The 115,343-nt window shown below is 60.8% G+C and carries 100 protein-coding genes and 1 pseudogene (2 of these 101 running past the window's edge); 61 read left to right on the forward strand and 40 right to left on the reverse strand.

Going from position 1 to position 115,343, the window contains the following annotated elements:
* Positions 1–150 carry the 5' end (the start) of a hypothetical protein gene (locus tag B348_RS0127915; protein WP_026137122.1) on the reverse strand. The gene continues 3,867 nt to the left of window position 1, outside the view, so only the first 150 of its 4,017 coding nucleotides appear in the window; its start codon is at positions 148–150; its stop codon lies beyond the left edge, outside the window.
* A gap of 261 nt (positions 151–411) precedes the next feature.
* A complete protein-coding gene (locus B348_RS0127920; protein WP_017739318.1) occupies positions 412–1,053 on the reverse strand; it encodes an SOS response-associated peptidase in 642 nt (213 codons plus the stop codon).
* 137 nt (positions 1,054–1,190) lie between these two features.
* On the opposite strand from B348_RS0127920, the gene B348_RS0127925 reads away from it, so the two are divergent.
* The 14 genes and pseudogenes from B348_RS0127925 to B348_RS1000000131325 all read left to right on the forward strand — a co-directional run bounded on the left by B348_RS0127925 (position 1,191) and on the right by B348_RS1000000131325 (position 12,499).
* The gene (locus B348_RS0127925; RefSeq protein ID WP_017739319.1) at positions 1,191–1,616 is read left to right on the forward strand and encodes a LexA family transcriptional regulator; all 426 of its coding nucleotides are present in this window, start codon (positions 1,191–1,193) and stop codon (positions 1,614–1,616) included.
* Positions 1,609–2,886 carry a translesion error-prone DNA polymerase V subunit UmuC gene (umuC, locus tag B348_RS0127930; protein WP_017739320.1) on the forward strand — a complete coding sequence of 426 codons (1,278 nt, stop codon included), beginning with the start codon at positions 1,609–1,611 and terminating at the stop codon, positions 2,884–2,886. The genes B348_RS0127925 and umuC overlap by 8 nt, the downstream gene beginning before the upstream one ends.
* Before the next feature lie 265 nt (positions 2,887–3,151).
* On the forward strand, positions 3,152–4,393 hold the full coding sequence (locus B348_RS0127935; RefSeq protein WP_017739321.1) for a hypothetical protein: 1,242 nt from the start codon (positions 3,152–3,154) through the stop codon (positions 4,391–4,393).
* 84 nt (positions 4,394–4,477) lie between these two features.
* Entirely contained in the window at positions 4,478–4,699 is a 222-nt protein-coding gene (locus B348_RS1000000131315) for a transposase (protein WP_081609296.1), read from the forward strand.
* Between the two features lie 94 nt (positions 4,700–4,793).
* Positions 4,794–4,949, forward strand: coding sequence for a transposase (locus tag B348_RS0127940; RefSeq protein WP_017739322.1), 156 nt, complete (start codon positions 4,794–4,796; stop codon positions 4,947–4,949).
* A 378-nt stretch (positions 4,950–5,327) separates the two neighbouring features.
* Positions 5,328–5,606 carry a DUF3892 domain-containing protein gene (locus B348_RS0127945; protein ID WP_017739323.1) on the forward strand — a complete coding sequence of 93 codons (279 nt, stop codon included), beginning with the start codon at positions 5,328–5,330 and terminating at the stop codon, positions 5,604–5,606.
* Between the two features lie 126 nt (positions 5,607–5,732).
* Positions 5,733–6,353 (forward strand): SLATT domain-containing protein, encoded by a 621-nt coding sequence (locus tag B348_RS0127950; protein WP_017739324.1) that lies wholly within the window; start codon positions 5,733–5,735, stop codon positions 6,351–6,353.
* Positions 6,346–7,629 (forward strand): nucleotidyltransferase, encoded by a 1,284-nt coding sequence (locus tag B348_RS0127955; protein ID WP_017739325.1) that lies wholly within the window; start codon positions 6,346–6,348, stop codon positions 7,627–7,629. The genes B348_RS0127950 and B348_RS0127955 overlap by 8 nt, the downstream gene beginning before the upstream one ends.
* Before the next feature lie 238 nt (positions 7,630–7,867).
* Entirely contained in the window at positions 7,868–8,638 is a 771-nt protein-coding gene (locus B348_RS0127960) for a hypothetical protein (RefSeq protein WP_017739326.1), read from the forward strand.
* A gap of 441 nt (positions 8,639–9,079) precedes the next feature.
* Positions 9,080–9,454, forward strand: coding sequence for a transposase (locus tag B348_RS1000000131320; RefSeq protein WP_157356569.1), 375 nt, complete (start codon positions 9,080–9,082; stop codon positions 9,452–9,454).
* Positions 9,451–9,795: an IS66 family insertion sequence element accessory protein TnpB gene (gene tnpB / locus B348_RS0127970; RefSeq protein ID WP_026137124.1), complete on the forward strand. Its 345-nt coding sequence runs from the start codon at positions 9,451–9,453 to the stop codon at positions 9,793–9,795. The genes B348_RS1000000131320 and tnpB overlap by 4 nt, the downstream gene beginning before the upstream one ends.
* Positions 9,796–9,830: 35 nt before the next feature.
* Positions 9,831–11,335, forward strand: a pseudogene (locus tag B348_RS01000000130385) (IS66 family transposase).
* Positions 11,336–11,338: 3 nt separating this feature from the next.
* The gene (locus tag B348_RS0127980) at positions 11,339–11,923 is read left to right on the forward strand and encodes a plasmid pRiA4b ORF-3 family protein (protein ID WP_026137125.1); all 585 of its coding nucleotides are present in this window, start codon (positions 11,339–11,341) and stop codon (positions 11,921–11,923) included.
* A 105-nt stretch (positions 11,924–12,028) separates the two neighbouring features.
* The gene (locus B348_RS1000000131325; protein WP_081609298.1) at positions 12,029–12,499 is read left to right on the forward strand and encodes a bifunctional diaminohydroxyphosphoribosylaminopyrimidine deaminase/5-amino-6-(5-phosphoribosylamino)uracil reductase RibD; all 471 of its coding nucleotides are present in this window, start codon (positions 12,029–12,031) and stop codon (positions 12,497–12,499) included.
* 358 nt (positions 12,500–12,857) lie between these two features.
* Here B348_RS1000000131325 and qatD read toward each other — a convergent pair whose 3' ends face one another.
* From qatD to qatA, 4 genes are read right to left on the reverse strand one after another with little or no spacing between them, the layout of a single operon-like run.
* Positions 12,858–13,625 (reverse strand): Qat anti-phage system TatD family nuclease QatD, encoded by a 768-nt coding sequence (gene qatD / locus B348_RS0127985; RefSeq protein WP_017739331.1) that lies wholly within the window; start codon positions 13,623–13,625, stop codon positions 12,858–12,860.
* Positions 13,622–14,998: a Qat anti-phage system QueC-like protein QatC gene (gene qatC / locus B348_RS0127990; protein ID WP_017739332.1), complete on the reverse strand. Its 1,377-nt coding sequence runs from the start codon at positions 14,996–14,998 to the stop codon at positions 13,622–13,624. Before qatC ends, qatD begins: the two co-directional genes overlap by 4 nt.
* Positions 14,995–15,858 (reverse strand): Qat anti-phage system associated protein QatB, encoded by an 864-nt coding sequence (qatB, locus tag B348_RS1000000132105; RefSeq protein ID WP_305366727.1) that lies wholly within the window; start codon positions 15,856–15,858, stop codon positions 14,995–14,997. The genes qatC and qatB overlap by 4 nt, the downstream gene beginning before the upstream one ends.
* A gap of 8 nt (positions 15,859–15,866) precedes the next feature.
* Positions 15,867–17,816, reverse strand: a complete 1,950-nt coding sequence (gene qatA, locus B348_RS0128000; RefSeq protein ID WP_017739334.1) for a Qat anti-phage system ATPase QatA — start codon at positions 17,814–17,816, stop codon at positions 15,867–15,869.
* Between the two features lie 1,213 nt (positions 17,817–19,029).
* Between qatA and B348_RS0128010 the strand changes: the two genes are divergently transcribed.
* Both B348_RS0128010 and B348_RS0128015 read left to right on the forward strand, forming a co-directional pair.
* The gene (locus tag B348_RS0128010) at positions 19,030–19,998 is read left to right on the forward strand and encodes a toll/interleukin-1 receptor domain-containing protein (RefSeq protein WP_017739336.1); all 969 of its coding nucleotides are present in this window, start codon (positions 19,030–19,032) and stop codon (positions 19,996–19,998) included.
* A gap of 99 nt (positions 19,999–20,097) precedes the next feature.
* On the forward strand, positions 20,098–20,472 hold the full coding sequence (locus B348_RS0128015) for a hypothetical protein (RefSeq protein ID WP_017739337.1): 375 nt from the start codon (positions 20,098–20,100) through the stop codon (positions 20,470–20,472).
* A 274-nt stretch (positions 20,473–20,746) separates the two neighbouring features.
* Here B348_RS0128015 and B348_RS0128020 read toward each other — a convergent pair whose 3' ends face one another.
* A complete protein-coding gene (locus B348_RS0128020) occupies positions 20,747–21,847 on the reverse strand; it encodes an extracellular solute-binding protein (protein ID WP_017739338.1) in 1,101 nt (366 codons plus the stop codon).
* Positions 21,848–21,900: 53 nt separating this feature from the next.
* Positions 21,901–22,716: a carbon-nitrogen hydrolase family protein gene (locus B348_RS0128025; RefSeq protein ID WP_017739339.1), complete on the reverse strand. Its 816-nt coding sequence runs from the start codon at positions 22,714–22,716 to the stop codon at positions 21,901–21,903.
* A gap of 96 nt (positions 22,717–22,812) precedes the next feature.
* Here B348_RS0128025 and B348_RS0128030 point away from each other — a divergent pair, with 96 nt between their 5' ends.
* On the forward strand, positions 22,813–23,595 hold the full coding sequence (locus B348_RS0128030; RefSeq protein WP_026137127.1) for a helix-turn-helix transcriptional regulator: 783 nt from the start codon (positions 22,813–22,815) through the stop codon (positions 23,593–23,595).
* Here B348_RS0128030 and B348_RS0128035 read toward each other — a convergent pair.
* A complete protein-coding gene (locus tag B348_RS0128035) occupies positions 23,586–24,689 on the reverse strand; it encodes a P1 family peptidase (RefSeq protein WP_017739341.1) in 1,104 nt (367 codons plus the stop codon). The genes B348_RS0128030 and B348_RS0128035 overlap by 10 nt on opposite strands.
* A 152-nt stretch (positions 24,690–24,841) precedes the next feature.
* Between B348_RS0128035 and B348_RS0128040 the strand changes: the two genes are divergently transcribed.
* Complete coding sequence (locus B348_RS0128040) at positions 24,842–25,756, forward strand: AraC family transcriptional regulator (protein ID WP_017739342.1); 915 nt, start codon at positions 24,842–24,844, stop codon at positions 25,754–25,756.
* Here B348_RS0128040 and B348_RS0128045 read toward each other — a convergent pair.
* Positions 25,753–26,502, reverse strand: a complete 750-nt coding sequence (locus B348_RS0128045; RefSeq protein WP_017739343.1) for an SDR family NAD(P)-dependent oxidoreductase — start codon at positions 26,500–26,502, stop codon at positions 25,753–25,755. The two genes, B348_RS0128040 and B348_RS0128045, sit on opposite strands and share 4 nt — an antisense overlap.
* A 105-nt stretch (positions 26,503–26,607) precedes the next feature.
* Positions 26,608–27,345 (reverse strand): class II aldolase/adducin family protein, encoded by a 738-nt coding sequence (locus B348_RS0128050; protein ID WP_017739344.1) that lies wholly within the window; start codon positions 27,343–27,345, stop codon positions 26,608–26,610.
* 259 nt (positions 27,346–27,604) lie between these two features.
* Between B348_RS0128050 and B348_RS0128055 the strand changes: the two genes are divergently transcribed.
* The gene (locus B348_RS0128055; protein ID WP_017739345.1) at positions 27,605–28,735 is read left to right on the forward strand and encodes an LLM class flavin-dependent oxidoreductase; all 1,131 of its coding nucleotides are present in this window, start codon (positions 27,605–27,607) and stop codon (positions 28,733–28,735) included.
* 11 nt (positions 28,736–28,746) lie between these two features.
* Entirely contained in the window at positions 28,747–29,808 is a 1,062-nt protein-coding gene (locus tag B348_RS0128060; protein WP_017739346.1) for an ABC transporter substrate-binding protein, read from the forward strand.
* Here the strand turns inward: B348_RS0128060 and B348_RS1000000132085 are convergent.
* Positions 29,791–29,919 carry a hypothetical protein gene (locus B348_RS1000000132085; RefSeq protein ID WP_017739347.1) on the reverse strand — a complete coding sequence of 43 codons (129 nt, stop codon included), beginning with the start codon at positions 29,917–29,919 and terminating at the stop codon, positions 29,791–29,793. The genes B348_RS0128060 and B348_RS1000000132085 overlap by 18 nt on opposite strands.
* Positions 29,920–30,075: 156 nt before the next feature.
* Here B348_RS1000000132085 and B348_RS0128070 point away from each other — a divergent pair, with 156 nt between their 5' ends.
* The 5 genes from B348_RS0128070 (at position 30,076) to B348_RS0128090 (ending at position 35,998) form a co-directional block, all read left to right on the forward strand.
* Positions 30,076–32,316 carry a TonB-dependent receptor gene (locus B348_RS0128070; RefSeq protein WP_017739348.1) on the forward strand — a complete coding sequence of 747 codons (2,241 nt, stop codon included), beginning with the start codon at positions 30,076–30,078 and terminating at the stop codon, positions 32,314–32,316.
* Positions 32,317–32,318: 2 nt separating this feature from the next.
* A complete protein-coding gene (locus B348_RS0128075; RefSeq protein WP_017739349.1) occupies positions 32,319–33,500 on the forward strand; it encodes an MFS transporter in 1,182 nt (393 codons plus the stop codon).
* Positions 33,501–33,642: 142 nt separating this feature from the next.
* Positions 33,643–34,425, forward strand: coding sequence for an ABC transporter permease (locus tag B348_RS0128080; protein WP_017739350.1), 783 nt, complete (start codon positions 33,643–33,645; stop codon positions 34,423–34,425).
* On the forward strand, positions 34,422–35,177 hold the full coding sequence (locus tag B348_RS0128085) for an ABC transporter permease (RefSeq protein WP_017739351.1): 756 nt from the start codon (positions 34,422–34,424) through the stop codon (positions 35,175–35,177). Before B348_RS0128080 ends, B348_RS0128085 begins: the two co-directional genes overlap by 4 nt.
* 17 nt (positions 35,178–35,194) lie before the next feature.
* Positions 35,195–35,998 (forward strand): ABC transporter ATP-binding protein, encoded by an 804-nt coding sequence (locus B348_RS0128090; protein WP_017739352.1) that lies wholly within the window; start codon positions 35,195–35,197, stop codon positions 35,996–35,998.
* A gap of 135 nt (positions 35,999–36,133) precedes the next feature.
* Here B348_RS0128090 and B348_RS0128095 read toward each other — a convergent pair whose 3' ends face one another.
* Positions 36,134–37,201, reverse strand: coding sequence for a sigma-54-dependent Fis family transcriptional regulator (locus tag B348_RS0128095; protein ID WP_017739353.1), 1,068 nt, complete (start codon positions 37,199–37,201; stop codon positions 36,134–36,136).
* Positions 37,202–37,468: 267 nt separating this feature from the next.
* On the opposite strand from B348_RS0128095, the gene B348_RS0128100 reads away from it, so the two are divergent.
* From B348_RS0128100 to B348_RS01000000130390, 5 genes are read left to right on the forward strand one after another with little or no spacing between them, the layout of a single operon-like run.
* Positions 37,469–38,818 carry an amidohydrolase gene (locus B348_RS0128100; protein ID WP_017739354.1) on the forward strand — a complete coding sequence of 450 codons (1,350 nt, stop codon included), beginning with the start codon at positions 37,469–37,471 and terminating at the stop codon, positions 38,816–38,818.
* The gene (locus tag B348_RS0128105; RefSeq protein WP_017739355.1) at positions 38,815–39,885 is read left to right on the forward strand and encodes an ABC transporter substrate-binding protein; all 1,071 of its coding nucleotides are present in this window, start codon (positions 38,815–38,817) and stop codon (positions 39,883–39,885) included. The genes B348_RS0128100 and B348_RS0128105 overlap by 4 nt, the downstream gene beginning before the upstream one ends.
* A 21-nt stretch (positions 39,886–39,906) precedes the next feature.
* Positions 39,907–41,091 carry an LLM class flavin-dependent oxidoreductase gene (locus B348_RS0128110; RefSeq protein WP_017739356.1) on the forward strand — a complete coding sequence of 395 codons (1,185 nt, stop codon included), beginning with the start codon at positions 39,907–39,909 and terminating at the stop codon, positions 41,089–41,091.
* Positions 41,091–42,674, forward strand: coding sequence for an ABC transporter substrate-binding protein (locus tag B348_RS0128115; protein WP_017739357.1), 1,584 nt, complete (start codon positions 41,091–41,093; stop codon positions 42,672–42,674). The genes B348_RS0128110 and B348_RS0128115 overlap by 1 nt, the downstream gene beginning before the upstream one ends.
* Positions 42,671–43,621, forward strand: a complete 951-nt coding sequence (locus B348_RS01000000130390) for an ABC transporter permease (RefSeq protein WP_017739358.1) — start codon at positions 42,671–42,673, stop codon at positions 43,619–43,621. The genes B348_RS0128115 and B348_RS01000000130390 overlap by 4 nt, the downstream gene beginning before the upstream one ends.
* A gap of 117 nt (positions 43,622–43,738) precedes the next feature.
* On the opposite strand, the gene B348_RS01000000130395 is transcribed toward B348_RS01000000130390, so the two are convergent.
* Genes B348_RS01000000130395 through B348_RS1000000131830 form a run of 6 tightly spaced genes read right to left on the reverse strand, consistent with a single transcriptional unit; the run spans position 43,739 to position 50,830 of the window.
* Positions 43,739–45,199, reverse strand: coding sequence for an ABC transporter ATP-binding protein (locus B348_RS01000000130395; protein WP_017739359.1), 1,461 nt, complete (start codon positions 45,197–45,199; stop codon positions 43,739–43,741).
* Entirely contained in the window at positions 45,196–46,032 is an 837-nt protein-coding gene (locus tag B348_RS0128130; protein WP_017739360.1) for an ABC transporter permease, read from the reverse strand. Before B348_RS0128130 ends, B348_RS01000000130395 begins: the two co-directional genes overlap by 4 nt.
* 5 nt (positions 46,033–46,037) lie before the next feature.
* A complete protein-coding gene (locus B348_RS0128135) occupies positions 46,038–47,198 on the reverse strand; it encodes an LLM class flavin-dependent oxidoreductase (protein WP_017739361.1) in 1,161 nt (386 codons plus the stop codon).
* Between the two features lie 48 nt (positions 47,199–47,246).
* Complete coding sequence (locus tag B348_RS0128140) at positions 47,247–49,475, reverse strand: TonB-dependent receptor (protein WP_017739362.1); 2,229 nt, start codon at positions 49,473–49,475, stop codon at positions 47,247–47,249.
* Positions 49,476–49,479: 4 nt separating this feature from the next.
* Positions 49,480–50,529, reverse strand: coding sequence for an ABC transporter substrate-binding protein (locus tag B348_RS0128145; RefSeq protein ID WP_017739363.1), 1,050 nt, complete (start codon positions 50,527–50,529; stop codon positions 49,480–49,482).
* A 52-nt stretch (positions 50,530–50,581) separates the two neighbouring features.
* Entirely contained in the window at positions 50,582–50,830 is a 249-nt protein-coding gene (locus B348_RS1000000131830) for a hypothetical protein (RefSeq protein WP_177325363.1), read from the reverse strand.
* Here B348_RS1000000131830 and B348_RS0128150 point away from each other — a divergent pair.
* From B348_RS0128150 to B348_RS0128190, 9 genes are all read left to right on the forward strand, one after another.
* Complete coding sequence (locus tag B348_RS0128150) at positions 50,829–52,046, forward strand: acyl-CoA dehydrogenase family protein (protein WP_017739364.1); 1,218 nt, start codon at positions 50,829–50,831, stop codon at positions 52,044–52,046. The two genes, B348_RS1000000131830 and B348_RS0128150, sit on opposite strands and share 2 nt — an antisense overlap.
* Positions 52,047–52,129: 83 nt before the next feature.
* The gene (locus B348_RS0128155; RefSeq protein ID WP_017739365.1) at positions 52,130–52,666 is read left to right on the forward strand and encodes a sterol desaturase family protein; all 537 of its coding nucleotides are present in this window, start codon (positions 52,130–52,132) and stop codon (positions 52,664–52,666) included.
* Between the two features lie 172 nt (positions 52,667–52,838).
* A complete protein-coding gene (locus B348_RS0128160; protein WP_026137130.1) occupies positions 52,839–54,206 on the forward strand; it encodes a hypothetical protein in 1,368 nt (455 codons plus the stop codon).
* Positions 54,203–54,715, forward strand: coding sequence for a hypothetical protein (locus B348_RS0128165; RefSeq protein ID WP_017739367.1), 513 nt, complete (start codon positions 54,203–54,205; stop codon positions 54,713–54,715). The genes B348_RS0128160 and B348_RS0128165 overlap by 4 nt, the downstream gene beginning before the upstream one ends.
* Positions 54,712–56,922 carry a GMC family oxidoreductase gene (locus B348_RS0128170; RefSeq protein ID WP_017739368.1) on the forward strand — a complete coding sequence of 737 codons (2,211 nt, stop codon included), beginning with the start codon at positions 54,712–54,714 and terminating at the stop codon, positions 56,920–56,922. The genes B348_RS0128165 and B348_RS0128170 overlap by 4 nt, the downstream gene beginning before the upstream one ends.
* A gap of 320 nt (positions 56,923–57,242) precedes the next feature.
* Positions 57,243–58,484: a multidrug efflux RND transporter periplasmic adaptor subunit MexE gene (gene mexE, locus B348_RS0128175; protein ID WP_026137131.1), complete on the forward strand. Its 1,242-nt coding sequence runs from the start codon at positions 57,243–57,245 to the stop codon at positions 58,482–58,484.
* A 15-nt stretch (positions 58,485–58,499) separates the two neighbouring features.
* Positions 58,500–61,679 (forward strand): multidrug efflux RND transporter permease subunit, encoded by a 3,180-nt coding sequence (locus tag B348_RS0128180; protein WP_017739370.1) that lies wholly within the window; start codon positions 58,500–58,502, stop codon positions 61,677–61,679.
* Entirely contained in the window at positions 61,676–63,091 is a 1,416-nt protein-coding gene (locus B348_RS0128185; protein WP_017739371.1) for an efflux transporter outer membrane subunit, read from the forward strand. Before B348_RS0128180 ends, B348_RS0128185 begins: the two co-directional genes overlap by 4 nt.
* A gap of 309 nt (positions 63,092–63,400) precedes the next feature.
* Positions 63,401–63,928 carry a hypothetical protein gene (locus B348_RS0128190; protein ID WP_017739372.1) on the forward strand — a complete coding sequence of 176 codons (528 nt, stop codon included), beginning with the start codon at positions 63,401–63,403 and terminating at the stop codon, positions 63,926–63,928.
* Positions 63,929–64,649: 721 nt separating this feature from the next.
* Here the strand turns inward: B348_RS0128190 and B348_RS0128195 are convergent.
* A complete protein-coding gene (locus tag B348_RS0128195) occupies positions 64,650–65,666 on the reverse strand; it encodes an AraC family transcriptional regulator (protein WP_017739373.1) in 1,017 nt (338 codons plus the stop codon).
* Positions 65,667–65,834: 168 nt separating this feature from the next.
* Here B348_RS0128195 and efeU point away from each other — a divergent pair, with 168 nt between their 5' ends.
* The 4 genes from efeU to efeO (B348_RS0128215) are packed head-to-tail and all read left to right on the forward strand — an operon-like array spanning position 65,835 to position 70,043.
* Entirely contained in the window at positions 65,835–66,668 is an 834-nt protein-coding gene (gene efeU, locus B348_RS0128200; RefSeq protein ID WP_026137132.1) for an iron uptake transporter permease EfeU, read from the forward strand.
* 10 nt (positions 66,669–66,678) lie between these two features.
* Positions 66,679–67,881, forward strand: coding sequence for an iron uptake system protein EfeO (gene efeO, locus B348_RS0128205; protein WP_017739375.1), 1,203 nt, complete (start codon positions 66,679–66,681; stop codon positions 67,879–67,881).
* A complete protein-coding gene (gene efeB / locus B348_RS0128210; protein WP_017739376.1) occupies positions 67,878–69,197 on the forward strand; it encodes an iron uptake transporter deferrochelatase/peroxidase subunit in 1,320 nt (439 codons plus the stop codon). The genes efeO (B348_RS0128205) and efeB overlap by 4 nt, the downstream gene beginning before the upstream one ends.
* 27 nt (positions 69,198–69,224) lie before the next feature.
* A complete protein-coding gene (efeO, locus tag B348_RS0128215; protein WP_017739377.1) occupies positions 69,225–70,043 on the forward strand; it encodes an iron uptake system protein EfeO in 819 nt (272 codons plus the stop codon).
* A 54-nt stretch (positions 70,044–70,097) separates the two neighbouring features.
* On the opposite strand, the gene B348_RS0128220 is transcribed toward efeO (B348_RS0128215), so the two are convergent.
* Positions 70,098–73,925, reverse strand: coding sequence for a hypothetical protein (locus B348_RS0128220; protein ID WP_256204512.1), 3,828 nt, complete (start codon positions 73,923–73,925; stop codon positions 70,098–70,100).
* Positions 73,926–74,060: 135 nt separating this feature from the next.
* Positions 74,061–75,404, reverse strand: a complete 1,344-nt coding sequence (gene pssA, locus B348_RS0128225; RefSeq protein ID WP_017739379.1) for a CDP-diacylglycerol--serine O-phosphatidyltransferase — start codon at positions 75,402–75,404, stop codon at positions 74,061–74,063.
* A 124-nt stretch (positions 75,405–75,528) separates the two neighbouring features.
* On the opposite strand from pssA, the gene B348_RS0128230 reads away from it, so the two are divergent.
* Both B348_RS0128230 and B348_RS0128235 read left to right on the forward strand, forming a co-directional pair.
* Positions 75,529–76,080 (forward strand): TetR/AcrR family transcriptional regulator, encoded by a 552-nt coding sequence (locus B348_RS0128230; protein ID WP_017739380.1) that lies wholly within the window; start codon positions 75,529–75,531, stop codon positions 76,078–76,080.
* Positions 76,081–76,135: 55 nt separating this feature from the next.
* A complete protein-coding gene (locus B348_RS0128235; protein ID WP_017739381.1) occupies positions 76,136–76,615 on the forward strand; it encodes a nuclear transport factor 2 family protein in 480 nt (159 codons plus the stop codon).
* Positions 76,616–76,658: 43 nt separating this feature from the next.
* Here the strand turns inward: B348_RS0128235 and B348_RS0128240 are convergent, their stop codons facing one another.
* The 4 genes from B348_RS0128240 to B348_RS0128255 all read right to left on the reverse strand — a co-directional run bounded on the left by B348_RS0128240 (position 76,659) and on the right by B348_RS0128255 (position 80,664).
* Positions 76,659–77,816, reverse strand: coding sequence for a PQQ-dependent sugar dehydrogenase (locus B348_RS0128240; RefSeq protein ID WP_017739382.1), 1,158 nt, complete (start codon positions 77,814–77,816; stop codon positions 76,659–76,661).
* Between the two features lie 11 nt (positions 77,817–77,827).
* Positions 77,828–78,142, reverse strand: coding sequence for a hypothetical protein (locus B348_RS0128245; protein WP_017739383.1), 315 nt, complete (start codon positions 78,140–78,142; stop codon positions 77,828–77,830).
* A gap of 117 nt (positions 78,143–78,259) precedes the next feature.
* Positions 78,260–79,159 (reverse strand): lipid A hydroxylase LpxO, encoded by a 900-nt coding sequence (gene lpxO / locus B348_RS0128250; protein WP_026137134.1) that lies wholly within the window; start codon positions 79,157–79,159, stop codon positions 78,260–78,262.
* Positions 79,160–79,362: 203 nt separating this feature from the next.
* The gene (locus tag B348_RS0128255; protein WP_081609299.1) at positions 79,363–80,664 is read right to left on the reverse strand and encodes a Wzz/FepE/Etk N-terminal domain-containing protein; all 1,302 of its coding nucleotides are present in this window, start codon (positions 80,662–80,664) and stop codon (positions 79,363–79,365) included.
* A 308-nt stretch (positions 80,665–80,972) separates the two neighbouring features.
* Here B348_RS0128255 and B348_RS0128260 point away from each other — a divergent pair, with 308 nt between their 5' ends.
* Positions 80,973–81,365, forward strand: a complete 393-nt coding sequence (locus B348_RS0128260; RefSeq protein ID WP_017739386.1) for a TIGR03067 domain-containing protein — start codon at positions 80,973–80,975, stop codon at positions 81,363–81,365.
* Here B348_RS0128260 and B348_RS0128265 read toward each other — a convergent pair.
* Positions 81,355–82,161, reverse strand: coding sequence for a bifunctional 2-polyprenyl-6-hydroxyphenol methylase/3-demethylubiquinol 3-O-methyltransferase UbiG (locus B348_RS0128265; RefSeq protein ID WP_017739387.1), 807 nt, complete (start codon positions 82,159–82,161; stop codon positions 81,355–81,357). The genes B348_RS0128260 and B348_RS0128265 overlap by 11 nt on opposite strands.
* A 155-nt stretch (positions 82,162–82,316) precedes the next feature.
* Here B348_RS0128265 and B348_RS0128270 point away from each other — a divergent pair, with 155 nt between their 5' ends.
* Positions 82,317–83,555, forward strand: coding sequence for an MFS transporter (locus B348_RS0128270; protein ID WP_026137135.1), 1,239 nt, complete (start codon positions 82,317–82,319; stop codon positions 83,553–83,555).
* A 454-nt stretch (positions 83,556–84,009) separates the two neighbouring features.
* Entirely contained in the window at positions 84,010–84,570 is a 561-nt protein-coding gene (locus B348_RS0128275) for a fasciclin domain-containing protein (RefSeq protein ID WP_017739389.1), read from the forward strand.
* Positions 84,571–84,610: 40 nt separating this feature from the next.
* Here the strand turns inward: B348_RS0128275 and B348_RS0128280 are convergent, their stop codons facing one another.
* The 3 genes from B348_RS0128280 to B348_RS0128295 all read right to left on the reverse strand — a co-directional run bounded on the left by B348_RS0128280 (position 84,611) and on the right by B348_RS0128295 (position 86,515).
* A complete protein-coding gene (locus tag B348_RS0128280; protein WP_256204513.1) occupies positions 84,611–84,874 on the reverse strand; it encodes a hypothetical protein in 264 nt (87 codons plus the stop codon).
* Positions 84,875–85,252: 378 nt separating this feature from the next.
* Entirely contained in the window at positions 85,253–85,768 is a 516-nt protein-coding gene (locus B348_RS0128285) for a GNAT family N-acetyltransferase (RefSeq protein ID WP_017739391.1), read from the reverse strand.
* 525 nt (positions 85,769–86,293) lie between these two features.
* Complete coding sequence (locus B348_RS0128295) at positions 86,294–86,515, reverse strand: hypothetical protein (RefSeq protein ID WP_017739393.1); 222 nt, start codon at positions 86,513–86,515, stop codon at positions 86,294–86,296.
* Between the two features lie 79 nt (positions 86,516–86,594).
* Here B348_RS0128295 and B348_RS1000000131685 point away from each other — a divergent pair, with 79 nt between their 5' ends.
* From B348_RS1000000131685 to B348_RS0128305, 3 genes are all read left to right on the forward strand, one after another.
* The gene (locus B348_RS1000000131685; RefSeq protein ID WP_157356571.1) at positions 86,595–86,840 is read left to right on the forward strand and encodes a hypothetical protein; all 246 of its coding nucleotides are present in this window, start codon (positions 86,595–86,597) and stop codon (positions 86,838–86,840) included.
* 12 nt (positions 86,841–86,852) lie between these two features.
* A complete protein-coding gene (locus B348_RS0128300) occupies positions 86,853–88,439 on the forward strand; it encodes an ABC-F family ATPase (protein WP_026137136.1) in 1,587 nt (528 codons plus the stop codon).
* Positions 88,440–88,585: 146 nt separating this feature from the next.
* Complete coding sequence (locus B348_RS0128305) at positions 88,586–89,761, forward strand: MFS transporter (RefSeq protein ID WP_017739395.1); 1,176 nt, start codon at positions 88,586–88,588, stop codon at positions 89,759–89,761.
* Here the strand turns inward: B348_RS0128305 and B348_RS0128310 are convergent.
* Positions 89,755–90,792 carry a dienelactone hydrolase gene (locus B348_RS0128310; RefSeq protein ID WP_026137137.1) on the reverse strand — a complete coding sequence of 346 codons (1,038 nt, stop codon included), beginning with the start codon at positions 90,790–90,792 and terminating at the stop codon, positions 89,755–89,757. The genes B348_RS0128305 and B348_RS0128310 overlap by 7 nt on opposite strands.
* A gap of 211 nt (positions 90,793–91,003) precedes the next feature.
* A complete protein-coding gene (locus B348_RS0128315) occupies positions 91,004–91,615 on the reverse strand; it encodes an FMN-dependent NADH-azoreductase (RefSeq protein ID WP_017739397.1) in 612 nt (203 codons plus the stop codon).
* A 124-nt stretch (positions 91,616–91,739) separates the two neighbouring features.
* On the opposite strand from B348_RS0128315, the gene B348_RS0128320 reads away from it, so the two are divergent.
* Both B348_RS0128320 and B348_RS0128325 read left to right on the forward strand, forming a co-directional pair.
* Complete coding sequence (locus B348_RS0128320) at positions 91,740–92,648, forward strand: LysR substrate-binding domain-containing protein (RefSeq protein ID WP_017739398.1); 909 nt, start codon at positions 91,740–91,742, stop codon at positions 92,646–92,648.
* Positions 92,645–93,001, forward strand: coding sequence for an MmcQ/YjbR family DNA-binding protein (locus B348_RS0128325; RefSeq protein WP_017739399.1), 357 nt, complete (start codon positions 92,645–92,647; stop codon positions 92,999–93,001). Before B348_RS0128320 ends, B348_RS0128325 begins: the two co-directional genes overlap by 4 nt.
* Here B348_RS0128325 and B348_RS0128330 read toward each other — a convergent pair.
* Positions 92,990–93,373 (reverse strand): DUF1294 domain-containing protein, encoded by a 384-nt coding sequence (locus tag B348_RS0128330; protein ID WP_017739400.1) that lies wholly within the window; start codon positions 93,371–93,373, stop codon positions 92,990–92,992. The two genes, B348_RS0128325 and B348_RS0128330, sit on opposite strands and share 12 nt — an antisense overlap.
* A complete protein-coding gene (locus B348_RS0128335; protein ID WP_017739401.1) occupies positions 93,370–94,200 on the reverse strand; it encodes an undecaprenyl-diphosphate phosphatase in 831 nt (276 codons plus the stop codon). Before B348_RS0128335 ends, B348_RS0128330 begins: the two co-directional genes overlap by 4 nt.
* Positions 94,201–94,396: 196 nt before the next feature.
* On the opposite strand from B348_RS0128335, the gene B348_RS0128340 reads away from it, so the two are divergent.
* The 3 genes from B348_RS0128340 (at position 94,397) to B348_RS0128350 (ending at position 97,309) form a co-directional block, all read left to right on the forward strand.
* Positions 94,397–96,031: a methyl-accepting chemotaxis protein gene (locus B348_RS0128340; protein ID WP_017739402.1), complete on the forward strand. Its 1,635-nt coding sequence runs from the start codon at positions 94,397–94,399 to the stop codon at positions 96,029–96,031.
* 193 nt (positions 96,032–96,224) lie between these two features.
* Positions 96,225–96,788, forward strand: coding sequence for a nicotinamide riboside transporter PnuC (gene pnuC, locus B348_RS0128345; RefSeq protein WP_017739403.1), 564 nt, complete (start codon positions 96,225–96,227; stop codon positions 96,786–96,788).
* On the forward strand, positions 96,785–97,309 hold the full coding sequence (locus tag B348_RS0128350; RefSeq protein WP_017739404.1) for an AAA family ATPase: 525 nt from the start codon (positions 96,785–96,787) through the stop codon (positions 97,307–97,309). The genes pnuC and B348_RS0128350 overlap by 4 nt, the downstream gene beginning before the upstream one ends.
* Before the next feature lie 109 nt (positions 97,310–97,418).
* On the opposite strand, the gene ggt is transcribed toward B348_RS0128350, so the two are convergent.
* Positions 97,419–99,143, reverse strand: coding sequence for a gamma-glutamyltransferase (ggt, locus tag B348_RS0128355; RefSeq protein ID WP_017739405.1), 1,725 nt, complete (start codon positions 99,141–99,143; stop codon positions 97,419–97,421).
* A 256-nt stretch (positions 99,144–99,399) separates the two neighbouring features.
* Here ggt and B348_RS0128360 point away from each other — a divergent pair, with 256 nt between their 5' ends.
* Both B348_RS0128360 and B348_RS0128365 read left to right on the forward strand, forming a co-directional pair.
* Entirely contained in the window at positions 99,400–100,092 is a 693-nt protein-coding gene (locus tag B348_RS0128360; RefSeq protein WP_081609300.1) for a M10 family metallopeptidase C-terminal domain-containing protein, read from the forward strand.
* Between the two features lie 139 nt (positions 100,093–100,231).
* Positions 100,232–101,377 carry a MalY/PatB family protein gene (locus tag B348_RS0128365; RefSeq protein WP_017739407.1) on the forward strand — a complete coding sequence of 382 codons (1,146 nt, stop codon included), beginning with the start codon at positions 100,232–100,234 and terminating at the stop codon, positions 101,375–101,377.
* A gap of 61 nt (positions 101,378–101,438) precedes the next feature.
* On the opposite strand, the gene B348_RS0128370 is transcribed toward B348_RS0128365, so the two are convergent.
* Positions 101,439–105,884, reverse strand: coding sequence for a hypothetical protein (locus B348_RS0128370; RefSeq protein WP_157356572.1), 4,446 nt, complete (start codon positions 105,882–105,884; stop codon positions 101,439–101,441).
* Positions 105,885–106,163: 279 nt separating this feature from the next.
* Here B348_RS0128370 and B348_RS0128375 point away from each other — a divergent pair, with 279 nt between their 5' ends.
* Positions 106,164–110,567, forward strand: a complete 4,404-nt coding sequence (locus tag B348_RS0128375) for a dermonecrotic toxin domain-containing protein (RefSeq protein ID WP_017739409.1) — start codon at positions 106,164–106,166, stop codon at positions 110,565–110,567.
* A gap of 45 nt (positions 110,568–110,612) precedes the next feature.
* Here the strand turns inward: B348_RS0128375 and B348_RS0128380 are convergent, their stop codons facing one another.
* The 4 genes from B348_RS0128380 to B348_RS0128395 form a co-directional block, all read right to left on the reverse strand.
* On the reverse strand, positions 110,613–110,828 hold the full coding sequence (locus B348_RS0128380) for a molybdopterin-binding protein (protein ID WP_003173733.1): 216 nt from the start codon (positions 110,826–110,828) through the stop codon (positions 110,613–110,615).
* A gap of 148 nt (positions 110,829–110,976) precedes the next feature.
* Positions 110,977–111,879 carry a FecR domain-containing protein gene (locus B348_RS0128385; RefSeq protein ID WP_017739410.1) on the reverse strand — a complete coding sequence of 301 codons (903 nt, stop codon included), beginning with the start codon at positions 111,877–111,879 and terminating at the stop codon, positions 110,977–110,979.
* Positions 111,876–112,382: a sigma-70 family RNA polymerase sigma factor gene (locus B348_RS0128390; protein WP_026137138.1), complete on the reverse strand. Its 507-nt coding sequence runs from the start codon at positions 112,380–112,382 to the stop codon at positions 111,876–111,878. Before B348_RS0128390 ends, B348_RS0128385 begins: the two co-directional genes overlap by 4 nt.
* A gap of 135 nt (positions 112,383–112,517) precedes the next feature.
* A complete protein-coding gene (locus B348_RS0128395; RefSeq protein ID WP_017739412.1) occupies positions 112,518–113,447 on the reverse strand; it encodes a LysR family transcriptional regulator in 930 nt (309 codons plus the stop codon).
* A 117-nt stretch (positions 113,448–113,564) separates the two neighbouring features.
* Between B348_RS0128395 and B348_RS0128400 the strand changes: the two genes are divergently transcribed.
* A complete protein-coding gene (locus B348_RS0128400) occupies positions 113,565–114,860 on the forward strand; it encodes an MFS transporter (protein WP_017739413.1) in 1,296 nt (431 codons plus the stop codon).
* Between the two features lie 16 nt (positions 114,861–114,876).
* On the forward strand, positions 114,877–115,343 hold the start of the coding sequence (gene rhmD, locus B348_RS0128405) for an L-rhamnonate dehydratase (RefSeq protein WP_017739414.1). 718 nt of this gene lie beyond the right edge of the window; 467 of the gene's 1,185 nt are visible here — the first part of the coding sequence; it begins with the start codon at positions 114,877–114,879; its stop codon lies beyond the right edge, outside the window.

Consider the following 115,343-nt stretch of genomic DNA (forward strand, 5'->3'; position numbering starts at 1 on the left):
CTTCCGGGCCAAACTACGCATTAACTCAGTTTTTCCACCACCTGGTTCGGCCAGAACAACGACGTAACTTGACGTAACTAGAAGCTCATCTTCAGTGTAAACAACGTCACTGCTGGATATTTGGCGCGGTAAATAAAGAATAGAGCTCATGGGCAGAAGTCTGAAGATGGCGTGCTGAAAGCACCAAAAAACCGGCGCCATTTATTTCAGGGCGAGTCCTTTCAAATGACACATCCTGCTCCGGATATTACGTCATTTTATAGGGATAAGCCCTTCGGTCTGTGAGCGACCGCTCCTGGCCGAAAGCTGCCCGCTACGAACGGCAGCAACCGGTTAAAAATAGGTTGGAGCTGCTTGCGCTGACGGGGCAGCTGGCATCAATGGCGACCCACCCGAACGATCGCGATCACCTTACCTCGCCTCACTACACAACCTGTCCGCCGGATACTGTCGCATAAACTCCATACTCTCCGCCGCCGGCGCCCTCAACCAATCGGCGTACAATCCTTTGGGCAAAATCACCACCATGCGCTTCTCATCCTCAGGCCGATGAAAGTTTCGCATCAATTCGTTATTGCCGGCGTTGACCGTCAACATCGAGAAACCGAACACCTCCTCTCCTGCTGGATTGGTCCAACACTCCCACAACCCAGCAATCCCCATAGGTTCGCTATCACGACGCGTAATCCGCGTGGCAACGGCTTTACCCGATCGCCAATCAGGCTCGTAAATCGCCTTCGCCGGGATAATGCAATGCTGCGCACGACGCCAGGCATTACGAAAGGACGGCTTCTCCCCGGCTGTTTCCGAACGAGCGTTATAGGTTCGGCGCGCAATTTTGGTGTCTTTGCTCCAACCAGGGATCAACCCAAAGGACCCGGACAGTAGCTCTACTTGGGGAGTGGCCTCGTCCTGGTCATCCAAACTAAGAGCCAATTTAAGAAAAGGCCCCATGTAACCAGGCCAAAGGTCCAGCTCTCCCTGCTCAGGCCCTCTCGCACCAAAAGCCAGCGCAATTTGCCCGCTCGCTGGCGCTTCATAGTGACTGCACATGCCGATTCCTCCTGAATTACCGTGGGCACTCACTGCGTTTATCGCCCACTTGTCGAAATTACCTACAGAAAAATTGACCGCAAGCCCTCTGCAAAGTTAACTGTACATAAATACAGTACTTGTAAAAGGGCAGCACCATGAGTATTTCCATCCGAGGCCCCATCACAGAGGGCGGCGCCACCCTGCCCTTTTACTCGTTCCAGGTTCCGGCAGGCTTCCCTTCCCCGGCGGCCGACCATATCGAACAGCACATCTCGATGGACGAGGTGCTCAACATTCGCGCGCCCCACGTCTACCTCATCACCATCACCGGCGAGAGCATGCAGGGCGCCGGCATCTACGAAGGCGATATCGGCATTGTCGATCGCTCCATCGAGCCCGCCCACGGCCATATCGTTGTCGCTGTGCTCAATAACGAGCCCATCTGCAAACGCCTGTGCAAGCGCGGAAAAGAGATCATCCTATTGTCGGAAAACCCCAAATACCCCGCCCGCTATATCCTTGAGGGCGACGAACTGTCCATCTGGGGCGTCATCACCAGCACTGTGCGCAGCCATGTCTAAGCTGCAGCCCGCCTTCGCTTTGATTGATTGCAATAGCTTCTACGCGAGTTGCGAACGCGTGTTCCGCCCAGACCTGGCCAGAACCCCGATTGTGGTTCTGAGCAACAACGACGGCTGCGTGATCGCCCGCAGCTACGACGCCAAGCCCTTCGTCAAAATGGGCGCACCGTATTTCGAGATCAAACACACGCTCAAGCAGCACGGCATCGTGCCCTTCTCCTCCAACTACGCGCTGTATGGCGATATGAGCGAACGGGTCATGAGTCTGATCGAAGCCATGGTACCTACGGTGGAGGTGTACAGCATCGACGAGGCGTTCGCCGACCTGACCGGGATGACTGAACTGGATGCGCTCGGGCGTCGTATTCGAAACCAGGTGCTGCTTTGCACGGGCATCCCCGTGGGTGTGGGCATTGCCCATACCAAGACATTGGCAAAACTGGCCAACCACACGGCCAAGCGCCTGCAAGGGCAAACCGGCGGCGTGGTCGATATCTGCGCGCCAGAGAAACGCGATTGGGTGCTGCGCAATACCGATGTCGCAGAGGTCTGGGGCGTTGGACGGAAAATGAAATTGCATCTGGATGGCCTGGGCATCAAGTCGGCGATGGACCTGGCTAAGGCGGATCCGTCGATGCTACGCCGGAAATTCAGTGTGGTAATGGAAAAGACCGCGCGAGAGCTGGCGGGTACGCCCTGCCTGGCGCTGGATGAACCCGAACCACCCAAGCAGGAAATCTGCTGCAGCCGCATGTTCGGCAAACGCCTGACCGAACTGGCGCCGATCCAGGAAGCAGTGGCCACCTACATGATGCGCGCCTCCGAGAAACTGCGGGCCCAGCAATCATTGTGCAAGAAGATTCGGGTTTCCATACGCACGGGGATGTTCAATCCAGACGAGGCGAAATATGCCAATGGGGTGGTGGTTGACCTGCCCTACCCGACCGATGATGTGCGCATGCTAACCCGGGCGGCGACGGAGGCTGTCGGGCAGGTGTTTCGTGCGGGTTTTAATTACAGCAAGGCGGAAGTCCTGCTACTGAATCTGTGCCAGTCTGGGGAATACACCGATGATCTATTTACTATATCGCAGCCCGCGGAAGCCACACGGGTGATGACTGTGCTGGATCAGATTAATGGCCGTTGGGGCAAGGGGACACTGCGTACGGCTAACGTGCCGGAGCATCCTGACTGGGGGATGCGGCGGGAGATGATGAGTCAGAGTTATACAACGCGGTTGGATCAGTTGTGGAAAGTATCTTGTGAGTGATCCAGAAAATACGTAATTAGGCAACTTACGAGCTTGATTTCTCTCCGGATTCGGACAGCGTTGTGCTGTATGTGAAACTTGCACGTGAGTTGCGCGCGAGAATTGAAAGTGCGATTCAGAAATTTAATGACGGCACACATCCGGGTTTGCTGGTAAGGCATAAGCCTCCGACCGGTGAAGCGAGAGTTACCGCTTAGACAGGGGGCACTCAGGCCAGGCATACTGCATCTACCGGCACTGAGGCTGGCAAAGTGGAGGTAACAACATGCTGAAGGAGGAGCAAGTCAGTGAGTTGCTCATCCAGTGTGAGCGATTAGTCGGGCAACGCTTGGTTCAGATCCGTGGCAATCTGACCAGGCCAGAGAATCGCTCAGCTGCTATTTTCGAGCTGCTTGCCATTCAGGCATTTGCTGAGCTCGGTACGGTTGAGTACGAACCCTTCCCCAACAGCCCCGACATCCGACTGACGCTGCCTGACGGCAACCAAGTTTGGGTGGAAGTTGCGTTTCTGTACGACAAGTATTGGAAACAGGAGCGGCAATCACGCGATCTGACTATGGCTATGCGCACGCATGCTCAAAGCAAGGGTATTGCTCCTGAAAAGATCTCTTTCAGGTTTACTGGTGAGCCCACTGCGGCGGGTTATGAGCGCCGACTGCCAGAACAGCAAGACCTCAAAAAATTCTTTAAAGGAGAGTATGCCAGAGATCTCTTTGAACGAATTCGGGGCAAGCCCTTAGAGCCATTCACGGTCGAGCACCCCAAATTTAGTTTTCAAATTTCTTATGTTCCATCAGCCACTTGCGGAAGCGGCGGTGGTCTAGTGCAGGAAGCGCCTAAAGATCCGAAGCAGCACCAGCTGTACAAAATCATCAAACGTAAGGCCAGCCAGCACGCAGTTGAAGGTATGCGCATCGTTTGCGTAGGGAGTGACTCCAGCAGAGCACTCGCCCGCAGCTCCTCCCCAGCAGTGATCACCGCCGAGGATGCAACCCGCCTCGCGTTCAGCGAAACAACCTCTGTGGGGTGCGTAATTACCGTAGAGATCAAACACGTCTTCCAGGCCTTCAGCCAAATGCAGAAGCTAGCCCATCCATGGCTCTACCTTAACTCTAGGGCAAAGGCACCCATGACCGAGCATGTGGTAGGAGCTATGCAACAGCTCCATTTTAATCGCTGGAAATACTCGTTTGAACTCAATCAATACCAGACTCCTGAGAAGGGCTTGGATAGGAAGCTGCTGGGGAGTATCAGTATGACAACTGGGAACAATGGTCTTAGCCTCGAAATCCCATCTGCCTTGTTCGTGGAGGTCTTAGCCGGTCGGGAGAAGCTTCTGCAAGGAGAGTCGGGCTTGGACCCTATGCTGGAGAATTTTCTGTCAGGCGATTATCGCGTGGAAAATTGCTCCTTGATCCCTGCGAATGTTCAAGCAGGCGAAGGGGCTAAGATAAAAATTGATTTCGTGTTCGACTTCGATACGGTCTTCGAGCGGGTTTCAACGTAAGCGAACGGTGAACCCACCTACCGTTCTCCCAAATTAAGGGCGATGGTGTCCGCCTATTTTTTAAGCGGACGCGATAGCCCTTAAATGCGCCAACGAAGCTCTTACCCCAAGTCGTTCAAAGCCCAGGTTGTCCAGGAATGCCTGCAACCCGGCGCCTCCATCTCCAGCGTTGCCATCAGTCACGGCATCAATGCCAACGTGATCCGTAAGTGGCTGCCACTTTTCCGAGATCAACCACCCGCAACCTTGCCAGCGTTTGCTCCGGTAACGGTCGCTCCGAAAAGACAGGCCGAGTCACCGCGGTGATCATCGAGCTGCCATTTGGTGAGCAAACCATCACGGTGAAATGGCCTGCTTCCGATCCCGAGGGCTGCGCTCAGTTTGTCCGTGGATTTGCCCTATGATCCGCATCGACAGCATCTGGCTCGCCACCGAGCCCATGGATATACGTGCTGGCACCGAGACCGCTCTGGCCAGGGTGATTGCGGTGTTCGGTGCGGCGAAGCCGTACTGTGCTTATTTGTTCGCCATTTGCGAGTCGCAACAACCAGGATGATGAACTGGTCAGAACCCTACCCCAATACGATGGGCCCCAAACGTATTCTTTACTCAAAAACCATCTCCAGCACGTTGACCGAACGCGAGCAAAAAACTGCTCACGACCCTGAGAGGTAGGTATTCATACCGCAAAGAGAGATCTATCCCAATGGCTCATAAATCACTGCCGATCTTAAAGTGCTAGGCATCGCTGCAAAATTAAAACTCAAATAGATATATATAAAAACAAAAAACATCCAATCAGATCCCAGCAACGCCAGCTTATTGACTTGACTAGCGTCAACTTGTTGTCAAAAAATAAACTGGAAACAACGCCTTGAATTAGCAACTTGCGCCCCGAAATCTTAGTCCACCACCCCACTATATCGGAGCTCCCATGGCAGATGTTTATTTCATCAATGGCATCAGACTCGACAAAACCGGAGAGCACATCGAACTTGTTCGAGTTCGCAAAGAAGTCTCAAACGAGCAATTCATAGTGCCGCGCGAATTCGTCGCTCAGCTCATCCAAACCGGCGTGTCATTCAAATCTCGATACTATGATGGCAAGGAATGGAAAACCGGTGCGGATGTGGAAGTATTTGAAGACATCTTCCTTCGGGCTAACCGCAACAGCACTGCTAAAGACAACCTCAGAAATTTGCGACTGGTCTGATCCTTTCGCGGCTCTGAGCGCGAGAGAGCGACAGAGCTCTCTCGCCTCTCATCTGCCACACACGTCGGCATAACGCCCATCCGGGGCAGCTAGGCGACCCCATGAGACTCACTGTAGGTACGCTAAATGGATCAGCAGGTTGCGCTAAAGTTGATCGCCGAGAAGGCCTACGACGTCGGCTACTCCGCCAAGCTTCACTTCTCTACCTACGACATGGTGGAGAAAGCCCCAGGGTGGATCGGCTTGATCTCCCTGGTGATAGGTGTACTAGCGCTTTACATCGATTTTTTGGCGGCAAAACACGTTTCAGCGCTCATTACCGTGATCGGCATTTGCAGCCTTTACATCACCTACTACGCCGACTCCAAAGAACAATATTTTCAAGCCGGGAACAAGCTCACGGAGTTGCTTGATGAGCTGAAGGGCATGTCTGCCCGATGTAAATCCAACCAGCCATTTACCGCCGCCGATCAAGCCCAACTGGATCGAATCACCACTGATTTCCGATCGGCCTGCCAGCGTAAGCACATCCTTTTCTCGGGCTGGCTAGCTCACAAAAAATTCTTTTGGGATCACCAGATCGACTGGATCGCTGAGCACCGTGAATTTAGTTTTTTCAGGGACAAGATCCCTTTTTCCGTATACGCCCTGATGGCAGTGATTTTGATCGCTCTGGTCGGTGGGTCATGGCTCGCTGCGCATCCGGAACTTCTCCTCTCGCTGAAGGAAGTCTGCACCCATGAGTAAAGAGCTTTTCGAGCAGTTTCGTAAAAACCTGGCAGTCAAGAATGCCGACGAGATCTCCAAAAGCTACCGGCAGATCACCGAGAAGCTCAACGGAAAGTACTACGACAGCACCTCAGAGACCCTGCACTGCCGCCAAGTCGGATCATACGGTCGACATACCGCAGTCCACGGCGTGAGCGATCTGGACATGGCGTTCGTGTTGCCGTGGTCGGTGTACGATCGCTTCCAGCGCTACGAGAACAACAAGCAATCGTCGCTGTTCGGCGAGATCCGCCTAGCTCTTAAAGAACGCTTCCCGAACCATGAGGTAAGGGCCCAGCAGCAGGTAGTGTCGATAAATTTCTCGGACTACGTGGTCGAGGTACTCCCGGCATTCGAGCATGAGGATGGTAGCTACACCTACCCAGATGCCAATGATGGAGGCAGCTGGAAAACCTGTAACCCAGTCGCTGAAATCGATGAAATCAACGCGCTAAACCAGGACAAAAACCATAACCTAAAGCGCCTATGCAAAATGGTGCGGGCCTGGAAAAACGACCATGGTGTGCCACTGAAGGGAATGCTGATCGACACCCTGTGCTATCAGTTCCTGAAGGGCACCATGGACTACGACAACAAGTCCTATGCCGCCTACAGCCAAATGACCCGGGACTTCTTCGCCTACCTGGTTGATATCAATGAAGACAAGGAGCAATGGCGTGCGCCCGGCAGTGGCTCCATCGCTACCAAATCAGGCAACTTTCATCCCAAGGCCAAGAAGGCCCTGAGACGCTTACAGGAGGCGCTGGATGATGGCGAGGTTGCCCATGAGCGTTGGAGCACTGTGTTCGGCGAGCATTTCCCAGAGTATGTCGAGCAAGATAAGAAACAGGCAATCGCAGAGAACCGCGTCAAAAACGCCGAACAGTTCATCGGTCAAAAATTCAGCCTCGACATCCAGTACACCCTGCGCATCGATTGCTCCGTCAAGAACGAAGGTGATCGGCTTCGCAATCTAATGTCTCGCGTTATGACATACCGAATTCCCAAGCAGCGTGAGCTGACATTCTGGGTCGCCGAGATCGATGTACCACCTCCGTACAAGATCTACTGGAAGGTGAAGAACGTGGGCCCGCAGGCCATCGAGAGAAACATGATCCGTGGCGAAATTCGAATCGACAGCGGCTACCGCCAAATCACCGAGCACTCCACCTTCCAGGGCGACCATTACGTGGAATGCTACGCGGTGAAAGACAACGTCTATGTGGCGCGCAGCCGGATCATCGTGCCGATTTAAATGCGGTCTGGAGGTGTACCTGAATAGGAGCGACCCACTCCTACTCCACTAGGCTGCGTCTATCCGCTCCAGGCTCAATCAACCAGCTTGAGCTTTTGATGACGTATGCCATACCGAGATCACCAAGCCGAGATGAACGACACTTGCCGCTTTGCAGTACTCGATCTCCGATACGGTGCACCGAGACTGCAAACTAAAAATGGCTCACATCCGTGGCCACCATCACAAGGACAAGCACATGCCCGTAGCAAAAAGGATTCTTCTACCCGACACCAACCAAGGCCTCGAACACGTTCTGAAGGGCATCAGTGTTGCTGATCACCTCAGCACCACGCTGAACGTCCCAGACGTCATTTTTCTCGTGCCAGTCAAAGCCTCACTCACCTCCGGCTCTTTGCATAACGCGCTTGGTAAAGCTGTTCACGACGCACTCGCCAAAGGTAAGCCGGTAAAGCTACCAAGTGGTGCGCACATGCGCTGCGAGACAATACAGACACTGCAGTGGCTGCCGAAACCGTCCGTGGTGATCGCGGTGTACGCCAGTCAAAAGATGATGGACAAGATCGACGCGCTACAGAATGTGGCGGCTATCGTCGCTATCCCCTGGGTGGCGGGTGAGATCGATGACTGGGCGAAGACTTGGTCACCACAGATCCTAGGCCAGTCGAGCCCGCCGGCCCAGTCAGCAGCAAAGCTCATTACAGACCCAGTTGTTGAGCAAGCGATGAAATCGCTGACCAACATAATCAATAAAGCCCACAACAGCTTGCACCCCTCTGACGAGGAACACGCCAAGCGGATTCTTCGAATTCTCCGCTCACGCGAACACCTGGAGCCGGCAGAAAATATCAGGCGCTGGGCAATAAAGAATGGTTGGCTGCCCAAGGCGGCTGAACGTTTGGAGGTTCTGGCACAGAAGGCGTTTGCCTTGCGTACAAAGCCAAAACTGGAAAATCCGCAGCATGCCGAGCAGAGCTATCAACGCTGGGCTGATGCAGCGCAACCATGACAGCCTTAAATAGGTTGCCTGGGAAGGAAGCGCGGGATAGTAGCCAACCCTGCAATGGGCATGAGAGGTCGGGGTGACCGACCTCTCGCACATCACGTACTGGCAATGCTTCAGTCATGGTCGTAGCTGATTGGATGACTTCATGAAACGCATGAGCCCTGCCGAACTAATCTGTCTGGTCTGGGGCAACGCCGACATCGACGACGGTACAGCATAAAACCGTTGCACCGACCTTCTTCAGCCACAGCCGCCCTGATGCCCCCGGACGTACTGCCGCACTCGTTCACATTTGGCTCAAAAATTCTTTATCATTGCTGCTGGCAATCGGCCCAAGAACGCCTTTCTACGGCGCTTGTTTCGTAACCGTCCGGCCAACACCCTCTCCTGACATCTCTCCAAATTCGCCAAGATAGTGGACACCATTTTTTAGTGGACACTATCTTGGATACAGCTCCCGCTCGTTGCCCCGGTCGCCGCCCGAACTTCCCACCAGAATTTAAACGCAAAGTCGTCGAGGCCTCTTACCGGCCCGGCGCCTCCGTATCGTTGATTGCTCGCGAACACGACGTTAATGCCAACATGGTCTTTCGTTGGCGACAGCAATATCAGGACGGAGCATTCGGCCCCATCAGCCAGCACGTGAATCTCCTGCCAGTCGAGGTGATCGAAGCGTCTATCGAATTGCCGCCGCCAGCGCCGCTGCCGCCAGAACGCCCTTCCGAGATCCTTATAGAAGTAGGAAAAGCCAAGCTACGCATCACCGGCAAGCCTGACCTTCAAACCTTGCAACTCACCTTGCAGCAGTTACTGCGATGATCGCTCCACCCTCAGGAACCCGTATCTGGATCGCTGCCGGCGTCACCGATATGCGCCGTGGCTTCGACGGTTTGGCGGCGTTGGTGCAAACACAGCTGGAGGCCGATCCGTTCTCCGGCCAGATCTTTGCCTTTCGCGGGCGACGTGGTGATCGCATCAAATTGCTGTGGTGGGACGGCGACGGATTGTGTCTGTTCTGCAAACGCCTGGAACAGGGCCGATTCGTCTGGCCGCAAGCAACCTGCGGCAGCGTTTCGCTGACAGCGGCGCAGTTATCGATGTTGTTGGAAGGCATTGATTGGCGCAGGCCAATTCGTACAGCACCCGTCCTCGCGGTCTGACTTTGCGCGCTGAAAATCCTTAGTAACATTCGGGCATGACTCACATGACCGACGCTTTGCCGAATGATCTTCACGCCTTAAAGACCCTGGTCTCTGCCCAGCGGGCAGAGATTGAGCGTCTGAAAATGATGATCGCTAAGTTGCGGTGCACGCAGTTCGGTCGCAGTTCTGAGCAATTGGACGCGATGATCGATCAGCTCCAACTGAGCCTTGAAGAACTGGAGGTCAGCCAGGCTGAAGTGACGTCAGTCACTGAGCCCTCACCGCGCACCGTTTCCCGTCGCAAGCCATTGCCCGAGCATCTCCCCCGCGAAATTCATGTCCATCAACCCGATCCACAATGCTCTGGTTGTGGTGGGACGCTTCGCCAGTTGGGGGAGGACGTATCTGAGGTGCTGGAGTACGTTCCGGCACGTTTCAAGGTGATTCGCCACGTTCGACCCAAGCTGGTTTGTCGCTGCTGCGAGCACATCGCTCAAGTGCCTGCACCGAGCCGCCCGATAGCTCGGGGCCTTGCAGGCCCTGGGCTACTGGCTCATGTGCTGGTTTCCAAGTTCGTTGACCACCTTCCTTTGTATCGGCAGTCCGAAATTTACGCCCGCGAGGGCGTAGATCTGGAGCGCTCGACCTTGGCCGACTGGGTCGGCCAAAGCAGCCAATTGCTCAGGCCGTTGGTCAATGCGCTCAAGTCCCACGTCATGAGCGGCCATAAAGTCCACGCCGACGACACACCGATTGGCGCACTCGCTCCTGGCACCGGCAAAACCAAAACGGCGCGCCTGTGGACGTATGTCCGCGACGACCGTTCCTCCGGTTACGCGACGCCAGCGGCGGTGTGGTTTGCTTACTCGCCGGATCGCAAGGGGCAACATCCCCGTGCGCACCTCAACGATTTCAGCGGGATCTTGCAAGCCGATGGCTACGCGGGTTTTGCTCAGCTCTATAGCTCCGGCAGTGTTCAGGAAGCGGCATGCTGGGCTCACGCTAGGCGCAAGTTTTACGACGTGTACAAAGACCAGTCCTCGCCGCTTGCCGCCGAAGTGCTGCAACGAATCGCAGTGCTGTATGCCATTGAGCGTGAGGTTCGCGGCCAGCCGCCCGACCGACGAATAGCGGCTCGGCAAAGCCGAGCCAGTCCGCTGTTGGAGCAGTTGCACGCGTGGCTCAATCAGACGCTGACACAGGTGTCGAAAAATCGGCATTGGGTGGTGCGATTCTCTATGCCCTCAATCGGTGGCAGGCGCTGGTGCGCTACTGCGATGACGGGCGAATTGAGATCGACAACAACGCTGCCGAACGAGCGCTGCGCGCTGTTGCTTTGGGTAGAAAAAACTACCTGTTCGTCGGTTCCGATGCCGGTGGAGAAAGGGCTGCTGCTATTTACAGCCTGGTAGGCTCAGCCAAACTCAACGACCTGAACCCGCAAGCCTACTTGACCCACGTGCTGGAGCAAATCGCCGACCATCCAATCAGCCGGGTGGAAGAACTGCTGCCCTGGAACGTATCTCTTAACCCTCTCGAACACTGCGAGGCTGCTTGATCCATGCCAAAAAAATCTCACCTGTCCGTGGTTAAAACCGACCAAGTCCTGATACTGCACATCGAGTTTACATGGATAAAACCTTCGATTTGGCGACGTGTGGCAGTGCCTGAAAACATCACGTTGAGCAAATTGCATCAGGTGATCCAGGCGGTGTTTGGCTGGAGCGACAGCCACCTGCACGAGTTTGAAATTGATGGTGAGAGTTATGGCGTTCCTGATCCTGATTGGGGCCCACCGGTGATTTCAGAGCAGCGTAAAAAGCTGATCAGCGTGTTGTACGGCAAGAAGACGTTTCGGTATGTCTATGACTTCGGCGACAACTGGGAGCTGAGGATTAAAGTCGAGAAGACCTTGCCTGCAATTATTTTTCCGCAAGTGCCGTGCTGTATTGATGGAGCTAATAGGTGTCCGCCCGAGGATGTTGGTGGCGCGCCTGGGTATGAAGATTTTCTGGCAGCGATAGCGGATCCGAATCATCCCGGGCATAAAGAAATGCTGGAGTGGTATGGAGATGACGGATTTGATCCGACGGCGTTTGACTGCGATTGGACTAATCAATGGTTGAAGAGGCAGGTGAAGAGCTGATCAGAAATAGCGTGCCGGGCAGACGCTTAAGATAGTTTCGCGGGTACAGCCATACCTAATTCAATGTGCCAAGATTAGGCCACCAAGGATGAGTACCAATCAAATATGCCTAGTCTTACCTCCGATGCCGATTTCATGCAGCTTGCTCTTGCCCAAGGGCGCTTAGCCTTACCTGGCTGCCTTCCAAACCCGCCAGTAGGTTGCGTGCTGGTAAAGGACAACGTGGTGATCAGCCAAGGCCATACACAGGCACCTGGGCTCTATCACGCGGAAGCGATGGCGTTAAGCCGATTAGCGAATGACTGCTCCGGGGTGACAGCATTTGTCACGCTTGAGCCATGCTCTTTTCATGGCCGAACTCCGTCATGCGCGCGGGCACTGATAAACAGTGGGGTCGATAAAGTTTTTGTCGGGTTGCTTGATCCCGATCCGAGAAACTCGGGAGCGGGCATAAGAATGCTACGAGATGCAGGCATTACAGTCGTTGTCGGCTTACTGGCGGAGGAAGCTGCTGAGGACTTAGCTGGTTTTTTGGTAAGCAATTCCGGTGAGTCGCCGGAGCGCAACGATCAGTAAATCGTTAGCACCTCAGCGCAAGGTGGGATGCCCGGACGGTTACGGTTCGCAGGCGTTGGTCGAGTATGGTCGTGAGCTTGGTGCTGGCAGGGTAGCCGGAGCTCCGCCCGAGCATCTTATGAGTGTGGCCATCGAAAGGATTTCGTCTACGCGCCCCTGTTCCTGCCTGATGAGCATTTCCGAATATTCGGCCCATCCGACTACCAGGAGAAGCACTTCAACTCTCCTGACCGGGTGCGTGGAGACAAACTCAGCATCCTGCTTCAGTACAGCGACAAATTCTCTGGAGGGCCTTGGCAGGAAAACACTGCTAAATAGAATCTCAGTTTTCAGGCGGCGAGTTTCTCGCCTCGAGATACTAGGTACTTACTAGATCTCGCAGATTACTGATGATTTGGGCTGCAGCTTGCTCGGGCGATTGCTCTCGAAGCAGCGCCAGCGCCTGTACTGTTTTTGGGATATCAGTAGCAGGCCTGGTTGGTCGTCCCTCGCTTTGCACGAACGGGCCATCTGTCTCGGTGAGAAGCCGGTCAGATGGTAGCAAGGCGACGAGGTTGCGGTGCTTGGCAGAGGTCAGCATCTGCGAGTTGATCGAAAAATAGCATCCAAGCTCCACAGCCCTCCTAGCTTCACTGGGGGAGCCGGTGAACCAGTGAAGCACCACCGTTCCCCGGTCAGTCGGAAGCAGGCGCTCGATATGGGATAGCACCTTTCCAACACTCCGGACGCTGTGGACGGTGAGAATCTTCCCGCCCTGCTCCGAGCAAGCCTCGAGCACCCTCTTGAACACCCGTTCCTGCGCCTCAAAGCTCCCATAGAATTGGGGCCCGGCATCAAGCCCTACCTCTCCAACGTATCGAGTCTCTTCAAGCAGGCGCTCCAGTAGCGGTAGCTCCGATTCACGCTCAGCCACCAGTTGGGGATGTAGCCCCAATGCCACCCGGACATGCCGAGACGATGCCGCAAGCTCACGATTGCGCCGCCATGCTTTCGGTGTAGTGGTCACAGCCAACGTAGCAACCCCTGCCTGATCGCACTCCACGATGAGACGCTCGTGATCTGGATAGAGGTCAAGGTGGCAGTGGAAATCCACCCACTTTGGAATCGAGCTATTCTGAGGTTTCATAGTGGTATGGCTGTCACGCCCTCGAGGTAATCGTCGACTTCCAGCAGTCCATCTCGATAAACCTGCTCGAAGTCATCCAGGCTGTCAGGATGGTCGATCAAAGGCCCGGGCTCATGAATTGCGAACTTGGCGCGGTGTGGAGCACGTTTGAGGCGCGCGATGGCTAGCTGGAAAGAGCGTACATGTTCGCCATCAGATTTGTTCGTGTCCAGCGTTTGCGCATGTAGATCCGGGATGACATATCGGGTTTGATCCGGCCCGCACCCGCGATGAATTGCTGCCCGCCTGATAATGCAGGGGACGCAGAATCCGCAGTGCTTGGGTGATCGATTCGAGGGGTCAGGATGGTACCTTGCCTTTCCTGGCGAGGAGCACGACATCGTCAGATGTACATGATCCGCCAGGAACTCAGGGTCAGAGCACTGCTCTGCCATTTGGCCCTTGGTGAGATGGCTGAACATATTGAATAGCCTCGTGCTTAGGCCCAACCCCGCGAAGAGCTCATTCACACGCGCCATGTAGTATGGATGAGTCGTGCGCGTGCTACATGCACCCAGACGGCGCGGATCCAAGGGAACGTTCAGTGAGATCAGACCATTTTCAGGCACATGGATGGTGATCGAGTCGCCGATCGCTTCCGCGGCCATGGCCGCCAGCGCGAAGAACAGGAATGAGCGCCCTCGAAGCGTATCTTCACTGCCCCCTCCCTCCACGAGATCGTGCGGGAACCCCACACGGGCCTGGATGTGGTTGATCGACATCTCGGAAAACCTCTCCTGCATCGCTGCCCGGCAGTCGTTCTGATAGGTACTGGTGCTGTTGGTATCCCAGTAATGGCTCACAAGCAATGGTTTACCGCCGCCACCGAATAGATCGATCGCCCCAATGAAGCTATCCATCCCCCCTGAGAACAGGCAAACGCTATCCGACTCATCTGTTCTCAAACTCTCCGGAGCGGGAGATAGTTCATCGATACCTGTTGGTCGCTCGCGGAAAACCAGGCGCCAGCGATCACCAGTGAGGAATTTCAAAGTCGAGGCCAGCAGGTCGCACGTTGCTGTCCATACTGTGGGTTCTGCGACGGGGATGTAGAGGTCGATCTCCCTCGTCCAGGAATTCTCCGATTCGGTGTCTCGTGAAATTCTGGTGTCCGCTGCGGTAAGGGTCGCCGCCAGCAGTGCCAGATCGACGGCAGTTTCTCCTGGGCTCAGCCCCAGATCAGCCAATTGCTCAATGGCTTGGCCGATCCCGAACTGCAATCTCCCGTGCCCGTCAAGGAACTGGATATTGGTGATGACACTACCTGACTCCAGCAGCGCGAGATCCTCGTCATCTGTTTCGCCGAGCCGGCAGATAATGCTGTGGTGCCTCATTCCAGCCCCTCCGCTGCAGTCGCGATAAGATCGAACGCCGCCTCATAAATCGCAGACGTGACCTGATTGACCTCTTGTTCTGTGGGCGCCGGCCATTGCTCTAGCCGGTTGGCGAGCTGACCTCGCGTACAACCTGTGATGAACGAACTCAGCTGAGACTGGATGCGTTCAACCGCTTCCACATCATCCGGCATGGTGATGCCCCTGCCGCCCAAGTCCGCCATGATCATGCTCTCAATCGAATTCGCTACGAAGTCGAGGAAGAAGTTTTGCCGATCAGCTTCAGTCATATCCTGGAAGCTGCCGCTGCCTGCCTCGTCCAGTTCGGCGATCGTGTTCAGTGCAGCCTGGCGCGCAACGCCTTCGTCAATCGCCCCACCAGGCGGGCAAATGAACTCAAGCAGCGCGAGTAGTACTTGGGAGGCCGGTTGTCCTGGAGCCACGGTAAGTTGCAATCGCCGTAGTGTTTCTGCTGCCCCGTTGCGCTGAACATCCCCGAAGATACTGAGCAGTTTTGCCGCAGTAGCGCGGGATGTTCCCATGCGCCGAGCACCTCTCGATGATCCCCCTACGCCTTTACGCACATAGGAAGACAGGGCATTCCCCAAATCGCTGGGGCTTCCAGTTCGGGCGAAACGGGTGAAGCTGCTGCGGGCACCCCGAAGCGAGCCAGTGCCGTCATTGTTAACCGGCCCTGATGGAGATGAGCCTGACTGAGACGGGGTAGAGCCTGGCTGAGATGGATTTGGTTGGCGTGGCCCATTCGGTTGAGCGGCCGGGCCGGCTGGTTGTGCTACATCATCAATCCAGGAGGGGACCAAGCCGGAGCTCGGGCCTCCATATCCTTTGGAGGTACCCATATCAATCCTTAAGATTTTCCACTGAATTCAAGTACTCGCTTGGCTGCCTTCTGAAGCGTCTCGTTCTCGACCTGCTGGCTCCAGCCCCTCAGAATCCCTTCAAGCCCCTGGATGGCATTGGTGTCCTTTAAGCTTTCATGCCATGGAGCGGGAGCCCACATGCCAAGCTTGGGCGTGGGCAGAGATCGGACGAATTCGACTAAACGTTTTTGTAGAGCGGGGCGTTGTTTGACAAGTTCGATCAATCCCGGAACCCCTTTGGGTTGATTCGAATACTCATCTGCTTGGATTATCCGATCGCGGAGTGCATCAAAAACATTCTCGGCATCAACTTCAGCTAATGCCACGATGTCCCTCTTAGTGGCTGCTTGCCGGATCTGCAATGCAGGGCCCATAAGCTTGTCAACGAGCGCCTCGAGATGACTCACTGCGACCTGCCCTATCAAGGAGCTGCGTTTATCGCGAGTCACGAAGATGTAGGGGCGCAGATCAACACCGATCAGCGCGGGATCGATCGCCGCCCAGTTGCTGATCCAGTCGCTCTTCTCCCAATCGTGCACATCGCCAGAGTTGGCCACAGCTTTGAGCTTCCCAGAGCCTTTTCCCTCATCCGACTCTGAGGCGGTTCCCTTTGACTTCTTGGTCCGCTTTTCCAGCTCGGCGATTGCAGGTACCGTACCGTCCGCATCCAGGCTCGCGATCCGTGCCAGTTGCTCATAAAAGTCAGGATGGAAACGCTCAGCCAGCATGATTTTCGCAAGTATCGGACGCCGAATATCCTCAGCAAATCCTCGAGCCTCGGCGATGGCGTGACGCAGCATCATAGAGTTCAGGAAGCGTTTGATCTGCCGGGGGTTGCCGCGAGTACCTTCACTCAATATCCGTGCAAGCAAGGCACTGGTATCCAGTGCTTCCTGGACAAAGTCAGGAAGTGGATCGCCGAAAGCGCCAGTAAGCGCTTTGCGGTCGAGGCCGCTGCTTTTCCAGGGCCGGAGCATATCCTTCTGAGCGACCGTCAAGAGCTTCTTGAGTTGATCGTCATCGGTTTTGACGACGCTTTCCAACTGTAGGAGCGTGATGTAACTGCGGGTCTCCGCCAGCCCAAGCGCCGGGATGCGGAACGGTACCTGAATGAGCTTTTCGAGGTAATTACGCGCATAGGTCACTGGCCCTGCCCCCTGCGGCAGGTCTGGGAAGTGCTCGCGCACCGCGTACTCGATCATGGCCTCGTCAGCACCGACCACGAATGCTGTCCGGTTTACGAAGAGGAAGAGACGGATGGCCTCAAGCGTGGCGATGGCTGTCTTGGGCAGGCATCGATCAAGGTCATCTACGATGACCACCAGTTGGTCAATGTCTGCAGCCGTCAGAAGTTCTTCGAACTCGGCCCGGAACTTGTGCATGTGCTCGGGGAGCTGCTCAGACTCCTTCTCAGCATCCTTGATGAAGCCACCGGCCCTCTCAGCAAGGCCGGTGAGGTTTTCTATGCTGAGATGGTCGCCCGGGTTGTGCACGAAGGCCGAAATGGACTCCACTGCCCCTTTGAGCTGGTCAATGCTGGGGATGCCGGACAATGCGGTGAACCCGAGACCTCCCGCATGCTTCGCCAGCTTGAACCAATCAATACGTCGCAAGACCTTCTTCGCAGCGTCGGCGACCTTCTTGGAGCCTGGCCGTGCACGCTGCAGTTCATCGACAATGGTCTGGATAACAACAGTTTTCGCGTCCTCAAAGCCTTCGAATGTCCAGCCGTTGAACCAGATACAGCAGACGCGCTCATCAGCGTTGAGTAGTTGCTGAGTCATCTTCAGGACGCTGGATTTACCTGCCCCCCAGTCGCCGTGCACGCCAATAGTGACCGGGGTTCCCCGAGATTCATCAAGTAGGCGCTTTACCGTTTTGGCAATGGGGGCGTAATACAGCAGGTCAGTGGCTGTTTCCTGGTCATTCAGGAACATGTAAAGAACTCCGTTTCTAGCATTTGAGATCCAATCTCGGGGGTGACCAGCGGAAAGCTGCCGCTCTCCCTTCAGATTATGGGCATCAATAGGTGTCCGCGAGTAGGCCAAAGTCGGCGCATTGATGTCAATACGCCATTTGAGGGAAGATGAACTGCTCGACTTATGCGCGAGCTGGCTGGAGCCATTAAAGGGCGTACTTTTCAAGAGACGGTGGCAGCGCGCCTTGCCAGCGAAACATCGGCAAGTAGACACTGCGCCATACACTGACGTAACGAGGGGCTAAGGCAAAAGCTCGATTTTCTAAGCTAATTAGCTCGTAGAAAATCACAATCACCTCAAAGCTAATCTATATAAGCGTACGGTGAATCCGTCTACCGTTCTCCCAAATTAAGGGCGACGGTGTCCGCCTATTTTTAAGCGGACGCGGTAGCCCTTAAATGGTAAGCGAACAGTGAAAACACCTACCGATCTCCCAAATTAAGGGCGATGGTGTCCGCCTATTTTTAAGCGGACGCGATAGCCCTTAAATGCGCCAACGAAGCTCTTACCCTAAGTCGTTCAAAGCCCAGGTTGTCCAGGAGTACTGCAACCCGGCGCCTCCATTTCCAGCGTAGCCATCAGTCACAGCATCAATGCCAACGTGATCCGCAAGTGGCTGCCACTTTTCCGAGATCAACCACCCGCAACCTTGCCGGCGTTTGTTCCGGTAAAGGTCGCCCCGAAAAGGCAGGCCGAGTCATCGGTGATCATCGAGCTGCCATTTGGCGAGCAAACTATCACGGTGAAATGGCCGTCTTCCGATCCTGAAGGGTGTGTCCGTTTTGTCCGTGGACTTGCTTCGTGATCCGCATTGACGCAATTTGGCTAGCCACCGAACCGATGGATATGCGCTCCGGCACCGAGAAAGCCCTCGCCCGGGTAGTGGCCGTCTTCGGTGCGGCGCAGCCGCACTGTGCTTATCTCTTTGCCAACCGCCGAGGCAATCTGGACTGCCCCCGGCGCCATAGACATCTCCAGCCTATGCACATCATTCATTACGAGCGAGCCCAAATGATCTACCACCATGTCACGACTCGAGCACCGTTGCTTTTTGGCTGACAGGTTCAACTGAAGGGCATCCAATCAGCAGTCAAGCCAGCCCACGTCTGTACTTCGCAGCCAAGCTGCCCGTAAGATCGACATCGCACCTTTCCGAGTAGGAGTGACCCTTTTGCCGAACGTGTTCTTTTCTTATTGCCATGCTGACGAGGCGCTGCGCGACCAGTTGGAAAAGCAGCTTTCGATGCTCAAGCGCCAAGGCGTCATTGAGACTTGGCACGACCGCAGAATCGGAGCAGGCCAAGAGATCGATGCTGCCATTGATGATCACATCAACAGCGACGAAATTATCCTGTTGCTGGTAAGCCCGGATTTCATCGCCTCCGACTATTGCTACAACATCGAGATGGCTCGCGCAATGGAGCGCCATGCCGCTAAAGAAGCGACTGTCATTCCTGTGATTCTTCGCCCATGCGATTGGCATCATGCCCCCTTCGGCAAGCTGCTTGGTACGCCCCAAGATGGTAAGCCAGTGACCCTTTGGCCTGATCGGGACGAAGCATTCTTGCAGGTTGCGAAGGAGGTTCGGAAAGCCGCCGAGCGACGCAGCCGTGGCCAACCGAACACTGCTCCGCGAGCCGAACGCAACGATTTCAATGGAGGTTCAGCGCCCTCCCTTATCGCCCCAGCTGGCCCTAGGTCGAGTAACCTTCGAATGGCTAAGAGCTTCACCCAGCTGGACAAAGACCGCTTCTTGCTCGACAGCTTCGAGTACATCGCCCGCTATTTTGAGAACTCGTTGCTGGAGCTCCAAGCGCGCAACTCAGGGTATGAAGGGGTCTTCCGTCGGGTAGATGCAAATCGCTTTTCTGCGAATATCTACAAGGACGGCCACGACGTTGCAAAAGCGGCAGTGTTCACCGGCGGCCAGATGGGCGCCGGTATCTACTACAGCCATGGAGACTCGTTTGGCGGCGGCTCTTACAACGAGGCGCTTACCGTAAATACGGACGACCAATCCATGTACCTGAAGACCTTAGGCATGGCGTTCCACACTCGGCAAGACCAGAAGCTTTCCCAAGAAGGCGGTGCCGAGACGCTTTGGGGCCTTCTCATCGCACCGCTACAACGCAATCGGTAAATCATTGCTGGGTGCGAATTAGAAAGAACCCAGGGGGCACTTGGCCTTGACGCTGCCCCCTACGACATAGAAGTAAGACTCACATAGAAGGTTCAGACCATGGAAGTAGTCCTGCTCGCCCACATCACATTTAACCGAATAGGTTCGGCCAGTGGCGGAGGCTTTCAAAGCCAACGCCAGGTCAAGTTTTCCGCTGAGCTAGCAGACACCGACCAATCGGCCTTAAGGGAATTGGTGATCGAGATCGCCGAGGCAAATGGTGAAGCGGCGGGAGCCTTGAGAGAATTGAGGTACGAGCGAAGCTACGGAGGGGAATTGGTACTCAACATCCAAGGCCCGAGCACCTCATACGGCACCGCTTATGCCCAATGTCGCATCATCCATGCGTTGAAAGCCAAAGGGCAGTACTTCGAGCTTCAGGCGGTAGAAAACAAAGACGTTACACCATATGTCTCGTCTCGACGGGCTGAGTAGTTCGCATATCGACTCAACGAACCACCAAGGATTTGCCGGATTCGGGTTGGTCATCCAGTATACGGAGGCGCACTGAATACCAGCCACGGCCACCGACGTCCGTGTCAGAAATCGCCATTCGCGATCGCTCGCACACCCGTCGCGACTGGGGGCAAAACTGGGGGCATATTTTAGATTTTTCGATCAAAAAATGCCGTCCTAGAGCCCAGTCAAAATGTTCTTCGGCGACCCGGACAGCTTGTAGCTGTCGGGCGCCGAACAGCTTCCACGCCCCTCACGTCCCACTCTTCACCTTACTCCAAACCCGCGTCCGCACCCGCTCCAACTTGAGCGGCAGCGGCTCCAGCGGAAACAGTGTATCCAACACCACGTTCGCCGGATAAACCCCAGGATTATCCCGCACCCGCTCATCCAGCAACGCCGTAGCGTCCTTGTTCGCATTGGCATAACTCAGGTAGTTGGACGTCTGCGCAATCACCGGCGGGCGCAGCATATAGTCGATGAACGCCAGCCCCTGCTGGGGGTTCGGTGCATCGTTGAGCAGCACCAGGCTTTCGACCCACACCGGCGCGCCTTCCTTGGGGATGCTGTATTGAATGTGGCGGCCACTGCCGGCGGCATCGGCGGCTTTCTTGGCGTCCATCACGCCGCCGGCCCAGCCGACGACGGCGCAGATGTTGCCATTGGCCAGGTCGGTGATGAAGCGCGATGAGTCGAAGTAGCGGATGTGCGGGCGCAGTTTCAGCAGCAGTGCCTGGGCTTTCTGGTAGTCGTCCGGGTTCTGGCTGTTGTAGGGCAGGCCCAGGTAATGCAGGGCGATGGGGATGATTTCGCCCGGTGCATCCAGCATGGCCACGCCGCAGGTGTCCAGCTTGGCGAGGTTTTCCTCTTTGAAGATCAGGTCCCAGGAGTTGACCGGTGCGTCGGCACCGAGAATGGCGCGGACTTTTTCCACGTCGTAGCCAATGCCCGTGGTGCCCCACAGGTACGGCACCGCGTAGCGATTGCCGGGGTCGTTGCTCTGCACCTTGGCCAGGATGGCCGGGTCAAGGTGGGTTGCGTTGGGCAACTGCGCGCGATCCAGTTCCTTGAGCACACCCGCCTTGATCAGGTTGGGCAGCAGGTCACCGGTGGCCACTACCACGTCGTAGCCACTGCGCCCGGCCATGAGTTTGCTCTGCATGACTTCACTGTTGTCGAACACGTCGTACGCGCTATGTATGCCGGTCTGCGCCTGGAAGGTTTTCAGCGTGTCAGGGGCGATAAAGTCGTACCAGTTGTAGATATTGACCTTCGGTTCTTCTGCCTGGACGCAGGTCAGCGCGCCACTGATCAAGCAGGCCAGGCTCCAGCGTACGTATCGAGTCAGGATCATCGAGCACTCCTGGGCGTTGCCGCCCGATTATTGTTTTGGTTGGGCAGGATTGATCAGCGCAGCAGCAGTTCCCGGCGGCCATCGGCGTGCTGCACGCTCTCGCCGCTCAGGTAGAGGCGGCGATCAGTGAGGTAGTGATAGTCCGCGCGGGCGGCGTGGAGCTGCGTCAGGTCCAGGGTCACGACTTGCCGGGTTTCATCGCGCCCGGCCTCGAACAGCGGGCGACCAAACGGGTCGATGGCGGCGCTGCCACCGGCAAATACCAGGCCGTCGTCGCCCTCGCCGACGCGGTTGACCATCACGCTGAACAGCTGGTTTTCCTGGGCGCGGGCCATGATGGCGGTGCGGTGTACCGGACCATAGGGGTCCATATTGCCGTTGGTGACGATGATCAGCTCGGCCCCCAGCTGAGCCAGGGCGCGGGCGGTTTCCGGCAGTTCGATGTCGTAGCAGATCAGGATGCCGACGCGGACGCCCTTACACAGCGCCGTGACAAAACGGTCGCCCGGGGTGATGTCGCCGCGCTCGGAAGGCCACAAGTGGGTCTTGCGATAACGCAAGGCAATACCCTCGGGCGTGACCAGTACCGAGGTGTTGTAGTGCACGCCGGCATCGCTCTCGACCAGGCCGATGACCACCGCCACATCGCGCTCGCGGACGGCCTGTTGGATGGCACGCAACGCCGTGCCGTCAAGGGGCTGCGCCACCTCGGCCAATTGTTCGCCGGCGACAAAGCCCATCAAATGGGTTTCAGGAAACACCAGCAAGTCGGTGTCCGCGCCACACGTGGCGATGGCTTCCAGGGCGCGGCGCAGGTTATAAGCAGTGTCGCCGTCACGGCCGGCCAGTTGCATGAGTTCGATCTTCATCGTGGATCCTTGTGCACAGTAAGCTGGCAACGAGTATGGGCCGTACCCCCATGGCACAAAATCACTTCGATGGGGTAACCCCGAATGGGTAGCGAGATGCACCTGACCTTGCAGGACCTGGCCTGGCATGACGCCGTCGGCCGGCTGATCGAGACGCTGGACCGGCCGAATTTCTGGACGTCACTCACGCGCCTGCTCGGGCGCTATGTGCCGATGGACAACTGGGTGGTGTTGATATTCAGCGCCGGGCGCCCGCAGTTGCTGGCCGAGTCGCCGGCGCCGGAAAGCGCCAGCGACTCGCTGTTCCAGGACTATCTCAAGGGCTTGTACTTGCTCGACCCGTTTTACCTGGCCAATCGCGAAGCGCCGCAAAGCGGGTTGTTCCAGCTGGATGACGTCGCACCGGAATGCTTTGAGCAGACGGATTATTACCAGCGCTACTTCCGCCTCAATATCGTCGCCGACGAGATCCACTTCAATGTGCAACTCGACGCGGAGCGCACACTGAGCCTGTCCCTGGGTAGCAGCACCCGCTTCAGCCACGAGCACTTCGCGTTGCTCGGGTTGATCCAACCTTGGGTGGCCGGGCTGATGCGCCAGCGTTGCGCCTTTGAACAGGGCTTCAAGCGCGAACCGGAACCCGCCACAGACTGGCAGGAACGCGTGGACTCCCCCGGCCTGCACATCAGCTCAACCCTGACCAGCCGCGAAACCGAGGTGGCCCAGCTAATGCTCAGCGGCTGCTCGAACAAAGAGATCGCCCGCAAGCTGGCGATCTCGGCCGAGACGGTGAAAGTCCACCGCCGACACCTGTACAACAAGTTGGGGATCAAGTCCCAGTCCGAGCTGTTCCTGTTGTTCCTGCAAGCTCAGGAGTGAGGCGCCCAGCCGACCTGCTTCAGCGCCACCAGCAGTTGCTCGGGCTTGAGGGCCAGCGCGGTCTTGCCCCGGCCGTGCAGGTCGTTGGCGCCGAGCATGGCGTTGAGGATCGCCTCTTCAACCGCGTCCGCCGCCGCGACAAACAACGCCGAGATATAGTCGTTGTTGACCATCTGCAACGCCGTCGTCGGCGGCCCGGGCTGCCCGAGGTTGGCCACCGGCAACCCGCTGTTGCCCACCGAGAACGCGATGAAAATATCGCCACTGTCATCTTCGGTGCCGCCACCCACCCGTGCCAGGCCGATACTCGCCCGCTGCGCCAGGCGTGTGCATTGGTGCGGCAATAACGGCGCATCCGTCGCCAGGGTAATCACGATGGAGCCCATGCCAGGCACGCCGACATTCACCGGGCCGTCGTAAGGCGACGGCACATCCTTCAACACGCTGCCAACCGGGTAACCCGCCACCCGCAATGCGCCGCGCGCGCCGTAGTTGGCCTGCACCAGCACGCCGACGGTCCAGCCGCCCTCCTCCTCGCTCAGCACTCGTGACGACGTGCCGATGCCGCCCTTGAATTCATGGCAGATCATGCCGGTGCCACCGCCCACGCAGCCTTCTTCAACCGGGCCGCTACGGGCATCACGCAGCGCTGCATGGACATGCTCGGCCGTCACATGCTGGTCCCAGATATCACTGAGGATGCCGTCATAGGTCTCCAGCACCACGGGCATGCACCAATAGGTGTGCTGCTTGCCCATGTCGCGCTCGGCGGCGACCAGCGCATCACGCACCACGCCGACGCTGTGGGTGTTGGTGTAGGCAATGGGCGTGGTCAGCAGGCCGGCTTCGCGAATCCACTCCAGCCCCGTGGCGTCGCCGTTGCCATTGAGCACGTGCACACCGGCAAAACACGGAGCCAGGTGCGCGGCAACCGCACGTGGCTCGATGACGGTCACGCCGGTGTGCATGGAACGGTCAGCGTGCTCGGCATTGAGGGTGTGATGGCCGACGCGCACGCCGGGAACGTCGGTGATGGCGTTGAACGCCCCCGGCTGGCCGTCGCCGATGGTGATGCCCAGATCTCGTAAACGCATGTTTTTACTCTCAATTGTCGAGTGAAGAACGTGCGGCGAGTCTAGGTTCACCCTGCGGCGGTGACGATAACCCTCTGTTGTTACCCCCGAGGCGTTAGGCCGCCAGAGGTGTAGACTCGTGCGGACTTTATTGACCGTCCCACAGGTGATGCATGGACCCGCTGTCCGAAGTGCTGTCCTTATTGAGAATTCGCAACTATCACAGCGCCTCGCTCACCTTGGGCGGCGCGTGGGCATTCCATTTTCCGCGTAAGGAAGGCATCAAGTTCACTGCCGTGGCCAAGGGCAGTTGCTGGCTGCACGTAGAGGGCGAACAACTGCCCCAGCGACTCCAGCAAGGCGATTGCTTCCTGATGACCCGGGGTCTGCCTTTCACCCTCTACAGCGACAAGTCGCAGCGCGTCCTGGACGCCGACGCGCACGTTCAAACACTGGCTGCCAACGAACTTTCCCTGCACTACGGCGGCGACGATGTGCAACTGGTCGGTGGCCGCTTTGACTTCACCGGCACGCCTGCCCAGTTGCTGCTCGGCACCCTGCCCCCGGTGGTGCATGTGCCAGGCAACGAGCCGCAGGCGTCGATCCTGCGCTGGGCACTCGAGCGTTTTATCGGTGAGCTGCAACACAAACGCCCTGGCCGATCGCTGATGAATGAACACCTGGCACACATCATGTTGGTCGAAGTCCTTCGCACCCATCTGGCGACACTGGGCAGTCACGGGATCGGCTGGTTTTTCGGTCTCGCCGACCGCAATCTCAACCTTGCCCTCAGCGCGCTGCATGACCAGCCGGCTCACCGCTGGACCGTGCAGGCACTTGCGCAACGGGCCAACATGTCTCGCTCGGCGTTCGCCCTGCGCTTCAAGCAGGTGGTCGGCACAGCACCCATGGAGTACCTCACCCATTGGCGCATGTTGCTGGCAAGTGACCGGTTGCAGAACTCCGATGATTCGGTCTCGACCATCGCGTTCTCGCTGGGTTACGAATCAGAGAGTGCGTTCAGCAGCGCCTTCAAACGCGTCATGTCCCAATCACCCCGCCATTACCTGCGCGAACACGTCGCCTAGTGCAGGCCGCCACCGATCACCAACACCTCGCCGGTGATCCAGCCCGCGTCTGCCGACGCGAGGAACGCTACCGCAGGCGCGATATCCTGGGGCTCGCCGATACGTCCCAGCGGCGTAATGGCCTCGATCTGCTGGCGGAACGCGTCCTCGAAAAAACCGCTGGCGTGCACGCCTTCAGTCACGACCAAGCCCGGGTTGACCGAGTTAACACGGATGCTCCTGGGCCCCAACTCATTGGCCAGCGTGCGGGTGATCGCATCCACGGCGCCCTTTGAGGCGGTGTACACCGTCGAGTTGGCTGGGGTGAATGCGGTCACGCTGGAGCTGATATTGATGATGCTGCCGCCAGCCGGATTAAACACCGCAACTGCCGCCTGGGTGCACTGGATCAGACCCAGCACATTCAGGTTGAACTGACGGTGAAACTCTTGCTCGGTGATCTGCGCCAGCGGGCTGGTGGCATAGACCCCCGCGTTGTTGACCAAGATATCCAGATGCCCGTGTTCATGCACAATCGCCTTGAACAGCGCCTTGACGTCGAGGCTGTTGGACACGTCCGCCTGGATCGCGTGAGCCCTGGCGCCGGTTTGCAGGATCTCTGAAACCACACGGTCGGCATCCTCGCGACTGTTGGCGTAGTTGACGATAACGGTGGCGCCCTCCTTGGCCAATTGCTTGGCAATCGCCGCGCCAATGCCCTTGGAGGCACCGGTGACCAATGCGATTTTCTTCTGCAGCTTTTTCATCTTCACTTCCCTCTCAGGCGGGTTCAAATCGATAGAAGCAGCCTAAGAGGTTCGGCATCTCGGGTTAATAGCCAGGCATCCAGGAAACATGCGTGATCGTCCAGACTAGCCTTGCTCAACCAACGCACGCCCCTGCTCCCACAACCCGGTCATGCGCCACTGCTGCTCCAGCACACCTTCACCGAATGGCCGCACGCCCCCAAGGTTTTCCCCAAGCGCTTGAAAGTACGCGCCCTCTTCAAACAACAAGATCCACTCGGCCGATTGCAGCAGGTCCGGCCCGAAGAACGTCGCGCCGCCATTGGCTTCCAGCACCGCTGGCGTGTGCGGGTTGGCGGCGAGCACGTCGAGGATGAACTCGGCTTCGGGCTGTCTGCGGTCGATGTACACCGGCAGCTCCCGGGCCAGCGTCACCCGTTGCGCCGCAGCATAGTTGAGCGGGAACACCCGATGCGCCGCCGCATAGCCGCCCAAATACGGCGTGTGCACATGGATCACCACGTTGACCTGCGGCGCGCCGCGAAAGGTCGCCGCATAACGTCGACCACCACCGCCCTGGCGGCTGGCGCTCAACGGCTGGCCCGGCACCAGGTGTTCGTCCAGATGCACCACGCCGTCGTAGCTGGCGACCACCGCGCGGATGCTCTGGTCATCGTCCCACGGGCCGGGCGTGGCCACGACGATCAACAGATCGGTGCCCGGCACCCGCACATGGGCCTGGAAGGTGTTGGTGGCGGTCAAGGTGCGGGTGTCCTTGAGCACCTTGAAAATCTTCGCGGTATCACGCTTGGTCTGTTCGACCTGGTGCAGCAGGGCTTCACTCAACGGGGCAGGCTGGCTCACTTGATGAACTCCAGAATCAGGGAATGGGTGACTCCACCTCTCAGCACGAGTTGTGCCAGCCGCCACAGGCCCGTGATCCGGGGCCTTGGCGCCGCGCGGATGTTGTCTCCCCAGCAACCACTGCTGACCGACTGCTGCCACAGCAGCACCCGGCCCGGCGCGTAGCCGGGGCGCGCCCGCAATTGCGCCGCCCAGGGAGACTGGCATGGGCGTTGCTATCAGCCTCTGCAACGTTTTCCATTTTCTTTCGGGAGCCTGTATGAGCACGGAGTTTTTCTGGCGGTTGCCCCTCGGCACCGACGGCCAGCAACTGAGTACAGACCTGCACAATCGCGGCAGCTTCAACCGCAGCCCCGGGCATATCGCGCCGGGCCGGCGGCCCAACGGCGAGCCGGACGGCTTCACCTACATCGACTACATCGCGCAAGTGGCCAAGGCCGCCGAGCTGGCCGGTTTCGAGGGCGCGCTGTTGCCCACCGGCCCGGAGCCGTGGATCGTCGCCGCGGCGCTGGCGCGCGAGACCCGGCGCATCCGTTTCCTGGTGGCGTTCCAGGCCACCTGGACCCTGCCCGCCTACGCCGCGCAGCAGGCCGCGATTCTGCAACACCTCAGCCACGGGCGCCTGGACTGGAACATCATCACCGGCGGCAACCCGGCCAGCCAGCGCGCCCAGGGTGATTTCCTCGACCATGACCAGCGCTACCGGCGCACCGGCGAGTTCCTCGACATCATCCAGGGCTTGTGGGAGCACGAGACGTTTTCCTATGAAGGCCAGGTCTACCAGCTGGAGAACGGCTCGCTGCCCCCCGGCCTGCGCGCCGAACGCAAACCCGGCGTGTACTTTTCCGGTTTCTCCGAGCCGGCGCTGGACGTCGCCGCCAAGCACGCCGACGTATACCTCAACTGGGCCGAGCCGCTGGACAAACTCCAGCCGCACATGGACCGGGTGCGCGAGCGCGCCGCGCAACAAGGCCGCGAAGTGCGCTTCGGCCTGCGCGTGGACCTGTTCGCCCGGGAAACCGAAGAAGCCGCCTGGCGCGACCTGCGTCGCCAGTTCGACGCCGTGGGCAATCGCGGCAGCAGCGAGGCCAAGGCCTTTGTCGGCGGCTCGGATTCGGTGGGGGCCGCACGCCAGACCGCCTATCACCAGAATGTCGACCGCTTTGAAGACCTGATCATCGGCCCCAACCTCTGGGCCGGTTTTGCCAAGGCCAAGCCCGGCCCCACCGTGGGCCTGGTCGGCAGCCATGAAAATGTCGCCGAACGCCTGGCCGAGTACCGCGACGCAGGCTTCTCGACCTTTATCCTCGCCAGCAACCCGCACCTGGAAGAAGCCCTGCGCATCGGCCAGGAAGTATTGCCGCTGGTGCAAGACCGCCCTTCGCGCTGAACAGGATGACCATGAGCACACCTTCTCTCGATACCCTCTGGTACACCCACAGCCCGGTGCCGACCGGCCTCGGCATCGCCGTGGAATCCGGGCGCCTGGCCGAGGCGTTCCTGCCGTCGGGCACCAATATCCAGGCCCTGCGCGAGTCCAGCGAGCGCGACATCCGCGAAGCCCACTACGACCATCACCTGCCCAACTCCGTGCGCCACGGCGGCAACATCCCGGCGATCTGGGCCTATGCCAATGGCGGCGACACACGCCTGCTGGGGTTGTCGTGGAGCGACGAAGTGCAGTTGATCCTGACCACCGTCGAAAGCGGCGTGAAAACCGTGCGCGACCTCAAGCACCGCCGCTTCGGCATCCCCAAGTGGGCCAACGTGCAGATCGACTTCACCCGCGCCCAAGCCCTGCGCGGCCTGGAAAACGCGCTGAAGCTCGAAGGCATGAGCGTCAGCGATGTGGACCTGGTGGACTACCCCTACGGCGGCACCTACAGCGACGAACAGATGCGCCACGTCCACGGCGCCCAGGTGTCGTTCGGCTTCAACCGCGCGCAACGGCGCAACAATGAACTGATCGGCCTGCTGCGCGGCGACATCGACGCGATCTTTCTCAAGGGCGCCCACGCCGTGCAACTGGCTGCCGAGTTCGGCCTGCATGTGGTGATCGACACCGGCTCCCACCCCGACCCGATGATCCGCTCCAACAACGGCACGCCGCGCACCCTCACGGTGGACGGGCATTTGCGCGAGCATCACTTCGACGCGGCGAAAACCATCGTCGACTGCGTGCTGCGCGCCGAGCAATGGGCCTGGGCCAACCCCGAGAAAACCCGCCAGTTCCTCGCCCGCGAACTCAACACCAGCGAGTACTGGGTGGCCACCGCCTACGGCGAAGATGCCCATCGGCGCCTGCGCACCATGCTCGATGAGCAGTCGATCCTCGCGTTGCAGGACTTCACCGATTTCCTCCATCGCTGGCAGTTCATCCAACGGCGTTTCGACGTGCGTGACTGGATTGATTTCAGCGTGCTGGAAAGTGTCCTCGGTGCCACTTCACGCTTGTCCGTCTAGTTTCATGACGCGCACCTCGGCCGGCTTGCCGGCCTTTTTTTCGCCCATGGAAAAGCCCGCCTGCTCATCCGCAAACAGCCCCTTGCTGACCGGCTGCTGCTGGGGCAGCAACACCCTCCGCAAGTCTGAATAAAACCTATAGATATCAACAACATAAAACTTGGCACAGGCCCTGCTATAGCGCTGTAGCTTTCCAGGTTTGCAGTGCACTTAAAAGACAACTTAAGCAGACCGAAAAGTACCAGCACCATTACTTTCGGAGGGGTTATGTACCGCATCAACAGGATCACCCACAGCCTTTGGCTGGCCACCGCCTTGACCGGCACGCTGCACAGCCTGCCTGCACTGGCACAGGAACAGACGCCCGCCGCCGACGACAGCGGACCCACCCTCAAATCGGTGACGGTCACCGCCCAGCGCCGCGAAGAAAGCGTGCAGGACATCGCCAACGCGGTCAGCGCCGTGTCCGGCGAGAGCCTCGGCCAGACCGGCACCGACTACATCGGCAAGGCCCTCAAGTTCGTGCCCAACGCCCAGGCCAACAACCCGGACGGCGATGCACGGCCGCGCTGGTACATTCGCGGAGTGGGCACCGGCGACCAGGGCGCCGCCACGGTATTCCCGGTGGGCGTGTACGTCGACGATGTGTACCTCAACGCGCCGCTGGCGGGCGGCGACCCGCTGTTCGACCTGGATCGCATCGAGATCCTGCGCGGCCCGCAAGGCACGCTGTATGGCAAGAACACCACCGGTGGCGCGGTGAACATCCTGACCAAAAAACCGAGCTTCGAGAACGACGGCTACGCCACCCTTGGCTACGGCAGCAAGAACGAGAAAATCGTCAATGGCGCCATCGGCGGCACCCTGGTGGAAGACCGCCTGGCCGCCCGCGTGTCGCTGTACTCCAAGGAGCGCGACGGCTTTATCAAGAACGTCTACGACGACAAGGATTACGACCGCGTCGACAACAAAGCCGTGCGCCTGCAATTCCTCGCCACGCTCAACCCCGACCTCACCGCACTCTGGACCCTGCACGACAGCCAGACCCGCGGTACCGCCGCCGGCCTGTTGCCGGTGGGCAGCTTCCCGTGGCTGGGCGGCTATAACCGCAGCAACCCGGACCGACGCTACATCGACAGCAACGTCGACAACAAATCAAAAATCGAACACGCCGGCACGGCCCTGACCCTCAACTACGACCTGGGTGACTACCGCCTCACCTCGATCAGCGCCTACGACGAAACCAAGCAACGCAGCATCAGCGACGATGACTTGTCGCCGGTGGAAAGCGGGCGCAACTACACCAACAACCGCTGGCGCCAGTACTCCCAGGAGTTCCGTATCGCCTCGCCCACCAGCGAAACCCTGCGCTGGATCCTCGGCACGCACTTCTTCCACGAAGACCTGCAAAGCGCCGGCGCCACCTCGGCCTTGCCGGATGAAGGCGCGTCCGAGGCCAGCTACACCGGCACCTCGTTCAGCCATAAAAACACCAGCTACGCACTGTTCGGCAACCTGGCCTACGACTTCACCGACCAGTTCACCGTCACCGGCGGCCTGCGCTGGACCCGCGAGAAAAAAGCCATCGACCTGGACCTGGTGCAAACCACCGGCAGCAACTTCAACGGCGACTGGTGGGATTCAGGCTCCCTGCAAAACCCGGTGGACGTGACCGGTGCCGGCATCACCACCAACGGCAATGCCAAGCGCAACAAGACCTGGAGCGCGGTGACCTACGACCTGACCCCGGAATACCGCATCAACGACAACCTGCGGGTGTACGCCCGTTATGCCAAGGGCTTCCGTTCGGGTGCGTTCAACACCGGGCTGTCCAGCAGCCTGGAGCAGTTGAGCACGGTGCAGCCGGAGACCCTCAATTCCTATGAACTGGGGCTCAAGTCCGAGTGGCTCAACGGTCGCGTGCACGCCAACGCCAACGTCTTCTACTACGACTACCAGGACATGCAGGTCAGCGCGACCACCACCACCGCCAGCGGCAGCCTGGTGTCGTTGCTCACCAACGGCGCCGAAGGCACGGCGCGCGGCGCGGAGTTCGAACTGGAAGCCCAGGCCACCGACAACCTGCACCTGCAATTGGCCGCCTCGGTGTTTTCCAGCGAGTTCACCGGCGACCTGTGGAAGGGCAACAGCTTTATCCGCGCGCCACGCCACACCTACGCGCTGGGCGCCGACTACCGCTTCCCGCTGGATATTCCAGGCGCCCTGGTCCTGGGCGGCGACCTGCGTTACCAGAGCAAGGAGTACTTCATCTCGGCGTATCAGCAGTCGCAGTGGACCTGGCTCAACCAGGGCGGCTACACCGTGAGCAATGCGCACCTGAGCTACACCACCGCCGACGAGAAGTACAACATCACCGGCTTCGTCAACAACCTCACCGACAAGCAGTACCAGAACCACGGCATTTCCCTCAACCGTGGCAGCGCGCCGTATTGGGCGTCGTTCGGTGACCCGCGCACCGCCGGCGTGACCGTGACGGCGAAGTTCTGAGGATGCCCGTGAACACCTCGCACCCGGGTTTCCTGGTCAACTTCATGCTGCTGGCCACCTTCAGCGGCGCCACCATCGGCATGGCCAAGATCGTCACCACCTTGTACGCCCTGTCGCTGGGGGCAAACGCCATGCAGGTGGGGATCATCTCGGCCATGGAGTCCTTGGGCATGGTGTTTCTCACCTTGCCGGCGGGTTTCGTGATCGCCCGCTATGGCGCCAAGCCGATCTACTTTGTGTCGAGCCTCGGCCCGATGCTGGTCAACCTGCTGATCCCGCTGTTCAGCGGTTGGCTGTGGCTGGCGCTGGCGCAGTGGTTGATCGGCTTGTTCATTCCGTTTCGCATCGTCGCGATGAACAGCGCCTTCCTGCGCGAACTCAAGCACCTGGGGCTGAGCAAGGCCGGCTGGTATCGCGGCGCCTTGACCCTGGGCCTGGGCTTGCTGGGGCCGCTGCTGGGCAACCAGTTCAGCGGCGAAGGCCAGTTTCATTGGGCCTTCGTGCTGATCAGCCTGTGTTTTGGCGCGATGGCGGTGTACAGCCTGAGCTTCTGGGAAGGTGAACCGCCGAGCGAGCGCGCGCCTGCGCTCAACCTGTCGGCCATGTTCGGCGAAGCCCGTGGGCTGCTGGGGCATCGAGAGATCCGCGAGCCGTGTGCCATGGAGGCGCTCAACAGTGCGACCACCTCGGTGTTCAGCACCTTCATCATCCTCTATGCGCTACAGGAAGCGGGCCTGTCCCAGGACCGTGCGGTGGCGTTGGTGGTGATCGAAGGGGTTGGCGCGGTGCTGGCGCTGTTTGGCCTGGGGTACGTACTGCGCCACCTCAGCCAGGGTCTGGCCTATGGCTTGAGCCTGGCGTTCGGCATGGCGGCGCTGCTGCTGATCGGATTGAGCCACGGCTTTGCCTGGCTCGCCTTGGCGGGCGTGTTGTTGAGCCTTGCCGCCGCCGCTTTGCACCTGCTGAACATGAACCAACTCAGCCACCAGGTGCAGGACAAGAGCAAGGTGTCGGGGCTGTTCCAGCTCGCCTCCATGGCCGGTGGTTTTGTCGGGGCGATGACGGGCGGTGCGCTCAGTTACCTGATCGGCCTCGGCCCGCTGTTTGTGTGCTGGGCACTACTCATCCTGGTGATTGCGGCGGCCTGGTATACGGCGCGGCGCCAGGTGCCCGTCGCGGCCTGACTGCTGCTGTAGCAGCAGTGCACCAGCAACGCGTTGCCCGTGCAGCAGCGCGGTTGCCCGCCTTCACCCGTGTTTGCCGGGCCTTGGGCCTTGGCATACAAGCTGCACTATTGCCTTCAAGCAGACTGATAAGAGTATCCCCATGCCCCAACCTTCACTGCCGGCGCTTGCGTCCCGGCTCTCCTGGCTGATTTCGCCGCTGGCCTTGCTTGGCCTGTGGGCCTGCGTCACGGCGGCCGGGGTATTCCCCCGGCAGTTGCTGGTGCCGCCCGCCCAGGTGTGGCGCACCTTTGCGCTGCTGCTGGAGAATGGCGAGCTGTTGGACCACTTGCTCACCAGCCTCGCCCGCCTGGGCTGGGGCCTGGGCATTGGTGCGGCGAGCGGATTGCTGTTCGGCTTGCTGATGGGTTTGTCGAAAACCGTGGAAGCCTATTGCGGGCCGCTGTTCCATAGCCTGCGGCAGATCCCCAGCCTGGCCTTGATTCCGCTGTTGGTGCTGGTATTCGGCATCGATGAAATCTTCAAGATCGTCATCGTCGCCGAAGCAGCTTTTTTCCCGCTGGCGTTGGCCACCAGCCAGGGCGTCAAGGGCATTCCCCGCAGCTATTTCGAAGTGGCGGCGGTGTATCGCCTGCCCTGGCTGAGCCTGGTCAAGGCTGTGGCGTTGCCAGCGGTGACGCCGCAGATTGTCACCGGCCTGCGCATCGGCCTGACCCGCGCCTGGGTGGTGTTGATCGCCGCCGAACTGCTGGCGGCCGACAGCGGCCTGGGGCAGATGATCGAGATGGCGCGGCAGATGTTGCGCATCGACGTGGTGATGGTCGGCATCGTCGTCACCGGTCTGGTCGGCTTCGCCCTCGACTGGTCCCTGCGCCGCCTTGAACGCCGCTTGCAGCGCTGGCAACCGACGCGGGTGGCGCCATGAAACGCCTGCTCCGCCACGCCCGTGGCGCGCTGTTGCCGCTGCTGTTGCTGGCCGCCGGGGAATTTGCCTCGCGCCAGGGTGCCAGCGGCGCCTACGCCGTGGTGCCGTTGGCGCAGGTGGTGGCCGGGTTGATGGAGATCGTCGGCAACGGCGAGCTGCTGACCAACCTGCTCGCCAGCCTGCTGCGCACCAGCCAGGGCCTGCTGTTTGGCGTGCTTGCCGGCACCCTGATCGGCGCGAGCATGGCGTTGTCCGCCTGGGGCGAGCGCTTGATTGCACCGCTGTTCCATAGCCTGCGCCAAGTGCCGATGCTCGCCTGGATTCCCTTGATCGCGCTGTGGTTCGGCAATGGCGAAAGCTCCAAGGTGCTGATCATCGCCCTGGCCGCCAGCTACCCGATGGCCCTCAACACCTTCGAAGGCTTGCGCCAGGTGGACGCGCGCCACCTCGAAGTCGCCCAGGCCCTGGTCCTCAGCCGCCGTCAACGCTTTGCCCTGGTGCTGCTGCCGTCGGCACTGCCCAGCCTGTGTACCGGCGTGCTGCAAGCGATTGCCTTCGCCTGGGTCACGGCGGTGGGCAGCGAACTGTTCCTCTCGGCCGGCCCCGGGCTGGGCAACCTGATGATGAATGCCGAAGCCGGCGCACGCATGGAGATCATCCTGCTGTGCGTGATCAGCATCGCCGCCCTGGGCTACGGCATGAGTCTGTTATTCACCTGCCTGAGCCGCTACCTGCTGCGCTGGCGCCCCTGATTCTGGAAGGCTTGGACATGACTGCAATCGCACCGGACATTGTTTCCCTGACACCCCACACCCTGCCCGGCGCCCTTGAAATCAAAGGGTTGAGCAAGGACTACAGCCTCAAGGGCCAGCGCCTGCCCGTGCTCGACGGCATCGACCTCAAAGTCGCCCCCGGCGAGTTCGTCAGCATCGTCGGCCCCAGCGGCTGCGGCAAATCCACCTTGCTGCGGCTGATCCTCGGCCTGGACAACGACTACCGCGGCCAGATCCTCCTCGACGGCCAACCCGTCACCGGCACCAGCCTCGACCGTGGCATCGTGTTCCAGGACCATCGTCTGTTCCCGTGGATGACCGTCAGCCAGAACATCGCCCTGGCCCTGAAAAACCACCGCCTGAGCGCCAAGACCAAGCAGCAGTTGGTGGACGAACACATCGCCAAGGTCAACCTCGAAGGCTTTGCCGACGCCTACCCGCACCAACTCTCCGGCGGCATGGCCCAACGCGCCGCCATCGCCCGCGCGTTGATCAACACGCCAAAAGTGCTGCTGCTCGACGAACCCCTGGGCGCCCTGGACGCCCTCACCCGGGTGTACCTGCAACAGGAACTGCAACGCATCTGGGTCAAGCAGCGGTGCACGGTGATCATGGTCACCCATGACATCGAAGAAGCGCTGTACCTGGGGGATCGGGTGATTGTGATGCAGGCGCATCCGGGCAGGATTCGGCGGGAGATTGCGGTGGGGTTGCCCCATCCGAGGGATCATCTGTCGCCAGAGTTGCATGGGTTGAAGGCGCAGTTGCGCGCTGAGTTGCTAGGGGAACATCAGGCCTGACACTGCCAACCCTGTGGAAACAGGCTTGTGTGGGAGCGGGCTTGCCCGCGATGGCGGACTGTCAGCCAATACCTCTGTTGACTGATCCACCGCTATCGCGGGCAAGCCCGCTCCCACAGGGGGGATGGTGTTGGGTCAGTCAACCTTGACCGGATACCCGCCAATCGGCGGCAACTCGCCGATCTTCTCCAGCCGCGCCCGCACAATATTGCGGCTGATCCCCAGCAACCGCCCCGTCTGCAACTGGTTGCCATGGCAGAACTGGTACGCCGTGCGAAACACCTGCTCCTCGATATGATCGAACAGGTTGTCCAGGTTCTTTTCGAACAGACTGATCAACGCCGACTCCAGGTCAGCGCCGGCCGCAGGCAGCGCCTGGATCTCCTGGCGCACCGCCGCACTCATTTCCACCAGATGCAAATCCCCCGGCTGGATCAACTGCTGGCGGCACACCAGCAGCGCGTGATGAATGGCGTTTTCCAGCTCACGGATATTCCCCGGCCAGTTATGCGCCAACAGCTTGCGCTCGGCCTCGGGGCTCAGTTGCGCGCTGCTGTAGCCCAGGCGCCGGCAGTGTTCGGCGACAAAGAATTCGGTGAGCGGCAGGATATCTCCCGGGCGCTCGCGCAGCGGCGGCAGGCGGATGGTTGCCACGTGCAGGCGGTAAAACAGATCCTCGCGAAAATTGCCCGCGACCACCGCATCCGCGAGGTTGATATTGGTCGCTGCCACCAGCCGCACGTTGATCGGAATCGGCGTGCGCGAGCCCAGGCGCACCACTTCGCGCTCCTGCAACACCCGCAGCAATTTGACCTGCATGCCCAACGGCAAATCGCCGATTTCGTCGAGGAACAAAGTGCCGCCGTTGGCCGCTTCAAACCAACCGGCCTTGTTCTGCGTGGCGCCGGTGAAGGCGCCCTTCTCATGGCCGAACAGTTCGCTCTCGACCAGGGTTTCGGGGAACGCGCCGCAGTTCACCGCGACGAAGTTGGCCTGGCTGCGCCGGCTCAGGTTGTGGATCTGGCGCGCGACCAATTCCTTGCCGGTGCCGGTCTCGCCGATGATCAGCGCGTTGGCTTCACTGGGCGCCAGGCGCTCGATGCGGTTGAGCAGTTCCTGGGAACGGGGGTCTTTGAAAACCAGTACGGTGGCCCGCACCGTTTTGCTCAGTTCACGGGCGTTGGGGTGGGTGAGCAATGACATCTTACGGTCCTGTTTCCAAAGTACTTGGGCGCCATAGTGAACCAAGCCGCATAGATAAAATAATTATTAATTGGCATTTGAATATTCCAATAAAACATATGAGATTCACTGCTGCTGGAGCAGCAATCCATCAGCAACGAGGCGCTGCTGATTCAGCAAAAGCCCCCTCGAAAACGCCGTAAAACCCCGGAAACAGTGGATAGGGGCGCCTGGCATGCATTCTGCGTTGTCCCTCGGCATCTGTCGTTTGAACCCCGAGGCTTTTGCATGAATTTGACCCGCCCCCTCCCCGCGCTGCTCGCCGCCTTGCTCGTCGCGCCCCTGGCCAGCGCCGTTGAAATCGACCCGCAACGGTTGAGCCAACTGGACCAGGACATCCAGCGCGCCACCCCGCAGTTGATCGAACTGCGCCATGCCATCCACCAACATCCCGAGCTAGGCAACCGCGAATTCGAGACGGCCAAACGCGTCGCTCAGCGCTTGCGTGAACTGGGGCTGACGGTGCAGACCGAAGTGGCCCACACCGGCGTGGTGGCGATCCTGCGCGGCGGCAAGCCCGGCCCAGTGGTGGCGATCCGCTCCGAGCTGGACGCGCTGCCCGTCACCGAGCAAACCGGCCTGCCCTACGCCTCCACCGTCAGCGTGCCCTACAGCGGCAACGACTTCAGCCAGGCCGGCAAGACCGTCGGCGTGATGCACGCCTGCGGCCATGACGCGCACATCGCGATTGTGCTGGGCGTGGCCGAGGTGCTGGCCAAGCACAAGGACAGCCTGCCCGGTACGGTGAAATTCATCTTCCAGCCCGCCGAGGAAGGCGTGCCGGTCGGCGAGAAAGGTGGCGCCCGCCTGATGATCGAACAAGGCGTGCTGGCCGAGCCGGCGCCGCAGGCGATTTTCGGCCTGCATGTGGGGCGTGGCGTGTCCGGTTCGCTGTCCATCAGCCGCGAGCGCACCACGGCAGCGGCCGACACCTTCGTCGCCACTGTGACCGGCGCGCAAACCCACGGCGCCTTCCCCTGGGCCGGCATCGACCCGATCCCCTTGGCCGCGCAGATCGTGCTCGGCTGGCAAACCATCCCGAGCCGGCAGATGGACCTGGTGGCGCTGCCGGCACCGGTGATTTCCGTCGGGCGCATCGACGCCGGCGTGCGCAGTAACATCATCCCCGCGCAAGTGCGCCTGGAAGGCACCGTGCGCACCTTGAGCCAGGCCCAGCGCGACGACGTGATCGAACGCCTGCGCCGCACCGCCAGCAAGATCGCCGAAAGTGCCGGCGCCAGCGCCAGCATCGACGTCACCCCGACGTACCCGGCGGGCTACAACAACAGCGCGCTGGTGGATGCCTTGCTGCCCCAGCTCAAAGCCTCATCCAAGCTGCCGGTGGACATCGAATCCGGCGTCTACGCGGCGGACGACTTCGCCGAGTACTCGCGCAAGATCCCCGGCGTGTTCTTCGGCCTCGGGGTGACGCCCGATGGCATCGACCCGGCGCACACCTGGCCCAACCACTCACCCAAGTTCCTGGTGGACGACAACGCGCTGCCGGTGGGCGTGCGCGCGCTGTCCCGCGTGACCCTGGCCTATCTCGTCAACAATGGCTTTGGAGCACAACCATGAAGCTTGCCTGCAAACGCCTGATCGCCGCACTGGCCTTGATCCCCGCGCTCAGTGCCTTCGCTGCCGACACCCCGAGCAGCGTACGCATCGGCATCGTCTCGTTCACCCAGGGCGGCAAGCCGGTGTTTGGCGGCATTCCCGGGCGCGTGATTGAAGAAGGTTGGTTGGAACAGCAGCTGAAGCAACGCGGGGTTGCCCTGGAGTGGCAAGCCCTGCCCCACGCCAATGCCGGCCCGCAGATCAACGAAGGCTTCTCCAACAACGGCCTGGACTTTGCCGTGCGCGGCGACCTGCCGTCAGTGATCGCCCTGGCCGGTGGCGTGCCCGGCAAACTGGTGGTGCCCGGCGGCAGCGGCAACAACATCTACCTGGTGGTACCCAAGGATTCGCCCGCGCAGTCCATCGGCGACCTCAAGGGCAAGCGCCTGGCCCTGCACCGTGGGCGGCCGTGGGAGTTTCCGTTCAGCCAGTTCCTCGCCAGCCAGGGTTTGGCGCTGAAGGACTTCAAGATCGCCAATATCAACCCGCAGGTCGGCGCGGCGGCGGTGTCGGCGGGCAAGGTCGATGCCGCCGTGCTGCTCAGCGAGGCCTATCTGCTCGAAGACAAGCAGGTCGGCCGGGTGCTCTGGTCCAGCAAGCAAGGCGATGCCGACTGGCGCCTGGCCTCGGACCTGTGGGGCACCGAACGTTTTGTCGACGACCAGCCGCAACTGACCCAACTGGTCGCCACGGCCTGGGTCAAGGCCAGCCAATGGTTGGCCGATGAGCACAACAGCGCCGAGTACTACCGCTTCTCCTCCCTGGCCGGCACCCCGCAAAGCGTGTTGCGCCGTGATGATCAGGGCGACCCGGTGCCGTGGGTGCAGCGCTGGGCACCGAAGACCGATGCGCAGTTGCTCAAGCACTTCGCCGCACTGTCCCAATACGCCCTCGACAACCAGTTGATCAGCAGCCAGCCCGACTTCAGCCAGGCCCTGGCCACCCGCTTCACCGACCAGGCGATCCGCGACCTCGGCCTGATCGACCTGTGGCCCAACCTCAAGGCCCAGGTCGAACGCGCCCGCTAACTTTTTCCAGGAGACTGCTTGATGAGCATCGACTTTTTTACCCGCCTGCCCCTGCATGGCGAAACCCAATTCCTCCCAGGCGACCCGCGCAACCGCGGCGACTGGCAAGCCCCGGAAAACAACAGCGGCGCCGTCTCGGACTTCGCCGTCGGCGACCCGTTCACCTACATCGACTACCTCGGGCAGATCGCCCGTGCCGCCGAGATCAACCGCTTCAGCGGTGTGCTGATGGTCAACGCGCCCAGCGGCGAAGAACCCTGGACCGTCTGCTCATTGCTGGCTCGGGAAACCCGCACGCTGAAATTCGTCAGTGCGTTCCAGCCGTTCCATTTCTCGCCGTTCGTGGCCGCGCAGATGGCCGCCACCTACCAGCGCGCCAGCGGCAACCGCCTCGTATGGAACATCATCAACGGCGGCTCCGAAGTGATGCAGCGCCAGGTTGGCGACGTCACCGGCCACGACGACCGATATGCGCGGGCCAGCGAGTTCATGGATGTGGTCAAGGGTTACTGGAACAACGAACAGTTCCACTACGCCGGGCGCTACTACAGCGCCGAAGGCGGCGGCCTGCGTGGCCCGCAGAAAAAAGCCGAGCTGCCGCTGATCTGCACCGCCGGCTCTTCCGAAGCCGCCCGCGAATTCGCCGCCAAACACGCCGATTACTACCTGATGCGTGCCGAGCGCCCGGAAGAAATCCGCGCGCTGATCGACGACGTGCGCCGCCGCGCCGTGGCCCATGGCAATGGCAACCTGCGCTTTGGCTTGTCCGTCGATGTGGTCACCCGCCCGACCGAGGAAGAGGCCCGTGCCGAGGCCCGGCGCTTTTTCGACGAAGGCGTGGCCAAGGGCGTGGTCCAGCAACTGGCGGCCCACGACGGCCTGCGCTCGGCGCGCAAGCTCGGTTTTGAACACGAATACGCGCAAAAACAAGCGCCCGGGTTCGATGACTTTTTCATCCACCCCACTGTGTGGTCCGGCTTCGGCTATATCGGCGTGCCGCCTGGCGTGGCGCTGGTGGGCAGCTACGCCCAGGTGATCGAACGGATTCACGAATACAACGCGGTGGGCATCGAGCTGTTTTTCCTCGCCGGCTACCCGCACCTGGAAGAAAACTACCGCCTGGGCGAACACATCCTTCCGCACTTCCGCCACCTGCGCCAACCCGCAGCGCGGCAGCCGGCCCAACCCAACGAACAGGTGGCGTGATGGACCCGACGTTTTTCAGCCGCCGGCGTTTTCTCGGCAACAGCCTGACCCTCGGTTCTGGCCTGGTACTCGGCAGCAGCCTGCTCAGTGCCTGTGGCGACGGCGCCGCACCGCAAGCCCTGGCCAACAACGCACCGAGCGGCCCGCAGTACGGCGGGCGCCCGCGCCTGGGCGTGATCGACGGCAGCCGCAGTGGCAACCTCGACGCCCATAAACCGGTGGGCAGCGGCATCATTCGCGGCTTTGCGCTGTACAGCAAACTGTGGGAATGGGACGAAAACATGCTGCCGCGCCTGGCCCTCGCCGAAGAGGCCGAAGTCAGCTCCGACGCACGCACCTGGACCCTGCGCCTGCACAAGGACCTGGAGTTCCACCACGGCAAGACCATCGACGCCGATGACCTGGTGTTCTCCATCCGCCGCCTCACCGACCCACAACTGGCCTCGCCCTACGCGGCGCTGCTGCACTGGATCGACCGCGACAACCTGGAGAAACTCGACAACCGCACCCTGCGCGTACGCTTCAAGGACGGCGCCGGCTTTGTGCCGTTGCCGGAAACCTGGGTCAACTTCGGCGGCATCGTGCCGGTGGACTATCACCCGGTGACCAACCCGGTGGGCGCCGGCCCCTACAAACTGAAGAGTTTCACCCCCGGCCAACGCTCGCTGTTCACCCGCTTCGAGAACTACTACAAGGCCGGCAAGCCCTACGCCGATGAATTGGAAATCATCGACTTCAAGGACCAGACCTCACGCCTGGGCGCCCTGCAATCCGGGCAGATCGACCTGGCCAATGGCTTGGCCAACGAGCACCTGCGCCTGGTCGAGGCCAACCCGAAGTTGCAAGTGCTGACCTCGGTCACCGGCAACTGGCTGACCTTCGACATGAACCTCAGCCAGGCACCGTTCAACGACCCGCGCGTGCGCGAAGCCTTTCGCCTGATGGCCGACCGTGAAGAACTGGTGGCCCGCGCCCTCAACGGCCAGGGCCGCGTGGCCAACGATCTGTATGCGCCCAACGACCCGACCTTCGACCACAGCATCCCGCAACGCAGCTACAACCTGGAACGCGCCAAGGCCTTGCTGCGCGAAGCCGGCCAGGAGCATTTGAGCGTGGAACTGGTGGCCGACCAGGACAGCGGCGGCGTCGGCTCGGCGCTGGTGTTCGCCGAACAGGCCAAGCGGGCCGGCGTGGACATCCGCGTGCGCCAGGTCGACAGCGCGACCTTCAACGGCCCGCAACTCACCGAGTGGCCGCTGAGTACCGGTGGCAGCATCGGCGCGCCGTTCCTCACCTGCGGGCTGCACTCCGACGCGCCGGTGTCGGTGGCCAACAAGACCCACTTCAGCGACCCGCGCTTCGACCAGCTGTTCCTCGAGGCGCTGGCCCAACCCGACCTGGAAAAACGCCGTGTGCTGGTGCACGAAGCCCAGCAGATCCAGCATGACAAAGGCGGCATGCTGATCTGGGGTTACGCCAACCTGCTCGACGGCATCGCCCAGCGCGTCGGCGGCGCCCAGGCGGAAAAAACCCTGTTCCCGACCTGGCGCTTCGACAGCCTGTGGCTCAAGGAGCCGGCGTGAGCGGGCTGGCACGGCGCCTGTTGTCCGCGCTGGGCAGCGTGCTGCTGATCAGCGTGCTGGTGTTCCTCGCCATCCGCCTGCTGCCGTCCGACCCGGCGCGGGTGATCCTCGGGCCGGGCGCGCCCGAGGCGTCGTTGCAGGTGCTGCGCGAACAGTTGGGCTTGCATTTGCCGCTGTGGCAGCAATACCTGCACTGGCTCGGCGCGGCGCTGCGCGGTGACCTGGGCCTGTCCCTGGACTCCCAGGTGGCCGTGACCCAACTGCTGGGCCAACGCTTCGCCAACTCCCTCGCGCTGCTCATCCCCGTGGCCCTGTGCAACCTGCTGCTGGCCGTGGGGCTGGGCACGCTGCTGGCCCTGTACCGCGACCGCTGGATCGACCGCCTGACCCTGCCCCTGCTGGTGATGTTCAAATCATTGCCGGGGTTTGTGCTGGCGATCGGCTTGATCATGCTGTTCGCCACCAGCCTGTTCACCTGGCTGCCGGCGGTGTCGCTGCTCGACCCGGAACACTCGGCGTTCACCCAGGGCCGCTATCTGGTCCTGCCCGTGGCCGCGCTTGTATTGGCGAGCGCGCCGTACCTGATCCGCCTGGTGCGGGGTGCGATGATCGAAGCGCTGCACAGCGACTACCTCGAAGCCGCCCGCCTGCGCGGCCTGCAACCCTGGCGGCTGGTGCTCGGGCATGCCTTGCCCAACGCCGTGCTGCCGCTGATCCAGGGGCTGGCGCTGACCCTCAGCGTGTTTTTCAGCAGCACCTTGCTGGTGGAGATGGCGTTTACGTATCCGGGGGTCGGCAGTTTGCTCAACGACGCGATTCGCCTGCGCGACGTGCCGGTGATTCAGGCCGGGGTGAGTGCGATTGCGGCGTTTGTGGTGGGGGTGAATCTGCTGGCGGATGGGCTGGCGAGGCTATGCGTGCCCAAACTGCGCACCCAACACCTCTGACTACATGGGATCAAATCTGTGGGAGCGGGCTTGCCCGCGATGGCGGTGGGTCAGTCAAGCATATTTCGGCTGACACACCGCAATCGCGGGCAAGCCCGCTCCCACAGTTTTTTTGTGTCATTGAGACTTGAGTGTCATCACCCGATCCGCAATCGCCCGCACCACATTCAAATCATGGGTGACAAACACCAGCGCCATCCCCTCCGCCTGCAACCCCCTTAGCAACTCCAGGATCGACGCCTGCACCGACACATCCAGCGCCGAGGTGATCTCATCGCAAATCAACAACCTCGGCTCGCACACCAGCGCCCGGGCAATCGCCACGCGCTGGCGCTCGCCACCGGACAAACTGCCGGGATAGGCATCGGCAAGGGCCACGGGTAACGCCACGCGGCTCAAGGCTTGTTCGATACGCTCGCGCAATGCCGCGCCGCGCAGGCCGAAGAAGTGCCGCAGTGGCGTGGCCAGGCTTTGCGCCACGGTGTGACGCGGGTTCAAGGCACGCAGGGGGTTCTGGAAGATGTACTGGATGCGCCGCCGTTGCTCGGACGAGCGTGCGCCAACCTCGAGATTCAGCGGCGCACCCGCAAATCGCAGGCGCCCTGCTGCCTCTTGTGCCAGGCCGACCAGCGCGCGGGACACGCTGCTTTTGCCGGAACCCGAGGCGCCCACCAAGGCCAGGCATTCGCCCCGGCGCACGTGCAGGTTCACCCCTGCAACCACGCGCCGTCCGGCATAACTCACCGCCAGCTCATCGACCTCCAACAACAGCGGTTGCTGCGACAGATCCTCCAGCGGCCGCGCCGCCAGCCTTGCCGCCGCCAGCAAGCGTTGGCTGTACGGGTGTTGCGGCTGGCGAAACAACTGCGCGGTCTCGGCGCATTCCACCACCCTGCCGGCGTACAGCACCATCACCCGGTCGGCCAGGGACTCGACCACCCCCAAATCATGGGACACGTACACCGCCGCCACACCCTGGGTTTTGCACAACTGGCGCAAGGCGGCCAGGAAGTGCGCCTGGGTGGTCACGTCCAGCGCCGTGGTCGGTTCATCGAGCACCACCACCTGCGGGCGCAGGATAAACGCCAGGGCGAGCAATACGCGCTGCTGCTGGCCGCCGGACAATTGATGGGCAAAGCGCCTGAGAAAGTCTTGGTCATCCGGCAACCCCACGTGCTGCAAGGTGTCGCGCAGGCGTTGCTGGCGCGCCGTCCGCGACAGCTGTGGCGCATGGGCGGCCAGGGTTTCCTGCAGCTGGCTGAGGATGCGCAGCGCCGGGTTCAGCGCCATCGCCGGGTCCTGGGGAATATAGGCGATCACGCCACCCCGGGCCTGGCGCAAGGCTTCGCCCTGCAAGCCGAGCAGATCGCAGCCGGCGACCAGCACCTGCCCGCCACTGATCCGCGCGCCCTTGCGCACATGGCCGAGCAACGCAGTGGCCAGCGTGGTCTTGCCCGAGCCGGACTCCCCCACCAGGCCGAGGATTTCTCCCGCCTCCAGCGCAAAATGGATATCAGCCACCACCGCCTTGCCGCTGTCCAGTTGCACCCGCAGGTCCTGCACACGCAGCAACGTCATGGTGTGTGCTCCAGTACCCCGGCGCGCACCCGGCCGATGCCTTCGGCGAGCATGTTGCTGGCATAGGCGAACACGCCGATCAGCAGCGCCGGCACCAGCACGGCCCAGGGTTGCAGGACCAGCCCGCCCTGGTTCTCGCTGATCATCAGGCCCCAATCCGCCGCCGGCGGCGCCACGCCGTAGCCGAGAAAACTCAGCCCCGACAAGATGCCGATGGCCCAGGTCAGCATGCTGCCAAAATGCACGAGCATGGGCGTGAGGATATTCGGCAGCACTTCGCGCAGCAGCAGGTGACGGCGCGGCAGGCCCATGGCCCGCAGCACTTCGATGAACTCCTGCTCGACCACGGCCTGGGTGCTGGCGCGGGTCTGGCGGATCATGCCGGGCAGGAACGCGAAGGCCACCGTCAGCACGATCAACCACGGCTCGCGCCCCAGCAGCGAGACCACCAGCAGCACCAGGATCAGCTCGGGAAACGCCAGGGACAGGTCGGCGCTCCAGCGGATCAAACGGTCCAGCGGCCCACGGGAAAACCCCGCCAGCAATCCCAGGCCTGCACCCACCAGCAACGCCAGCAGCGCGGCGGCCAATGACATCCATACCACGCTCCAACCGCCCACCAGCACCCGTGACAGCACGTCATGCCCGAGGTAGTCGTAACCCAGCGGCGCGCCCGCGCTGGGCGCGCCGTACACCGGGCCGAGCAGTTCACTCGCGCCATGGGGCGCCAGCAACGGCCCGGCCAATGCCAGGCCGATCACCAGCAGGCTCAGGCCGGCGCCCTGGCGCACTTGTCGGTTGGCGGCCAAGGCACGCCAAGGTAAGCACAGCATCGGGCTCACCTCGCCGACAACAACGGGATGTCGAAACCGTGATCCAGCTCCAGCAACGGGAACAGCAGATCCGCCACGCGCTGCGCTTCATCGATCAACGGATAACCCGAGAGGATGAACGCCGACACGCCCTGCGCCTGGTACTCACGCAAACGCTCGGCCACCTGGGTGGCGCTGCCCACCAGATAGGTCCCGGCCGCCGGACGCAGGATGTCGAACCCAAACAGGCTCGGCCCGACCCACACGTTGGGGTAGATCTCCAGTTCCCGTGCGGTGGGCAGACGGCCTTCGCGCAGGGTTTGCAGGTTGCGTTGCACCTGGGGATCGTCGCTGACGTAGGTCTCCAGGGTTTCGCCCGGGGGCAACTGCGCGGCCACGCCGTCGAGGGCGGTTTGCAGGGAGGTGCGTTGCAACAACAACTCGGCGTGGGCCCACGCTTCCTCTTCGGTCTCGCGCACGATGATCTGCAAGCGCGTGCCGAACCGCAGGCGGCGCCCGCGCTTGGCCGCTTCGGCACCGACGCGGCGGAACTTGTCCCCCAGGCGTGGCGGCGTGTCGGCAAAGCTCAGGTACACGTCGAGCAGGTCGGCCGAATGGGCCACGCCGGCGTCGGACGTGCCGGCGCCCCAGAACTCGATGGGTGTGGATTGCGTCGGCGCCAGCCAGCCGCCCAACGGGTGATTGGCGTCTGCCGGATCGCGCGGCGCCAGGTTGATGTATTTACCGGCAAAGCCCTGGGTTTCACCGGCGTAGACACTGCGAAAGGCCCGCCAGTAGTCGCGGCTGAAGTCGTAGCGCTCGTCGTGGGGGAAATGCACGCCCAAGGCCGCCAGGCCGCTGTCATCGCCATTGACCAGGTTGAGCAGCAGACGCCCGCCGGAATACTGGTCGAAGCTCAACGCCCACTTGGCCAATACCGCTGGCGACAGTTCGCCGGGGTACTGCGCAATCAGAAACCGCAGGCGTTGGGTCGCATCGATCAAGGCGGCGGCCGTGGCCAGGTTGGAATTGGGGCTGGTGCCCAGCAGCGAGCCGTAATAGCCAAGACGGTCGGCGACCACGGCAACCTGCTTGAGCTGTTCGAAACCGGTCACCCAGCGCCCGGCCGCTTCCCACGGGTACGGGCCATCGGGGGGGGTGAGGTACCACAGGAGTTTGATCGTCATGTTTTGTCTCTCCAAAAAAGGCTCAGGGATGCACGCAAGGGCATGGCCCTAGAAACGGGTCAGTGCGCTGACCCCAAAGGTGCGCCGGTCGCCCCGCGCGTCCCAGGCCACATCGAAGGGCAAGGGCACGCTGTCGGTCTTGTATTGTTTGTCGGTGAGGTTGTTGACGTAGGCGGTCAGGTCCAGGTCCAGGCGCCCGCCAAAGTGGTAGGTGGCGCTGGCGCTGCCCAGGGTGTAGCCGCCTTGGGACACGCTGTGGTCTTGCTGGGCGGTGGGCAGGAAGTAGATGCGGCTCTGGTAGCGCCAGTCGCTGCCGAAGTTGAGCGCGTCGCCGTTGTCCAGCGGGATGCGGTAACTGGCGCCCACGGCCAGGGTGCGCGACGGCGAACGGGCGATGCGGTTGCCGGAGTAATCGACGCCGCCGGATTCGAAGTCCTGCAACTCGGTGTGCAACAGGCCCGCCGAGGCGTTCAGGTGCAGGTTGGTGAGCGGCAGCGCTTCGAGTTCGAACTCGGCACCGCGAATCACGCCCTTGCCGCTGTTGGTCAGCAGCGACACCACCTGGCCGTCACGCACCGACACGGCGTTGACCTGGATGTCCGAGTAGTCGTAGTAGAAGACGTTGGCGTTGGCGGTCAGGCGTTCATCGAACCATTCACTCTTGATCCCCAGTTCGTAGGCGTCGACGTTTTCCGGCGCCACCACCGACGCTTCGGCCTGCACCAGCGCGCCGCCGCTGAAACCACCGGAGCGGAAGCCCTTGGCATAGCGGAAATACACACGGGCGTTGTCGTTGAGCTGGTACTCGGGGGTGATGTCGTAGGTGAGTTTGTTCCAGGTGCGTTTTTCGTCCTGCACCACGGTGGTCGCCAGCGGCCCGGTGTAGTGCTTCCACCACTGGTCGGCGCTGGCGAACGACACGGCGTCGCTGCCCGGTGCGGCCACGCGTTGCAGGTCGATGTCCTTGGTTTCGCGGGTCCAGCGCAGGCCGGTGGTGATGCTCAAGGGCTCGCTGACCTGCCAGGTGGTGCTGCCGAAGAGCGCGAAACTGTCGGTGGTCTGGTCAATCGAGGTCTTGCCGTAATCGGCGACGCCGAACGCCTGGTTGTAGTCGGCCGGCAGCAAGGCACTGCTGGAGGCGCTGTCCAGGTGTTCGTGGAACAGGTGGGTGCCGATGATCCAACTTACGGGCTGGTTTTTCGCCGAGGACAGGCGCAGTTCCTGGGACGCCTGCTTCCAGTGGTCATCGGAATAGGAGCGGCCGAATTCGTAAATGCTCATGTTCGGGCCCTGGGCTTTTTCCTGGATGTCGTCGAGCGCGGTGATCGAGTCCAGTTGCAGCTCGCCCAGGTCCCACTTCAACGCCAGTTGCACACCGTTGTGCTGGATGCGGTCGTCGGCCTTGCCGGTAAACGCGGCGTGGCCGGTGTTCGGCTTGGGCGCCGGGCCGAACAGCGTGCTGCCGCCCGCCCCTGCGCCCCAGGCGCGGGTGGCGATGCCCTGGCCTTTGTAGTCGCGGGCGTGCAGCTGCAGGGTGGCTTGCAGGTCGTCGTTGATTTGCGCCAACAATTGCAGGCGCAAGGCCTGGTCGTGGATATCGCCGACGGTGTGGCCGTCCACCTGGTTTTTCAGTTGGCCGTCGCTGCTCTGGTCGATAAACGCCACGCGGCCGGCCAGCTTGTCCTTGAGCAAGATGCCGCCGTAGGCGCCTTCATACAGCTGGGCGTTGTAGTTGCCGGCATCGGCCTTGAAGTAGCCCGCAGGGTCTTCGAAGGTGGGTTTGCGCGAGACAAAGTTGATCGCGCCGCCCGTGGTGTTCTTGCCCCACAGGGTGCCCTGGGGGCCGCGCAGGATTTCGACGCGCTCCATGTCATACAGCGGGAAGCCGGTGGCCACGTGGGGGTCGATGTACACGTCGTCGGTGTAGATGCCCACCGGGTACACCGTGGTCGAGGCCATGTCGCCGGAGCCCATGCCACGGATGTACCAGCGCGGCCGCTGGTGGCCGGCGAACTCCGGCGCGATCGCATTGGGCACGTTGCGCAAGGCCTTGCCGGCACTGAAGCCGCCGCCGTTGCTCTCGATGTCCTTGGCGCTGACCACGGAGATCGCCGAGGGTACGTCCTGCAGCGATTCTTCGCGTTTCTGCGCGGTGACGGTCACCGTGGGCAATGCCTCGTTGGCCACCGGTTCGTCGGCGGCGGCAAGTTGACCGTGCAGTGCCAGGGCACCGGCAATGGCCCAGGCCAGGCGGTTGAAGTGAAAGTGTGCGGGCATGGGCTTACTGTCCTTGGCTACGGTTGAGCAGTGCGCGGGCGTCTTGCAGCGGTTGCGGGGCGACCCACTGGGCGAGGTCGAAATCGTGCTCCAGGAAGCCGTGGCGGTAGAGGAAGTTCTTTTGCAGCGCCAGGTATTCCAGGCGCTCGGCCGACAGGTCCGGGTGCAGCGAGGTATGGAAATCCCCCCGATAAGCCGCCTCGACACCGGCACTGGCGGCGCGGGTTTCTTCCGCCAGGATGGCGCGCAAGGCGTCGAGGTTCTGCGCAGCCCAATCGGCAGCACGCAGGGTTTGCGCGAGGAACCGCACCACCACGTCGTAGTGCTCGTCCAACAGGTTCTGGTGGATGGTGATCGGGCGCGGCGTGCCGTTGTTGATGCGCTGGCGTGGCGTGGCCACCTGATCGAGGTCGATGCCCACCACCAAGCCCAGGCGCTGGGCGGCGTCGGCGGCCGAGGCGCCTTTGACGTACACCGCATCCACCTCGCCGCGCACCAGGTGATCGAGGCCCGACCACAGGCGCTGCAAACCTTCCTGCGGCGGCAGGCTGTCGTCACGCGGGTGCAGGGCCACTTCCACCAGGTCCACATCGCTGAAGTCCAGGCCAGCCAACGCCAGCGCGCCCTTGTAGCCGGACAGGCTCATGGCCCGGGCGATGCTGCCAGGGCGATCCCCGGCTTCCCAGGCCGGCAGGGCCAGGCGCTTGCCGCGCAGGTCGGCGGGCGAGCGAATACCCGAGTCGGGGCGCACGAGGATGGTTTGCCATTCCTCGATCCAGGTCAGGCCGATCAAGCGTGTCGGTGTGCCGGCGCCGCGTGCGGCCAGGGCCGGCACGTTGCCGCCTTCGCGAAACAGCCCCGGCAGTTCGTGATCGTAGTGATGACGCCCCAGTTGCAACGCGTCTTGCAAGGTGGCGACGCGGATACCGTCGCGGGCGAACTCTTCGCCCAGCCAGCCGAGCTTGAAGGCAATACCCGAGGCGGTCGGCACCGGGCAGCGGGTGAACCACAACGTGTCCAGGGTGGAAGGAGGCAAGGCAGCGGCAATGGGCATGGGAACTCCGGTCAGCACAAATGAAAGACCCGTTAGCGGGTGGATGGGCAGCTCATCGCAACGACCATGCCAACCAACTATCTAGCTGATTTACAAGGGGTTTATTTGCCTTCGAAGTTTCAGAAAGCGCCGACTGCTGCCAGCGCAGCAGGCCACCAGCAGCCATTGCTGCCAATGCCACAACCCGCGCGATTGGGTGGCGCCAAAGCCCCCTGCGCATGGGCCAATGCGCGCTGGCGCAGAACTTGCTCAGGGCTGGCGTGAGTGTTTTTTTCATCTGCCCAACGAGACGTTTACCCATGAGCGACATCGCCCTGCCCCTACGCACCGAACGCCAGGCCCTGGACGCCGCCCGCGCGGCCGCCCTGCGCATCGCCGAGCTGGCCCGCGACCCTGCGAACAACGAGCAAATCCCTGCCCGCCAGGCCCAGTGGCTCTCCGATTACGGGCTGACCGCCATCGGCGTGCCCACCGCCTTGGGTGGCCTCGGCGCCTCCGTACACACCCAGGTCGAGGTGGTGCGGATCATTTCCACGGCCGATGGCGGCGTCGGCCAACTGCTACAGATTCACTACGTCATGCTGCGCGGCATCCTCGAGGACTACAGCGCCACCGCCCGCCAGCGCATCGTCAGCGATGTGCTGGCCGGCAAGCGCCTGGCCAACGCCCTGGCCGAAGTCGGCGGGAAAAACAAATTTGCCTTGAAGACCCGCGTCGAGCGGCGCGCCGACGGGCAACTGGTGCTCAACGGCAGCAAGTTCTATTCGACCGGCGCCTACCTGGCCGACTGGATCTGGCTGGCCGCCGCCTCGGAGCAAGGTGGCGCCGGTATCTGGCTGCACCGCGACACCCCCGGCCTGACCTTGGTGGACGACTGGCGTGCGTTTGGCCAGCAGCATTCGGTGAGCGGCACCGTGCGCTTCGACGAGGTGATCCTCGACCCCGATTTCGTGCTGCTGCGCGAAGGCCCGATGAAGCGCACCGGCCTGACCTTCCCGCAGATCCTCCACGCGGCCATCGACACCGGCATCGCCGCCGGCGCGTTGCAGGCCGGCGTCGAGTACTTGCGCGTGAACGCACGGCCGTGGGTGGAGAGCGGCGTCGACCATGCCTATGAAGAGCCCCACGTGATCCGCCAGATCGGCGAATTCGCCGTGGCCCTGCGCGCCGCCGAATCCCTGCTGCGCGACGCCGCCCGGCTGTTTGACCAGCATCTGCTGGATGAGCACGACACGGTTCTGCAAAGCGAGCTGATCCTGGCGGTGGCGACGGTGCGCGCCCACTCCGACAGTGCCGCGCTGAAAATCTCCAGCGAGATCTTCGCCCTGCTGGGCGCCAGTTCCGCCCTGAGCAAATGGAACCTCGACCGCTTCTGGCGCAATGCGCGGGTGCACACCACCCATGACCCGATCCGCTGGCGTTTGCACCACGTCGGCAATTACTACCTCAACGGCGTGGACCCCGGCGAATACACGGCGATCCTCGCCAAAGGTGAACAAGGCCGCAAGACCGGTTGAGGGTTGCTGCACGGAAGCGCCAATGTGTGATCCAATCGCCGCCGATTCGCCCCAACCATCGGCACTACAAGGATTTTACGCACATGGCTGCTTCCAATAAATGGCTGATGTCGTCAGTCGCTTATTACCTCGACTTTTTCAGCGTCCCGCTGTTTATCGCCCTGGCCCTGTACCTCGCGCCATTTGACGCCGGCCTGGCGCTGCTGGGCCTGCTGGCCTGGACGCTGGTGGAATACTCGACGCACCGCTTCCTGTTCCACTCGCTGTACCGCCGCGAGCACTGGACCCACCATGTCGACGTGCTGGCCTATATCGGCGTGTCGAGCTGGAAGACCAGTTCCACCTTTGCCGCCCTGCTGCTGTTTGCCTGGTACAGCGGGCTGACCTCGATGTTTATCGGCGCGGTCACCGGCTACTTTTTCTACATTTCCCTGCATTACGTGATGCACCGCCCGGAGCACTGGGCTTACCGCTTTATCCCCGGTTTGGTGGCCAACCATGACCTGCATCACCGCAAAGGCATCGAGAAAAACTTCGGGGTGTCGTCGCCGCTCTGGGACCATGTCTTTCGCAGCTACATCCGCGCCGATGCGCTGAGCGCGGACGAAACGCCCGCCTGATGAGCATCCAGCAGCAAGGGCAGTGCGGCAATTGCACTTATTACGAAACAATCTAGCCGCCCATACACCGGCCTGCGCCGCCTTATCTACGCTCAGGGACGTGCCAGGAGGCGTATTGAAGAGTCCATGACGGACCCACTGTCTCCTGGCGCCTGATGCCCAGGAGATCACGATGAGAAAGGAACCCCATCGCCCCCGGCCTGGGTTCGGCTGCGCGTTGTTTGGCGCATTGCTGAGCCCACTGGTCGTCGCGGCCCCCACGCTGTCTACGCAAATCCCCTTCGATGTCACGGCCACCCCGCCGTTTTCCCTCACCAGCCTGCAACAGAACTTCGACGACATGTCGTGGCAGACCTTTATTGCGCTGAACTGGCCAGCCCTGGCCGACGGCAACCCCAATACCGGCGTACAGATCGGCCAGCAGGACGCGGCCACGGTGTGGGAAGGCTACCGGGAGAGTTACCAGATCTTCCTGCCCCAGGGCCAGAAGCCGCAGCCGTTTCGCGCGCCGGCGGCCGTGCCGCCGGCCTGCGAGGGCAAGGGTTCCGGGCGCTTGCTGCAACAGATGGGCAAGGTTCCGGACGTGCTGGATGAGTTTATCCAACCCTTTGAAAGCGGCCCGCTGGTGGACCAGAGCGGCGTGTACACGCGCAATGAAATCGTGGTGAACCAGTCGATGTTCGACGGCATCGTCAACAACGGCCTGTACAGCGTGCAGGGCCAGCAGGCGTTTTTTGCCGCCAGCCCGACCAATGCGGTGGCGTTCAGTTGCGGCAACCCGAACACCAGCGAGGTGGGCTCGATCATGGTCAAGGCGTCGTGGAAGGTGCTGGACGGCAATGATAAGCCCGGCAGTTTCCACACGGTCGATGCCTTGGTGTATACGCCGGGCAACAGCGACCCGAGCAAGGGGCCGGTGGTGGCGGAGTCCTGCACGGCCGAGCCGGTGGGCCTGGTCGGCCTGCACATCGTGCACAAGACCACCAGCGCGCCGCAGTGGGTGTGGTCCACCTTCGAGCACGTCGACAATGTGCCGGAAAAAACCACGCCACCGGCCGAGCGCAAGGGCCCGTACCTGTTCTACAACGCCAGCAGCCACGCCGAGGTCAACCAGCCGCCGCCACGGCCCTGGAACCCGGCGGTGAAGGCCACGCCATCGCAGATCGTGCGCGAGATCCCCCTGACCGATGCGACGAAAACCCTGAACAACACCTACCAGACCTTGCTGCGCACGGTGAACCCCAACAGCGTGTGGGCCAACTACCAGTTGATCAGCACCCAGTGGCCGACCCTCAGCGGCCAGCCGCCGTGCCAGATCTCGGCCACCGTGCCCCTGGGCAAGCCGGCGCCGTCGTTCCTCGCCAATGCGACGCTGGAGACGTATATCCAGGGCAGCGTGCCCCAGGCGTCGTCCAGTTGCATCGCCTGCCACGGCAATGCGGCGACCCACGTCACGCAGTCGCCGCGCACCAGTTTCGCCGACTTCACTTACCTGCTCGAACGCGCCCAATCCACCGGGGCAACAGGGAGCCAGCCATGAGTACCGACCTCGACAACTTCACCGGCCTGAGCGTGGTGCTCACCGGGATCAACCAGGAACTGCTGGCGCCCTCCGTTGACCCCATCGGCCTGCCCACCACCTTCCTCGCCTTCATCGGCCCGCGCCTGGGGCAGAATGTGCTCAGTGCCCTGCTCGGCCAATACGCGGCGCTGCTGGCCGAGCAACAAACGCCGCAGCAGATCGGCACCGCCATCCTCATGCAGAACGGCCAGCCCGCCGCCACGCAAACCGCCCAGGCGGCGCGCGCGATCATGAAGCTGTGGCTGCTCGGCGTGTGGTACCAGCCGTATACCCAGGGCGAATTCCCGGCGAATGAGCAAACCGTGGTCAGCGCCGAGGCCTACACCCAAAGCTGGGCGTGGAGCATCGCCCAGGCGCACCCGATGGGCTACAGCGAGTTCTTCTTTGGCTACTGGAACAGTGCGCCGCCGAGCCTTGAGGATTTCACCGGCGTTGCCGCCACCCCCCAGCCAGGAGCCTCGTCATGAGTACCGAACAAGCGGATGTAGTGATCGTCGGTGCGGGCCTTGCGGGCAGCCTGATTGCCTATCAACTGGGATTGGCCGGGGTGAAGGTGCTGGTGCTGGAGTCCGGCCCGGAAATCCCGGCGAACCGAAACCAGTACCTGGAGCGGTTCTATACCGCCACCCTGAAAACCCCGGAGTCGCCCTACCCGCCCGTCAGCACCCTGAGCCCGGCGCGCAACCCGGCCGAGCAGAACGCACCGCGTGCGACCATCGCCGACCTGATCCTGGGTTGGAACAACCCCGACGTCAGCTACCTCGTGCAAAAAGGCCCGCTGCCGTTTACCAGCACCTACGAGCGCGTGGGCGGCGGCACCACCTGGCATTGGGTGGCGACGTGCCTGCGCATGCTGCCCAACGACTTTCGCCTGAAGTCGCTGTACGGCGTGGGGGTGGATTGGCCGATCAGCTACAACGACCTGCAAAGCGCGTATTGCCGCGCCGAGGCGGAAATCGGCGTGGCGGCCAACGTCGCCGACCAGGGCTACCTGGGCATCACCTTCCCCGCCAACTACGAGTTCCCGATGACCAGCATCCCGCTGTCGCTGGTGGACGGCAGTTTTGTCAGCGCGGTGCAGGGCCAGTCATTCCAGGGTTTGCCCCTGGTCGTCAGCCCGACCCCGGCCGGGCGCAACTCCCAGCCGTATGCCGGGCGCCGGGTGTGTGCGGGCAACACCAACTGCACGCCGATCTGCCCGATCCAGGCCAAGTACGACGCCACGGTGACGATGAACAACGCGCTCAACACCGGCAATGTGCGGATCCTGTACAAGACCGTGGCGAGCAAGGTCACCGTGGCGGCGGACAAGACCATCAGCGGCATCGAGTTCATCCAGTATCAACTGGGCGATGGGCCGGCGACCGGTACCGGCGTGGCCATCGGGCAGCGTTATGTGGTCGCCGCCCATGCCATCGAGACGCCCAAGCTGCTGCTCAATTCCACCAGCAGCGCCTGGCCCAATGGTGTGGCCAACAGCAGCGGCCAGGTCGGCCGTAGCCTGGCGGACCACCCGATCTATCTGGCCTGGGGCTTGATGCCCGAAGGCAAGACGGTGTTTCCGTATCGAGGGCCGGTGTCCACGTCGGGCATTGAAAGCCTGCGCGACGGGGCGTTTCGCAGCCAGCGTGCGGCGTGGCGCATCGAGATCGGCAACGAAGGCTTCAACTGGCCGATTGGCGATCCCTACACCACCGTCGCCGACCTCATCGATGGCACCAACGTCAGCCGCACCAACCCGCTGCCCAATACGGGAGGCGCCTCGCAGGTGCTGTTAGGCACGGCGCTGGTGCAACAGTTGAACAACCTGCTGACCCGGCAATTTCGCGTGGGCTTCCTGGTGGAGCAAGTCGAGGAGGATCCCGATAACGCCAACTGCTACATCGTGCCATCCAGCCAATACAAGGACCGTCTGGGCATTCCGCGCCCGGAAATCCATTACGACCTGTCGGACTACACCAAGGAGGGCTTCAAGCAGGCGCGCATCCTCGCCAGCCATGTCATCACCGAACTGCTCGGTGCCACCGAGCTGACCGCCGACATCCCGCCGGGGGTGTTCGTCTACCAGGGCGAATCCTATTCGTTCCAGGGCGCCGGGCACTTGATGGGCACCTACCGCATGGGCGCCGATCCGAAGACCTCGGTGGTGGACAAATACCAGCGCAGTTGGGACCACGCCAACCTGTTCCTGGTGGGTGACGGCGTGTTCCCCAGCACCGGCACGTCCAACCCCAGCCTGACCATCGCTGCGCTATCGATCCAGGCCGGCGACACCCTGTGCAACGACCTCAAGGCCGTGACCGTGCAGGTGCAGGCCAACCAGCCGTGGCAAGGCAGCGGCGTGCAGATCAGCGGGCCGAGCCCACGGTTGGTGCGCTACGTGAGCGGCAAGTGGCTTGCAAGCCCGGTGGGCGGCATGGTGGATGGCAATGGCAGCGCGGGGTTGATTGCCAAGGCGGGCTATACGTTGCCGGGGGCCAATGAAGGCGCGTTGATTGGGCGCGTGGGCAGTGGGGGGACGCCGTTTCTGGTGGGAGATCTGGTGCTGGTTCCGCCGGGTGAGACGGGGGAATTGCAGCTGTGTATCAATGATGATCTGGAGGGTAGGTATGGGATTGGACTTGCAGATAACCAGGGGGCGCTGACGGTGCAGGTGGGGTTCGGCACCCTGTAATACACATCGATCCCAATGTGGGAGCGGGCTTGCCCGCGATGAGGGAGTGTCAGTCACATATGAATCGACTGACACACCCTCATCGCAGTCAAGCCAGCTCCCACAGTTTTGACCGAGTACCGCAGGTACTTCTGCATACCCTGCAACAGTCCTTTGTCATCAACGACATTGATAGCACCCTAACAAAACCCCCATCCTAGAGGGCTTTCCCGCCGCTTATATCATTCCGAATGATAGTTACCTTTGCTTCATTCGATTCGTGACATAGCACCCCGCCGCGCATGATCCGCCCATCTCAAATACATTGGCGGATGCACCTCATGGAACAGTCACTCAAACATTTGCGCTTCCCCCTGGCGATCCTGGCCGTGGTGGTGATGAGCGCGTGCGGCAAGACCCCGGAACAAGCGGCCGCCATGCCAGCTGCCAAAGTCAGCGTGGCCAAGGTGCTGGAACAACCGGTCAACGAGTGGGATGAATTCACCGGCCGCCTGGAAGCGCCGGAGACCGTGCAGATCCGTCCGCGCGTGTCGGGCCAGATCGATCAGGTGGCCTTCATCGAAGGTGCACTGGTGAAGAAAGGCGACCTGCTGTTCCAGATCGACCCACGTCCGTTCCAGGCTGAAGTGCGCCGCCTCGAAGCCCAGTTGCAACAGACCCGTGCCGCCGCCAGCCGCAGCGACAACGAAGCGCAACGCGGCGAACGCCTGCGCCAGAGCAATGCGATCTCCGCCGAATTGGCCGACTCGCGCACCACCGCCGCCCAGGAAGCCCGCGCCGCGGTCGCCGGGATCCAGGCGCAGTTGGACCTGGCCAAGCTGAACCTGAGCTTTACCCGCGTCACCTCGCCAATCAGCGGCCGCGTCAGCCGTGCGGAAATCACCGCCGGCAACCTGGTAACCGCCGACGTCACCGCACTGACCAGCGTGGTCTCCACCGACAAGGTCTACGCCTATTTCGACGCCGATGAGCGCGTGTTCCTCAAGTACACCGAACTGGCGCGCCAAGGCCGTCGCGGTGCGACTACCCCGGTGTACCTGGGCCTGTCCAACGAAACCGGCAACCCGCACCAGGGCCAGATGAACTTCGTCGACAACCAGGTCAACCCGGCCACCGGCACCATCCGTGGGCGTGCGGTGTTCGACAACACGGACGGCCGCTACACCCCGGGCCTGTACGCGCGTTTGAAGCTGGTCGGCAGCGGCACCTACTCCGCCGTGTTGATCAACGACGAAGCCGTCGGCACTGACCTGGGCAAGAAATTCGTGCTGGTGATGGAAGGCGACAAGCCGGCGTATCGCTCGGTGGAACTGGGGCCGAAAATCGAAGGCTTGCGCATCGTGCGCAGTGGCCTGGGCAAGGACGACACCATCGTCGTCAAAGGCTTGCAGCGCATCCGCCCAGGCTCGCCGGTCGCCCCGGAAACCATCCCGATGGCCAGCAAGGAAACCCTCGCCGCCTTGGCCCAACAACGACAAGCGCTTGAAGCCAGCAACCTGGAGCAAGTGGCGCCGGAAAAAACCGCGCCCAAGCTCGCAGCCGTTGCGACTCCACGCGGTTAAGGGATACGACTCAAGATGAATTTTTCCAAGTTCTTCATTTCGCGGCCGATCTTCGCAGCAGTGCTTTCTCTGCTGATTTTGATCGCTGGTGCGATCTCGCTGTTCCAATTGCCCATCAGCGAATACCCGGAAGTGGTACCGCCGACCGTGGTGGTGCGTGCCAACTTCCCTGGCGCCAACCCCAAGGTCATCGGTGAAACGGTGGCCGCGCCGCTGGAGCAAGCCATCACCGGCGTTGAGAACATGCTGTACATGTCCTCGCAATCCACCGCCGACGGCAAGCTGACCCTGACCATCACCTTCGCCCTGGGCACCGACCTGGACAACGCGCAGGTGCAGGTGCAAAACCGGGTGACGCGGACTCAGCCAAAATTGCCTGAGGAAGTGACACGCATCGGTATCACCGTGGACAAGGCCTCCCCCGACCTGACCATGGTGGTGCACTTGACCTCCCCGGATCAGCGCTACGACATGCTCTACCTGTCCAACTATGCCTTGCTCAACGTCAAGGATGAGTTGGCGCGCCTGGGCGGCGTGGGTGACGTGCAGCTGTTCGGCATGGGCGACTATTCCCTGCGTGTGTGGCTTGATCCGAACAAGACCGCTTCGCGCAATTTGACGGCGACGGATGTGGTCACCGCGATCCGCGAGCAGAACCGCCAGGTGGCGGCCGGTGCCTTGGGTGCGCAACCTGCGCCGAATGCCACCAGCTTCCAGTTGTCGGTGAACACTCAAGGCCGTCTGGTGACGGAAGAAGAGTTCGAGAACATCATCATTCGCTCCGGCGATAACGGTGAGATCACCCGCTTGAAAGACATCGCCCGGGTCGAGCTGGGTTCCAGCCAATACGCCCTGCGCTCATTGCTCAACAACCAGCCGGCGGTGGCGATCCCGATCTTCCAGCGTCCGGGTTCCAACGCGATCGAGATCTCCAACGAAGTACGCGGCAAGATGGAGGAGCTGAAAAAGAGCTTCCCGCAGGGCATGGACTACAGCATCGTCTATGACCCGACCATCTTCGTGCGTGGCTCCATCGAAGCGGTGGTACACACGCTGTTCGAAGCGCTGATCCTGGTGGTTCTGGTGGTGATCCTGTTCCTGCAAACCTGGCGCGCCTCGATCATTCCGTTGGTGGCGGTGCCGGTATCGTTGATCGGTACGTTTGCGGTGATGCACCTGTTTGGCTTCTCGCTCAACGCGCTGTCGCTGTTCGGCCTGGTACTCGCGATCGGTATCGTGGTGGACGACGCCATCGTGGTGGTGGAGAACGTCGAGCGGAATATCGAGCTGGGCCTGGAGCCGTTCCCGGCCACTGAAAAAGCCATGAGCGAAGTGACCGGCCCGATCATTGCCACGGCGTTGGTGCTGTGTGCGGTGTTCATTCCGGCGGCATTCATCAGCGGCTTGACCGGGCAGTTCTACAAGCAGTTCGCCTTGACCATTGCGATCTCGACGGTGATCTCGGCGTTCAATTCCCTGACCTTGTCGCCGGCCCTGGCTGCCGTGTTGCTGAAAAGCCACAACGCGCCGAAAGACCGTTTCTCCAAGGTGCTCGACAAGCTGCTGGGCGGCTGGTTGTTCAAACCGTTCAACCGTTTCTTCGAGAAAGCCAGCCACGGTTACGTCGGCACCGTACGCCGGGTGATTCGCGGTAGCGGCATCGCCCTGTTCCTCTACGCTGGCCTGATGGTGCTGACCTGGTTCGGTTTTGCCCACACCCCGACCGGTTTCGTACCGGCCCAGGACAAGCAATACCTGGTGGCCTTCGCCCAACTGCCGGACGCCGCCAGCCTGGACCGCACCGAAGATGTGATCAAGCGCATGTCCGACATCGCCTTGAAGCAACCGGGCGTGGAAGCCGCGGTCGCCTTCCCGGGCCTGTCGATCAACGGCTTCACCAACAGCCCGAACAGCGGCATCGTGTTTGTCACCTTGAAGCCGTTCGATGAGCGTAAAGACCCAAGCATGTCCGCCGGTGCGATTGCCGGTGCGCTGAATGGCAAGTACAGCGACATCCAGGAAGCCTACATGGCGATCTTCCCACCGCCGCCGGTACAGGGCCTGGGTACGATTGGCGGGTTCCGCCTGCAGATCGAAGACCGTGGCAACCTGGGTTACGACGAGCTGTACAAAGAAGTGCAGAACGTCATCACCAAGAGCCATAACGTGCCGGAACTGTTTGGCCTGTTCACCAGCTACACGGTCAACGTGCCCCAGGTCGATGCTGCCATCGACCGCGAAAAGGCCAAGACCCACGGCGTGGCGATCAGCGACATCTTCGACACCCTGCAGATCTACCTGGGCTCGTTGTATGCCAACGACTTCAACCGCTTTGGCCGTACCTACCAGGTCAACGTGCAGGCCGAGCAGCAGTTCCGCCTCGACGAAGACCAGATCGGCCAGCTGAAAGTGCGTAACAACAAAGGCGAGATGATCCCGCTGGCGACCTTTATCAAGGTCAGCGACACCTCGGGCCCGGACCGCGTGATGCACTACAACGGCTTTATCACCGCCGAGATCAACGGCAACGCCGCGCCGGGCTACAGCTCGGGCCAGGCGGAAGCGGCGATCGAGAAACTGCTGAAAGAAGAACTGCCCAACGGCATGACCTACGAGTGGACCGACCTGACGTATCAGCAAATCCTCTCGGGCAACACTGCACTGTTCGTGTTCCCGCTGTGTGTGCTGCTGGCGTTCCTGGTACTGGCGGCCCAATACGAAAGCTGGAGCCTGCCACTGGCGGTGATCCTGATCGTACCGATGACCCTGTTGTCGGCCATCACCGGGGTGATTATCTCTGGCGGCGACAACAACATCTTCACTCAGATCGGCCTGATCGTACTGGTGGGCCTGGCGTGCAAGAACGCGATTCTGATCGTCGAGTTTGCCAAGGATAAACAGGCGGAGGGTCTTGACCCGCTGGCTGCGGTGCTGGAGGCGTGCCGTCTGCGTCTGCGGCCGATCCTGATGACCTCGTTCGCGTTCATCATGGGTGTGGTGCCACTGGTGTTGTCCAGCGGTGCCGGTGCCGAGATGCGGCATGCCATGGGTGTGGCGGTGTTCTCCGGGATGATCGGCGTGACCTTCTTCGGTCTGTTGCTGACGCCAGTGTTCTACGTACTGATCCGTCGCTATGTGGAGCGCCAGGAAGCGCGCAAAGCGGCCAAGGCCTTGAAGCTGGAGACACAGCAATGAGCGTGAAAGTATTCCTGCCGAGCTTGCTGGTACTGGCGCTGAGCGCCTGTTCCGTGGGCCCGGACTACAAAACCGAGAACCTGGAGGCGGCCAATATCACGGCCGCCGCCGACACCAAGAGCTACGACCACGCCAAGTACGAAGGCATCTGGTGGCAGCAGTTCGAGGACCCGACCCTCAACCAGCTGGTGACCCAGTCGTTGAGCGGTAACCGCGACCTGCGCGTGGCGTTCGCCCGCCTGCGCGCCGCCCGTGCGATCCGTGATGATGCGGCCAACGACATCATGCCGGTGGTCACCTCTCGCGCCAGCAGTGATGTGGGCAAGGGCCAGATCCCCGGCCAGACCACCAAGCGCGTCACCAGCGAGCGCTATGACCTGGGCCTGGACATGGCCTGGGAAGTCGACTTGTTCGGCCGCATCCGCCGCAACCTGGAGGCCAGCGACGCTGACCAACAGGTCGCAGAGGCGGACCTGTACCAACTGCAAGTCACCATGATTGCCGAGCTGGTGGATGCCTACGGTCAACTGCGTGGCGCGCAACTGCGTGAACGCATCGCCCTGGACAACCTGAAGAACCAGCAGGAATCGCGCACCATCACCGTCAGCCTGCGGGATGCCGGTGTCGGTGATCAGCTGGACGTAGAACGCGCAGATGCCCGCCTGGCGGCGGTCGAAGCCAGCGTGCCGCAACTGCAAGCCGAACAAGTGCGCGAGCGCAACCGCATCGCCACCCTCCTCGGCCAGCGCCCGGACAAGTTGAGCGTGGACTTGAGCCCGAAAGACCTGCCGGCGATTGCCAAGGCGTTGCCGATTGGCGACCCGGGGCAACTGCTGCAACGCCGCCCGGACATCCTCAGCGCCGAACGCAAACTGGCCGCCGCCACCGCGCGCATCGGCGTGGCCAAGGCCGACCTGTTCCCACGGGTCAGCCTCAGCGGCTTCCTCGGCTTCACCGCCGGGCGCGGTTCACAGATCGGCTCGGCCGCGGCGAATGCCTGGTCCCTCGGCCCGAGCATCACCTGGGCCGCCTTTGACCTGGGCAGCGTGCGTGCGCGTTTGCGCGGTGCGAATGCCGAAGCCGACGGCGCGTTGGCGACCTATGAGCAGCAAGTGTTGCTGGCACTGGAAGAGTCCGAGAATGCGTTCAGTGACTATGGCAAGCGGCAACAGCGACTGGTGTCGTTGATCCGTCAGAGCGAGTCCAGCCGTGCGGCGGCGGACCTGGCGGCGATTCGTTACCGCGAAGGTACCGTGGACTTCCTCGTGCTGCTCGACGCGCAACGTGAGCGGTTGGCGGCGGAGGATTCCCAGGCCCAGGCCGAGGTGGATTTGTATCGCGGGATTGTGGCGATCTACAAGGCGCTGGGGGGTGGCTGGCAGCCGGATACGGTGGTGGCCAGCGCCAAGTGATTTGATTTGAAGAGCTCCTTTGGTTGGTCGCATCCAGCCAATTTTTAGCCCCGTGGTCCATTTGGTCGTGGGGCTTTTTTTTGAAGATTTTTTGTGGGAGGGGTCTTAAAACATTGAGGGCAATCACTGTAGGAGTATTAGAAAATTATTGTAGGCTTTTTCGTAATCCTGCCTGCCGTGGTATTTGCTGGCGGGACTTGCTTTAATAAAAGCTGAAAACGTATGGCTGACTGCCGTTCACCTTAACTCAAGAAAACAGTGAGCCTGACGAAAAGCCGATGTAACTTTCAACTATTGAAGGGCACCATCATGGCAATTTTGTTGACTGCTGAGCAAATGCGGCACACCAAGGCTTCCAGTCCTTTCCAGATCAAGAACCCTGGACAGGTGACGAATCAATTCACAATAACCGAGGCATCCAAAGCCGCAGAGACGCTAAAACTTAGCGATGATAAAGAAATTGTTGAGCTGAAGGCGTTTTTGAAAAAATATGACATGACGTCAATTAGCACTGACGAACTGAAAGTCGTTGGCAGCCTGCTTTACAAAAACGAAATGATTAGCCGCCGGTCCTTCGGCATGTTTATTTCTGGAGATGGTGCGTCCGACGCTAACGGAAAACAAACGGACACCCATGTAAAGTTCAATGCCATCGCCCTCTTCAACGAAAAGCTTGAAGATACCATTGCACATTTCAACAGCGATCCGGCAATCCCGAGACGTGAAGGAGCTACGGACTATTTGCAGGGAATGGTAGATGCAAATCACGCAATCAACGCACTTGCATTTTTCATTAATTCGAACAGCAGTCATTTGTCTATCGACGAGCGAGCCTAAACTGGAGGGGCTCTGCAGGAAGCTGTGCGCTAGGCTTAGCCTAGCGCATAGACCTTTCAACAACCTACCGACCGTACCTGTTTGTACCTGAGTAAGCTTTCGGAAGCTCTTCGTCATTGTTCACTTGAACTCGATAAGTTCCGAGTGGCCCATTGTACGTCGCATTGCTACCTATACCAAACGTCTCTCTTTTCCACGAACCACCCACCTGGCGCTCAATGTAAACGTCTGGGCCTCTACCCACACCCAGCGCAGAAACCCGCACATCAATATTTGCATTTGAACATCCGTTGGCAGACGTTATCGTGAACGGACCATGGGCTGTATCAACTTGCTTTCCCGCCACAATCCCACTAAAGCTATCCGTTATATATAAACACGCCGCAGACACCTGCGACGACACAACCATCAACACAGCAAACGACACCGCAATAAGACTTTTCATGATCACACCTCAAAATCAAAATTAATTTTCAAATATGCACAGAAAGCCAATCTATTGGATCATTTATCCATAGAACTCCCTCACAGTTAAACAACGTGTCCAGCTTCCTACACCGCAACCTAAAGTCATTACGACTGGCAGAAGGAAACACACGGCTTACTGTGCACGAATTCAGGCTGCGAATATGCCAGCTGCGTCCTAAAATCATTAAGGAGCGCTCTGTCATATTAATTCGATGGAACAAGTCAGCTATATCCTAATCCCGCTCAGGAGCAACTAACTCCGGGCACTTTCATTCAAAATCAAACTCCGATAATGCCCCGGATTCGACCCCACCCATTTACGAAACGCCTTATAAAACGAACTGGCATCGGCAAACCCCAACCGCGTCGCAATCTCGGCAAAGCTGATCTGCGGTTCGGCCAGCCAAACAATGGCCAACTCTTTACGCACGCTGTCCTTGAGGCCCTGATAGGTCTGCCCCTCTTCCGCCAAACGTCGGCGCAGGGTTGAGGCAGAGATGCACAAACTGGCAGCCAGGCCGTCGGTTTCCGGCCAGGTGTCGGGGGGCAGGTGGCGCAGGTCGTGTTTGATGCGGGTGGCGAGGCTGTCGGGGTCGCGGTATTTGACGAGGATGTTGGCGGGGGCGTGGGCGAGGAAACGTTTGAGCTCTTCGGCGCTGCGCTTGATCGGCAGGTCGAGGCAGTCGGCGGAAAAGATCATGCGGGTGCGTGGCCGATCAAACCGGAGGTTGTCGGAAAACATCACCTGGTAATCGTCGCAAAAGTCCGGTTGCGCGCAGCGCAACTCGATCGCCAGGATCGGAATGCGTCGCCCCGCCAGCCAGCAGGCCACGCCATGCACGATCATCCAATAGGTGAAATAGGTGAACGCGCGCTTGGGCGCGGGCTCCGCCAGCACGATCTCCGCCAGGCTCTGTTGACGCACCAGTTGCGCGGGCATTTGTTCCAGCATCAAGGACAGAAAACCCAGCGCGGTTTCCAGGGCGGTGGCGAGCGTCGGTTGTGCCATCGAGGCGTGACAGAGGAACGCCAGGCTGCCGGATTTGAGCCGGCGCGGGTCCATGCCGAAAAACTCATCGTCGTGACGCCGCGCCAGCAAGCGCCACAACCGCGCGTAGGCCGTCGCCGGTACGCGGGCGCCGGGCTGCTCCAGCAACGCCGGGTCAATCCCGACTTTGCTCAGCGCTTCAACTGTGGCCGCCCCCGGCGCACAGCTCTGCAACAGGGCTTCGCGCACGAGGTGGATGGAGATGGAGTCTTTTTCCGACATGGGCAGTTAGGCGTTCCGGCGGCACACAAGATGGCGTGCATCATAAGGGCGGTTGCCCTTCGCCACCACCGTTCAGCCACTGTTCAGCAAACGTCAAGAATTGTTGTTTGGCAATGAGTATCATTATGTTACAACTTAGCCTCCTATCTAGTTGTGACGCGGTGCCGAATGCTTGTTCCTTTTCTCATCATGTTGCGCGAAGGCATTGAAGCCGCATTGATCGTTGGCATCATCGCCAGTTACCTGCAACAGACCGGCCGTGGCCAGTGGATGCCGGCGGTGTGGATTGGTGTATTCCTCGCCGCCGCGCTGGCGTTGCTGGTCGGTGGTGGCCTGGAATTGGTCAGCGCCGAATTTCCGCAAAAGCAGCAGGAATTGTTCGAAGGTGTTGTCGGACTGGTCGCCGTAGCCATCCTCAGTTCCATGGTGTTCTGGATGCGCAAGGTGGCGCGCTCCATCAAGCATTCCCTGCACGAGTCCCTCGACCAGGCGCTGGCCGGTTCCAGGCATCAGGTCACCGCACTGATCCTCATGGTGTTTTTCGCCGTGGCCCGTGAAGGCCTGGAAACCGTGTTCTTCCTGCTGGCGGTGTTCCAGCAAAGTGAAGGCCCGGGCGCGCCGATTGGCGCCCTGCTCGGCCTGATTCTGGCGATCATCGTCGGTTTCCTGATCTACAGCGGCAGCATGCGCCTGAACCTCGGTGCGTTTTTCCGCTGGACCGGCCTATTCATCCTGGTGGTGGCCGCCGGCATCCTCGCCAATTCGGTGCAGGCCCTGCATGAAGCCGGCGTGTGGAACCACCTGCAAACCGTGTTGTTCGATTTCAGCGCCGTGTTGCCGATGGACAGCCCACTGGGCTCGGTACTCGCCGGCATGTTCGGCTATCAGGAAGCACCGACCGTCAGCACCCTGGGCGCCTATTTGATCTATCTGGTGGTGGCGCTGGTGATGTTCTTCCTGCCCTCGCCCGTCGCCCAACCTTCCTCCGTTTCCAGCCAGTAAGGACCGTCCCTTGTCCCACCCAACTCCTCAACCGGCGCTGCCACCCCGCGCCCTGCGCTGGGCCGTGGCAGGCTCGGTGGTCGTGATGATCGCCGCCGGTGGCCTGTTCTACTACGCGTCGCAACTGGCCGCGAGCAAGCGCCAGGCCAACCACAATGAAATCGCCGTGACCATTCATGGCCACGCCTGCGAGCCGAATGCGCTGACCGTACCGGCCGGCCGTGCGAGCTTTCGCATCATCAACCGTTCCGACCGCGCGGTGGAATGGGAAATCCTCGATGGCGTGCTGGTGGTCGAAGAACGGGAAAACATCGCCCCCGGCCTGAGCCAGGTGATCAACGCCAACCTGCTGCCGGGCGACTATGCGATCACCTGCGGCTTGCTCAGCAACCCGCGTGGCACCTTGCATGTGACGCCGACGGCGGAGTCCGACGCCCAGGCCAAGGCCAAGCCGTCGATGGTGGCGTTTATCGGCCCGCTGTCGGAGTTCCGCGTGTACCTGAGCAGCCAGGGCAGCGCGCTGGTCAAGGCGGTGACTGCCTTGCAACAGGCCATCGACGCCGATGACCTGGCCCAGGCGCAAGCGCTGTACATCCCGGCCCGTGAGGCCTACCAGCGCCTCGCCCCGGCATCCCAGCGCCTGGCGGAGCTGGACAACGGGATCAACGCCCGTGCCGATTACTTTGAAAAGCGCGAGCAGGACCCGGCTTTCAGCGGCTTCCACCGCCTCGAATACAGCCTGTTCCAGCAGCGCAGCCTCGATGGCCTGGCGCCGATTGCCCAGCACCTGCTCACCGACGTCAGTGCCCTCAAGCAACAACTGCTGGCCCAATCGCTGCCGCCGGAACAGTTGGTGAGCATCGTGGTGCGCAACCTCAACAGCCTGGCGGATAGTCGCGCCCTCAGTGGTGAAGAAGAGCGCTACAGCCACACCGACCTGTATGGTTTCGCCGCCAACCTGGAGGCCGCGCACAAGGTGGTCGATCTGATGCGCCCGCTGCTGGGCAAATCCGCCGCCGAGCTGTTGCCGAAAATCGACAGCGCCCTCGCCGCCTTCGACGCTGAACTCGCCGGTTTCAAGACCAGCAACGGTTATACCCCCTACGACAGCGTGACCGCCGATCAGCGCCAGCAGATCGCCGACAAGGCCAAGGCTCTGGCCGCCGCACTCGATGGAATCGATCCCGCCCTTGGCCTTTCCGGCCTGCAGTGAAGACGACCGCACACATGAGTGATTCCGCACACACCAACCTCCAGCGCCGCCGTGTCCTGCTGGGCATGGCCGCCACCGGCGTCGCGCTAGCGGGCAGCAGCCTGAGCTGCCCGGCCATGGCCGCCGCCGAGCAAGTCACCAGCGCACCGCGCAGCGACAAGACCCAGGACCACCACGACTTCTTCGGCCCGCACCAGAGCGGCATCGTCACCCCGCGCCCGGCCTGCGGCATGCTGGTGGCGTTCGACGTGCTGGCCAGCGACCGCGAAGACCTGGAGCGGTTGTTTCGCACGTTGAACGAGCGCATCAGCTTCCTGATGACCGGCGGCACCGTGGCGCAAGTCGATCCAAAGCTGCCGCCCACCGATTCGGGGATTCTCGGCCCGGTGGTCACGCCGGATAACCTGACCATCACCGTGTCCGTCGGCGAGTCGCTGTTCGATGAGCGCTTCGGCCTGGAACACGCCAAGCCCAAGCGCCTGAGCCGCATGGTGGGTTTTCCCAATGACGCGCTGGAACCGGCGCAGTGCCACGGCGACTTGAGCCTGCAATTTTGCTCCAACACCCCCGACACCAATATCCACGCCCTGCGCGACATCGTGAAAAACCTGCCCGACCTGCTGCTGGTGCGCTGGAAACAGGAAGGCAGCGTGCCGCCCCAGGCACCGAGCAAACCCGGTGAGCCGGCGCAGAGTGCGCGTAACTTCCTCGGTTTCCGTGACGGTTCGGCCAACCCCGACTCCAACGACGGCAAGACCATGGACCAGATCGTCTGGGTCCAGCCGTCCAGCGACGAACCGGCCTGGGCCGCCCATGGCAGCTACCAGGCGGTGCGCATCATCCGCAACTTCGTCGAACGCTGGGACCGCACCCCGCTGCAGGAACAGGAAAGCATCATCGGCCGCGTCAAGACCACGGGCGCGCCCATGGGTGGCCAGCAGGAAAGCCAGGTCCCCGACTACAGCAAGGACCCCGAAGGCAAGTTGACCAAGCTCGATGCCCACATCCGCCTGGCCAACCCGCGTACCCCGCAGACCCAGGGCAACCTGATTTTGCGCAGGCCGTTCAACTACTCCAACGGCGTCAATAAAAACGGTCAGCTGGACATGGGGCTGTTGTTCATCTGCTACCAGGCTGACCTGGAGAAAGGCTTTATCAGCGTGCAGACCCGGCTCAACGGCGAGCCCCTGGAGGAATACCTCAAGCCGGTTGGCGGCGGGTATTTCTTCACCTTGCCGGGGGTCACGGGACCTTCGGATTTCATTGGCCGCACGCTGCTGGCCGCTACGCACCCGCACACCACTGCCAACACCTGAAACCCACCCCACAGCGGAAACCGTCCCATGAAGAAGTCGACTCTCGCGTTGTCGTTGCTACTGACCCTTTCGCCACTGGCCGCGTTCGCCGCCACGGCGCCGCTGGACCTGGTAGGCCCGGTGTCGGACTACAAGATCTACGTCACCGAAGAAATCGCCGAGCTGGTCACCCAGACCCAGGCCTTCACCGATGCGATCAACCAGGGCGACCTGGCCACGGCCAAGAAACTCTACGCGCCGACCCGCGTGCACTACGAGTCCATCGAGCCGATCGCCGAGCTGTTCAGTGACCTCGACGCGTCCATCGATTCGCGCGTGGATGACCATGAAAAAGGCGTGACCGCCGAAGACTTCACCGGCTTCCACCGCATCGAATATGCGCTGTTCTCGCAGAACACCACCAAAGGCCTGGAGGCGCTGACCGCCAAGCTCAACACCGACGTCAACGACCTGAAAACCCGTGTGGATGGCCTGACCTTCCCGCCAGAAAAAGTCGTCGGCGGCGCCGCCGCGTTGCTGGAGGAAGTCGCCGCCACCAAGATCTCCGGCGAAGAGGACCGCTACAGCCACACCGACCTGTATGACTTCCAGGGCAACATCGACGGCGCGAAGAAAATCGTCGACCTGTTCCGTGGCCAGATCGAGAAACAAGACAAGGCGTTCCTGGCCAAGGTCGACAAGAACTTCGCCACCGTGGACAAGATCCTCGCCAAGTACAAGACCAAGGACGGCGGCTTCGAGACCTACGACAAGGTCAAGGAAAACGACCGCAAGGCCCTGGTGGGCCCGGTCAATACCCTGGCTGAGGACCTGTCAACCCTGCGTGGCAAGCTGGGCTTGAACTGATAGCACCTACCGGGCTCTCGTGCACCTCGTCAGGGCGCACGAGAGCCACAGGTTTCAATCCGGCTGGGGGGTGAACTGCGCAAGTGGCGCACCTGTGGGCCGCAGGGTGGTCGAGTCGATCGCATACCACTGACCGTTTTTCTGAATCGCATACATCTCACGGTTTTGACTGGTGCCAAAGCGACTCCCCGGCCATTGCCCTGCTGAGGGGGCGATACCCGTAAAGGGGGTGTCTTTTGCCCCAATGATCCACCGGATTTTCTCCATGATCGTATTGGTCATGTAGATCCCTGGGCCAACACGGGCCGCTTCGCCCATCAGGATTTTCCGGGTTGCGGCCAGCGACTTTGGCCCGGCTTTCAGCACATCAACCGCACCGGCCAACGGGTTGAACACACTCATGAAGAACGAGCCCGCCCCCTTCAGGCCGGCCATGCTGAATGCCTTGCGACTGAATGGGATCAACATCTTCATACCGCTAAAAAACTGCCTCGCCCCGGCCAGTCCGCCGGTGGCAATGAATGAAGCAAAGTCGATCAGCAACCCCGTCAAACCCTCTGCCACCTTGCCCTGCGCAAAGTCAAACACAGCCCCGACGAAAGGGATAAGGCGCAACATCAGACGAGCATTTTCCGAAGAAAACACTTTGCCTGATGCAAACGGATAGGTACGACGGCTGTGCAGCGTTGTCGGCTGGTTGGCGTGCTCAAGTAACGCGTCGCGCTTCCCGTCAAAGCTGTGTGCCAGAAACGTTTCCACCATCCGTGCTGTTTTGTTCGAGCTAAAGGTATTGGGAACGCGCCGCGAGGCTATTTCTGTCGTTGCCGGCAACTCCGTTGCCATCTTTTCAATAATCACCATCGATTTTGCACCGGGCTTGGGTGGAGAACCCGTGCTGTACGCATCAAAGTCAAACGGCTGTTCAGTGCCCCTTTGGAAAGGCGTCTGCACATAGGCAAAGGGCCCATGGGGTTTGCGGCCCGCCTTGGTTTCGCCACCGAGCGGCAGGCGGTCAGGTAAATCGGTGCGCTTGACCATCTGCATCGAACCGGGAAACACCTCGTAGTAACCAAACCAGGGTGTTACAAGCCCGGTTTCGTAACGTAGCAATAGGCCGTGAGTGCCCCTGTTACTCGCCACTTTGGAATCCGGGCCCTGGTCGTCCTCCAGGGCTTCCCCGGTTTCCTTGCGTACGCTGAAGAACTCGATTTTCCCCGACTCCAACGCCCTGCGGTCTTCCAGCGGCAACTGCGCAAGCATCAGTTTCAGCGCCGTGGCTTGGGCGACGCGGGTATCGGCAATGTATTGATCGACCGCCGGCGCCACCAACGGTTTTATCTTCGGCAGTTGCTTGATGCGTTCCAAAAAAGTGGCCTGGGAGATTTTCGGGTGGTTGAACTTGTATTTCTTTTCTCCACTGACCAGGTAGTTCACTAACCGATCCAACAAAAGTAGAGGATCATCGTCGACTTGATTGGTCAGGATGACATCGGTCAACAGCGGTTGGCGGGTTTCCATGTGCCCGTGCTGCCGGGAGTCATATTTGACATCGGTGTCCAACTCAAGCTTGAACGTACGAAGTTCTTCCTCGGTCATTTCCGGGAATAACCGGACCAACTCCTTGATCAGAACAGTGGTCTGGGTCGGCGGTTCGCTGGTCAAGGTGTTGAACGCGTCGCGGGTTTGGTCTTCCCGTTCGGTAAATGCTTGCGCAGCGGCTTTGTAGTCCCCAGGGGAGTAGTGTCCGTCCGCAGTCGCTGGGAAAATACCGGCCATTACCCCCCAGTCCAGCAAAGGTTTGGTAGCCAGGCTCTTTTGCAGGTATTCCTGATTCGGCCCGCTGGCGTCTAGCCGGGAAAGCGCCATGACTTGCGTAAAATTCATCAAACGCGAACTGCCCGGACCACTCAGGGTATCGGCGATTGCACAGCCCTGACGCAGCTCCAGCCAACCGGTCGAGCCAACCTTGACGTTTTGCGGGTCTTGGTTGAGCACCTGCCTGGCGTCTTCAGGCACGCGGGTGTCAGCCTTGACCAGCATCTCTGGAGCCGACTGGGCAAGGAACAGGTGAGCCACCAGTGGCGTCAACCCGGCGTCCACGCCTTTGCTTTCAAGATGCATTTCGACGTCATCGCGCACCTCTTTGAGTGAGCGCCCCAAATTGCCCGGCTGATACAACGAATACCCCGCCACCTGCCCCGGGACACCCGGCATGGTGGCGTCAACACTCAACTTGAGCGCAGTGGCCAGCAGTTGGTGACGTTCGGCCCGGGAGAGCGCTTGCCCCTCGGCCACACTGTAGAGCTTGAGGGCCTTGGCTATCTCATCGGCCTTGGCAATGGCCTTGGACGAATCAAAAAAATCCGCCAGTTGCCGGTCCGGATCGTGAAAAGACTGACCAAACGACGGCCTGCCGGAGAAGCCCTTGAGCAACGACATGACGCCCGCCGATGCCGCTTTCATTGTTTCAAGTGAGCTGGAAGACAGCGATCCTTCGGTTTGCACGTAAGGGGTCATCCCCGCGTAGTCGCCAGCCAGCGGGGGTGAAGGCAATTTTGTATTGAACCACTGCAGCGCTGCACGCATCTGCCCGACGGTTTTCGGTACGTCGGGCGCATAATAGGCCAGCGTCTGGCGCATGTCGTACCGACGGGTGGAATACAGGGCGTTACCGGCTTTCTCACTCTGCTGCACCAACCGGTCGAAGTCTTCATTAAACTTGCGCGCGGTGGCTTGTTCGTTTGCACTGCCGTGCCCAGACATTAGCTCGACGTCCGCGTCAAAGGAATCTTGAAGGGAGATCCACTGCCCGTTCGCTCTGAGCATTTGCAGGTCACCTTCCGTTATCCTGAATTCGCTGCCCAGCCCTGCGACACCGGCCCTCCCCAGGAACGCCTTGAAGGCGGCTGATACGAGAAACTCAGCGAATTGTTCGCGTGGTGACGTACTCGCCTGGTCCAGGGAGGAGCCCGGCTCAACCCATATCGCCTGCTCATTCAGTGTCAGCTCATCACCCCCCTGCTTGTTCTTGATCAGGGGTTGCAACTGCGCCCCCAGGCGCTCACGGACAGCGCTGTCGCCGCTGTGCTGCTGCAGTTGCTTGAACTGTTTCTCCCACTGAGCACGCTGTGCCTGTGAAATCCCGGGCCAGCCCTCTTGCTGGAGTTGTTTACCCAACCGCGGCGCAGCCTTTTCATTCAGAGGCGGTTTCACCCCGTAAAAGTCCAGTACCACATCCCGTGGAACAGGCCCCTGAGTCGGCCCGGGTGCCACCGGAATCCCTAGATCATTTGGCGAGAGCACTTTGTGCAGGGCACTGACCTTTGCGCTGACCTCCCACCAACCAGAGCCATCGGTGGTGGTGAACCGCTGGAAGGACTGTTTGCCATTGACGACCACGACGCCAACCACCGAGTCGCTGAACACACGCACAGTCGACAATTTGAGCCCCTTGGATTTGAACCAGGCCTGGATGGGCGGCTCCTTGATCGCTTGGTCGTACATCTCGAGAAATGACGAGATGGATGCGTTTGGTGGGATGAGTTCTTCTTTTGCGTGGCCCGTGTTCAACCAATGCACCATGTTTTCCTGCAACGTAACGTCCGCTGATTGCGCGACATCGCTGGCAGGGAAAAGACGGCTGGCCGTGACACTCCCGGAAGTCGGCTCGATGCCTGGAGTGGTAGCGTCACGTTTGGACCGGTTTGTTTTCGTCTGTGGTCGCCCCTCGTGCTGCAAGGCTGCGGTATTGGGTGGCGGTCCAGACAGACGATCGGCAGGCGCCGTCTCAGGACGGCTTTGCGCAGACGGTGCGGGGGGCTGCGGGGCGCGGAACAACCTGTTGAAAGCGGTATCCGCACTATTGACATGGATTGACGACATTTCTATTGCTCTCTAACCAGTGAAGTGGCGAGAGTTCTTGTCCTTAAGAACTGTCAATAGAAAACGTACAAGACAAGCCGAATGCAAAGGGTAAGCAAATTCTCAATCGGTTGACGGCCATGGCTGAGCCTGGGCCTAAAGAATTCGGTACAGCAACCGCTCAATGCGCACGCGGCTGACACGCCGTAAAAACTTGCCGACCGCCGCCGGGTAATCCACCAGGGTTTGCAACTGCTGATAACGCTCGATGCGCGTGGCGTGCTGGAATATCTGCGCGAGCTCGGTGCGTCGCGGCTCCAGCCATTGGCCCTGGGGATCATCGATCAGCAAGGCGTTTTCCAGGTCCAGGCGGAACGCCCGCGGGTTGAGGTTGTTGCCCGTCAGCAACGTATAGCGCTGGTCGACCCACATGCCCTTGAGGTGGTAGGTGTTATCCCCGTCGCGCCACAGGTGCAGGTTCAACTGGCCACTGTCGAGCATCGGCTGATGGCGCTTGGCAAAGCGACGCAGGCTGATCTCATACAGGTAGGGCAACGCCGCGATCACCTTGAACGACTCGCTGGGCGGGATGTAGAAGTCGTTGGCGGTCTTGTCGCCGACGATGATGTCGATTTTCACCCCACGGGCCAGGGCGCGATTGATCTCGCGGGTCACCGGCAGCGGCAGGTTGAAATAGGGGGTGCAGATGGTCAGTTGCTGCTGGGCACTGGCGATCAGTTCCAGGATCACCCGGCTCAAGGGGTTGTTCTTGCCCACTCCCAGCAGCGGGCTGACCGACAGGTGGCCATTGGGCAGTTGGCCCGCCGTGGTGTCATAGGCCGCGTGTTTCAGGCGGCTGCGCAAGTCGCCGATGTCGTTGCGCAGGCTGCGGGTGGTGGGCGGGTTCGGCAGGTCGAGGCGATGCACGGCCTTGGACGCCACCAGGCCATGCTCGATCAGATGCTGCATCGAATCGGCCAGCGGCTGGCTGTGGATCAAGTGGTAGCGGTCGAAGCGGTACTTGTCGAACTTGTGCAGGTACACATTGTTCAGGCTCGCGCCGCTGTACAGCACGGTGTCGTCGATCACAAAGCCCTTGAGGTGCAGCACGCCGAACAGCTCGCGGGTCTGCACCGGCACGCCGTACACCGGCACTTCACTGGCGTGGCGTTCGGTCATGGCCTGGTACCAGGCGCTGTTGCCCGGTTGCTTGCCTGCACCGATCAGCCCGCGTTGGGCGCGCAGCCAGTCAACCACCACGACGATGTCCAGCTCCGGCCGCGCAGCCTTGGCGGCGTGCAGGGCGTCGTAGATTTCCTGCCCGGCTTCGTCGTGCTGCAAGTACAGCGCAACGATGTAGATGCGCCGCGTCGCCTGGGGGATCAGGCGCAGCAGGCAGCGACGATATTCATCGGCGCCGGACAGCACGTCAATCGCGTCGGGAGTGAGGGGGAAACCGCGCAGTTTGGGCAACAGGGAGCGTTTGAAGAACGACGGCATAGGGCTCGCAATGGGTCGAATCCGAAGAGGCACCGAGCTTACACCATGGGGGTGCTCAGGTCTTGCGGCGGCGCATGGAAAAATTTAATTGACCAAGAAGAACGATCGTTCTACTGTTCGCCACATGAACGACATGACCCGCGACATTATCCTCGACGTTACCGAAAAGTTGATCTATCGCCATGGCATCGCCGCCACCGGCATGGACTTCCTGGTGAAAACCGCCGGCGTCTCGAGAAAAAGTATCTACCGTTACTTCGCCAACAAAGACGAATTGGTGATTGCCGCCTTGCAGCGCCGCGACGAGCGCTGGCTGCAATGGTTGCGCACGCAAGTGGAGCGCCAGGAAGGCAGTGGCGAACGCCTGTTGGCGCTGTTCGACGCCCTCAAGGCGTGGTTCGGTTCCGCCGACTTTCGCGGCTGCGCCTTTATCAACACCAGCGGTGAAACCGGCGACCCACAAGACCCGGTGCGCCTGCTGGCCAAGGCCCATAAACAGAAACTGTTCGAGTACGCACTTGAACTGTGTCACGCACATGGCACCCCCGACCCGCGACAGCAGGCCGCGCAACTGCTGATCCTGATCGATGGCGCCATTACCGTTGCCCTGGTGATGGGTGATTCAACCGCGGCCGATAATGCGCAATGCATGGCGCGAACGTTATCGGCGCTTTGAGCCCATAAGCCAGGCAACTTTCCGATAATCCCTTATTGTTTTAAGGAGCATGCCAATGTCATCAGACATCGATGTACGCCCACCCTTGCCGCCCTTTACCCGCGCATCGGCCATCGAGAAAGTACGCCTGGCCGAAGACGGCTGGAACTCCCGCGACCCGCAACGGGTGTCCCTGGCCTACACGCTGGACACCCGCTGGCGCAACCGCGCCGAGTTTGCCCACGGCCGCGAGCAAGCCAAGGACTTTCTCACGCGTAAATGGGCCAAGGAGCTGGACTACCGCCTGATCAAGGAACTGTGGGCCTTCACCGACAACCGCATCGCCGTGCGTTATGCCTACGAGTGGCATGACGACTCGGGCAACTGGTTCCGCTCCTACGGCAACGAGAACTGGGAGTTCGATGAAAACGGCCTGATGGCCAATCGGTTTGCCTGCATCAACGACCTGCCGATCCAGGCGAGCGAGCGCAAGTTCCACTGGCCGCTGGGGCGGCGCCCGGATGATCATCCGGGGCTGTCGGAGCTGGGGCTCTAGCCTGTAGCCGCAAGCTTGAAGCTTCAAGCTTGCGGCTGGCAGCTCAATCCTGATTCAGCCCCACGCGGTACAACACACCCGCGTCCTCATCCGTCAGCACGTACAAGTAGCCATCCGGCCCCTGCCGCACATCGCGAATGCGCGCTTTCAAACCGCCCAACAGCCGTTCCTCGTGGACGACCTTGTCGCCGTCGAACTGCAAGCGGATCAGCTCCTGGCTGGCGAGTGCGCCGATAAACACGTTGTGCTGCCAGGGCTTGAAGCGGTCAGCGTCATAAAACGCCATGCCACTGATGCCGGGGGACTGCTCCCAGACATGATGGGGCTGCACCGTGCCCTCTGCCGTCTTGCCTTTGGCTTCCGGAATTGGCGTCAGCGAATAGTTGATACCGTGGGTTGCCAATGGCCAGCCATAGTTCTTGCCGCGCTCGATGATGTTGATCTCATCCCCACCACGGGGCCCGTGTTCGTTTTCCCAGATCGTGCCGCTCCACGGGTTCAGTGCCAGGCCTTGCGGGTTGCGCTGGCCGTAGGACCAGATCTCCGGCCGCACACCTGCCTGGCCCACAAACGGGTTGTCATCCGGCACGCGGCCATCCGGGTAGATGCGTACGACCTTGCCCTGCAATTTGTCCAGGTCCTGGGCGGTCGGGCGATCGTTGTTTTCGCCCAGGGTCACGAACAGGTAGCCGTCGCGGTCAAACGCGAGGCGTGAACCAAAGTGGTTGCCGGTGGACAGCTTGGGCTCCTGGCGCAGGATCACCTTGAAGTCCGTCAAACCGCTCAGGTCATCGGCCAAACGCCCACGCCCGACAGCCGTACCGGCGGTGCCGCCCTTGCCGCCACCTTCGGCGTAGGACAGGTACACCATGCGGTCTTGCTTGAAGTCCGGCGACAGCACCACATCGAGCAAACCGCCCTGCCCTTTGGCCCACACCTGCGGCACACCGCCAAGGGGGGCCGACAGTTTGCCGTCCGGGCTGACGAAGCGCAGATGGCCCGGGCGTTCCGTTACCAGGAAGCCTTGCCTGTCTGGCAGAAACGCCACCGCCCATGGATGGTCGAGGCCCTGGGCGATCGGCGTGACCGTGAGGCTGCCTTGCTCGCTGGGGAACTGCTGGGGCCCAGCGGCGTAAACCGTCGACAGTGGAACAAGGGTGGTCGCGCAAAGGGCGGCCAGGAGGGTTTTACGTAGGTGCATTGGGCGAGTCCTTACCGGCGATTGCCGTTGGCATCGTAAGTGGGGGCTTTGGTTTCGGTGGCTGGGCGGCTGGGGGCGGTGTTGCGCGTGGGATAACGATTGCCGATGCCGCCGTTGTCCAGGGTCGGTGCGCGCGGTGCGGGGCCGACTTGAGGCCCGCGAATGGCCGGCGCATTGGGCTGGGTGCCCTGCATGCTGTTGGGGTTCGCTCGGTGGATCGGGCTGTTGTTGGCGTCGTTGCCGCCCGGCAGGTTTTGCGCCTGGGCACAGGGGACAAGGACAGCGCCCAGTGCCAGCAGTGCAAGGTGACGTAAGCAACTATTCATGACAAAGCCTCTCAAGGGCGAGTAGTACGTGCTTTCGATAACACGCTACGCCCAGGGTTCGCCTTTGGTAACTAAATAGTTTCTCATCAGGTGTAACACGATCTGTCTGCGAGGCCCTCAGATCAACAGGAAAATGGCCGCCAATGCCGCAAAGATCGCCCACTTCTCCAGGTAATAACGCGTGCGGTTGCGCTTCTTCAGCGCCTTGCCGCGCAGGCGAATCTTGTACAGCCGGGTAAAGGCGCGGTTCAGCCCCCCGGTCTTGTCCCCCGCGTCATTCGGCGAGCCCGCCGCCGCCATCACGTTGCGGCTGAACCAGCGGTTGAAGGCCGCCGCCCAGCGGTATTTCATCGGCCGTTCGATATCGCAGAACAATATGATGCGGTTGTGCTGCGTGGCGTTTTCGGCGTAATGGATATAGGTCTCGTCAAACATCACCGCCTCGCCATCGCGCCAGGCGTAGCGCTCGCCATCGACGTTGATATAGCAGGCCGCATCGTTGGGCGTATCCAACCCAAGGTGGTAACGGTAGGAGCCGGCGTAGGGGTCGCGATGGCGCACCAGCTTGGAGCCTGGTGGCAGCTCGGCGAACATCGCGGCCTTGATCGAGCCGATGCCCTGCACCAATTCAGTGGTGCGCGGGCACAGTTTCATTGCCGAGGGATGGCTGTCGCCGTACCACTTGAGGTAGAAGCGCTTCCAGCCCGACTTGAAGAACGAGTTGAAACCCACGTCGTTGTACTGGTCCGAGCGCTTGATTGCGCCGGCACGCATCAGGTTCTGCCCTTCCTGGCGAATTTCTTCCCAGTGTTCCTGCAATGGGCTGAGGTCTGGGAAGTCGCTGGGGGCCAGATAGGGTCGGCTGGGCAGCTTGGAGAACAGATAGAGAAAGCAGTTGATCGGTGCCAGGAAGGTGGAGTGGTCGCTCAATTGGCGGCCCAGTGTGTGGCGCACCCGACCACGCAAATGCACATACGCAATGGAAGCAACGTAGAGAACAACAATAAAAAGTTTCACGGAATTTCGTCACACGTCAGGAGAAAACAGGCTGCTCCTGCGTGCCCACGACGGCCGAGGTTTGGATAAGCAGCAGCTGCAATCACAATTCACAGACAGGCAGCGCAAGCGGCTCAGTAACAAGCCGCTGCGTGACCATTTGGCAGATATTTAGCCACAAGTTGTAACCAAAGGTTAGCGAAGAATTGTGAAAAGCTGTCCACTCAGCCTACTTGTTGCGGCACCTGTCGTCCTTGCGGATGAACCCGACGCAGGCCCGCAAAATATCGCACCATCGCCACCAGCACGCCCAGCATCAAGCCAGCGAACACGCTCAACGCCACCACTGCGGCCTTGCGGGGCTTGATCGGGGCCAATGGTTCTTGGGCCGGGCGGTCGATCGTCGCCACTTTCAACCCGTCCATGTCAAGGTTGAGCGCACGCAACCGGACAGTTTCCATGCGGAGCCATTCAACATCCTGCAGGAAGATATCTTCGTTGCCGCGCGCTTTCAGGGCGTCAACCTCACGATTGACCTCCAGCAAACGTAGCTTTCTGTTGATTTCGGCAACACGCTCGTTGGCGATGTCGTCACTGCTCCGTTGCTGCAATACCGCACGCTCAGCTTCGAGCACCTGTGTCCCCATGAAGAACAAGGGCACGGTTTGCTGGGAAACCTCCGTCACCTGGCTTGCCCCCCGCAATGCCGCCGCGCCCATTACCGAGGGCGTGGTCGGCCTTGTGATACCGACGGATCGGGCGATGGCAATGGCTTCAGCCAGTCGCGCCAGGCGATGGGAGCGCTCCTTTGCCATCTCCTCGCGCAGGGCGCTGAGTTCATCCTGCAATTGGCCACGCTTGATGCCATCACTCTCCAGCAACCTGGCGATTTTCGTGGACTTTTCGTTCTCATAGTTTTCACGGGCGGCATCGATCTTGCGGCCGACCTCCGCGAGACGATTGTTGACGATCACCTTGACGTCAGCCGCCACACGCTCACGTTGGCGGGCAATTGCGTAATCGACGAAGCCATTGAGGATCGCCACCCCGCCGCTGCCCTGGGGGTACTGCATTTCCAGGCGTATAAAAGTGCCGGGGGCATTGCTGTTTTTCGGATCGGGCAACACCTGGCTGAGGAGGCTGCGATCAAACGCGTCGAAGCTTCGTTCCTGGCTTTGCCCTGGGCGTTGATACGTTTCGAACAGCTTGGCATTGGCCTTGAAAAACCCAAGCCGGGTGTCATAGGAGTCCAGTTGCAACGCCACTTTACTCAATGCGTCGGCCGGCGACAGTGGGTAGACCTCGGAACGGTTGAGCGCGTCCAACTCATTGAGCTCGACCGCCCGCAGCACACTGCTGGCCTGGTACACCTGAGGCGCAAACATCGCGTAACCGATACCCAGGATTGCCGCGATGGCTGCGCACGTGGCAACCAGCACGCGTTGCTTCCAGATCCCATGGACCAGTTCAAAAAGATCAATCTCATCCGAGGCCGGATGCGCAATAGTCGGGGGGATTTTGTTCACCGTAAGTTCGCCCTGAAGAGTGGTTAGTCAGCGCCCAACAACACAGACCTGAATAACGACGGAATAAACAGGGGGCAACGTCAAGGGCAAAAGAGGCGCCCTTTGTTACTCGCGAAAGCATAGAGGGTTGCGTGGGTGACGTTGCCCGACGGCGAGAAAATAGCGCTAATCCATTGCCTATAAAGGGAAAATCTGGACACGCACGAACAATAAAGATTAGTCCTACAACATTCGGGAAATTAATTGACTGAACGCTGCCCATTACCGCTAACTAGCGGCGATTAGCCCTTCAATAAAAAGGATTTTTTATGTCACTTAATACAGATCCAGACCTGCAAGCACTGCAAGGCATCTGGGAACAAACCGCACTGGAAGACAGTGGCGTGCTCAACCCCGTCGATGCCCACAGCGCGCCCGGCGCCATCACGACGATTGCCGGTGATCGATTCGAAGTGACGACCGTCAGTGGCGACGTGTTGCTCGCCGGACGGTTTTTCCTGGACAGCACAACCACCCCCAAGAGCATCACCTGGATCGACAGTATCGGCGACGACGCTGGCAAACAGTTGCCTGCCAGCTATCGCCTGGAGAAGGACGAATTTGTGTTTATTGCCGCGGATGAGCATATGCCTCGCCCGACCCGATTCAGCACGGGCCCGGGCCAGACGATGCGCACGTTCGTACGCCGACTCAGCGCTTAGTCGCGGTCAGGGTAAAACACAACGGTAACTGCGCAGGCTGGTGCTCATATTGGTCATACAGTTCCTCACGGTTGGAGTGGGGATACTCCTGCAAATGGCCAATCTGCAATCCCGCTGCTATCGCCCCGCTGATCACGCTGCCCAGGGTGTGCACGAACCAGTAGGACGTCGGCCCCGCCACCTCGCCCTGCCCTTCATAAACAATGGACTCCTGCAGCACAAAGGGATCGCGCTGAAAGTACGAACTGGCGGGCAGCAACGGGTTGCAGGCGCGCGGGTCAAACACCTCCAGGAACGGGTGGGTTTCATACATCACCAAGGTGCCGCCCGGCTTCAAGGTACTCGCGACATGGCGCATAAACAGCGCCACATCCGGCATCCAGCCCAGTACACCGATGGTGACCAGGGCAGCATCGAAACGCCCGTGCAACCGCTCGGGCAGATGATGGATGTCGGCTTCGATGAACTCAGGATTGTGGGGTGAGAACGCGGCCAGTTCCTGCGCCTGCTGCAAGAACGCTCGGGATTGATCGACCCCTACGACTGACTGTGCGCCCAGGCTGAACAACGACAGGCTCTCTCGCCCGTTGTTGCAACACAGTTGCACCACATCCTTGCCGGCGACGCCGACATCTTGCAGCAAAGCGGTGATGGTGGGGTCCAGGCACGAAAAGCCTGGATCGGCGACTGAGCGCAGCAGGGTTTTCCAGTTATCCGTGTCTTTGTGCAACTGGGCGGATTCATCCCAGGCGCGCTTGTTGCTGGTGATAGCCTCTTGGGCTGAGGGCATGTCCATTGCGTCTCCAGAACTTCGTAACAATCGGCCTCAGAAAATAAGCCAAGCGCCCGCCCAATAAAACCCTGGCAACACCGCGAAACTTAACGCAAACCCCGCAGGTCATTAACGCAATGGGTGTTCAGCCGTTGAATGCCGCTCCTGAAGCCTGCGCCGTGACCCCACACTCAGACCTGCGTAACACCCTGTCCCTCGACAGCCTGAACTTCTTCCTGGCCGACGTGCGTGACGGCCTCGGCCCCTACCTGGCGATTTACCTGCTGGCGGTTCACCAATGGGACCCGGCCAGTATTGGCGTGGTCATGACCCTGGCCGGTATCGCTGCGCTGATCAGCCAAGGGCCGGCGGGCGCGCTGATCGATCGCACCCGGCGTAAACGCGCGGTGGTCGCGATTGCCGCCGTGCTGGTCACCGCCAGCTGCCTGCTGCTGCCTTTCGTCAGCTCATTCAGTCTGGTGGCCTTGACCCAGGCGGCCAGTGCAGTCGCTGCGTCGGTGTTCGCCCCGGCGATTTCAGCGATTTCCCTGGGCATCACCGGGCCCCGCGCGTTTACCCGGCGCACCGGGCGCAACGAGACCTTCAACCACGCCGGCAACGCCGCCGCTGCGTTGCTGGCCGGCGGCCTGGCGTATCTGTACGGACCGGTGGTGGTGTTCTACCTGATGGCGGCCATGGCGCTGGCCAGTGTGGTGGCGATCAGTTGCGTGTCGGCCAACGCCATCGACCATGACGTCGCCCGCGGCTTCGACCCCGACCACGTCACCGACCATGCGCAACCCTCCGGCCTGCGCGTATTGCTCGCTAATCGCCCCCTGCTGGTATTCGCCGTCTGCTGCGCACTGTTCCACCTGGCCAATGCCGCGATGCTTCCGCTGGTCAGCCAGAAACTGGCGCAAATCAACCTGCACCTGGCCACACCGCTGACCTCGGCGTGCATCGTCGCCGCGCAACTGGTGATGGTGCCAGTGGCCTGGCTGGTGGGCATCAAGGCGGATAGCTGGGGGCGCAAACCGCTGTTGCTCGCCGGTTTCATGATCCTGCCGTTGCGTGGCGTGCTGTATACCCTGTCCAACGACCCCTACTGGCTGGTTGCGGTGCAAATGCTCGACGGCATCGGTGCGGGTATCTTCGGCGCACTGTTCCCGGTGATCGTCAAAGACCTGACCCAAGGCACCGGCCGCTTCAATGTCAGCCTGGGCGCCCTCTCCACCGCCTTTGGCCTGGGCGCGGCACTGAGCAGCAGCCTGGCAGGGTTTGTCGTGCAACAGGCTGGATATGACGCGGCGTTCCTGACGTTGGCGGGTGTGGCAGCCGTGGCATTGGCGCTGTTGGCGTTGGCGATGCCGGAGACGCTGGCAAAAGTGCCGCTCGCACGTCAAACAGCGGTGGCCTGATAACTGGCGGAGGCGATTGCAAGCTTGTTCTGATAATTGGAGCGCCTGCTTAACATCGTGCTGGCTTACTAGCGTCTTGATTCAGGGATCAAGCTGCGTCTTAGAAACAAATTCGTAGCGTCCTTCAGCGCTGTCTTCAAGTACCGCTTTCAGTGCCCTGGCCCGTCGTTCCAGGCAAGCATTGAAGCCAGGACTTTGAGGGGCGCCGTAATCCAGGCAAGGATCACGGTTATCCAGCGGTTTTCGTGGGCTGGAGCAGCCAATCAGGAGCAACGCCGCCGCTACCGCTGCTATCAAAATTCGCACGTCGTTCCTTCTTTGCTTTGCTGGGGCTATGGCGTGGACGCACGTTGCACGCAAAAAATTATTTCGCAAGTTGGTGCATCCGATTGGGTTCCTGGCCCGTAGATTCAATACCCTCACCTGGAGGGCATAAGAGCCAAGGAGATACATCATGCACGCTTTTTACAGAAAACTTGCTGCAGCAGCCTGCTTCACGATTCTCTCCGTCACCGCCACGCTCAGCTTTGCCGCCGATACAGTGATGGTCGGAGGTGCAGCGATGTACCCCAGCAAAACCATCGTCGAGAACGCGGTCAACTCGAAGGACCACACCACACTCGTAGCAGCAGTCAAAGCTGCCGGGCTGGTTGATACGCTCAATAGCAAAGGCCCTTTCACCGTATTCGCTCCCACCAATGAAGCCTTTGCCAAGTTGCCCGCAGGGACCGTCGATGCTCTGGTCAAGCCTGAGCACAAAGCCGACCTGACTAAAATCCTGACCTACCATGTTGTCCCTGGCACTCACACATCGGCACAACTAATGTCCGACGCCAAAAAGAACGGCGGCACTGTTGTGTTGAAAACAGTTCAAGGTGAGTCGCTGAATATCAAGCTGCATGACGGCAAGCTTTGGGTGGTAGATGCCAAAGGCGGCAAGGCTGGCATCAGCATCGCAGACGTGATGCAGTCCAACGGCGTGATCCACGTTGTAGATTCGGTCTTGATGCCTTAAACGCTCTTTACTCCCGGCAGGCGCAGAGTTTGCCGGGGTGTCACTGCGCCTTTGTCGATTTCCTGATCAGCAAGACGCCAATCAAAATAAACACCGCTGACTTTGCAGCAGAGAAAAGAGCATCTTTTCCAACAATCAACTCGACGGCCGAAATGAGCAGTGCAACCGTGCCAACTACCGCCAAACCATAGCCAACCGGCCGCATAGACCTATGAAACATTTTTTCGCCTCCCTGAAAAAACTGGAATTGTGAATTTTCTCGCCCTGCGACGCTATCAATCTTTCCGTGACCATCCGAGATCACGAAGGGCGAAGCCTATCGTTTTCCATTCGTAACGGGGATGAAGCTGCCTACAAAAAAAACGCTCGCAGGCCCTATAAGCCAACTGACGGATGTTCCTGGGCTGGCAAGTGGCACAGCGAAAGCAATTGCAAACAAGCCTAATCCTGCCCATAGCCGTCTACGCGGCGTGAGCCACTCTTGAATCCCTTCCAACCTCTTGCCCATTAGGTTTTCCCTGTTTTATAAGCGGCAAAGCATATCACTGGGTATTACGAATCACGCCAGCCGGTGAGTCGCGCAGGAGGGCAAAGATTCGAGCCTGCAAAAAGCAAAGAGGCCGTCAGATGCAAAAAGCCTAGCGCGGGAATTCGACGACGATAGCTATGTGTTCCCTCGCGGCTAGGTAGACGTGCTCCGCTGCGCCTTGAACACCAAACTCGGCGCTTTACCTGGGACATCATCCAACTGTCCATAGGGTTGCATGCCGATCTTCTCTAACACCCGGATAGAAGCCATATGATCTGGTCTGACTAGCCCGTACACTTCGGACAAGTAAAGCTGTTCAAATGCATATGTAAGCGCATCTCGTCCTAACTGGGTTGCGTAACCCTGACCCCACGCTTCGACCGCGAAGCGATAACCCAGATTGACGCGCTGTTCAGTCAAGTAATCGTGCAGGGAAATGCCGCCGAACCCTATGACGTGCTCCGGCGCATCGCTCCTTGCAATAGCCCACACGCCGTATAGATGCTTGTTCCAATGCTCGATCCAGCGACCCAGCAAATCCTGTGCGCTGACAAGATCAGTCATTGGGCCTGCCGGGTTGAACAGGTTGGTTTGGGGGTCGCTGTAAATAGTGAATAGCCGTTGTACATCAAATGGTTGCGGCGCTCTATAAATCAGGCGATCCATCATGCTGAAACTCTCCAATGCCGACCAAATCTACGCAGCCTTAATCGCCTACTGTGGCGCGGGACTGTAGCACTGAGGGGCCAGATGCAAAAAGCCCAGCGCGGGGCTGGGTGTTTCAACCGCGAACTACACGAGCAGTAACTTCGCCCGCATCCAGATAGGGCTAGAGTGTCGATGTCAGATCGCAAAAAGGCGCCCCGAACTTAGTACCTACCCTCTGGATCAGTTTCGTAAAAAAAACGAAAGCATTTGCCAAGGAAACGCTTGGTAAACTTTTCGCCAACCTCCTTTCTCTTCTCTGGGTCGCTCTCAACAGGAATGGTGCTCGCCTCAGAAATCATGTTCGCACGCGCCCGCTTTATGATCCCTCATGGTTATCACTGGCCTGTGCGGCCATCCAGCGTGGAGGGAATGCCAGTAACCGAGACAGAACTCGGCGCAATAGCTTTGTGCCTCCTCTATCAGCCACAGGGGGCGACAAAATACGCATCAGCAAAAACAACCCCAACCGCCTAATGCGTATCCCACTCACGAAAGCCCATCAAACCAGCCCAACACCCTTATCGTCTTCGCAAACTGTTTTTCATTCGCCAGCAACACCAGCAGCACCAAACCGCTCCCCATCACGATGCAAAGCCCACCTCCCGTTCCATCAATGACAATCAGAAACACCCCCAGCACCAGGAGCGCAACGCCAAACGCCCCTACCCACTTTCGGGCCTGCTTTTGCTCGGGATACTTATCGAACATCCATTTTCTCTCCACCGAGTAACGTCTCGATCAACTGTAGACCAACCGCGACTACTCATCATCGGGGCCAGGACACCCCATGACGCGCTGGAATGCGGTAAACAAAGCTAAGCAGGCTACCCAAATGTTTCGCGCAGCCCCCCACACCCAAACCACTGAACATCCATCATCGCCTGCCATACAACTGTCGCCTCACATATGCGACAATGCGCGCCAAATTCCAACACACATCCCCCATTTTCTGCTCAGCGACCGGGTTTCGCGCCTTGATGTCGCTGTTGATGCACGCCTGAAGGCTCCTGCCGCCACGCTCGCAACCCATTGATAGGTAAAGTAATTGATCTCCACAGCTAACATCACCATGCAGTTCGGCGCCAAGCCGCTCTTCGAGAACGTCTCGGTCAAGTTCGGCGCTGGCAACCGTTATGGTTTGATCGGTGCCAACGGTTGCGGCAAGTCGACCTTCATGAAAATCCTCGGCGGTGACCTGGATCCGTCTGGCGGCCAGGTCATGCTGGAGCCGAATGTGCGTCTGGGCAAGCTGCGCCAGGACCAGTTCGCCTATGAAGAATTCACTGTGCTCGACACCGTGATCATGGGTCACGAGGAGCTGTGGAAGGTCAAGGCCGAGCGTGATCGTATCTACTCGCTGCCGGAAATGAGCGAAGAAGACGGCATGGCCGTGGCCGAGCTGGAAACCGAGTTCGCCGAGATGGACGGCTACACCGCCGAATCCCGTGCCGGTGAGCTGCTGCTGGGTCTGGGTATTCCGCTGGAGCAGCACTTCGGTCCGATGAGCGAAGTGTCCCCGGGCTGGAAGCTGCGTGTATTGCTGGCCCAGGCGCTGTTTTCCGATCCTGAAGTGCTGTTGCTCGACGAACCGACCAACCACTTGGACATCAACACCATCCGCTGGCTGGAAAATATCCTGACCCAGCGTTCCAGCCTGATGATCATCATCTCTCACGACCGTCACTTCCTGAACAGCGTGTGTACCCACATGGCTGACCTGGACTACGGCGAGCTGCGCCTGTTCCCGGGCAACTACGACGAGTACATGACCGTGGCGACCCAGTCCCGCGAGCAACTGCTGTCGGACAACGCCAAGAAGAAGGCGCAGATCACCGAGCTGCAATCCTTCGTCAGCCGTTTCTCGGCGAACGCCTCGAAAGCCAAGCAGGCCACTTCCCGTGCCAAGGCGATCGACAAGATCCAGCTGGCCGAGGTCAAGCCTTCGAGCCGTGTGAGCCCGTTCATCCGGTTCGAGCAGACCAAAAAGCTGCACCGTCAGGCAGTCATGGTCGAAAAAATGGCCAAAGGCTTCGACGGCAAGCCGCTGTTCAAGGACTTCAGCTTCCAGGTTGAAGCCGGCGAGCGCGTGGCGATCATCGGTCCGAACGGTATCGGCAAGACCACCCTGCTGCGCACCCTGGTCAGCGAGCTGACGCCGGACGCCGGTAGCATCAAGTGGACCGACGCCGCGGAACTGGGTTACTACGCCCAGGACCACGCCCACGACTTCGAAGACGACGTGACCCTGTTCGACTGGATGGGCCAATGGACCCAAGGCGAGCAGATGATCCGTGGCACCCTGGGTCGCATGCTGTTCTCCAACGACGATATCCAGAAGTCGGTCAAGGTGATCTCCGGTGGTGAGCAAGGCCGTATGCTGTTCGGCAAGCTGATCCTGCAAAAGCCGAACGTGCTGATCATGGACGAACCGACCAACCACTTGGACATGGAATCCATCGAAGCGCTGAACCTGGCGCTGGAAAACTACCCGGGCACGCTGATCTTTGTCAGCCACGACCGTGAGTTCGTATCGTCCCTGGCCACCCGCATCATCGAGTTGAGCGCCGACGGCGTGATCGACTTCAGCGGCACCTATGACGACTACCTGCGTAGCCAAGGCGTCGTGTTCTAAGCACCGCCCGCTGCACACCAAAGCCCCGTCCACTGTGACGGGGCTTTTTGCATTTAATGGCACACCATCATTAATCGTTAGCCAGCTTTCTTTTCCCCCACGCCCTTGCCATGATGGCCGCACCGCCCGCCCGCGAACGAGTGCCCATGTCTGCCGCCGCCCCCAGTTCCCTGTCGATCACCTTGCAGATCGTCTCCATCGTTTTCTATACCTTTATTGCCTTTATCTGCATCGGCGTGCCGATTGCGGTGATCCCGGGCTACGTGCACGAACAGTTGGGGTTCAGCGCGGTGGTCGCCGGGATCACCATTGGTTCGCAATACCTGGCCACTTTGCTCAGTCGTCCGATGGCCGGGCGCATGTCGGACAACGTCGGCACCAAGCGTGCGATTGTGCTGGGGCTGGCGGGGATTTTGCTCAGTGGCGTGTTGACGTTGCTGGCGACGCTGATGGAGAGCCTGCCCGCCGTCAGCCTCGGCATTCTGATCGCGGGGCGCCTATTGCTGGGCGTGGCCCAGGGCCTGATCGGCGTGGGCACCATCAGCTGGTGCATGGGCCAGGTCGGCGCCGAGCACACGGCGCGCTCGATCTCTTGGAACGGCATCGCGTCCTACGGCGCCATCGCCATCGGCGCGCCCTTGGGCGTGGTGATGGTCGCCGAATACGGCTACAGCAGCCTGGGGATTGCGCTGTCAGTGCTGGCGGCGCTGGGCTTGCTGCTAATCCGCAATAAACCGTCGGTGCCGGTGGTGCGTGGCGAGCGTTTGCCGTTCTGGGCGGTGTTCGGACGTATCGCACCGTTTGGCGCCAGTTTGTGCCTTGCTTCCATCGGCTACGGCACCCTGACGACCTTCATCACCCTGTACTACCTCAACCGTGGCTGGGCGGGTGCGGCGTATTGCCTGACGGTGTTCGGCGTGTGCTTTATCGTGTCGCGCCTGATCTTTATCTCGGCCATCAGCCGCTTTGGCGGCTTTCGTGCGGCGATTGCCTGCATGACCATCGAGACCCTGGGCCTGACGCTGCTGTGGCTGGCGCCAAGCACCGGCGTGGCCCTGATCGGCGCGGGGTTGACCGGTTTTGGCCTGTCGTTGGTGTACCCGGCGCTGGGCGTGGAGGCGATCAAACAGGTGCCCAACAGCAGCCGTGGCGCCGGGCTGAGTGCCTATGCGGTGTTTTTTGACCTGGCCCTGGCGATTGCCGGGCCGTTGATGGGGTTTGTCGCCTTGAACCTGGGCTACGGCTGGATCTTCTTTTGCGCCGCCCTGCTGTCGGTCGGCGCGCTGGGCCTGACCCTGCTGCTCAAGCGCCGCGCCTACTGATCAGCGGTCTGCAAGCCGGCGCGGGTGGATTGCCCCAGGGTGTGGCTGAAGAACCGCCCCGCCTCGGAGATCAGGTTGCGATGGATGCCTTCGCGGTCGACACCGTCCGCATCGGTACAGATGGCCGGCATGGCCAGCAATTGATCGCTGTCGCAGGGTGCCATGAATACAAAGTGCCCCGCCCCAGCCAGCAGCTTGAAGTCCGGCGGTTCCGGCAGCTTGCGCGCCAGGGCGGCGGCGTTCTTGTCCACGGCCACCAGCTTGTCGCCGTCGCCGCTGTAGAGCAGCACCGGCACGTGCACATCGGCGAGGGTCTGGCGGCCAAACATCAGGCTGAGCGGTGCCATCAGCATCAGTGCGTGAATGCGTGGGTCGGCTTGCGGTTGCAGGTCGTCGCGGTCCACCACCAACTCGCCTTTGGTGGTGCAGGCGTCGCGGTCTTCAGGACGTTCCTGGCAATAGCGGCGCAGGCGGTCGAAATCCGGCTTCGCGCCCGCGAGGATCAGCGCCGTCTCGCCACCGGCCGAGTAGCCGATCACGCCGACTTGATCGACGTTGACGAAGGGCGACAGCATCGGGTCGCCGAGAGTGGCAGTAATCGCTTCGGAAATCTGGATCGGCCGCCCGTACAGATTGCTCAGCGTGCCCAGGCGGCTGTGGTCCTTGTAGTTGTCGCCGGGGTGCAGCACGGCCACCACCACAAAACCCTTGCGCGCCAGCGAGGTGGCCAAGTCATGCAGGGCCAGCGGTGTGCCGGTATTGCCGTGGGACAACATCAGCATCGGGAAGCGGCCGATGGCAACCTTGGCGTCTTCACCGGCGCCCACGCGGTAAGCGCCCAGCTGCGTGCTGTGCTCGACATCGGTGGACGGGTAGAACGCGATGGCCTTCATCGGCTGCAAATCCAGCGGATCGAGAAAGGTCATGCGATGAAAGCCCACACTCCAATGCGGGTGTGGCGCAGGCGCGGCATGCACTGAAACCAGGCCGCCGAGCAGGGAAAGAACCAAAACAGCACAAAGACGCATCATGGGGATGTCCACCTTTGTTGCGTGAGAACCGACATGTCGAATTAAACGTCCAGGGTGTTGAACCCGAGCCTGCATAACCTGGGCCATATTAAAAAGACAGCGGACAAACGAAAAAACTCCGTACTCCGATCGCTTTCAAGGCGAGCAGAATACAGAGTTTAGGCGCCCGTTTTCAGAATGAAACGGGGAATAGCGAACTTTTACTCAACCCTTACGCGGCAGCGAACAATTGTTCGTTGATCACTACGTTGGCGTCGCTCAGGGACTTGTTGCGCACTTCATCACCGTAGGCCAGGCCCTGGGCGCGGACGAACTCGATATCGGTGATGCCAAGGAAGCCGAATACCAGCTTCAGGTAGTCTTCGTGGCCAACGTTGCTGGCCTGGCCAGCGTGCAGGCCGCCGGCAGTGGAGACGATGATCAGCTTCTTGCCACCGCACAGGCCTTCAGGGCCGGCCTCGGTGTAGCGGAAGGTCTGGCCGGCGACAGCGATGCGGTCGATCCAGGCCTTGAGTTGGGACGGCACCGAGAAGTTGTACATCGGCGCGCCGATCACCACCGCGTCCGCCGCGATGAATTCGGCCAACGACGAAGCACTCAGTTGCGCCTCGTGCTGTTGCACCGCGTCACGCAATTCGGCAGCGGTGCCCAGTGCGCCCAGGGTCAGGCCGGAAAAGTGGCTGATGCCTTCGCTCGCCAGGTCGCGGTAGGTCACTTCCACACCCGGCTCAGCCGCTTGCCAGGCCTTGACCACGCCAGCGGTGAGCTGACGGGAGGCCGAGTTGTCGCCGAGGATGCTGGAATCGATGTGCAACAGTTTCATGTGAGTGCTCCGAGTAGGATCGTCAGTGGCGATCAGATGGTGGTGATGCTACGCATGAAACCAATAGCCGATAAGCCAGCTGAAATGCGATAGTTTGTCCCACTGACAGGACAATAGGCCGACCATGCAAGACCTCAACGACCTCTACTATTTCGCCAAAGTCGTCGAAGCCGGCGGTTTCGCGGCCGCCGGCCGGCTGCTGGGCATCCCCAAGTCACGGCTGTCACGGCGCATTGCCGAGCTGGAAGACCGCCTCGGTGCGCGCCTGCTGCAACGCACCACGCGGCAATTGACCCTCACCGCCGTCGGCGAACGCTACCTGCGCCACTGCCAGGCCATGCTGCTGGAGGCCGAGATGGCCGACGAGGCCGTGGCCAGCATGTCCAGCGAGGCCCGTGGGCGGCTGCGGGTCAGTTGCCCCGTGGGCATGGCCCAGCACATCCTGCCGGAGCTGGTGGCCGGGTTTCTCGCCGCCCATCCCCACGTGCAACTGGAAATGACCCTGGTCAACCGCCGCGTCGACCTGGTGGCCGAAGGCATCGACGTGGCCCTGCGCGTGCGAGAGTTGGGGGATGAAGATCCGCTGCTGGTGACCAAACGCCTGCGCCAGGCCCAGACGGTGCTGGTGGCCAGCCCGGCGTTTATGCACGGCAAGCAGATCCACAGCCTCGACGACCTCAAGCAACTGCCCATGCTCGGCGCGCTGGAGCCGGACCGCATGGTCCACCAACGCATCCTCGACCCCGAGGGCAACCCCCACGAACTGGTGATGGAGGCGCGCCTGGGCATCGACGACTTCATCGTGCGCAAGGCCAGCGCAATCATGGGCCTGGGCTTTACGGTACTGCCGATGATGTATTGCGAAGAGGAACTGGCCAGCGGCCGCCTGGTGCAACTGCTGCCACAATGGTCGTTGCCGGGCGGTTGGCTGCAAGCCGTATACCCCCATCGGCGTGGCGTATTGCCGGCCATCCGGGCCTGGATCGACTATCTGGAAGAAGGCTTCAAGGGTTGCGGAGACCGTCTGCTATGAAGATCACCGAAGAACAAGTCGCGCGTTTCTGCCTGAGCCTGCCCGGCGCGCGCGAGGACTACAAATGGGGCGGCGTACGCGTATTTTCGATTGCCGGCAACAAGATGTTCGCCCTGCAGAACCTGCGCGGTGAGTCGCTGGCGTTCAAGGTCGACAAGGATGTGTTCCTCGGCCACGTCGACCGCCCAGGCATCCACCCGGCGCCGTACCTGGCACGTGCGCAGTGGATCATCATGAACACGCCCTACCCGCTGGGCGCGGAGGAACTGCGCGGCTTGTTGCAGCGCTCCCACCAACTGGTGGTGAGCAAACTGCCCAAGCGCACGCAGGTCGGCTTGCGGCTAGAGGATTGACAGCAAGGTGCCGCCGAGGAACAGCTGGTCCAGCCAGAACACCTGATGCAGCAGCACAATCGCCCAGAACAGCGCCTGATAAGACACCTTGCGCGTCTTGTGCCGGAACACTTGCTGCGCAATCAACGCCCCCGGCCAACCGCCTGCCAGCTCGACGGCGTGCAGGATGTTTTCCGGGGTGCGCCGGCCTTCGGTCTGCGCCTGGCGCTTGTCGCGCCAGTACAAAAAGAACGCCAACACGCTGACCACGCCGTACGCCGCCAGCGGCAGCACGGTCTCGCCGCGATGCCACAGCAACACCGAGCCCAGCAGCGGCGCGGCGCACAACAGCAGAAAAACCGCGGCCTTCAGGCGCGGGTGCTGGATGTTCATGGCTTGACCGCCGACCAGTCGATCCAGCCGAACTGCCAGGTCGCCAGGATCACCAGGCCAAACGCGATGCGGTACCAGGCAAACGCTGCGTAGCTGTGGCTGGCGATGAACTTGAGCAAGGCCTTGACCGCAATCATCGCGAAGATGAACGAAGTCACAAAGCCGATGGCAAACACCGGCAGGTCGGCGGGCTGGAACAGGTCGCGGTATTTGTAGCCCGAGTACAGCGCCGCACCGACCATGGTCGGCATGGCCAGGAAGAACGAGAACTCGGTGGCGGTCTTGCGTGACAGGCCAAACAACAGGCCGCCGATAATCGTCGCGCCGGAACGGGAAGTGCCCGGGATCATCGCCAGGCACTGGGCCAGGCCGACCTTGAGCGCGTCTTTCCAGGTGATGTCATCGACCGTCTCGGCGTGCACCGCATGTTGCCGCCGCTCCGCCCACAACATGATCACGCCACCCACCACCAACGCGGCCGCCACGGTGATCGGGTTGAACAGATAGTGTTTGATCAGGTCGGCAAAAATCACCCCCAGCACCACCGCCGGCAACACCGCGATGATCAGGTTCACCGTGAAACGCTGGGCCTTGCGCTGCGTCGGCAGGCCGATGACCACGTCGAGGATCTTGCGCCGGAATTCCCAGACCACGGCAAGAATTGCGCCCAGTTGAATAATGATGTTGAACGCTTCAAAACGCTCGCCGCCGAAGCCGATCAGGTCGGCGACAATAATCTGGTGACCGGTGCTGGAAATCGGCAGGAACTCCGTCAACCCCTCCACTACGCCAAGAATCAATGCCTGTATGGCGGTCCAAAAATCCATGCATCCCCCAAAAGGTCCTGCGCGGGGCAGGCCTCGATAGTCTTTTTTAAGTGGTTCACTGACGCCGGGTGTATAAAAAACCCGTGAAAAATCAGGCAGTACTCAGGTTTTCCGATTACAGGCCGAAAGCCTATCAGACAAGGCGTAAAAGTCGATGCAGCGCCCACAATTATAAAAAGCACGGAGTGACAGGACGATGAACAGTTTGCGCAGCATGTCGATCAGCCGCCGGCTCTGGCTGATCCTGATAGTCGCCGTGTTGATGTTGCTGACCTTGGGCCTGTTGATGCTCAAGCAGATCCATGGCGACCTCTACCAGGCCAAGCGCCAGCAGACCCAACACGTGGTGCAGACCGCCAGCGGTGTGCTGGCCTACTACCAGAACCTCGAGAAAACCGGCGCCCTCACCCGCGACGCCGCGCAGAAGCAGGCCTTGAGCGTGGTGCGCGGCCTGCGCTACGACCATGACGACTACTTCTGGATCAACGACCTCACGCCGGTGATGATCATGCACCCGGCCAACCCCAAGCTGGACGGCCAGAACCTCTCGGCCATCCGCGACCCGGATGGCTTTGCGGTGTTCAACGAATTTGTGATCCTGGCCAAGGCCAAGGGTGCCGGCATCGTCAACTACCGTTGGCCAAAGCCGGGCGCCGATGCGCCGGTGGCGAAAACCTCGTACATCCAACTGTTCGAACCCTGGGGCTGGATCATCGGCTCCGGCGTGTACGTGGATGATGTACAGGCCGAGTTCACCGGCCAAGTGTGGAAAGCCTCGGTGATCGGCCTGATCATTGCGGTGGTGATGGCCTTGCTGGTGGCGCTGATCGCCCGCAGCATCGTGCGCCCGTTGCAAGCGGCGGTGAACGCCATGGGCAACATCGCCAGCGGCGAAAGCGACCTGACCCGCAGCCTCGACACCCACGGCCACGACGAAGTGACCCAGCTGTCGCACCACTTCAACAGCTTCACCGCCAAGTTGCGCCAGGTGGTCAGCCAGTTGCAGGTGTGCGCCAACGCCCTGGGCCAGTCATCCACCGAGCTGGGCAACAACGCCACCCAGGCCCATGACCGCAGCCAGCAGCAATCCCAGCAGATGGAACTGGTCGCCACGGCGATCAACGAAGTCACCTACGGCGTGCAGGACGTGGCCAAAAACGCCGAACACGCCGCCAGCGAAATGCGTGACGCCCAGACCCAGGCGCAGCAAGGCCAGGTCAACATCGACGGCAGCTTGCAGCAGATCGACCAACTCTCCGGCACCATCAGCCAGGCGGTCGAGGTGATGCGCACACTGTCCGCGGAAAGCACCCAAATCGGCAGCGTGCTCGAAGTGATCCGCTCCATCGCCGACCAGACCAACCTGCTGGCCCTCAACGCCGCCATCGAAGCCGCTCGCGCCGGTGAGCAAGGCCGGGGTTTTGCCGTGGTCGCTGATGAAGTGCGGCTGCTGGCCCAGCGCACGCAAAAATCCACCGCCGAGATCCAGGGCATGATCGAGCGCCTGCAAGGCCACTCGGAAGCGGCGGTCAAGGTGATCAGCGACAGCCACAGCGCCTCGCAACTGACCATCGAACAAGCCGGCCAGGCCGGGGCCAGCCTCACGGCCATCGGCCAGGCGTTGCGTAATCTCAATGGCTTGAATGCGTCGATTGCCAGTGCCACGCTGCAACAGGCCCATGTGGTGGAAGACATCAACCAGAACGTCACCCAGGCGGCGGGGTTGTCCCACAGCACGGCGTTGGCGGCGCAGCAGTCGAGTGTGGCGAGTAGCCACTTGCGCACGCTGAGCGAACAACTCAACGACCTGCTCCGCCAATTCAAGGTCTAACACTGCTTCAAGTGTGGGAGCTGGCTTGCCTGCGATGCAGACACCTCGGTCTTTCAGTCAGACCAAGGTGATGCCATCGCAGGCAAGCCAGCTCCCACATAAGAGCAGGTCCCACAGACAGTGCTCAGTGTTTTGTAGATTGCACGCCTCTGGTTACAATCCCCGCCCTCTCCCACTCCTCCAAGGAACCGCCATGTCCGGGCTTGAACTGTTCGCCGCCGCCCTGGGGGTGATCGCTGTCTGGCTGACGGTCAAACAAAACCCTTGGTGCTGGCCCATCGGCCTGATCATGGTGCTGCTCTACACCTGGGTGTTCTACGACGTCAAACTCTATTCCGACATGCTCCTGCAAGTGGTCTACGCCGTGTTGCAGCTGTACGGCTGGTGGCAGTGGACCCGCGCCGGCGAGGTCAAGCAAGGCCGTCAGGTCACGAGCCTGGGGGTGCCGGCCATCATCGCCAGCCTTGGCTTAGGCGCTGTGGGCAGCCTGCTGCTGGGCGCCGCCATGGCCCACTGGACCGACGCCGCACAACCCTGGCTCGACGCCGCCCTCACCGGCTTCAGCCTGGTGGCGCAACTGTGGATGGCACAAAAACGCGTGCAATGCTGGCCGCTGTGGATAGCCGTGGATGTGATCTTCGTCGGCCTGTTCCTCTACAAAGGCCTGTATCTCACCGCCGCGCTCTACGCCTTGTTCACCGTGATCGCCGTACAAGGCTGGCGTGAATGGCGCGCCGACCCGGCGTTGCAATCATGAAGGTGGTGGTACTGGCCGGTCCCGAATCCAGCGGTAAAAGCTGGCTCGCCGCTGAATTGCACGCGCATTTCGGCGGACTGATGGTCGGCGAATACGTGCGTCACTTCATCGACCACCATCAACGCGACACCACCCTGGCCGACATCCCGGCCATCGCCCACGGCCAACTGGCCTGGGAAGATGCCGCCCGCGCCCAGCAGCCGCGCCTGCTGATCCTCGATACGCATTTGCTCACCAACAAGCTCTGGAGCCAGGTCCTGTTCGGTGACTACCCGGCATGGCTGGACAGTGAATTGCTGGCCCGTCACTACGACCTGCACTTGCTGCTGTCACCGGAGGATGTGGAGTGGACCGCGGATGGGCAGCGTTGCCAGCCGCAATTGGCGGATCGCCAGGCGTTTTTCCAGGGTAGCCTGGAGTGGATGCGGGCGCATCGACAGCCTGTGCGGGTGATTCGCGGGGATTGGGAAGAACGCCGGCGGGCGGCGTTTTCAGCAGTCGAACACCTACTCCAGCCATAACACGGAGCTTCAATGTGGGAGCGGGCTTGCCCGCGATTGCGGTGGGCCAGTGAATACATCTGTGGCTGACACACCGCCATCGCGGGCAAGCCCGCTCCCACAGGTTTTTTTAGTAGCCCAGCGACAGGCCGGTGTTACGACGCGGATCATTCGCCCCGTAGAACCGATTGTTCCCCACCGGTTTGCCCCCCAGCGACGGCGCACCCACGAGAATCGCCGCCAAGTGGTTGGCATCCTGCGGCCCGGCAAACTTATGGCCCCAGCTTTCGAGGATCTTCTGCGTATCCGGGCTCACCGCAAAGGTCTCAAGGTTGGTGGTTTCCGGCATCCACTGCTGGTGGAAGCGCGGCGCGTCGACAGCTTCCTGGATGTTCATCTTGTAGTCGATGACGTTCAGGATCGTCAGCAACGTCGCGGTAATGATGCGACTGCCACCCGGCGTGCCCACCACCATCACCGCCTTGCCATCCTTCGTCACGATGGTCGGGCTCATCGACGACAGCGGCGCCTTGCCCGGAGCAATGGCGTTGGCTTCACCCTGCACCAGCCCGTACATGTTCGGCACGCCGACCTTGACGGTGAAGTCGTCCATTTCATCGTTGAGGATCACCCCGGTCTTGCTCGCCATCACGCCCGCACCGAACCAGTCATTGAGGGTGTGGGTGACGGAGACCGCGTTGCCCCATTTGTCGACGATGGAATAGTGGGTGGTGTTGTTGCCTTCATGGGGCGATACGCCCGGCTTGATCGCCTGGGAATCCCCGGCTTTTTGCGGTTCGATGGCGGCGCGCAGCTTGGCGGCGTAGTCCTTGTCCAGCAGGTGGGCGATGGGGTTCTGCACGAAATCCGGGTCGCCAAGGTAGCTGTTGCGGTCCACGTAGGCGTGGCGCATGGCTTCAATCTGGTAGTGCAGGCCCTGGGCCGAGTGATAGCCAAGGTCGGCCATCGGGTAGCCTTCGAGGATGTTCATGATCTGGCAGATCACCACGCCACCGGAGCTCGGCGGCGGTGCCGAGACCACGTGGTAGCCCCGGTAGTCGCACTCGATGGGCGCCAGTTCGCGGGTCTTGTACTTGTCCAGGTCGGCCTGGGTGATGATGCCTTTGCCCGCCTGGCTGGAGTCCACCAGCGCCTTGGCCACCCAGCCTTTATAGAAACCGTCGCTGCCCTTGGCCGAGATTTCCTTGAGGGTCTTGGCCAGGTCTTTCTGCACCAACTTCTGGCCGACCTGCATCGGCTGGCCGTTGTGCAGGAAGATCCCGCGCATGTCCTGGTCTTTTTCAAACTCGCCGGTGGCGGTGTGCAGCAGGTCGATATCGCCCTGCTCCAGGGCAAAGCCGTTTTCCGCGAGCTTGATCGCCGGGGCAATCACCTGGGCGCGCTTGAGGGTGCCGTACTTGCTCAGGGCCAGTTCCATGCCCGAAACGGTACCCGGCACGCCGACGGCCAGGTGGCCCTTGGCGCTGAGACCCTCGATGACGTTGCCGTCTTTGTCCAGGTACATGTTGGCCGTGGCGGCCAGCGGGGCTTTTTCGCGGAAGTCGAGGAAGGTCTTGCGCCCGTCCGCCAGTTGCACGGTCATGAAACCGCCGCCGCCGAGGTTGCCCGCTGCCGGGTACACCACCGCCAATGCGTAACCCACGGCCACGGCCGCGTCCACTGCGTTGCCGCCGGCCTTGAGCACATCCACGCCCACATGGGTGGCCAAATGCTGGGCGGTGACCACCATGCCATTTTCGCCCGCCACTGGGGCTTGCGACGCGGCTTGCACACCGCTGACCGTCAACACCAGCGCAGTGGCGATCAGGGTACGGCTGAAGGGTTGGTATTTCATCCATGGCTACTCTGGTTATTGAGATGCACCAAAATAGCCCGCCGTAGCTTTAATCCCCAGTGCAATGGCGTTTTTATTACAGAACCTGTCGGTCACAGACACCCCGAATGGGGAGCGTTGGCTTGCCGGAAAATACCTACCCCCGATTGCGTGCAATGCCCAAGCCCCTATGCCTGGGAAGCCGCAATAGCGATGGAACGTTTCCGAGCACTGCGCCAATAGCAAGATATCCAATCAACCGAGAGACGTATCTGCCATGAGTCATTACGGAATAAGCAACCAAAGTCGCCCGACCGCGACCTCACATATACCCACCGTCAATATTGCCGATGTCTGGGACTTGACGCCGACGCCGACACCGCCTCCATCTCCACCTCCGACCAATAGTCCCGCCCCTTCCGATCCGCCCGCCGATAACAGGATGCACATCGCCTTTGGCGGCCGCGTCATTACATTGAAAGAAACCATTCTCAATCAGCAGCCCTTGGGGGAAGGTCAAAGTGCTCGCCCCAACAAACTGGTGCACAGCGAAGTTGAAGGGCAGAAGCACCTGGTGGGGCAAAAAGGTGCAAACAATGTGATCCTCGGGCTTTCCGGCCAACAATATATGTACAGCGGCACCACCGAAGCCGAAGGCGGCAAGAGCATTTTCGGCTTCAGCAGCGCGGCGGATTCTTCACCCGACAATCCCGACTCAATCAACAATTTCGTGGTCGGCAAAGACAAGATTGATGTGTCCAATTTGACGCCCGCCGGTAAGTCCAAACTGGACTTCGTCCAGGAGTTTTCCGGCCAGCCGGGACAGGCAATGATCATTCACCGGCCAGGCGAGATGTCGCCACACCTGGGGACCAGCTATTTGCTGGTCGATACCGATGGCGATGGAAATGCAGACTTCAAACTTAAAATCCAACACGCCAGAATCACAGAGGCCGACGTCACCAGTTGACCCATCGGGCATGGGTTACCTTTGGGTCGGTGGCACACCGCTGCGCCCGGATCTTGCCGTCAATCAATAAGCTGTGGCCTATAAAAATAATGACGCTAGAATCAGCCCCATTCTAGCGCCCCCAGCCACGAGCCCCCCCATGAGCTTTGATTTCGACACGATCCACCCCCGCCTCGGCACCGGCAGTACCAAATGGAACCGTTACCCGGCCGACGTCCTGCCAATGTGGATCGCCGACATGGACATCGCCGCCCCGCCCGCCGTGTTGCAGGCCCTGCGCGAGCGCCTCGACCAGCAGATCCTCGGCTACAGCGTGGCCGGCCCGGATGTGCGTGAAGCCATCGTCGCCGACCTGTGGGCCAAGTATGCCTGGCGCGTGCAGCCCGAAGACCTGCTGTTCCTGCCGGGCGTCGAGCCGGGTTTCAATATGGCCCTGCATGCCTTTGTGCAACCGGGCCAGCCAGTGGTGCTGCAAACCCCCAACTACCGGCCGATCCGCCTGGCGCCGGGGCATTGGAACCTGCCGAAAATCGAAGTGCCGTTTGAACTGAAAAACGGCGAATACCTGACCCCGCTGCCCGCACTGCGCGACGCCCTGGCCGGCGCTGGCGCGCTGCTGCTGAGCAACCCGCACAACCCGATGGGCAAGGTATTCCCCCGCGAAGAATTGCTGGCCGTGGCCAACGCCTGCCTGGAGCAGGGCGCGTTGATCATCAGCGACGAAATCCACGCCGAGCTATGCTTCGACGGCCGCCGCCACATCCCTACCGCCAGCCTCAGCCCGCAAATCGCCGAGCGCACCATCACGCTGATGTCGGCGAGCAAGGCCTATAACGTTGCCGGCTTGAAGACCTGCTTTGCCGTGATCCAGAACGTCGAGATCCGCGAACGCTTCAACAACGCCCGTTGCGGCATGGTCGACAGCGTCAGCCCCCTGGGTCTGGAAGCCACCCGCGCCGCCTACAGCCAGTGCGGCGAATGGCTGGAAGCGCTGAAGCAGTATCTGCAAGCCAACCGCGACTACCTGCTCGATGCCGTGCAAACCCGCTTGCCCGGCGTGGTCATGCACGCGCCCCAAGGCACCTTCCTCGCCTGGCTGGATTGCACTGCCCTGGGCCTGGAAAACCCGCAACAGTTCTTCCTCGAACAGGCCAAGGTCGGCTTGAGCGCCGGGATCGAGTTCGGCGATGACAGCCAGCAATTCGTGCGCCTGAATTTCGGTTGCCCGCGGGCCATGCTGGAGGAAGGCCTGCAACGCATCGAGCGCAGCTTGAAAGCCCGCTGAAACAGACTGGCACCCACCCATTGCCAGCCCGTCGATGGCATTGCCTCACCCTTGGCATTACTTAAGCCAAGGGTTTATCGGCTTGAACCTTCAGACTGCTCACCTTCGGTACACGAATGGATGAATCCGCCTGGAATGGGGCGGTGATCGTCATCATCACGCCGTCGTTGGTGATGAATTTAGGTCGTGCCTTTTCACCCCCCGCCTCGTCGGAAAAAGCATTTTGGAAAGTCAGCTTACGCTCCTCTCCAGGCTTATCACCCTTCAGGTTTACGGTTAATTCACCCGAGGGTGAAACGCTCCAACCCGAAACCTGAGAGGCGCTGTAATCCAGCCGGACAACACTGTCATTCGGGTCTTTGATGACCACTTCCTTATCGCCCTTGTTAATATAATAAGTATTGGAACCGCCCTCTCCGACAACCGTCGCGCCACCATTGACTATAACGACATTGTTACCCTGACCGGTCAGAACCACATCCTTCTTACCATTTAGAGTAAATGTATTACTCTGTTCATCGCCCACGATATAACTCTTTCCATCCTCAACCGTGATGGCGTTGGAAAATGAGTGAAACCGCGCAATGGGCGTGGCACCGTCTGCTTGCGGGTCTTCAGCACTTACTGCAATAGTTCCCGTCTTGAAGTTAATGACATGCCCGGAATAACGATAACTTCTCGTCACATTACGTTCAGTATGGTCGGTATTCAGTTCACCATTGAACATCAGCGTATTGCTGCCACCTTCCCCCCAGAGTTCGGTTGAACGTTTGCCGAACCCAGCCGTTCTGTCATCCCAGACCTCTCCGACTTCCTTCACTTGCTGGAGTGTCTGTCGGGCATCAGCACCGAAGATGAACGTATCGTCGGCATCACCACCGCTGATCAATTTCTTGCCCCCGCCCATCAAGAAATAGTTGGGCTTCGTCTGCGCGCCCTTCACCCCGTCATCACCGTCGCCGATGTCCCATAGCGTGGCTTTGTTTGGCCCTGGCTCTCCTTCCACGGCGTAACGCTTGCACGCCCATGATTGTTCAGGGGCTCTAATATTGTCGTTGCCATGGTGCTGATCAACGACCGTCTCGTAGCCAGGCATTCCGTCAGTGATGGCATTCACTACGCCGTGACCCGGAATGAACGCAAAAAAAGTCGGGTAAGGCACCCTTACCGATTTTGATTTGACGTCTACATCCAACGAACCATAGACAACCCGTTCAAACAACTCTTTCCCCCCCCCTTCCAAAAACTTCTTGTGCTTGGCCTCTTGAGTGGTCTCATAGGCCTTGCGGTACTTAACCTCCAGATACGGTTTTAATATCTTAAATGGTATTTGGAGGCCCAGGAACGAACCCAACCCAACCGTAAACTTTTGCCCCCCTGTCAACGGCGTTAGTTCATCAATGTCCTCCACGACACGTACAGCCGAATAAACCGCCTGGGCCACCATCAGCACGGCTGCCACAACGAGCCCCGCAGGGCCGGCAGAACTGGCTCCCGCCATGAATGCCGCGGTCAATGCGATAGACGTTGCGGCGCTAGCCACGGAAAATGCACCGTTGACGTAATGGTCTTGAGCGTCTTTACCCGTACTATTGGCAGCCTTGTTAAACGAGTCCACAGCGTTGTAGATATCAAACGGCACACTGAATATCGCCCCGACACCTCCAGCGGCTTTACCCAGCAACTTGCCGATGGTGCTTGCCTGGAACCCCAGGATGGGCGCCGACACTTTATTGATCGTATGTTTCGCAAGCTTGTTAATGCCGGCTTCCGCCGACATACCCACGTAGTCCGACGCCACGGCGCCCAAACCGATGACCCCCGCCGTCGTATCCCCGCGTTGAAGCGCATCGATGGACGCGCGCAGCCCCTGGGACGTGCTGAACGCCTGGAACCCAAGCCCAGCGGTTTGAGTCTTCCCGCCAGGGTTGCCCGATTTTGGCGGGGAGAAAAAGTCGGCAGGCGGTGGTTTACCGCTGCGCTCCAATTCACGTATGGCAGCAGCCTGCCGCGACGTGGCATCGACATGTTTTTGCAGCTGCTCAGGTATAAGGCCACCATCCTTGCGGGTAAACACAGCTGTCGTGTCAGGCTTGCGCCTGGCCGCTACTTCACTGACAACACGCGATGCGCTCGCACCGATCTCAGGCGGTTGTCCTTCCACATAAGCCAAAAAGCGCACGTAGTCGATTTCCACGTCTGCGCTGATATGACCCTGTGCATCCGTGGTCAACGCGCTCTCAATCGGCTTGCCCTGAGCATGGACCCCCATTTTGTAGAGATCGACCCGACTGACGTCCACCTCCCCGACTCGAATCGGCGGGAGACTGCTGTCAAGTGCTTGCAGACGTTTTATTTCAGACGCTTCAATGGCCCTTACTGTAGAGGGCGATGTGCTCGGCGCATCCGGCAGCGGCGTGTTCGGCGTCTCCGGTGGCGTGGGCGGCAACGGATTGCTGGGGGACGCGGTACTGGTGGACGGCGAGGCCGTTGTGGCGGGGGAGAACAGTCGCTTGAGTGAGGCATCGGTGGTGCTGTCGAGCGTTCCATCGTAGAGGCGTGCGGTGAAAGACTCCTCCATAAAGTCCCCAGCGCTTCGGGTTGCGCGTGGGCTTACTTTGTCGCCACCATCGCGAAAGGTCTCTTTGTTATTGACGACCTCCAAAAACCCTGTGGAGTCCGCGTTGTAATAACCGAGCATCCCCAGCTTGCCCGCAACCAGTGCCCCTTGCCTCTGTGCTTGAGCGTCGCCTCCACGCGCTTGAGCCTGACCACCTATTCGATCGGCAACAGTGGTGTCATCTGCAGACGGCGTGGTAAAAAAATCATCCCCAATGACCAAGGCCGGCGGGGTGTCAAACAACAGCCGTGTTTCTGCTTGATCGCCTGGGTTGGCGATAATCACCCTGAGTTTATTGCCAACGGCCTGGGCGGTGGCCGGGTCGCTTTGCGAGAGTTTCTGCAATGCTTCTTTTACGGCATCGCCCACACGAGTTACCCGGCCGGGATCGCCCCCTCCATTGCTCTTTAGATCAACGGTCTTGCCCTCAATAGTGTCACTCTGAAAATGCTTCGGCTTACCGACCTTGTCCTCGACCAGAAGCACCCTATCGCGCTCCATACGCTCAAAGACATAGGGATACTCCGCGGGCGCTGCCGCCTCATTGATAACCCTCTCCAAGCGCTGCCCAAGTGCCTGCATGGGTGGCACGAGGCTCGAGCCAGGGTGTGTGGCAATGAAGAGCTTGACTGAGTCCAGCGCGGCCATCGCGTCATGGTATTGCGGTACCCCGCGACTGGTCTGCATTTTATCCAGCTTCTGCAGCACAAGGTCGTAGTCCCCTACAGCGCCTTGCTCAGGGGTATAGGTTTTAAGGCGAGAATCATCTACCGTCGGTAACCGGACCCCCTTCAGCACATTGATATCGCTCAGCCCACCCAAGGGACGTTCGTACATGAACTTGATGTCGTTGGTGCTGCCGTTTATACCCGCAACATAGTCACGATTAAACACACTGATGAGGTATTGCTGATGACTCGGAAAACCTTTCAAAGGTTTAATGAACGCGTTCAACCCGGGATCGGTAAACACTTTTTTCATTACGTCTTCAAATAAAGCATTGGTCGTAGTTACATCACCAGTATCAATCTCCGTATAACTATGGTTGGGGTCCACAAAGTAATACTTTCGTTTCCCATCCGGGTCAACAATCACGCCAGCGGTCAGACGATGTTCATCACTGCTGATCAGGATCGTCTTAGAGGTTGGTGAATTGATAAGCTGAGGGGCGATGTCCGTATGAGTACCGAGCTTCACGGTGGCAGGATCATGGGAAAATCCAGGATATTTCAACCGGGCTTGCACCTCGGCGATTTTCATAAAGAACGCCTGGGAATCCGGCGTATCCGGGTTGGTAACGGCGTAGTAGATATTGCTCAGAAAAGTCTGTTGCTTACCCTCCGCCACCGCCAGAGACATCAGATGTGACAGCCCTGCACATTCCCCTCCCGCCAGCCGGTTCACCATGGACAGGTAATAGCTTTGCGACAAAGGCGTTACCTTTATGCCTCTGCCTGAGATGACTTTCGTGAACGTTCGCACATTGTTTTGAGAGCCGTTGATAACACGCTGCTCTGCCATGCGTTGCAAAGCCCCGGTTTGCTTCGCCGTTAGGTTTTGGTCCAGCGCTATCCGCATGAGCGCCGTGTCACTCATTGACGGGAAGTAACCAGGCAGCGCTACTGAATTGTGCGCGTTATAGCCTTGCACGAACTCACTGCGGGTGGATTCCAGTTTGGCCACGTTGACTTTCGCTAGAAATAGCGGGGGAACTTCGGCATCCGGAATACCGGCGGAGAGGGGGGGCTGAACCTGCCCCGAAACTTGCCGGGGCGTGCGACGAGCCGCTGGCGCATGCGCTTGTTCAGGAGTGTGTACGCCAGTGTCACCCACGGGCGAGGTGGAAAATACCGGCGCCGGCACGCTAACAGAGGAAGATATTTGCATAAATGACCGCTCTGGCAGAGTTATGAAACCTATCGTCCCTGTAGCTGACAGTCCTGGTTCGGACCAACCTACCAAGCGCGCATTCAGGGCGACTATCGGACTTTTCCGCGCCGAGCCTCACCAGCCCGCTCAGTTAGAAAGCCCTTCCCCGCACACCGCCTCAGCACACGGCGCAAAGCTTACAAAACCGCTAAAACAGGCCGGAACCGCTCAACCGGTTTGCGAGACATACAGGGAACCCCTCTATTTTTCGCAAACCCTCGCGGAGTCAGTTATCCCATGTCGTTTCCGGTCCGCAACATCGCGCCACCTACGCAGTACGTCATCGAGTCCTATACCGGTGACGTGCCGGCCAACCTTCCCCGCTACACCATCCATGCCGATCCGAGGGCCGCGGCCGACCAGCAACTGGCGCACAGCATCGGCCCTGCGCCGTTCCACTACCCCTTGTCCGGCCCGGACTCGCTGTTCAACATACCGCCGGAGTCCACCCTGGGCGTGTGGCTGCACCAACTCGACAACGCCCTGCGCCACCCAGACTTCCAGCGCTGGATGAAAGACCACAACATTTCACCCTCGACGGTACGTTTCGACCCCGTCAACAACATCCTGCATGTGTTCATCGACAGCCAGCCCCGGCAGTTTTCTCTGACCGACGACTCCGGCTTCGCTGCCGTGGCAGGACCGTTGATCCAGGCCGTGCGAACACTGGGTTTTTGGCCACCGTCCAGCGGGCGGTTTCTCAACTACCCGCACAAGCCTTACAACACTGTGCATTTCTATGACGTGTTGCGCTTCTACGGGATCAACCCCTCCGCACCGCCAGACGGCCTCCAGGACTTGACCACGATCCCCCGCGATGACGCCTTGCGGGGAGATGCGGCCCTGGCCGAACAACAACGGCTCGTCGGCGACATCCACGACCGCCACACCCTGCTCGATCACCTCACACGGCTGATGGCCAAGCTACCGACCCCGGCCGTGACGCCAGAGGTCCTCGCGCGCGACCTGAGGGCCCTGCAAGTCCGCGTTCACCCGGGGTCCACGTTTGCCCAGGCACACCCGGGCGCAACCAACGCCACGGTGAACGCCGCGCACTTCATCACCGCCTCCGGCGCGGCGCTGCCCAAAACCCTGGAAGCCTTGAAGGGCTTGATCGAGACGCTACGTGACAGCCCCTTGGAACAGGCCCGCGCGCAACGTGAAAAAAACCGCTACAGCCAGCTGATGCGCGCCACCCACGCCGCACTCCCCAGGGTGCGCGAAGAGGCCAAGAAATGGGCCGAGGCGATTATCTTCAAACTCACCGGCACCCACGTGGATGCCGACACGGTCTATCTCAATCGCTTCCAGGGCGGCGGCCATTCCGCCGACACCCTCAATGGCTGGGAGTGGACGATGCAAGAACCGTGGCGCTCGCAGAAGTTGCCGGATGCGCTGCTCAGCAACTTCAGCGAGGACGACTGGTTGCCAGGCAACATGGATGCATATTCCGGCCTGTACACCGTTGGCGCGGGACAAAGCACCAAAGGCGGTTATGGCGCGCACAATCAATTCCCGCTGCTGGCGTCGGCGGTCATGCATCAGAGCTGGAAAACCGATTTCCAGGGGCTTTTCACGGGCTTGCAGGAGACGTTCTGGAGCAAGCACGGTGACGACTACCGCGCCACATTGAAAGGCGAGTTTGTCAGCCAGGCACGCCAACAACTCGACGCGGGCCAAGCGAGCTTCACCCGCGACGACTATCACCTGGTGATGAACGCCGTGGCCAACCTGCCGCAGGATGAAACGCAACCGCTGACCCTTGAACAACTGCAAGCCACCGCGCCGGTCAAGGGCGTTGTCAGGACCCATCTGCTTGATATCAACGGCCGCCCCTCCACCGACATCCTGCGATTCAGCGCAGCGGACCACACCACCCAGATCCTCTACATACCCGGGCATGTGCCGGCGTTCCTGCGGTTCAAGTCCATCGCCGAGCTGGATGAATGGGTGAAGGAACAAGGCAACTGTCCCGACAAACGCAAGGCGCTGGCATCGCACTTTTCCCTGCGTGATCGCCAGGATGACGACGTGGGTTTCTGGAGCGACTTCGCCTCCTTCATCAGCGGCGACCGCCAGTCGCGCAAAGGCGTGGACAGCGCCCTCAAGTACCTGGGCAACGACTATTGGAGCCACCAGGAAGGTGTGGTCATCGACAGCGGCCGACTGCGGGTCGAGGGCGATGTATTCAACGTGCTCAAGGACAACACCCAACGACGCATGGCCAGCGATGCCGATGTCGCAATCAAGTCCAACAGCGAAGTCACCCGCGACACCTGGCTCAACGACCTGACGGCCGCGGCCGGGCTGATGGCCAAATTTGCCGTGATCGGCGAGCCGCTTGTCGTCGGTACCGCCGTGGCCATCGGAGTGGCGCAGACCACACTGGGGACCGAAAAAGCCATTTCCGGCGACACCCAGGCAGAACGCCAACAAGGCACCTCGAGCGCCCTCGACGGTGCACTCAACAGCCTGTTCTCCCTGGGCGGCGGCATCGCCGAGGAAGAAGCGTTTGAAGCCCCCGTCACGCAACCGTTGCGCCGGGAAGTGTTCGCCGATGGCCGCCAGGCCCAGGTCATGGACCACCCCATCAGTGACACCGCCTACACCCTGCCCCGCAGCAACGGCTATGACGTGGTGGACGGCGACAAGGTCTATCGCTATCAAAACGCCAGGCCCGGTGAGTTGACCGAACTGGAATCGGGCCATAGCGCCGCGCCCCTTGAGGAGGTCGAGGCAGTTTGCCCGGCGCCCGCCACGGGTGGCCGCAACCGGCGCGGCGCCAACACCGAATGCTTCGCCAAACTCATCGCCGACCTGCCCGGCGACGCGGCGCAGCTTCAGGCACTGGAACATGTGCGGCTGTTTCCGTCCAAGGTCGGCCTGTTCAACAAGGCACGCCAGGTGGTCTACGAAAAACGCCTGTACAAGATGATCGATGGCGAAACCGGCCCGCAACTGATACCGGTGGCCAACACCGAACGCATCACCTACAAGAGCCGTATCCGCGGCACGCTGGTCAAGGAGCCGGGGTTTGGCTTCAACGCCGGCGAACCCGTGGGGCCGTTTGCGCAACAGACGCGCGTGGTCAAGCTGAACAAGATCAGCAACATCAGCGATGATCAGCGTCAGCTGCGAGGTGTGGTGGTGACACAGGGCACGCGGCAATACCTGGTGATCGAGGCCGATACTGCCGAGTTCTATTACGCGCCACTGGGTAAAGGAAACAGCACTGAGCTGAACTTCAAAAAATGCAGCACCCTCGACTTGCCCCTGGTGCAGGACTATCGCGCATTCATGAGCCTGTTCAAAGGCGCGCACAGCCTGGATGCAGATCTGGTGGCATTGCCCAGGCTCAAAGACGCCTACACCCAACTGGAAAACGCCGGCTATACCCAGGCCGACCTCGATCAATTGAAGCAAGCCTGCAAAGGTTTGACCGAGGAGCAACAGCGTGAAGTGGTCTACCAACTGCAACGCGCCAGTGCCATCCGTGCACCGGATATCGCCTTGCGCCCCAACAAGGTCACGCCCCTGGAAAAACCGCCGGGGTTCGCCAACTGGCCGGTCAAGCAGCAGAATCAGTTCTATGCCGAAAAAGCCAAGGCTGCAGTGGACCACGCGCTCACCGCCACCGGCCTTGGGCCGGGCAACCAGGTGCGTTCCGCCGCGGACCTGGCCAGAGCCGACGCGGCCCACATGACCCGCGAATGGCTGCTGCGCACCGCCGACCTGCGCGCGCCCAATGCGGGAGACCTGATCATCAAGACCGGCGCCGGCAACTGCGGCGAGATGGCCCTGCTGGCCCGGGACATCATCAGCAAAAGTGGCGGCAGGGCCTACGAATGGGGCGCCGGCGACGCCCATTCGTTCACCGTGGTTGGCGGCCCAAGTACGACGGTCAATGGCACGCTGGATTTCTCTGAAGCCATCTGGGCCGATGCCTGGATTGTCGACCCCTGGGCCGGCATCACCTGCCCCGCTGCCGACTATACGCAGCGGCTCAGATCCACCCTGGCAGCGTGGGACAAGGCCGGCTGGAGGATCCGCTCCGGCGCCAAACCCGATATGCGCCCACTGGACCCGGAGTGGGTGGACACCCTCGTCAACAAGCCGAAGCGGCCCTACGACTTGCCACGTCCACCGGCCACGACGGCCCCTCAGTCTGTCGCCATGGGCGAGTCAATGACCCTGAGCGAAGGCGATGCCCCCTTGATTACCCGAAGTCTCAGCGACTGCTCGGCCCTGGCAGTACTGACCGACTGGAACGGCAGCACCTATCAGACGCGGACACTGATGCACCTGACCGGCAGCAACCTGGAATTTGGTTTGTTGAATGGCAGCACCCGGCACGTGCTGGATAAGCTGCAAGACTCATTGAAAAACGGTGGGAAGGTGATCCTGGTGGGCGGTGTCGATACCCAGTCCACCCAAGGCATGGCCACGGTGATCGGGCAGACTTTTCACGGTCAACAGCCGCTGAAGGCGCTGCTTGAGGAACGCCCCGGCGTCTCGGTGAGCATTGCCGGTTCATCAGGGGTGCAGGTCAACGCCGATGGCACGTTCACCCTGGCCGAAGGCACCGGCAAAGGCGTATTCAGCCCGGAGATGATCAAGCAGATCTTTGAACGTATCGACTGATCACCGCCGGCCAGCCGGCCCCCGCCTGTGCACGGGGGCCATCATTTACAGCTTGGCGATGGACACTTCGGTGGACTTCACAAAGGCAATCACTTCGCTGCCCACTTTCAATTCCAGGTCGCGCACCGAGCGCGTGGTGATCACCGAAGTGACAATGCCGGACGCGGTTTGCACGTCGATTTCGGACACTACTTCGCCCAGCAGGATTTCCTTGATCACGCCCTTGAACTGGTTGCGCACGTTGATCGCTTTGATGGTCATGTCGGCTTTCCTTTTGGCTGTTGGGTCAATCCGCACGAATGCGCAGGCCCTCAAGATGCCGCAGCGGGAAAAAACTTAAAAGGAATATATAGCTCTTTATTTATACCTAACAGGAATATAGAGATTGCACGTGACCCCAGCACAGGACTCAACTGAGGGTGACCCAATACCGCGTGCGCGCCTGCACCTTGAAGCCCAGCGTCGATGCCAGCAGGCTGAGGATGCGGTCCGTGTCGTCCAGGCGAAAACTGCCGGTCACCCGCAACGTTTCCAGGCGCGGCTCCCAGCGCAACACGCCAGGGCGATAGCGTTCCAGCTCGCGCAAGAAATCTCCCAAGGCCTGGTCCTGTGCGGTCAGCACGCCGTCGCGCCAGCCCAGTTGTTGCACATCGAACGCCACCCAAGCGCCAAGGCCGGTGGCTTGCAGCGATGCTTGCTGACCACTGTGCAACGTCGTCGAGCGCCCATAGAGGTCGCGCACCTGCACCGCACCCTTGAGTACCGATACCCGACAGCCAGACGCCAATTGCCGCACGCACACCTCAGCCTGGCTGACCTGGAGTTCGCCATAACGGGTCTGCACCGTCATCGCGCCCGGGCCCGGCACGTTCAACGCCAACTCGCCTTCCACCAACCGGATACGCCGTGGCGCTATGTCCACGGCGCTGGCGGTATTGAGTTGCAGGCTGGCGCCGTCGGCCAGCGCCATGCGCTTGCGCTCGCCGGTGGCGGTGTGCAGGTCGGAGCGCCACACGTCGATGGGCAACTGGCGGCTGATCAGCCACGCCGTCGGCAGCAACGCCGCCACGCCCAGCGCACGCTTGAGCACGGCACGCCGGCCCGGTTGCGGACGGTCGAGGCTGGCCATCGCCAGCGCCTGGGGCAGGCCGCCGAAGCGCTGGCGCAAGGTCTGGGCTTTTTGCCAGGTCTGTTCATGTTGCGGGTGGCTGTCGCGCCAGTGTTGCAATGCGGCGTGATCACCTTCGGTAGCGGTACCGGACTCCAGCAGCGCCAACCACCGGGCCGCAGCGCGGGCAACGTCGCGGCTCACAGCTCCACCAGCAGGCAGTGCTCGTAGGCTTGCGCCATGTAGCGTTTCACGGTGCGCTCGGACACGTCCAGGCGCTCGGCGATCTCGCGATAACCCAGGCCTTCCAGTTGGCTCCACAAAAACGCGCGGCGCACCAGCACCGGCAAGCCATCGAGCAATTCATCCAGGGCTTGCAGGGTTTCCAGCAGCAGCCAACGTTGCTCGGGAGACGGCACACAGGCCTCAGGCAAGCTGGCGAGTGCATTCAGGTAGGCCTGTTCCAGGCTGCGGCGCTGATGAAAGTTGACCAGCAGGCGCTTGCCCACCGTCACCAGATACGCCCGTGGCTCCTGCATCTGCGCGATCGGCTGGGCGCTGGCGAGCACCCGCAGAAACGTATCCTGGCTCAGGTCCGCCGCATCCCAGGCATTGCCCAGGCGCCGGCGCAGCCAGCTTTCCAGCCAACTGCGGTGGTCGCGGTACAGGCTCGACAGCGTCAGTTCGGGGGCGACAACATCATTCATGGCAAGCAACCTGCGCGGCGCGATCATGTCTCAAATGAGATTCATTCTATTTAATATCGCCACGCCACACCACGATCTTTTCAACTGATCGTTCCCACGCTCTGCGTGGGAATGCCGCCCAGGACGCTCCGCGTCCTACAACAACGCCGCCTTCTGCCGCAGCAAGTCGATAAACAACGCCAACTCACGCCCCACCCCTTCGCCCTTGCGCAACAACAGGCCGAACGGCGCCAGGCGCACATCCAGCGCCACCGGCAGGGCCACCACCAGGCCCATTTTCAGATAGTCGCGCAGGGCACTTTCCGACAGCACCATCACCGCGTCCGTCAGCTGGATCAGCTGCTGCATGGAATACACCGAGCTGCATTCAATGATGTCCGCCGGGCTCGGCAACGCCAGGTCTTGCAGCGCCTGATCGAAACCGATCCGCGCCGGGCTGCTTTGCGGTTGCAGGATCCACGGCCAGTCGCGCACCAGCTCCGCCAGCGGCACGTGCTCGCGCTGGGCCAGCGGGTGGCCGGCGTGCACCACCACCAGCATGCGTTCGTTGCCCAGGGGTTCGAAGCTGTAATGCTCGCTGTCGGTGGCGGCGGTGCGGCGGGTGATGGCCAGGTCGATGCGACCCTGTTCCAGCAGTTGGATCACCTGGTCGCTGGTGTCCCCCATGATGCGGATGCGCAGTTGCGGGTTGAGCGCCTTGATCTGCGCGATGCAGTCCATCACCAGGTCCGGCGCGGCGCCCATGATGGTGCCGATGGACAGGTAGCCATAACCGCCCTGCTGGCGCGCCATCAGGTCTTCGGCGCAACGGTCGAGGCCGCTCAGGGCCGATTCGGCAAAGCGGATCAGTTCCTGGCCCAGGGCCGTGGGGCGCATGCCCCGTGGCAAACGCTCGAACAGGTCGCAGCCAAACATGTCCTCGATCTCGCGCAGCATGCGCGTGGCCGCCGGTTGCGACATGTTCAGGGCCTGGGACGCCCGGTGCAGGTTCTGGCTGGAACTGAGGGCCACCAGCATATGCAGGTGCTTGTAGCGCAAACGGTTGAACAGGCTGGGACTACGCATTTTCACCTTTCTTATCGATACCCTGAGGTTATCACTTGTAAGCGAGATTCGATTTGTAGCGCATTGCTCGGCCGCCGTACAGTCCGGCCCATAAGAACAAAACACTGGACTGCCCCTATGAAAACCCTGCCCGCGCCCCTGCTCGCCAAGATTTCCTGGCGGCTGCTGCCCTTCCTGCTGCTGATGTACATCATGGCGTTTCTCGACCGCGCCAACGTCGGGTTTGCCAAGCAAGCCTTCCAGGCCGACACCGGCTTGAGCGATGCCGCGTTTGCCTTTGGCGCCGGCGTGTTCTTTGTCGGCTACGCGCTGCTGGAAGTGCCGAGCAACCTGATCCTGCACCGTGTCGGCGCCCGCCTGTGGATGTGCCGGATCATGGTCAGCTGGGGCCTGATCTCGGCGGCGATGGTCTTCGCCCACAACGAAACCAGCTTCTACGTCCTGCGCTTTCTTCTCGGTGTTGCCGAAGCCGGCTTCTTCCCCGGCGTGATCCTCTACCTCACCTACTGGTTCCCCCAGGCCGTGCGCGGCAAGGCCATGGGCTTCTTCTACTTTGGCGCGCCGCTGGCGTTTATCTTTGGCAGCCCGTTGTCCGGCCTGCTCCTGGAAATGGACGGCTGGGCCGGCCTCCACGGCTGGCAGTGGCTGTTCGCCGTCGAAGGCCTGATGGCCTCGGTGGTGGGCATCTGGGCCTACTTCTACCTGGACAACCGCCCCGCCGATGCCAAGTGGCTCACACCTGATGAGCGCCAGCAGATCCAAACCCTGCTCGACGGCGAAGACCAACACAAAACCTCCCACGGCCGCAGCCTGCTCAACGTGCTGTGCCAACCCTCGGTGCTGTACCTGTGCCTGGTGTACCTGCTGATCCAGGCCAGTGTGTACGGCGTGGTGTTTTACCTGCCGACCCAGGTCGGTGGCCTGCTCGGCACCAAGGTCGGCCTGATGGTCGGGCTGGTCTCGGCGATTCCGTGGGTGTGCGCGCTGTTTGCGGCCTGGTGGATTCCGGCCTATTCCGACCGCACCGGCCTGCGTCGGCAAACCGCCTGCCTGACCCTGCTGATGGCCGCCGCTGGCATCGCCTGTTCGGTGACCTTTGCCAGCCCGCTGCTGGGCATGCTCGCCCTGTGTTTTGCCGCCTCCGGTTTTATCGCGGTGCAGCCGGTGTTCTGGACCTTTCCATCGAGCTACCTGGCCGGCAGCGCCGCCGCAGCCGGCATTGCGCTGATCAATTCCTTCGGCGCCCTCGGCGGCTTTATCGCGCCGGTGCTCAAGCACTGGGCCGAAGGCGCCTTCCATTCCCCGGCGGCCGGTCTGTACCTGCTGTCCGCCACCACGGTACTGGCTGCGTTGCTGGTACTGGGCATCCATTCACCCGGCCCTAAAGCGTCGAACACGCCGGCCACTGTTTAACTCCAGGAGTCACACCATGGGCAACCTCACTATCAAACACGTGCGCGCCTTTGTACTGCGCGGCGGCGGCGCCGATTACCACGACCAGGGCGACGGCCACTGGATCGACGACCATATCTCCACGCCGATGAGCAAATACCCGGAGTACCGCCAGAGCCGCCGCAGCTTCGGCATCAACGTGCTCGGCACGCTGGTGGTGGAGATCGAAGCCAGCGACGGCACCGTCGGTTTTGCCGTGACCACCGGCGGCGAACCGGCGGCCTATATCGTCGAGAAACACCTGGCGCGTTTCATCGAAGGCGCCCGCGTCACCGACATCGAAAAGATCTGGGACCAGATGTACCAGTCCACCCTCTACTACGGGCGCAAGGGCCTGGTGATCAACACGATCTCCGGCGTCGATCTGGCGCTGTGGGACCTGCTCGGCAAACTGCGCCAGGAACCGGTGCACCAGCTGCTCGGCGGCGCAGTGCGTGACGAACT

The sequence above is a fragment of the Pseudomonas sp. CBZ-4 genome, assembly GCF_000346755.1.
In the GTDB taxonomy this organism is placed as follows: Bacteria; Pseudomonadota; Gammaproteobacteria; order Pseudomonadales; family Pseudomonadaceae; genus Aquipseudomonas.

Excerpts from the sequence above, each read along its gene's own strand:
- pnuC (WP_017739403.1), top strand. The coding sequence starts at position 96,225 with ATGTCCGGGCTTGAACTGTTCGCCGCCGCCCTGGGGGTGATCGCTGTC.
- qatA (WP_017739334.1), bottom strand. The coding sequence starts at position 17,816 with ATGTTCCTGAATGACCAGGAAACAGCCACTGACCTGCTGTATTACGCC.
- B348_RS0128025 (WP_017739339.1), bottom strand. The coding sequence starts at position 22,716 with ATGAAGATCGAACTCATGCAACTGGCCGGCCGTGACGGCGACACTGCT.
- umuC (WP_017739320.1), top strand. The coding sequence starts at position 1,609 with ATGTCTAAGCTGCAGCCCGCCTTCGCTTTGATTGATTGCAATAGCTTC.
- B348_RS0128180 (WP_017739370.1), top strand. The coding sequence starts at position 58,500 with ATGAATTTTTCCAAGTTCTTCATTTCGCGGCCGATCTTCGCAGCAGTG.
- B348_RS0128265 (WP_017739387.1), bottom strand. The coding sequence starts at position 82,161 with ATGGACATGCCCTCAGCCCAAGAGGCTATCACCAGCAACAAGCGCGCC.
- B348_RS0128165 (WP_017739367.1), top strand. The coding sequence starts at position 54,203 with ATGAGTACCGACCTCGACAACTTCACCGGCCTGAGCGTGGTGCTCACC.
- B348_RS0128360 (WP_081609300.1), top strand. The coding sequence starts at position 99,400 with ATGAGTCATTACGGAATAAGCAACCAAAGTCGCCCGACCGCGACCTCA.
- B348_RS0128130 (WP_017739360.1), bottom strand. The coding sequence starts at position 46,032 with ATGCTGTGCTTACCTTGGCGTGCCTTGGCCGCCAACCGACAAGTGCGC.
- B348_RS0128220 (WP_256204512.1), bottom strand. The coding sequence starts at position 73,925 with ATGTCGTCAATCCATGTCAATAGTGCGGATACCGCTTTCAACAGGTTG.
- B348_RS0128320 (WP_017739398.1), top strand. The coding sequence starts at position 91,740 with ATGCAAGACCTCAACGACCTCTACTATTTCGCCAAAGTCGTCGAAGCC.
- B348_RS0128185 (WP_017739371.1), top strand. The coding sequence starts at position 61,676 with ATGAGCGTGAAAGTATTCCTGCCGAGCTTGCTGGTACTGGCGCTGAGC.
- B348_RS0127940 (WP_017739322.1), top strand. The coding sequence starts at position 4,794 with ATGATCCGCATCGACAGCATCTGGCTCGCCACCGAGCCCATGGATATA.
- B348_RS0128015 (WP_017739337.1), top strand. The coding sequence starts at position 20,098 with ATGGAAGTAGTCCTGCTCGCCCACATCACATTTAACCGAATAGGTTCG.
- B348_RS0128400 (WP_017739413.1), top strand. The coding sequence starts at position 113,565 with ATGAAAACCCTGCCCGCGCCCCTGCTCGCCAAGATTTCCTGGCGGCTG.
- B348_RS0128100 (WP_017739354.1), top strand. The coding sequence starts at position 37,469 with ATGAATTTGACCCGCCCCCTCCCCGCGCTGCTCGCCGCCTTGCTCGTC.
- B348_RS0128170 (WP_017739368.1), top strand. The coding sequence starts at position 54,712 with ATGAGTACCGAACAAGCGGATGTAGTGATCGTCGGTGCGGGCCTTGCG.
- efeU (WP_026137132.1), top strand. The coding sequence starts at position 65,835 with ATGCTTGTTCCTTTTCTCATCATGTTGCGCGAAGGCATTGAAGCCGCA.
- B348_RS01000000130395 (WP_017739359.1), bottom strand. The coding sequence starts at position 45,199 with ATGACGTTGCTGCGTGTGCAGGACCTGCGGGTGCAACTGGACAGCGGC.
- B348_RS0127950 (WP_017739324.1), top strand. The coding sequence starts at position 5,733 with ATGGATCAGCAGGTTGCGCTAAAGTTGATCGCCGAGAAGGCCTACGAC.
- B348_RS0128235 (WP_017739381.1), top strand. The coding sequence starts at position 76,136 with ATGTCATCAGACATCGATGTACGCCCACCCTTGCCGCCCTTTACCCGC.
- B348_RS0128310 (WP_026137137.1), bottom strand. The coding sequence starts at position 90,792 with ATGATGCGTCTTTGTGCTGTTTTGGTTCTTTCCCTGCTCGGCGGCCTG.
- B348_RS0128190 (WP_017739372.1), top strand. The coding sequence starts at position 63,401 with ATGGCAATTTTGTTGACTGCTGAGCAAATGCGGCACACCAAGGCTTCC.
- B348_RS0128035 (WP_017739341.1), bottom strand. The coding sequence starts at position 24,689 with ATGCGTTTACGAGATCTGGGCATCACCATCGGCGACGGCCAGCCGGGG.
- B348_RS1000000131685 (WP_157356571.1), top strand. The coding sequence starts at position 86,595 with ATGACGCGCTGGAATGCGGTAAACAAAGCTAAGCAGGCTACCCAAATG.
- B348_RS1000000131315 (WP_081609296.1), top strand. The coding sequence starts at position 4,478 with ATGCGCCAACGAAGCTCTTACCCCAAGTCGTTCAAAGCCCAGGTTGTC.
- B348_RS0128395 (WP_017739412.1), bottom strand. The coding sequence starts at position 113,447 with ATGCGTAGTCCCAGCCTGTTCAACCGTTTGCGCTACAAGCACCTGCAT.
- B348_RS0128080 (WP_017739350.1), top strand. The coding sequence starts at position 33,643 with ATGCCCCAACCTTCACTGCCGGCGCTTGCGTCCCGGCTCTCCTGGCTG.
- B348_RS0128090 (WP_017739352.1), top strand. The coding sequence starts at position 35,195 with ATGACTGCAATCGCACCGGACATTGTTTCCCTGACACCCCACACCCTG.
- B348_RS0128275 (WP_017739389.1), top strand. The coding sequence starts at position 84,010 with ATGCACGCTTTTTACAGAAAACTTGCTGCAGCAGCCTGCTTCACGATT.
- tnpB (WP_026137124.1), top strand. The coding sequence starts at position 9,451 with ATGATCGCTCCACCCTCAGGAACCCGTATCTGGATCGCTGCCGGCGTC.
- B348_RS0127925 (WP_017739319.1), top strand. The coding sequence starts at position 1,191 with ATGAGTATTTCCATCCGAGGCCCCATCACAGAGGGCGGCGCCACCCTG.
- B348_RS1000000131830 (WP_177325363.1), bottom strand. The coding sequence starts at position 50,830 with ATGGGTAAACGTCTCGTTGGGCAGATGAAAAAAACACTCACGCCAGCC.
- B348_RS0128135 (WP_017739361.1), bottom strand. The coding sequence starts at position 47,198 with ATGACGATCAAACTCCTGTGGTACCTCACCCCCCCCGATGGCCCGTAC.
- B348_RS0128145 (WP_017739363.1), bottom strand. The coding sequence starts at position 50,529 with ATGCCCATTGCCGCTGCCTTGCCTCCTTCCACCCTGGACACGTTGTGG.
- B348_RS0127945 (WP_017739323.1), top strand. The coding sequence starts at position 5,328 with ATGGCAGATGTTTATTTCATCAATGGCATCAGACTCGACAAAACCGGA.
- B348_RS0128390 (WP_026137138.1), bottom strand. The coding sequence starts at position 112,382 with ATGAATGATGTTGTCGCCCCCGAACTGACGCTGTCGAGCCTGTACCGC.
- B348_RS0128095 (WP_017739353.1), bottom strand. The coding sequence starts at position 37,201 with ATGTCATTGCTCACCCACCCCAACGCCCGTGAACTGAGCAAAACGGTG.
- B348_RS0128075 (WP_017739349.1), top strand. The coding sequence starts at position 32,319 with ATGCCCGTGAACACCTCGCACCCGGGTTTCCTGGTCAACTTCATGCTG.
- B348_RS0128295 (WP_017739393.1), bottom strand. The coding sequence starts at position 86,515 with ATGTTCGATAAGTATCCCGAGCAAAAGCAGGCCCGAAAGTGGGTAGGG.
- B348_RS0128350 (WP_017739404.1), top strand. The coding sequence starts at position 96,785 with ATGAAGGTGGTGGTACTGGCCGGTCCCGAATCCAGCGGTAAAAGCTGG.
- B348_RS0128245 (WP_017739383.1), bottom strand. The coding sequence starts at position 78,142 with ATGAATAGTTGCTTACGTCACCTTGCACTGCTGGCACTGGGCGCTGTC.
- qatB (WP_305366727.1), bottom strand. The coding sequence starts at position 15,858 with ATGGGTACCTCCAAAGGATATGGAGGCCCGAGCTCCGGCTTGGTCCCC.
- B348_RS0128380 (WP_003173733.1), bottom strand. The coding sequence starts at position 110,828 with ATGACCATCAAAGCGATCAACGTGCGCAACCAGTTCAAGGGCGTGATC.
- B348_RS0128195 (WP_017739373.1), bottom strand. The coding sequence starts at position 65,666 with ATGTCGGAAAAAGACTCCATCTCCATCCACCTCGTGCGCGAAGCCCTG.
- B348_RS0128150 (WP_017739364.1), top strand. The coding sequence starts at position 50,829 with ATGAGCGACATCGCCCTGCCCCTACGCACCGAACGCCAGGCCCTGGAC.
- pssA (WP_017739379.1), bottom strand. The coding sequence starts at position 75,404 with ATGCCGTCGTTCTTCAAACGCTCCCTGTTGCCCAAACTGCGCGGTTTC.
- B348_RS0128140 (WP_017739362.1), bottom strand. The coding sequence starts at position 49,475 with ATGCCCGCACACTTTCACTTCAACCGCCTGGCCTGGGCCATTGCCGGT.
- B348_RS0128045 (WP_017739343.1), bottom strand. The coding sequence starts at position 26,502 with ATGAAAAAGCTGCAGAAGAAAATCGCATTGGTCACCGGTGCCTCCAAG.
- B348_RS0128375 (WP_017739409.1), top strand. The coding sequence starts at position 106,164 with ATGTCGTTTCCGGTCCGCAACATCGCGCCACCTACGCAGTACGTCATC.
- B348_RS0128340 (WP_017739402.1), top strand. The coding sequence starts at position 94,397 with ATGAACAGTTTGCGCAGCATGTCGATCAGCCGCCGGCTCTGGCTGATC.
- B348_RS0128240 (WP_017739382.1), bottom strand. The coding sequence starts at position 77,816 with ATGCACCTACGTAAAACCCTCCTGGCCGCCCTTTGCGCGACCACCCTT.
- B348_RS0128030 (WP_026137127.1), top strand. The coding sequence starts at position 22,813 with ATGCACCTGACCTTGCAGGACCTGGCCTGGCATGACGCCGTCGGCCGG.
- B348_RS0128160 (WP_026137130.1), top strand. The coding sequence starts at position 52,839 with ATGAGAAAGGAACCCCATCGCCCCCGGCCTGGGTTCGGCTGCGCGTTG.
- mexE (WP_026137131.1), top strand. The coding sequence starts at position 57,243 with ATGGAACAGTCACTCAAACATTTGCGCTTCCCCCTGGCGATCCTGGCC.
- B348_RS0128105 (WP_017739355.1), top strand. The coding sequence starts at position 38,815 with ATGAAGCTTGCCTGCAAACGCCTGATCGCCGCACTGGCCTTGATCCCC.
- B348_RS0127935 (WP_017739321.1), top strand. The coding sequence starts at position 3,152 with ATGCTGAAGGAGGAGCAAGTCAGTGAGTTGCTCATCCAGTGTGAGCGA.
- B348_RS0127920 (WP_017739318.1), bottom strand. The coding sequence starts at position 1,053 with ATGTGCAGTCACTATGAAGCGCCAGCGAGCGGGCAAATTGCGCTGGCT.
- B348_RS0128335 (WP_017739401.1), bottom strand. The coding sequence starts at position 94,200 with ATGGATTTTTGGACCGCCATACAGGCATTGATTCTTGGCGTAGTGGAG.
- B348_RS0128040 (WP_017739342.1), top strand. The coding sequence starts at position 24,842 with ATGGACCCGCTGTCCGAAGTGCTGTCCTTATTGAGAATTCGCAACTAT.
- B348_RS0127960 (WP_017739326.1), top strand. The coding sequence starts at position 7,868 with ATGCCCGTAGCAAAAAGGATTCTTCTACCCGACACCAACCAAGGCCTC.
- B348_RS0128370 (WP_157356572.1), bottom strand. The coding sequence starts at position 105,884 with ATGCAAATATCTTCCTCTGTTAGCGTGCCGGCGCCGGTATTTTCCACC.
- B348_RS0128325 (WP_017739399.1), top strand. The coding sequence starts at position 92,645 with ATGAAGATCACCGAAGAACAAGTCGCGCGTTTCTGCCTGAGCCTGCCC.
- efeO (WP_017739377.1), top strand. The coding sequence starts at position 69,225 with ATGAAGAAGTCGACTCTCGCGTTGTCGTTGCTACTGACCCTTTCGCCA.
- B348_RS0128285 (WP_017739391.1), bottom strand. The coding sequence starts at position 85,768 with ATGATGGATCGCCTGATTTATAGAGCGCCGCAACCATTTGATGTACAA.
- B348_RS0128020 (WP_017739338.1), bottom strand. The coding sequence starts at position 21,847 with ATGATCCTGACTCGATACGTACGCTGGAGCCTGGCCTGCTTGATCAGT.
- B348_RS0128230 (WP_017739380.1), top strand. The coding sequence starts at position 75,529 with ATGAACGACATGACCCGCGACATTATCCTCGACGTTACCGAAAAGTTG.
- B348_RS0128110 (WP_017739356.1), top strand. The coding sequence starts at position 39,907 with ATGAGCATCGACTTTTTTACCCGCCTGCCCCTGCATGGCGAAACCCAA.
- B348_RS0128055 (WP_017739345.1), top strand. The coding sequence starts at position 27,605 with ATGAGCACGGAGTTTTTCTGGCGGTTGCCCCTCGGCACCGACGGCCAG.
- B348_RS1000000131325 (WP_081609298.1), top strand. The coding sequence starts at position 12,029 with ATGCCTAGTCTTACCTCCGATGCCGATTTCATGCAGCTTGCTCTTGCC.
- B348_RS0128315 (WP_017739397.1), bottom strand. The coding sequence starts at position 91,615 with ATGAAACTGTTGCACATCGATTCCAGCATCCTCGGCGACAACTCGGCC.
- B348_RS0128085 (WP_017739351.1), top strand. The coding sequence starts at position 34,422 with ATGAAACGCCTGCTCCGCCACGCCCGTGGCGCGCTGTTGCCGCTGCTG.
- ggt (WP_017739405.1), bottom strand. The coding sequence starts at position 99,143 with ATGAAATACCAACCCTTCAGCCGTACCCTGATCGCCACTGCGCTGGTG.
- B348_RS0128365 (WP_017739407.1), top strand. The coding sequence starts at position 100,232 with ATGAGCTTTGATTTCGACACGATCCACCCCCGCCTCGGCACCGGCAGT.
- B348_RS0128330 (WP_017739400.1), bottom strand. The coding sequence starts at position 93,373 with ATGAACATCCAGCACCCGCGCCTGAAGGCCGCGGTTTTTCTGCTGTTG.
- B348_RS0128115 (WP_017739357.1), top strand. The coding sequence starts at position 41,091 with ATGGACCCGACGTTTTTCAGCCGCCGGCGTTTTCTCGGCAACAGCCTG.
- qatD (WP_017739331.1), bottom strand. The coding sequence starts at position 13,625 with ATGAAACCTCAGAATAGCTCGATTCCAAAGTGGGTGGATTTCCACTGC.
- B348_RS0127955 (WP_017739325.1), top strand. The coding sequence starts at position 6,346 with ATGAGTAAAGAGCTTTTCGAGCAGTTTCGTAAAAACCTGGCAGTCAAG.
- B348_RS0127980 (WP_026137125.1), top strand. The coding sequence starts at position 11,339 with ATGCCAAAAAAATCTCACCTGTCCGTGGTTAAAACCGACCAAGTCCTG.
- B348_RS0128260 (WP_017739386.1), top strand. The coding sequence starts at position 80,973 with ATGTCACTTAATACAGATCCAGACCTGCAAGCACTGCAAGGCATCTGG.
- B348_RS0128155 (WP_017739365.1), top strand. The coding sequence starts at position 52,130 with ATGGCTGCTTCCAATAAATGGCTGATGTCGTCAGTCGCTTATTACCTC.
- B348_RS0128060 (WP_017739346.1), top strand. The coding sequence starts at position 28,747 with ATGAGCACACCTTCTCTCGATACCCTCTGGTACACCCACAGCCCGGTG.
- qatC (WP_017739332.1), bottom strand. The coding sequence starts at position 14,998 with ATGAGGCACCACAGCATTATCTGCCGGCTCGGCGAAACAGATGACGAG.
- B348_RS0128305 (WP_017739395.1), top strand. The coding sequence starts at position 88,586 with ATGTCTGCCGCCGCCCCCAGTTCCCTGTCGATCACCTTGCAGATCGTC.
- B348_RS0128070 (WP_017739348.1), top strand. The coding sequence starts at position 30,076 with ATGTACCGCATCAACAGGATCACCCACAGCCTTTGGCTGGCCACCGCC.